This is a genomic window from Enterobacter sp. YSU (assembly GCF_016082135.1).
GTDB lineage: Bacteria > Pseudomonadota > Gammaproteobacteria > Enterobacterales > Enterobacteriaceae > Enterobacter > Enterobacter hormaechei_C.
Genome location: NZ_CP059487.1, coordinates 717959 through 833301 on the forward strand (window position 1 = coordinate 717959; position 115343 = coordinate 833301).

A 115343-nucleotide genomic window follows, 5' to 3' on the forward strand; every position below is an offset into this window, starting at 1 on the left:
AACGAGTCCAGTCCACCGCACATTAGAACCGTCGGGAACGGCCCTTCCCCCTCCGGCATATGCAGAAATCCGGTCACCGGGCTGCCACCGGGAATGGCGAACTCAATTTCACGCATCCGGCCAGGCAACCGCTGCGCGGCCTCTTCATAAGCCCGGTTTGCCAGCGCCTGGGCCTGCTCTGCCAGTTCGTCGCCTTTAAGATGCGGATATGCAGCGATGCTGTACAGATTTGCCGCATGCAGCCAGTGCTTTCCGCTGAGAGTGGCATCTTCTTCCTGGCTCGCTTTTTGCTGCCAGAGCATGGCCTGCTTTGACCATTCGTAGATCCAGTTTCCACCACGGTAGCCCACCACCGTATCGTAGAGATCGCCGTCGGTACGCTCGGACTCACTCATCACGATACGCGCCTGCACGTCGAGGATTTCACGCGGATCGATGCCGCGCCAGATCCACATCAGGCGGTTAATCATTCGATACCAGTGGGGCACGTTCTTACCGTCTAACGCTGACTGAACGGCAGGCATTGTCCCCGGATTAAACCGACGCACCAGCGTCGACGTTTCAGGGTGCTTGAAACGGGGTTTGAAGAGAGTTTCGGTAAGATTCGCCTGCGTCATTGCGTTGCCTCCATGGATACGTCATATGAAGACCATTGTAACGCGTGGCAGGGTAAAAAGAACAACGCCCGGCATAACCGGGCGTGTAAAGTTACGTACTGAAATTAACGGCCAGAGATAGGCGGTACGAAGACCACGCCCATATCCCATGGCTGTTCAATCCAGGTATCCTGCGGGATATCAATGACGTAATCATCAACCAGTGGGCGACCCGCTGGTTTCGCGAAGATCGTGACGAAGTGCGCTTTTGGATACATTTCGCGGATAGCCACCGCGGTACCGCCGGTGTCCACCAAATCGTCGATAACGATAAAGCCTTCACCGTCGCCTTCCGCGCGTTTCAGCACTTTCAGTTCGCGCTGGTTGTCGTGATCGTAGCTGGAGATACATACGGTATCGACATGACGAATACCCAGCTCACGAGCCAGCAGCGCCCCCGGTACCAGACCGCCACGGCTGACGGCAATAATGCCTTTCCACTGTTCGGAAGGCATCAGACGCGCAGCCAGTTTGCGTGCGTGAATCTGCAACATGTCCCAGGTGACGACGTATTTTTCGCTCATGTGAAGTGTCCCAGCCTGTATATATATGGCTTAAAAAAATGAGGGTGAACCAGGTTGCGCGAGATTATAGAGATCTGACGCACTAAAAACCAGTGTTACGCGCCATGAGCCTGAGTTTTTACATGCTTAATGCTACCAGCCACGGGAGAAAGTGGTATTCTCAGTTGCATCTCGCAAGCCTGACTTGTGGTAACGATTAACCTGCTAACCCTGTGACCTGCAACATTGTTTTGCAGCGCAACGACAAGGAGACCTATCGTGTCTGAACTGTCTCAATTATCTCCACAGCCGCTGTGGGATATTTTTGCCAAAATCTGCTCCATTCCGCACCCTTCCTATCACGAAGAACAGCTTGCCGAACATATTATGGGTTGGGCGAAGGAAAAAGGTCTGCACGCTGAGCGCGACCAGGTTGGCAATATTCTTATCCGCAAACCTGCCACCGCAGGTATGGAAAACCGTAAGCCAGTGGTATTGCAGGCGCACCTGGATATGGTTCCGCAGAAAAACAACGACACCGTTCACGACTTCACAAAAGACCCGATTCAGCCGTACATCGACGGCGAGTGGGTGAAGGCGCGCGGCACGACCCTGGGCGCAGATAACGGTATTGGTATGGCTTCCGCGCTGGCCGTGCTGGCTGACGACAGCGTTGAACACGGTCCGCTGGAAGTGCTGCTGACCATGACTGAAGAAGCGGGCATGGATGGCGCGTTCGGTCTCCAGGCAAACTGGCTGCAAGCGGACATTCTGATCAACACCGACTCCGAAGAAGAGGGTGAGATCTACATGGGCTGCGCGGGCGGGATCGATTTTATCTCTACCCTGCCGCTGTCCCGCGAAGCGATCCCTGCCGGATTCGAGACCTTTAAGCTGACGCTGAAAGGGCTGAAAGGCGGTCACTCCGGCGGTGATATTCACCTGGGCCTGGGCAACGCCAACAAACTGCTGGCGCGTTTTCTGGCGGGCCATGCCGCTGAACTGGATCTGCGTCTGGTGGACTTCAACGGCGGTACTCTGCGTAACGCGATCCCTCGCGAAGCCTTCGCTACCGTGGCGGTGCCTGCGTCGAAAGCGGACGAGCTGAAAAACCTCTCCAGCGTGTATCTGGAGATCCTGAAAAACGAACTGTCTGCAAAAGAGAAAAACCTGACGGTGGTGCTGGAGTCCGTTACGACGGATAAAGCCGCGCTGACCGCACAGTCTCGTGACACGTTCGTCCAGCTGCTGAACGCAACGCCAAACGGCGTTATTCGCAACTCTGACGTGGCGAAAGGCGTGGTGGAAACCTCCCTGAACGTGGGCGTGGTGACCATGGGTGACGACAGCGCAGAGATCATCTGCCTGATCCGTTCCTTGATCGACAGCGGTAAAGAGTACGTTGTGAGCATGCTGGAATCTCTGGGTACCCTGGCGGGCGCGAAAACGTCTGCAAAAGGCAGCTACCCGGGCTGGCAGCCGGATGCAAGTTCTCCGGTCATGGCACTGGTGCGTGAAACTTATCAGCGACTGTTCAACAGCACCCCGAACATTCAGGTTATTCATGCGGGTCTGGAGTGTGGTCTGTTCAAGAAACCGTATCCGGATATGGACATGGTCTCCATCGGGCCAACCATCACCGGGCCACACTCCCCGGATGAGCAGGTTCACATTGAAAGCGTCGGTCACTACTGGACGCTGCTGACTGAGCTGCTGAAAGCAATTCCTGTTAAGTAATTAGCCGTTTGATGCCCGGTGGCGCTACGCTTGCCGGGCCTACGATTAGCGTAATCTACAGTCCCAACACCAGTTGACGCTCCAGCTGCGGATCCAGCAAGGTGACGTGCAGCCCCACCAGCCTCACCCCTCGTCCGCCCCGCCGTTCTTCCCACGCCTTTTTCGCCGTCGCGATAAGATCCTCTTTGTTGAGGCGTGGCCAGACGTGCTCCTGCGTCGTCTGCTGAAAATCGTTAAATTTCAGTTTGATGCCCTGTCGGGCAATAAGCAGATCCGGTTTGACCTTCAGTAAGCGTCGTTCAAGCTCAGGATAAAGCTGTTCCGTAATAATGGATTCACACTCGGTCCAGTCATGGATGTCTTCGCTCAGTGTGCGTTCAACGCCGACCGATTTACGCAGCCGTTCGTTGTTCACATCCCGGTCATCAATGCCCTGACTGCGTTCCCACAGTACGCGGCCAAACTTGCCAAAACGCTTAAGCAGCAGCGCCAGATCGCTGCGCTGAACATCTTCGCAGGTGCGTAGCCCCATACTTTCCAGCTTCGCGGCGGAGACTTTGCCCACGCCGGGGATTTTGCTGAGCGGCAGCGTCTTTAAAAACGCCGGAACCTCTTCCGGAGTGATGACGTACTGGCCGTTGGGCTTATTTAAATCGGAGGCGATTTTGGCGAGAAATTTGACCGGCGCGACGCCTGCCGATGCCGTCAGGTTCAGCTCGTTAAAAATAGTCTGGCGGATCTCCTGCGCCATCAGGGTGGCGGAGCCGTGGCAGTGCACGCTGTGGGTGACATCCAGATAGGCTTCATCCAGCGATAACGGTTCAATCAGTGAGGTGTAGCGGGAGAAGATCTCCCGAATGTGGCTCGATGCTTCTTTATAGGCATCAAAACGTCCGGGCAAAAGAGTGAGATGCGGGCACAGTTTCAGCGCCATCGCTGTCGGCATGGCGCTGCGTACACCGTATTTGCGAGCAGGATAGTTGGCGGTGCTGATGACACCGCGCTGAACCCGGCTGCCGCCAATGGCGATCGGAATATCCCGCAGCGCCGGGTTGTCACGCATCTCCACTGCGGCAAAAAAGCAGTCCATATCGACATGGATTATTTTGCGCATAGTAAGCCCTCACTTATTACTGGATAAGTATACAGTAAACAAATGAGGGTTGAGAAGTGCGCGCAGGAATTGTCGGGTGGCGGCGTTGCCTTACCCGACCTGGAAGACTAAATAATGCGTTGCTGCTCGCGAGCCATCCGCTTTTTCCGCGCATCGCACGGTTCCGGACAATCGCACACTTTTTCCATTCCGATGGAAGAGATGCCTCCGCAACTGCCCTGAATGCTTTTACGCTTAATGATCCAGCCTAAGGACATGCCGAAGATCACCAGCACAAACACCGCAAAGGTCGCCAGAAAAGTCAGCATAATCAGCCTCCGAAATCATCAAGCATGATGTTCTCATCTTCCACGCCAAGATCTTTTAGCATCTTAATCACGGCGGCGTTCATCATTGGTGGACCACACATATAGAACTCGCAGTCTTCCGGTGCCGGGTGCTGTTTGAGGTAATTTTCATACAGCACGTTGTGGATGAAGCCCGTATAGCCTGTCCAGTTATCTTCCGGCTGCGGATCGGATAGCGCCACATGGAAGGTAAAGTTAGGGTTATCACGCGCCAGTTGTTCAAACTCATCGTCATAGAACATTTCGCGCAGTGAACGCGCCCCGTACCAGAAGCTGATCTTACGCTTGCTGCCAAGTCGTTTGAGCTGGTCAAAAATATGCGAACGCATCGGCGCCATACCCGCACCGCCGCCGATAAAGACCATCTCCGCGTCAGTATCTTTGGCAAAGAATTCGCCGAACGGGCCGGAAATCGTCACTTTGTCGCCAGGCTTGAGGGACCAGATATACGACGACATGACGCCAGGAGGGGCATCAGGCACATTCGGTGGCGGCGTGGCGATACGCACGTTGAGCATAATAATGCCCTTCTCTTCCGGATAGTTAGCCATGGAATAGGCGCGAAGCGCGGGCTCTTTTACCTCGGAAACAAAGCGGAAGAGGTTAAATTTATCCCAGTCTGCCCGGTACTCCTCAGGCACATCGAAGTCAGCATACGCGACGGTGTGTGCCGGACAATCAATCTGGATATACCCACCCGCACGGAACGGGACGCTCTCCCCTTCAGGGACACGCAGCTTGAGCTCTTTGATGAACGTGGCTTTGTTATCGTTAGAGATAACTTCGCACTCCCATTTTTTCACGCCGAAGATCTCCTCCGGCAGCTCAATCTTCATGTTCTGGCGCACAGCGACCTGGCACGCCAGACGGCATCCCTCTTTCGCTTCACGCTTCGTGATATGCGACAGTTCCGTTGGCAGAATATCACCGCCGCCCTCTTTGACCGTCACACGGCACTGGCCACAGGAGCCACCGCCGCCACAGGCAGACGAGACAAAAATCCCGTTGCCGGAGAGCGTGTTAAGCAGCTTATCCCCTGCTGGGGTACGGATCTGATTCTGCGGATCGTCATTGATATCAATGATCACATCCCCGGAATTGACCAGCTTCGCACGCGCCGCCAGGATCAGCCCTGACAGCACCAGTACTATCAGCGTGAACATCACCACGCCAAGAATAATTTCCATCTGTTAGCCCTTATAGCTGCACACCGGAGAAGGACATAAAGCCCAACGCCATCAGGCCGGTGGTGATAAAGGTGATCCCTAAGCCACGAAGCCCCGCAGGTACGTTGGCATATTTCATTTTTTCACGGATCCCCGCCATGGTGACAATCGCCAGCATCCAGCCGATACCGGAACCGAAGCCATACACAACCGATTCACTGAAGTTGTAATCGCGCTGAACCATAAACGAGACGCCACCGAAGATGGCGCAGTTCACGGCGATCAGCGGCAGGAAGATCCCCAGCGCGTTGTACAGCGACGGGAAGTATTTATCGAGGATCATCTCCAGGATCTGAACAAGCGCCGCAATCACTCCGATAAAGGTGATGAAGTTCAGGAAGCTAAGATCAACCCCCTCCACCAGCGCGCCATCGCGCAGCACGAAGTTGAATACCAGGTTGTTAATCGGAACGGAAAGCCCCAGCACAACGGTAACTGCCACGCCCAGACCAAATGCCGTCGATACCTTTTTAGAAACGGCAAGGAACGTACACATGCCCAGGAAGAAAGCGAGCGCCATGTTTTCAACAAACACCGCGCGCACAAATAAACTCAGGTAATGAGCCATTGTCGGTTACTCCTTTTCCTGCTGTTCAGGCTTCAACGTACGAATCAGCCAGATCAGCAAACCGATAATGAAAAATGCGCTTGGGGCCAGCAGGAACAGGCCGTTCGGCAGATACCAGCCGCCGTTCTGTACCGTATCCAGCACCGGAATGCCAAACAGCTTGCCGCTGCCAATAAGTTCGCGCAGGAAACCAACCGTCAACAGGATCACGCCGTAACCCAGGCCGTTGCCAATACCGTCCATAAAGCTCGCCAGCGGTGGCATTTTCATCGCATAGGCTTCAGCACGCCCCATCACGATGCAGTTGGTGATTATCAGGCCGACAAACACCGAAAGCTGCTTCGAGGTTTCATAGGCGAAGGCGCGCAGGAGCTGATCGACCACGATCACCAGCGAGGCGATAATCGCCATCTGCACGATGATCCTCACGCTGTTGGGTATGTGGTGGCGGATCATTGAGATAAACATGCTGGAAAACGCTGTCACCAGCGTTACCGCCAGCGTCATGACCACCGCCGTTTCCAGCTTGGTGGTCACCGCCAGCGCCGAGCACACCCCCAGCACCTGTAGCGTTATCGGGTTATTGGCTAACAGCGGGCCAATCAGCACCTTTTTAACTTCTTTCAGTTCACCCGTATCAGCCATTATTCAGCGCTCCTTCACGTACATTCTTCAGGAAGGGACCAAAGCCCAGTTCACCCATCCAGAAATCAAAGCTGTGCTGCACACCGTTAGAGGTGAGCGTGGCGCCGGAAAGGCCATCAACGGCAAATTCATCGCCGGGACGCGCGCCCCCTTTCACCACCTTCAGCGCAGGCTGGCCGTTGTCGTCGAGCACTTTTTTACCAACAAACTGTGCCCGCCAGTTAGGGTTCTCAACTTCGCCTCCCAGCCCTGGTGTTTCGCCCTGATCGTAATAAGTAATGCCTTTGACCGTACGACCATCGGTATCCAACGCCACAAAGGCGTACATCATTGACCATAAACCGTTGCCATAGATGGGCAACACGATTTCCTGGATGCGCTTTTGCTCGTCACGGACGAGGTAAATCTCCGCGACATTGCTGCGGCGCTTAATGCCTGCCGGATCCTGCGAGGCGTCAAGCGTGGTGCTCATCTGCGGATCTTTTAGCGCCAGCGCCTGGTTGTATTTCGCCGGGTCTTTATCCATTAACTCCCCGGTTTTTAAATCCACCAGCCGTGCGGTAATACGTTCGGCAAACACCGCTGCGACGTCATCCTTCGTCATGCCTTCCTGCATCAGCCCGGCCACGGCCAGGATGTTACGCTGTTTATCCAGCGCTCGTTGCTCCTGCTGTAGCGGCTTTAACCCTACGGCAGAACCGGCTACCACGATGGAACAGACCAGACACAGTACCAGCACCACCAGCAGCGTTTTGCTGATGCTGTCGTTATTTTTGATCTCAGCCACGCGCCTTCCTCCGCTTAATGTTGGCGCGCACGACCAGGTAGTCGAACAGCGGCGCAAACAGATTGGCAAACAGAATGGCCAACATCATCCCTTCCGGATAGGCCGGGTTGACCACGCGAATCAGTACACACATCACCCCAATGAGCGCGCCGTAACACCATTTACCTCTGTCGGTAAACGAAGCCGAGACGGGATCGGTGGCCATGAACATCATGCCAAACGCAAAGCCTCCCAGCACGAGGTGCCAGTACCACGGCATGGAGAACATCGGGTTTGTGTCTGAACCAATGAAGTTGAAAAGCGTGGCGGTGAGTACCATCCCGAGCATGACGCCAGCGACAATGCGCCAGGACGCCACGCGGCCAAAGAGGATGATGGCCCCGCCGATTAAAATCATCAGGGTAGACACTTCACCGATGGAGCCTGGAATATTGCCGATAAACGCATCAAACCAGGTGACAGGCTGTCCGGTTGCATTGTTGACCAGCGTTTCGCCGCCGCCTGCCGCCCACTGTGAAAGTGGCGTCGCGCCGGAGAATCCGTCTGCTGCCGTCCACACCAGGTCTCCCGAGATTTGCGCCGGATAAGCAAAGAACAGGAACGCGCGCCCTGCCAGCGCCGGGTTGAGGAAGTTGCGTCCGGTCCCACCGAAGATCTCCTTGGCAATCACCACGCCAAAGCTGATCCCCATCGCCGCCTGCCAGAGCGGCAGCGTTGGCGGAACAATCAGCGCAAACAGAATAGAGGTGACAAAGAAGCCCTCGTTGATCTCATGTTTGCGAATAATGGCGAACAGCACCTCCCAGAAACCGCCGACGATAAAGACAGTCATATAGATGGGGAGGAAGAAGACAGCGCCCAGCGTCATCATGCTGACCCAGCCAGCATCTGCCGCAAAGCTCACCCCCAGCGACTGCGCCAGACGATAGTGCCAGTCAGATTGAATCACCTGCGCCAGTTGCTCTGCATCATACATATGGTGCAGCGCCGGAATAGTTTGCAACCCAACGTTATACATCCCCCAGAACATGGCCGGGAAGACCGCAAACCAGACCAGAATCATCATTCGCTTGAGGTCGATGGCGTCGCGAACGTGGGCCGCGCCTTTCGTCACCAGACCCGGCGTGTAGAAAATGGTCGTGGTCGCTTCATACAGCGGGTAATACTTTTTGAGCTTCCCTTCGGTAAAGTGCGGCTCAATTTTTTCAAAGAGGTGTTTTAAGCCCATGGTTATCCTTCCTGCTCAATGCGGGTTAACACCTCGCGCAATACGGGTCCATATTCGTATTTACCTGGACACACATAGGTACACAGCGCCAGATCTTCTTCGTCCAGCTCCAGACAGCCCAGCGCCTGGGCACCGTCGGTATCGCCGGCCAGGAGATCGCGCAGCAGCACGGTGGGCAGAATATCCAGCGGCATCACGCGTTCGTAGTTGCCAATCGGAACCATGGCGCGCTCACCGCCGTTGGTGCTGGTGGAGAAGTTAAACAGCTTACGACGCAGGAAGTGGCCGAGCGTGGTGCGGGTTACAGAGTATTTTTCTGCACCAGGCAGTACCCAGCCGAACAGCTCTTTCTCGCGTCCTTCAAGCACCACGCTCACCTGAAGATGGAAACGGCTCAGCCAGGCCATCGGGCCTGTCGCGTGCCTGCCGCTCAGCACCGAACCGGAAATAATGCGGTTTTCACCCTCTTTCGTTTCGCCAGCCAATAGCGCCGTCAGGTCTGCCCCAAGCAGCGTGCGAACCAGACGAGGTTGGGTTGCCTGAGGGCCGCCGATGGCAATAATGCGTTCTGCGCACAGCTCACCCGTGGTGAACAGCTTACCGATAGCGATCACGTCCTGATAATTAAGATGCCAGACCTGTTTCGTCAGGCTTACCGGCTCCAGGAAATGAATATGCGTTCCCACCAGCCCGGCCGGATGCGGGCCGGCAAATTCATTAAAGGCTACCTGCCCTTGCGGATGCCCGCCCAACTTACCGCCGCTGGCCTGACAGACATGCACTTTGCCCGGCGTCAGGCGCGTTAACACGGTGAGGCCGGCATCGAAAGCGTTTCGTTCCGCCAGGATAAGAGGCTGCGGATCTGCGCTGAGCGGGTTGGTGTCGATGGCCGTGACGAAGATAGCGGCCGGCACAGTGCCAGGCACGGGCGTTTTGCTATAGGGGCGCGTGCGAAGCGCCGTCCACAGTCCCGACTCCAGCAGTTGCGTCTGCACCGCGTCGTGGCTGAGGGTGGCAAGATCGGCGGCGTCAAAACGCGCAAATTCGCGTTTCTCATCGCCTTCAATTTGAATAACAACCGATTGCAGGACGCGACGCTCACCACGATGGATGGCGACAACGGTGCCGCTGGCTGGGGCTGTAAACATAACGCCAGGATTTTTTTTATCCTCGAAGAGCGCCTGACCTTTTATTACGCGATCGCCTTCCTGTACCAGCATCGCGGGACGCATGCCCACGTAATCATCACCTACAATAGCGACATGATGAATACTGGCGCCGGTGGTGACGTGCTGTTCAGGCACGCCAGAGATTGGCAGATCGAGTCCTTTTCTGATTCTAAACATGTGGTTAGCAGGTATCCATGAACAACAATCCAGAGAGGCCGGAGTGTACCATTTTCGGCCCTGCCAGGGGCAGCAAATCCGCCGTCTGGCGCGCCGAAATGCGAGCTATTGCGCAAAGTTCCTGGAGTCAGGACATTATGAATGGGTTATAAAGTAAAACTAATTTGTAAACGCAAAGGTTGGCTCTTGCGAAAATCTCCATCGGTGCTAATGTGAGCGCTCCTGTCCAGATTAGTCTGATTTCGGGTGTCTTTTGCCGTTCTGGCAAGTTGGTCATTGTTTTATCAAGGAACCAGTAGTATGCGTAAAATCGCATTGTTCATTGCGATGCTTCTGATACCGTGCATGTCGTTTGCCGGGCTGCTTGGCAGTAATAGTTCAACGACGCCGGTCAGCAAAGAGTATAAACAGCAGTTGATGGGATCCCCGGTTTATATTCAAATCTTCAAGGAAGAGCGCACACTCGATCTGTTTGTCAAAATGGGCGAGACGTATCAGCTGCTCGATAGCTACAAAATCTGTAACTATTCTGGCGGGCTGGGGCCGAAACAGCGCCAGGGTGACTTCAAAAGTCCGGAAGGGTTTTACAACGTTCAGCGTAACCAGCTAAAACCGGACAGCCGGTTCTATAAAGCGATTAACATCGGTTTCCCCAATGCCTTCGACCGTGCACACGGTTACGAAGGGAAATACCTGATGATTCACGGTGCCTGCGTGTCAGTCGGTTGTTATGCGATGACGGATTCCGGCATTGATGAAATCTTCCAGTTTGTCACGGGCGCACTGGTCTTCGGCCAGCCGAATGTTCAGGTCAGCATCTATCCGTTCCGTATGACGGATGCGAACATGGCGCGCCATAAGTACTCTGTTTACACAGATTTCTGGAAACAGCTAAAACCGGGCTATGACTACTTCGAGCAGACCCATAAGCCGCCGGTGGTGTCCATCGTCAATGGCCGTTACGTGGTGAGTAAACCGCTCAGCCATGAAGTGGTTCAGCCGCAGCTGGCGTCAAATTACGCGGTCCCCGAGACAAAATAGCGCCCACTCGCCTGGCATGATCTTTTGCCAGGTTTCGTTGCCGGTCAGCGGCTGCGTTGCAATGACAGTGACCACATCGTTCGGTGTGGTCTCCTTCTGAAAATCAATTTCCACATCCTGATCGAGCAGCGTGGCGACGCCAAACGGCGCACGTCGGGTGATCCAGAACAGATTCGTCGAGCAGAACGCCATCACGTAGCGCCCGTCAGACAGCAGCATATTAAAGACGCCCTTCTCGCGTAACTCAGACGCCAGTGACGCTATGTACTTAAAAACGGCGGTCATGTTGCCGGGCGTACGGGGGTAGCGCTCGGTCAGCTTGTGCAGCAGCCAGCAAAATGCTTTTTCGCTGTCCGTTTCACCGACAGGACGGAAATTGCCGGTTTCCAGCGACTTATAGCCCGAAAGCTGCCCGTTGTGCGCATAGGTCCAGTTACGGCCCCACAGTTCACGGGTAAACGGATGGGTATTTTCCAGCGCCACTTCGCCGCGATTTGCCTGGCGGATATGGGCGATCACCGAACAGGATTTAATAGGATAGTCCTGCACCAGTCTGGCAATGGGTGAGTTAAAGCTGGGTTGTGGATCTTTAAACGTGCGACATCCTTTGCCTTCGTAGAAGGTAATACCCCAGCCGTCTTTATGCGGCCCGGTACCTCCACCGCGCTGAACCAGCCCGGTAAAACTAAAGCAGATATCGGTTGGCACATTGGCGCTCATCCCGAGCAGTTCGCACATAGATCACCTCCACAACAGCGGGGGGCACCGGCGCCCCCCAGCGAAGTCTTACTTAACCATCTCTTTTTCGATCAGTTGGATCAGGATGTGGATCACTTTGATGTGAATTTCCTGAACGCGATCCGCATAACCGAAGTGTGGTACACGGATTTCAATGTCCGCTGTACCGTCCATCTTACCGCCATCTTTCCCGGTAAGGGTGATCACTTTCATGCCCTTCTCACGCGCGGCGGCGATCGCTTTGATCACGTTAGCAGAGTTACCGGATGTGGAGATACCCAGCAGCACGTCGCCTTCACGGCCTACGGCTTCAACGTAGCGGGAAAAGATATGGTCGTAACCGAAGTCGTTGCCTACACAGGAGATGTGGCTCACGTCGGAAATCGCAATCGCCGGGTAGCCCGGACGGTTTTCACGATAGCGTCCGGTCAGCTCTTCGGCGAAGTGCATGGCGTCACAGTGGGAACCGCCGTTACCGCAGGAGAGCACTTTACCGCCGGCTTTGAAGCTGTCGGCAAGCAGGACCGCCGCGCGCTGAATAGCGTGAATATTGGCATCATCTTTCAGAAAATTCGCCAGCGTTTCCGCCGCTTCGTTCAGTTCGTTACGAATAAGATCCTGGTACATGAGGATAATCCTTCAGTATTGATGAAATAACACAGTGGAGTGTACCGGATAGCAGTAAAAGCGAGAAGCTAAAGCCATGCGAATCGTCCGGCGTTTTGATTTTTTGTGCCGGCTAAAACGCGAACAATGTGAACCAGGTTGTAATTATTTTGTAAACACATTGCTAAATGAAATGACATCAACTACAACCATATCATCACAAGTGGTCAGACCTCCTACAAGCAAGGGAGCTTTTCTTTATGATGATTTTGAGCATTTTCGCAACCGTTGTGCTGCTCGGTGTGTTGTTCTATCACCGTGTCAGTTTATTCCTGAGTAGCCTGATTCTTCTGGCCTGGACGGCTGCACTTGGCGTCGCTGGTCTGTGGAATATCTGGGTCCTTGTTCCCCTGGCCATCATTTTGCTGCCGTTCAACCTGACGCCGATGCGTAAGTCGATGATCTCTGCGCCGGTGTTCAGGGGATTCCGTAAAGTGATGCCGCCGATGTCGCGTACAGAGAAAGAAGCGATTGACGCCGGTACAACCTGGTGGGAAGGCGATCTGTTCCAGGGCAACCCCGACTGGAAAAAGCTTCACAACTATCCGCAGCCGCGTCTGACCGCCGAAGAACAAGCCTTTATTGATGGTCCGGTAGAAGAAGCGTGCCGCATGGCAAACGACTTTGCCATCACTCACGAAATGGCCGACCTGCCGCCTGAGCTGTGGGCATACCTGAAAGAGCATCGCTTCTTCGCGATGATCATTAAGAAAGAGTACGGCGGTCTGGAATTCTCCGCTTACGCTCAGGCTCGTGTGCTGCAAAAACTGGCGGGTGTCTCCGGGATCCTGGCGATCACCGTTGGCGTGCCAAACTCCTTAGGCCCGGGCGAGCTGTTACAGCATTACGGTACAGAAGAGCAGAAAGATCACTACCTGCCGCGTCTGGCGCGTGGTCAGGAAATTCCGTGCTTCGCGCTGACCAGCCCGGAGGCAGGCTCCGATGCCGGCGCAATTCCTGATACCGGCGTGGTTTGCATGGGCGAATGGCAGGGCCAGCAGGTGCTGGGCATGCGCCTGACCTGGAACAAACGTTATATCACCCTCGCACCTATCGCCACGGTGCTGGGCCTGGCGTTCAAACTCTCTGACCCGGAAAAACTGCTGGGCGGTGAAGAAGAGCTGGGTATTACCTGTGCGCTGATCCCAACCTCAACCCCGGGCGTTGAAATTGGTCGCCGTCACTTCCCGCTGAACGTACCGTTCCAGAACGGTCCTACCCGCGGTCAGGATATCTTTGTTCCGATTGACTACATCATCGGTGGCCCGAAAATGGCCGGGCAGGGCTGGCGTATGCTGGTGGAATGTCTGTCTGTGGGCCGCGGCATTACCCTGCCGTCGAACTCAACCGGCGGTCTGAAATCGGTGGCGATGGGGATTGGGGCTTACGCGCATATCCGCCGTCAGTTCAAAATCTCCATCGGCAAGATGGAAGGTATCGAAGAGCCGCTGGCGCGTATTGCGGGTAATGCCTACGTGATGGACGCCGCAGCCTCGCTGATTACCTACGGCATTATGCTGGGTGAAAAACCCGCCGTGCTGTCAGCGATTGTGAAGTATCACTGTACCCACCGCGCACAGCAGTCAATTATTGATGCAATGGATATTGCAGGCGGTAAAGGTATCATGCTCGGCGAAGGCAACTTCCTGGCGCGCGGCTATCAGGGTGCGCCGATTGCCATCACCGTGGAAGGGGCAAACATCCTGACCCGCAGCATGATGATCTTCGGCCAGGGTGCGATTCGTTGCCATCCGTACGTGCTGGAAGAGATGGCTGCCGCGCAGAATAATGATGTGGATGCCTTCGACAAGCTGCTGTTCAAACATATCGGTCACGTCGGCAGTAACAAGGTGCGCAGCTTCTGGCTGGGCCTGACGCGCGGGCTGACCAGCGCGACGCCAACCGGCGATGCGACCAAACGTTACTACCAGCATCTGAACCGTCTGAGCGCCAACCTGGCTCTGCTGTCTGACGTTTCCATGGCGGTGCTGGGCGGTAGCCTGAAGCGTCGCGAACGCATCTCCGCCCGTCTGGGTGATGTGCTGAGCCAGATCTTCCTGGCCTCTGCGGTGCTGAAACGCTACGACGATGAAGGCCGTCAGGAAGCGGATCTGCCGCTGGTGCACTGGGGCGTGCAGGATGCGATGTATCAGGCCGAACAGGCGATTGACGATCTGCTGGCGAACTTCCCGAACCGCTTCGTAGCGGGTGCCCTGCGCGTCGTGATCTTCCCGACCGGTCGTCATCACCTGGCGCCGTCCGACAAGCTGGATCACAAAGTGGCAAAAATCCTCCAGGTACCAAGCGCAACCCGCTCTCGTATTGGTCGGGGTCAATATCTGGCACCTACCCCGCATAACCCGGTAGGTTTGCTGGAAGAGGCGCTGCTTGACGTGATGGCCGCCGACCCGATTCACCAGAAGATCTGCAAACAGCTGGGCAAAAACCTGCCGTTTACACGACTGGATGAGCTGGCAAAACAGGCGCTGGCGGGTGGCATCATCGACAACAGCGAAGCTGCGATTCTGGTGAAAGCCGAAGAGAGCCGTCTGCGCAGTATTAATGTGGATGATTTCGAACCTGAAGAGCTGGCGACACAGCCGGTAAAGCTGCCAGAGAAGCACCGCAAACCTGAAGCGGCATAAGGCCTTTTGCTCCCACAAACCCCGCCCCGCGCGGGGTTTTTTATTGCCACATTTTCTGGTAATGACGTGCTACAGTGTCAAAAAGTGTTTATTAAGGAGCCTGTATCGTGCCTGGTTTAAAGATTTCTGTTTTGCAGCAACCTTTAGTGTGGATGGACGGCCCCGCCAACCTTCGCCATTTTGATCGCCAGCTGGAAGAGATTACCGGACGCGATGTGATTGTCCTGCCGGAGATGTTTACCACAGGTTTCGCGATGGAGGCAGCAAAACAGTCCATGCCGCAGGACGAGGTGGTGGCCTGGATGCACGCCAGGGCGCAGGAAACAAATGCGCTGATTGCCGGTAGCGTCGCACTCCAGACCGGGCGCGGACCGGTCAACCGCTTCCTGCTGGTCGAGCCGGAAGGAAAAGTCCATTTCTACGATAAGCGCCACCTGTTCCGCATGGCGGATGAACATCAACATTATGAAGCCGGAAGCGAACGCGTGGTATTTGAATGGCGCGGCTGGCGTATTCTGCCGCTGGTCTGCTATGACCTGCGCTTCCCGGTGTGGTCGCGCAACCGCAACGATTATGACCTGGCGTTGTACGTCGCCAACTGGCCCGCCCCACGCTCCCTGCACTGGCAGGCTTTACTGACCGCGCGCGCGATTGAAAATCAGGCTTATGTCGTTGGCTGTAACCGCGTGGGAACGGACGGCAACGGGCATCACTATCGCGGTGACAGCCGGGTGATAAGTCCGCAGGGTGAGATTATTGCCACCGCCGAGCCGCATCAGGCAACACGAATTGACGCTGAGATCTCGTTAATGGCGTTAAAGGAGTATCGGGAGAAGTTTCCGGCCTGGCAGGATGCAGATCCGTTTAGCATTGGTTGAAAAAAAGCCGGGTGACGGCTGCGCCTTACCCGACCTACAAAAAGCACAGCGTAGGCACGGTAAGCGCAGCGCCACCGGGCGTTAATTAACTCACCAGCGCCTGCCCGTCTTTGCGGCTTTCCGTCGCGGCCACGTAGTGCCCTTCCGGCATACGGTAAATCACCTGCGCACCGCCGAAGTTATAATCCTGAAGCGGATCTTCCACCACGATCTGATGCCCGCGCTCGCGCAGCGCCGCGATAGTATTGCGATCGAACGTTGATTCGACGATCACCTCCCTGCCCTGCACCACGCGCCAGCGCGGTGCATCGATTGCCGCCTGCGGGTTTTGCCCGTGCAGCATAATGCGCAGCGCCATCTGCATGTGCCCCTGCGCCTGCATCGGGCCGCCCATCACGCCGAAGGACATCAGCGGCTTGCCGTTGCCGTCCATCGCAAATCCCGGAATGATGGTGTGGAACGGGCGCTTGCTGCCCGCCAGCGCGTTCGGGTGCGCAGGATCCAGCACAAAGCCGCAGCCCCGGTTTTGCAGGCTGATCCCGGTATCCGGCACCACGATCCCTGAACCGAATCCCATATAGTTGGACTGAATAAACGAGACCATCATCCCACTCGCATCTGCGGTGCTGACGTAAACCGTCCCGCTCTGCGTCGGCGATCCGTACACAAAATCAGAGGCGCTATCGTGGTTGATAAGCGCGGCGCGCGACTTCAGGTAATGGTCACTCAGCAGCTCTTTTGCCGCGAACGCCATATGTTCTTCATCCGCAACGTAGCGGTCGAGATCCGCCAGCGCCAGCTTCATCGCCTCGATGGAGAGATGAAGAGACTGCACGGAATCCGGGTGATGCTTCTCAATGCCGCACTGCTCAAGAATACCCAGCGCGATCAGCGTGGCGATCCCCTGACCGTTTGGCGGCAATTCCTGAACCGAGCCGCCCGCGAAGTCGCGCGACAGCAGGTCTACCCAGTCCACGCGGTGGTTTGCCAGATCCTCTGCCGTCAGATGCGCACCGTGTTCTTTGGCAAAGGCGGCAATTTTCTGCGCCAGCTCGCCGCGGTAAAACGCGTCGCCGTTGGTTTTCGCAATCAGCTCCAGCGAGTTCGCCTGCGCCGGGTTACGGAAGATTTCCCCCACGCGCGGGGCGCGGCCTTCCGGCGCGAAGCAGGCGCTGAAGCCCGGCTGATCTTTCAGCTTGCTATAGCCTCGCTGCCAGAGATGACCAATCAGCGGCGAGACGGGAAAGCCGTTGCGCGCGTAGTCAATGGCAGGCTGCGCCAGCGTGGTCAGCGGCAGCGTGCCGAAGCGCTCCGCCAGCGCGACCCAGCCGGATACCGCTCCCGGCACGGTCACCGCGTCCCAGCCAATTTCCGGCACTGCGCTTTTTCCGGCAAACAGATCCGCATGCCAGCTGGCCGGCGAGCGGCCTGATGCGTTGAGGCCGTGAAGCTTTTCACCGTCCCAGACGATGGCAAAGGCGTCGCTGCCGATCCCGTTGCCGGTCGGCTCAACCACCGTCAGCGCCATCGCGGTGGCAATGGCTGCATCGACGGCATTGCCGCCCAGTTGCAGCATCTTCATCCCCGCCTGCGCCGCCAGCGGCTGCGACGTGGCAACCGCGTTATGGCCCAGCATCGGCGGGCGGCGTGAATCGTAACCGGACGTAAAATCAAGCGCTTTGGTCATCATGACTCCTTAGTCGTGGCGCGGATCGAGCGCATCGCGCAGCCCGTCGCCGAGTAGATTAAAGCCCTGCACGGCAAGGAAAATCGCCACGCCGGGGAAAATGGACATCCACGGAGCCTGCTCCAGAAACCCTTTCGCGGTGTTGAGCATGGAGCCCCAGGACGGATTTGGCGGCTGCTGTCCCAGCCCCAAAAACGACAGGCTGGCTTCGGCGATAATCGCCGAGGCGATCGCCAGCGTGGCCTGCACGAGGATCGGCGACATCACGTTTGGCAGGACGTATTTAATGATGATCCAGCGATCCGGCAGGCCAATCGCCCGCGCGCCGTCGATATACTCTTCGTTGCGAATGGCGATCACCTGGCCGCGCGTCAGCCGGGCGAAGATCGGCATTGCCGAGAGACCAATGGCGATCATCGCATTCGTCAGGCTTGGGCCCAAAAATGCCCCCAGCGCGATCGCCATGATCAGGAACGGACAGGCCAGCAAGGCCTCAATAAAGCGCGAGATCACGCCGTCCCACATCTTCTGGAAGTAGCCCGCCACCAGCCCCAGCGGCACGCCGATGACCACGGCAATAATGACCGACATACAGCCCGCCATCAGCGAGGTGCGCGCCCCCCAAATAATGCGGGATAAGATGTCACGCCCCAGCTCGTCGGTGCCGAACCAGTACATCGCCGACGGCGCTTTGCGCACCGCCAGGAAGTTGGCTTTGACCGGGTCGAAGGGGGCGATCCACGGCGCCAGCAGCGCCACCAGGACAAAAAAGCCCACCACAAGCGCGCCAATCACCGCGCTTTTATTGCCGAGAAATTTCTTCAGCACCCGGTTCTGCGCGCGCGGCAGCGTGGGGGCAACGGTTTGCGTCGTCAGTTCCGCCATGGTTAACCTCGCATTTTCGGGTTGATAAGGACGTAGAGCACGTCGGCCAGCAGATTGAGCATCAGGAAGCCGATCGCCACGATCAGCACCACGCCCTGCACCACCGCATAGTCACGATTGAACACCGAGTCGACGATCATTTTGCCAAAGCCCGGAATGGTGAAGACCTGCTCGGTCAGCACCGCGCCGCCCAGTAGCTCGCCGAACAGCAGCGTGGTGAGGGTGATTACAGGCACCAGCGCGTTGCGAAAGGCGTGCTTCAGGATCACTGCTTTCGGCAGCAGCCCCTTAGCGCGCGCGGTGCGGATGTAATCCGCTTTCAGCACTGCAATCATCGACGCACGGGTATGGCGCATCAGCGTCGCCGCCAGTCCGGTTCCGAGCACGGACGCGGGTAGCAGCAGCGTGCGCAGGTTCTGGATCGGATCTTCACTGAATGGCACATAACCGGACGCAGGTAACCATTGCAAGTTCACCGAAAAGACCAGAATCAGCAGGATCCCCAGCCAGAAGTGCGGAATTGATATCCCCGAGATCGCCACAAAGTTCGCCCCGTGATCGACCCAGCTGTTTTTATTCACCGCCGCAAGGATCCCCATGCTGATGCCAAACACCAGCGCGATGATCATCGCCAGCAGCGACAGCTCCAGCGTGACCGGCAGCTTGCTGGCAATCAGCTGCGTGACCGGTTCATGCGTGCGCAAGGAGACGCCCAGATCGCCCTGCAGCGCGCGCGTTAGCCAATGGAAATACTGCACGGGGATCGGCGCATCCAGATTAAGCTCAGCACGCAGTTGGGCAATGACCGCCGGATCGCGCTCCTCCCCGGCCATGGCGATCAGCGGGTCGCCGGGCAGCAGCTTTTGCAGCCCGAACACCATCATGCTCACCAGCAATAGCGTCGGGACGGCCAGCAGCAGACGTTTGCAAATCAGTTCCAGCATGGGTTCTCCTCAGGACGTTTATTTTGCCAGCGTCAAACCGGCCAGACGCACGATGCCGTCCGGGTACGGCTTAAAGCCCTGCACGCTTTTGTTCAGGCCAAAAATGCGCGGCTCGAAGTAGAGGTAGGCAATCGGCATGTCGGTCTGGAGTTGCTTCACCACCTTGTCGTACAGCGGCTGGCGTGCGGCCTGGTCGGTGCTCTGACGCGCCTGAGTCAGCCATTCATCGATCTGCGCGTTACTGTAGCGGCCGTCGTTCAGGGTGCCTTTACTGTTGATAAAGCCGTAAATGCTGCCATCCGGATCCGGGCGCCCCGACCAGCCGGAGAAGCTCAACTGGTAGTCACCGCTCTGCTGGCGATCCAGCAGCGTGGCGAACTCGGTCATTTGCAGGTTCAGGTTAAAGCCCGCCTCTGCCACCATCGCCTGCAATACCTGTCCCACCTGCTGCGAGGTTGGGTTGTTTGGCACCAGCAGATTGACGCTCAGCGGCGTGGTCACACCGGCGGCTTTCAGCAGCACTTTGGCTTTATCGACGTCGCGCGGCGGGACCGGCAGGTTAACGTGGTACGGGCTGACCGGTGAAAACGCCTGATTTGCCGGGGTGTAGAGCCCTTCAAAGACCACCTGGTTTAACGCATCGCGATCGATTGCCTGAGAAAACGCCTCGCGCACGCGGGCATCTTTGAACGGATCGTTGGCCGGCACCTTGCCGTTGTTAATATTGAAGGTGATCCCCTGATAGCCCAGACCGGTGACCTTCGCCAGCGCCAGCTTGCTGTCGGCTTCGACGGTTTTGACGTCGCTGGCGGCAATGCCCTCGGTCAGGTCAAGATCGCCCGCGCGCAGGTTCGCGAGACGCACGGAGGCATCCGGGATCGGCAGATAGATGATTTTGTCGAAGTGATAGGCGTCTTTGTTCCAGTAGTTGTCGAAGCGGGTCAGAACGATGCGGTCCTGCGACACGCGGCTGTCGAATTTGTATGGACCGGAGCAGACGGGATGGGCGGCAAAGTCAGGCTTTTTCGCCGCATCGGGTGCCATCATCGCGCCCGCGCGGTCGGTGAGCTGCATTAGCAGCGCGGCATCCGGTGTTTTCAGGTGCAGCGCAATCTGCATCGGGCCGGTGACCTCGACCGATTCAACGGATGAGATCTCGCTTTTACGCAAGGAGCCTTTGAGGGTCAGGGCGCGGTCGAGGTTGTATTTTGCCGCAGCGGCATCAAATTTTTCACCGTCGTGGAAGGTCACACCTTCGCGTAGATCCATAGTCAGCGTTTTGCCATCTTCGCTCCAGGCCCAGGATTTTGCCAGACCCGGCACCACTTTCAGGTGCTCGTCGACGTCCACCAGCCTGTCGCACAGGGAGGCAAACACGAAACGGCCATAGTAGGTGCGCGCCAGATGCGGGTCGAGCATATCCGGGTCGGCCCCCAGGCCGATCCGCAGCACGCTTTCAGAATGGGCGGGCAGCGCCGCGCCAAGCAACATAACACTTCCCAGTACGGTCAAAAGAGAATTACGCATTGTCATTATCATGAGTTCCTTGAAGGAAGGGAGGAGTGAGTGGCCGCGTGTTCAAACAGCGCGCGGCGGCGCAGAAAAGCGGCGGATGGCGGTGCGATCTGGATAACGCTGCGATCGCGATTGATCTCCTGCCAGCGATGGCAAGCAACCTGACGTCCGCCGTCGAGCACCTGATTAATCGGCTCGATCTGGCGGCATTCATCTGTAACGTAGGGGCAACGGGTGTGGAAACGGCAGCCGGACGGCGGGTTAGCCGGGTTCGGTAAATCACCCTGCAACAGCGGCGTATCCCGCGCTACGCCTGGCTGCATTTGCGGCGCTGAGGCAATTAACGCCTGGGTATAAGGATGCAACGGTGCGTCGAAGATGTCGTCGACGGTGGCCAGCTCGACGATTTGCCCAAGATACATTACCGCCACGCGGTCGCTCATATGACGGATAACCGCCAGCCCGTGGGCGACGATCACCATCGTTAGCCCCAACTGGTGCTTCAGGCTTTCCAGTAAATTAACCACTTGTGCCTGAACGGAAACGTCCAGCGCAGAAACCGGCTCATCACCAAGCAGCAGCTTTGGGCCTGATGCCAGCGCGCGCGCAATGCCGATACGCTGGCGCTGCCCGCCGGAAAATTCGTGTGGATAACGCCCGGCCCAGGCTGAGGGCAAGCCGACCGTCCTGAGTAGCTCGGAGACGCGGTACTGGCGATCCGTTTTTTTCATGTTCTGATGCAGCCACAGCGGCTCACCGACAATTTGCTCCACCGTCATGCGCGGGTTCAGCGAAGCGAAGGGATCCTGAAAGATGATCTGTAGCTCACGCCGGAGCTGGTTCAGACGGGCGCCCGAGGCGTGGGTGATCTCCTCACCCTGATAAAATACCCGCCCTTCGCTGGCGCCTAGCAGGCGCAGCAGCAGACGACCAAGGGTGGATTTCCCGGAACCCGACTCGCCGACAATTGCCAGCGTTTCGCCAGGCATCACCGACATCGAAACTCGGTCGACAGCGGTGACAAAGCGGGCCGGCGTAAACAGTTTTTTCGGGCCGGGGAAAAGCTTGCTCAGATCGCGGGCTTCAAGAATGGGCATGGTCATGCGGTCTCTCCCAGGGCAATGTGGTGTTCGAGCGGCACGCGGAAGCAGGCAACCTGATGGCCCGTACCGAGCGTAGTGAGCGGTGGTTTTTCAGCATGACAGCGCGTCTGCGCGAAGGGACATCGGGTGGCAAAGCGGCAGCCTTGAGGCATGGATTCCGGCAGCGGGACCGATCCGGGAATAGTTGATAGCTGGCCTTTACGCGCACCCATAGAAGGAAGGGAACCCATAAGGCCAATGGTATAGGGGTGCTGCGGATCGGCAAACAGGGCTTCAACACTCCCCTGCTCCACTACCTGTCCGGCATACATCACCGCCACCTGCTGCGCGACTTCAGCCACCACGCCTAAATCGTGGGTGATCATCAGCACCGCCGTGCCCGTTTCTTCTTTTAAAGTATTGAGCAGGGAGAGAATTTGCGCCTGAATGGTCACGTCCAGAGCGGTAGTGGGTTCGTCAGCAATGAGTAGTTTGGGATGGTTTATCAGCGCCATCGCTATCATCACGCGCTGGCGCATACCGCCGGAAAGCTGATGCGGGTAAGCCTTAAGGCGCATCTCTGCGGCCGGGATCTGCACCTTCTCCAGGATCTGTAGCGCAACCGTCATCGCCTCAGCCCGGGAGATCGTTTGATGGCGCATCACCGCTTCACTGAGCTGATCGCCAAGCGTGAAGGCCGGGTTGAGCGAGGTCATGGGCTCCTGGAATATCATCGCCAGCTCGCTGCCGCGCAGATCGGCATACTCCCGCGGCGAGAGCTTGCGCAGATCCTGGCGGCGGAAATTCATCTCCCCGCTGACGATCCTGGCGCTGGCAGGTAATAACCCCATCAGCGCCAGGGAAGTGATGCTTTTACCGCAGCCGGACTCGCCTACCAGCGCCAGCGTTTCTCCCGCCCTGACCGTCAGCGAGATATCGTCGAGCACGCTCACCGGCGAGCCCGCGAATTTAACGTTGAGGTTTTGCAGCCGCAGTACGGGCGTGGAGTCCTTAAAGGGTATCGTCGTCATAGCGTGGAATCGTCCTCAAGGTGGATAGCCTGAATCAGGGCGGTTTGCAGGCTGAGCAGGTGTTCGCGCATGGCGGCAGCTGCTTCATTAGGCTGGCGATGAATAATCGCTGACATGATTTTGTGATGGTGGTCGTTGTAGCTATCGACACGTTCAGGGGTGCGGGCAAGTTCGCGTAAATGCTGCCAGCCAGGCTCCCGGCGGACGGCATCTATCGCATCAAAAAGCCCAAGCATCAGGCGGTTACCTGCTGCCTCCGCAATGGCGCGGTGGAAGGCGCTATCCCACAGTTCGTTGAGATCGCGGTCATCCGGGCTGACCTTATTAATGCGTTCCAGCATACGCTGCATGAGCGCGAGGTTTTCCCTGGTGGCACGCAGTGCCGCAAGTCGGGCTAAGCCGGGTTCGAGCTGTAGTCGAGCTTCCATGACTTCCAGCAGGTTGGTTTGCTGAACCAATCCCTGAAGCGCCAACGGCTCAACCGGGGCAGATGGACCAATGAAGGTACCCTTGCCCTGCTTGCGCCAGATACGCCCTTCCTCTTCCAGCACGTCCAGCGCGCGACGCACTTCACGTCGGCCTACGCCGAGAGTGTCCGACAGCTCACGTTCAGTGGGCAGCGGAATGCCTGGTGTTGACTCGTGCTGGTTGATAAGCCCGCGCAGCTGCTCAAGCGCGGTACTGGAATTAGCTAAAAACCGTGAAGGCTTTTCCATATTGGTTCGCTCGCTTTCATCATTGCTTTATTTTTATTAATAATAAGTTATTGATATGACGCAGAACTTAACGTGCTAGTAATTAAGCAATTAACGAACCAATAGCGTATTGGTTCGTTAATTTTCTGAAAAATGATCGGTAACCGAATGATTTCCTACCAATTATTTTACATAATTATTACATAAGAAGATGGGCGCGAAGGTAAGGATGAGCAAAAAACGCACAAAAACAGTGCAAATAATGTACTAAAATCGTGCATTTGTTAATAAAATGCACCGTATTTATTAACTTTTTGTTAATGGAAATAAAAAGAGGAATAAACAATATTCGAGGGACTATAAAACGACGAAAGCCTGAATCATTTCTGACTCAGGCTTTCTGAATAGTGGCGGAACGGACGGGACTCGAACCCGCGACCCCCTGCGTGACAGGCAGGTATTCTAACCGACTGAACTACCGCTCCACTGTTCCCGTTTGGGGAACGAGGCGAATATTACGGTTTGCCTCTGAACTCGTCAACGCTTTTTCTCAGGTTTTGAATCGTTTGCTGCAAAATTCACCCAAACGGTGATTTAACAAACGTTTCAGCACATTTTCACGTGCGCCACAGACAGCTTCCGCCCTTCTTCTGCACTAAATCGAGACGAGATTCATGGTTCATCAGTTCTTTATCACTGGCTAAAACAACCCGCAGGCGATTCGCCTGACGCACAATGCGCTGAATTCCCCCTTCATCCCGCGTCTGCTGGGATTCATTTTCCATACTGAATTTCATCGACGTTTGCCCGCCGGTCATGGTCAGGTAGACATCGGCCAGGATCTGGGCATCGAGCAACGCGCCGTGCAGCGTTCGCTTGGTGTTGTCTATCTCATAGCGAGAGCACAGGGCATCAAGGCTGTTACGCTTGCCGGGGAACATCTTCCTTGCCAGCGCCAGGCTATCCGTGACTTTACAGAACGTATTCGTCTTCGGAATATCACGGTTGAGCTTGCTGAACTCATAGTCCATAAAGCCGATATCGAACGACGCGTTATGAATGACAAGTTCCGCACCTCTGATGTAGTCGAGAAATTCATCTGCGACGTCGGCAAAGGTGGGCTTATCCAGCAAAAACTCATCGGCAATTCCGTGAACGCCGAACGCTTCCGGGTCCACCAGCCGATCGGGTTTAAGGTAAACGTGGAAGTTGTTGCCCGTAAGGCGACGGTTCACCACTTCAACGGCACCAATCTCAATGATTTTGTGCCCTTCGTAGTGGGCGCCAATCTGGTTCATACCGGTGGTTTCGGTATCAAGAACAATCTGGCGAGTAATTGCAGTGCTCATAGCGGTCATTTATGTCAGACTTATCGTTTTACTGAACGTTTCAAATACAGGAAGTCTACCAGAGATGCGTAAACAGGTAGAAATTTTCACCGATGGATCTTGTCTCGGTAACCCAGGGCCCGGCGGCTATGGCGCCATTATGCGCTATCGCCAGCATGAAAAAACATTTAGTGAAGGCTATTTCCTGACCACCAACAACCGCATGGAGTTGATGGCGGCCATCGTGGCGCTGGAAGCGTTAAAAGAACATTGTGACGTGGTGTTGAGTACCGACAGCCAGTATGTCCGCCAGGGCATTACCCAATGGATCCACAACTGGAAAAAGCGGGGCTGGAAAACGGCAGAGAAAAAACCCGTCAAGAATGTCGATCTCTGGAAGCGTCTTGATGCCGCCCTCGGTCAGCACGAAATCAAATGGGAGTGGGTAAAGGGGCACGCCGGTCATCCTGAAAACGAACGCTGTGACGAGCTGGCTCGCGCGGCGGCATCCAACCCGACCCATGAGGATGCAGGTTATCAACCTGAATCCTGATCACGGTTTTTTGTACTGCCGCGTGGCCCCCACGGTCTGGCGGATCCGCGTTTTTGATTTGCTTTGCTTCATCGGGTTGAGCGTAAGGGGGATCGTCCTCTTACGCGCGACAATAAATTGCATGCAGCCCAGCGCGGGTAAATGGGTGCTTAATAAGACCCCGCCTTTACGCGTCCAGGGGATGACCTGAAAACCCCCGTAGCTTAGCACTTCGAAATTTAACAGTGAAAGCCAGTCCAGCTGGCGCATCATGGTAAACATCCTGCTGTTATAAGGCGGCGTGCGACGCAGAACGGGCGTCAGTTTACGTAGCCCCATCAGACTCAGCGGATTAAAACCGCTCAGGATCAGCCAGCCGTCATCAATCAAAACGCGGTCGGCTTCCCGCAGCAGACGATGGGGATCGCTGCACCAGGGCAGCGTGTGGGCGAGCAGACAGGCATCAATGGATTTTTCCGCAAACGGCAAATGCAGCGGATCCGCTTTCACCTGAACCGGGGAGCCATTAAGCGATACGCTAACCTGATGCGAGATAGCGCAGCTTTCGGTATTGATTTCTGCGCTCAGATTGCCAATCTTAAGCAGGTGAAAACCATACATTTTCGCGAGCCAGGGTTTAAGCTGAAGTTCTAAGGCCTCGCGATAATATTCACCCCAGGGCAACTCTGCCCAACGTTCCGGTGGTGCGACAGTCTGAGGTATCCTTGCCGGTTTCATCAAAACACCCGCCACGCTATAAGAGGTAATGCATGAATCTTATCAGTATTTCCGCCTTTCAGGACAATTACATCTGGGTTTTAGTCGACGACGATCGCAGATGCATCATTGTTGATCCAGGCGAATCCGCACCGATCCTGCACGCGATTAAAGAAAACGGCTGGCAGCCGGAGGCGATCCTTCTTACCCATCACCATCACGATCATGTCGGCGGTGTTCCCGATCTCCTTGCACGCTATCCCCATCTACCCGTCTACGGACCAGCAGAGACACAGGATAAGGGTACAACGCAAGTTGTCGAAGAAGGCGAAAGTATCCTCATCCTCGGGTGGGAGTTTTCCGTATTTGCTACGCCAGGTCACACTTCCGGGCATCTCTGTTTCTACAGCAAACCTTATCTGTTTTGTGGCGACACGCTGTTTTCTGGCGGCTGTGGAAGGCTGTTTGAAGGCACGCCAGAACAGATGTATCAATCTTTACAAAAAATTAATGCGCTGCCAGCCGAAACCGTAATTTGTTGCGCACATGAGTATACATTAGGGAATATGAAGTTTGCTGCAAGCGTGCTGCCTGAGGATCGGGCGATTCAGGATTATTACCAGAAAGTGAAGGAGTTACGTGCAAAAAACCAAAAAACACTCCCCGTAATTCTGAAAAATGAGCGACAAATAAATTTATTTTTAAGAACTGATGATGTTGATTTAATTAATAAAATTAATCAAGAAACAAATTTGTTACAACCTGAAGCGCGATTTGCATGGTTAAGGTCAAAGAAAGATAACTTCAGATAATTGCGGGTTGCCTTTTCAAAATTTCGCCGTTATCATCGCTCGTCTTTTAAGCAACTATTGACACACACATGAAGGCAAAAGCGATATTACTCGCCTCTGTCCTGCTTGTAGGTTGCCAGTCACAAAACGGCAGCAACGTACAACAGCACGCACAGAGCCTTTCTGCGGCTGGTCAAGGGGAAGCAGGGAAGTTTACGAGTCAGGCGCGATGGTTGGACGATGGGACATCCTTCGCGCAGGAACAAGACTTGTGGGCCTCTATTGGCGACGAGCTAAAGATGGGAATTCCGGAAAACAGCCGGATTCGCGAACAGAAACAGAAGTATTTGAGAAATAAGAGCTATCTCCACGATGTAACATTACGGGCAGAGCCGTATATGTACTGGATAGCCGGGCAAGTTAAGAAACGTAACATGCCTATGGAACTGGTACTACTACCCATAGTGGAGAGCGCTTTTGACCCGCACGCGACGTCTGGCGCCAATGCAGCAGGCATCTGGCAGATCATTCCGAGCACAGGGCGAAATTATGGTTTAAAGCAGACCCGCAACTACGATGCGCGTCGTGATGTTGTCGCTTCAACGACAGCCGCTCTCGACATGATGCAACGTCTGAACAAGATGTTTGACGGCGACTGGTTATTGACCGTCGCGGCGTATAACAGTGGTGAAGGTCGTGTACTGAAGGCAATGAAAGCGAATAAAGCGCGTGGAAAATCCACAGACTTCTGGTCGCTCTCACTGCCACAGGAAACAAAGATTTACGTACCGAAAATGCTGGCACTGGGCGATATTCTCAAGAACAGCAAACGTTACGGTGTACAACTGCCAACACCAGACGAAAGTCGTGCACTGGCGCGTGTCCGCCTCAGCAGCCCGGTTGATATTCAACAGGTTGCCGATATGACGGGTATGTCGGTAAGTAAGCTTAAAACCTTTAATGCAGGTGTTAAAGGCTCCACGCTGGGCGCTAGTGGCCCTGGCTATGTGATGGTTCCGCAGAAACATGCGGAACAGTTACGAGAGTCTTTAGCTTCGGGTGAAATTGCAGCCGTTCAGTCCACGCTGATCGCTGATACGTCGCCTGTAAGCAGCCGCAGCTATAAGGTGCGTTCAGGTGATACGCTTTCAGGTATTGCATCACGTCTTGGCGTGAATGCGAAAGATCTCCAGCAGTGGAATAATCTGCGCGGATCTGGTCTGAAAGTGGGTCAAACGCTGACCGTAGGTGCAGGTAGCAGCGCACAGCGTCTCGCTAAAAACAGCGATAGCATTACCTATCGCGTACGTAAAGGCGACTCGCTGTCCAGTATTGCTAAGCGTCACGGCGTAAACATCAAAGATGTGATGCGCTGGAACAATGATACTGACAACCTGCAACCTGGCGACCAGCTGACGTTGTTTGTGAAAAACAGCGCTACGCCAGATTCCTGATAGTACGATCGCTTGTTAAAAAGGCACCGATTCCCCTCGGTGCCTTTTTTATTTATCCCGCTTTTTGCGCTTCAGCCATAATGGTGTCGCTGGTAAACGAACCATCGTCATGCAGTTCAAAGTACGCCTTCACGTCAGCAGAGGCGCTCTCCTGATACAATCGGATCGCCTGAGTCAATGCCTCGGGTGTGCGCATCCGTGCAATCCATGATGTGAACTCCAGCGGCAAACGGTCGGTTATCAATGAGCGTGAAATCAAGCCGGCTTCGGTGATAAACGTAAGCCACTCTCCACTGGAGTAGTTTTGCACGTGCGAGGTATCACGCAGCGCTTCAACCGTCTGGAGCCAGATATTTCGTACCGGATGTCCGGGAGACATCACGTCCATGATGATGAAGATTCCGCCCGGTTTGAGCACGCGTTTCACTTCCCGTAATGCCTGCCCCACATCATGCCAGTGGTGTGCAGAGTAACGGCTAATCACAACCTCAAACGACGCATCCTCAAAGGGTAAAGATTCAGCGTAGCCCTGGCGCGTCGTGACGTTATTCAGCCCTTTCGCTTTCGCCGCTTCAGCAACCACATCCAGCATCTGGCTCGATAAGTCATATGCCGTCACCTGAGCAACCTGCTGTGCGGCGGTAAAACTGGCGTGCCCCGCCCCGCAGCCTAAGTCCAGCACGTGCGCGTCAGGAAACGCGGCGAGCCGTTCGCCGAGACGTACCAGATCGCGGCCAGAGGCGTGCACGGCGCTGCTCAGGTAGGCACTTGCCTGAGAACCAAACTGTTTTTCGACGTTGTCATGATGGGAGTGTGTTGTTGTCATGTTGCTGTCCTTTTATGGGTTAAAAAATAAAGGGCAGCACCCGCACAGGCCTGCCCCACGGCAGACCTGACGCACCATTATTTATCAGGTTTGCCGGGACTGAATTCAACTAGTAGAGGATTATGATCGGAGGCGCGCGTCACCAGAACGGAGGCGTCGTGCACGCTTAAACCCCGATAGAATACAAAATCGAGAGGACGACCAAACGCTTTCTTGCGCTGGTCATCGTTAAAACGAACTTCACGCAGCGACATTTCACGCGCGAAGCGGTACAACGCGTTCATACGCGGACGGCTCCAGGCATTGAAGTCCCCGGCCATAATGATCGGCCCACTGTGATGAGCAATCTGATCGCCAATGGGTAGTAACTGCTTACTGTACACATCAACACCCAGGCTGAAGTTCACCGCATGAATGTTTACCACCATCAGCAGACGGGTGTCGGGCAACGGATAGACCGTGACCAGCGCCGATTTTGCCAGACGCAGGATTGGCTCACGTTCACGCAGCGGGCAGCAATAGACCGGATGTGCGGCTGAAAGGGTCATCACCCCAGAAGGATGCTGTGGCAGAACAAAGGCAGGCACCTGATCGGCTGCAAGATAGTTTGTCGTTGCAAATCTGACCAGCTCAGGCGTGGTTTGCGCCTCCTGTAACAGAACCAGATGCGCATCTTTACCAAAATTTTTAAGTACGGATAACCACTCCGCACGCTGTTGTTTAAAGATGTTCCACACCAGTACGCGAATTTTTTCGTCACTGCTTAATGGCGTGCCCGCTGGTAATGCCTGACCCAGGCTCGCAAACGACCCCGGAGGCAAGATCCTCTCCGCGGGCATTCCGGCAACATAACGCATGGCATAGGTATTTTTTCGCACTTTTGGAAACGACCTCTGTAACATGAACCAGCCCGGAAAACGGACTGGTTCTAATGTTATAGGGATTTTAGGTCACACTTTCAACGCAATTACTGAGAAACCGCTTTCCAGTTTTGTAAGCAAGCACTTACTGATACTTATCCAAGCGCGATACGAGCGGGTTTATCAAGTCGTCCACTCAGACCAATAAGCAGGAAAGCGACAAGCACAATTACCGCACCAATCCATGGCGTTTGGGTTAATCCAACGTGTTCAACCGTCTGCCCGCCGATAACCGATCCGAGTGCGATACCGATATTGAATGCGGCGATATTCAGGCCGGATGCGACATCCACCGCATTGGGCGTATAGCGTTCGGCTTTCTGTACAACATAGACCTGCAATCCCGGTACGTTACCAAACGCGAATATTCCCATAACCAACACAGTTACCAGCGCTGCGTATTGTATCGACGCGGTGAACTGGAAAATCATCAGCAGGACAACCAGCGCGGCGAAGATAAATTTTAGCGCCGGTACCGCACCATGCTTATCTGCAAGCTTGCCGCCCCAGATATTGCCGATTGCGACGGAGATACCGTAGCCCAGTAAAATCCAGCTCACTGCGCCCGGAGAAAAACCAGCCAGTTCCTGCATCATCGGTGCAAGGAAAGTGAACGCAGTGAACACACCTCCATAACCCAGAGCCGTAACGGCATAGATCAGCAGCAGGCGCGGGTGTGTCAGAACCTTAACCTGATCGCTCAGGCTGGCGCTCGCGCGCCCCGGAATACTGGAGGGCACCAGTAGCAGGCTGGCTACCAGAGCAATCACGCCCAACAGCGATACCGCGAGGAAGGTTTCTCGCCAGCCAAAATGTTGCCCAATAAACGTTCCTAACGGCACGCCGGTGACCAGCGCGACGGTTAAGCCGCCAAACATAATCGCAATGGCTGACGCCGCTTTCTCTTTTGGCACCAGGCTGGTTGCAATCGTGGAACCGATGGAGAAGAAGACACCGTGCGCGAGGCCAGTCAGCAAACGGGCAATGACCAGGGTAGTGTAGTCCGGAGCCTGCCACGCCAGAATATTGCCGGCGGTGAAGAGCACCATCAGGGCAACTAACAGTTGTTTACGTGGAAAGCGTCCAGTCAGTGCGGTCAGCACAGGCGCCCCAACAGCGACGCCTAACGCGTAAATAGATACCAGCAGCCCGGCAGAAGGCAGCGAAATGGCGAGTTGTTCAGCAATAGTGGGAACAAGTCCTACAATAACAAATTCGGTCGTGCCAATTGCGAAGGCACTGATCGTCAGGGCAAGAAGCGCCAGTGGCATAAATACTCCGTCTCTTCAGGATTAAGATGACAGGCAGTATGCGCCAGTGTTTAAATAACAAAAATGGTTAGAATCTCAATAGAATTTTGCGGATGATGCAATAATGAAAGCCACATCGGAAGAACTGACTATCTTTGTTGCCGTTGTTGAAAGCGGCAGCTTCAGCCGTGCGGCCGAACAGCTCGGGCAGGCGAACTCCGCCATCAGCCGTTCGGTGAAAAAGCTGGAGATGAAGCTCGGGGTAAGTCTGCTCAACAGAACAACGCGGCAGCTCAGCCTGACGGAAGAAGGTGAACGTTATTTTCGCCGCGTACAATCCGTTTTGCAGGAGATGGCGGCAGCTGAGACGGAAATAATGGAGTCGCGTAGCACTCCGCGTGGATTGCTACGCATTGATGCGGCGACGCCGGTCGTGCTTCATTTTCTGATGCCGTTAATCAAGCCATTCCGGGAACGTTATCCGGAGATGACTCTGTCCCTGGTCTCTTCAGAGACGTTTATTAACCTGATTGAGCGTAAAGTTGATGTGGCGATCCGCGCGGGAACCCTGACGGATTCAAGTTTACGCGCTCGCCCACTGTTCACCAGCTACCGCAAAATTATCGCGTCACCGCAATATATTGCAGAGCATGGCAAACCGGAGACCGTTGAGGAGCTGAAGCAGCACCTGTGCCTGGGCTTTACGGAACCTGTCTCGCTGAACACCTGGCCCGTGGCCTGTCATGACGGACAACTTCATGAGATCACTTGCGGACTTTCGTCTAATAGCGGAGAAACTCTGAAACAGCTTTGTCTTGAAGGAAATGGGATCGCCTGTTTATCAGACTATATGATTGATAAGGAAATAGCTGCGGGTCAGCTTGTAGAACTGATGGCTGACAAACGCTTACCTGTAGAGATGCCTTTTAGCGCAGTGTATTACAGTGACAGAGCGGTAAGTACGCGCATACGCGCTTTTATCGACTTCCTTAGCGAACATATAAAAACAGCTCCCGGAGGAGCTGTGTGAGGGTTTAAGGGTACAGAGGAAGGGCTTTTATTAATCCCAGTCTGGTGCTAACCCTTCCGGGCTGACCAGACGATCGTTGCATTCCAGTGCAGCGATCGCGTTTTTATCTTCATCATCAAGCTGGAGATCCCGCGCTAACAGGTTACTTGCCAGGTTTTCACGTTTGGTTGAAGACGGGATCACGGCATAGCCCTCACCCATCGCCCATGCCAGGATCACCTGTGCGGCTGTCGCATTGTGTTTTTCAGCGATGCGTGCAATCACTTCATCTTTCAGCGCCTTACCATATGCCAGCGTCATGTACGAGGTGATGTGAATACCATGCTGTTTCGCCCATTCCACGACTTTGTGGTTTTGCAGGTAAGGAGAGAGTTCAATCTGGTTGGTGGCAATATTTTCTTTACCCACTGCGGCAATGGCCCTTTCCATCAACGGGATGGTGAAGTTAGAGATGCCAATTTTACGCGTTAAGCCCTGCTCTTTCGCTTCCAGCAGCGCCTGCATGAACTCCTCCACAGAGACGGCATCGTCAGATGATGGCCAGTGGATCAGCGTCAGATCAACATAGTCAGTACACAGCTTTTTCAGACTTTCCTTCAGGCTTGGGATCAGCTTGTCTTGGCTGAGATTCTCAATCCAGATTTTAGTGGTGATGAAAAGTTCGTCGCGCGGTACGCCACTCTCTTCGATGGCCTGGCCTACGGCAGCTTCGTTATCATAAATCTGCGCCGTATCAATAGCACGATAGCCCAACTCAAGTGCGGTTTTAACAGATGCGATAACAACGTCGTCTTTCAGGCGGAAAGTGCCCAGACCCAGTGCAGGGATAGTCATATGATTCCTCAATCGTTATGTTCATAAACTGAGGAGAATTATCGCTGTAGTTGTTATGCCGAAAAAGATCGTGAACCGCAGAGGATTTTTGCTAATTTCGCAACAATCAAACGACAGATAAGAAAAAAGCCCTGAGCGTTAGCTCAGAGCTTTTAATAAGTGGCGGAACGGACGGGACTCGAACCCGCGACCCCCTGCGTGACAGGCAGGTATTCTAACCGACTGAACTACCGCTCCACCGAATACTTCTGTAACCACCGGATTAATGCACCGGCTTACTACTTAATTTGATGCCTGGCAGTTCCCTACTCTCACATGGGGAGACCCCACACTACCATCGGCGCTACGGCGTTTCACTTCTGAGTTTGATGCTCAATGAATTAAACTTCGTAATGAATTACGTGTTCACTCGTTGAGACTTGGTATTCATTTAGTGTCCGAAGACATTAAGAATCCATGTCACTTTGAGTGCCCACACAGATTGTCTGATAAATTGTTAAAGAGCAGTTGCGACGCGCTTCAGCGCTCTGTCGCGAGGTGGCGTATATTACGCTTTCCTCTTTCAGAGTCAACCCGTTATTTCAGGATTTTTTCTCTTCAACCGACCGGGTTGTCTGTGAAGTGATTCACATCCGCCGTGTCGATGGAGGCGCATTATAGGGAGCCGCCGAGGAATGACAAGCGGAAAAATGCATTTTTATTTCAACCGCTCACCTTTTCGCCAAAACGCCTATTTTTGGTGCTTTTTAATCTCTTTTGGCAGTTCTGCCAGACTCGTTATCACCCAGTCGGCTGCATTTTCTGCTTCTGGGGTGACCGGTTTACCGGTACGCACTAATACCTTGGTACCTACACCTGCCGCCGCTGCTGCCTGCATATCTTCCAGTTTATCGCCCACCATATAAGATGCGGCCATATCAATGTGCAGGAATTCCTGTGCAGAGATAAACATGCCCGGGTGTGGCTTACGGCAATCACAGGTCTGACGATACGCCTCTACACTTCCCTGCGGGTGATGCGGACAATAATAGATGCCATCAAGATCGACGCCACGATCGGCCAGAGACCAGTCCATCCATTCCGTCAGCGTCTCGAATTGCGCTTCGGTGAATTTACCCCGGGCGATACCGGACTGGTTAGTTACCACCACCAGCGCATAGCCCATCTCTTTCAACTGGCGCATGGCATCTATTACGCCCTCGATAAATTCGAACTCATCAATCTCATGGACGTAACCGTGATCCACATTAATAGTGCCGTCACGATCGAGAAAAATTGCGGGTACAGATTTTGCCACCGGTTTGCTCCTGAAAAAGTCTTGTTCAGCTAGTATCTCATGAATCGCAGCGCAATAAAGTGCTCATCGCACAGAGGTGGATTGATTTAGACGTCTGGATGCCTTAACATCCATTTTGTTTACGGTCATTCCCCGTATCTGGCAGAAGAAAATGCCACGGCTAACTTACTTACGATAAAAATAATCTAATGATTAAACTTTCCAATATCACCAAAGTGTTCCAGCAGGGGAACCGAACCATTCAGGCGCTGAACAACGTCAGCCTGCATGTGCCTGCTGGTCAGATTTATGGCGTCATTGGCGCATCGGGTGCGGGTAAAAGTACGCTGATCCGTTGTGTTAACCTGCTTGAGCGCCCAACCCAGGGCAGCGTAGAAGTTGGCGGCCAGGAGCTTACCGCTCTCTCAGAAAAAGAACTCACCAAAGCGCGTCGCCAGATTGGCATGATTTTCCAGCACTTTAACCTGCTGGCATCCCGCACCGTGTTCGGCAACGTTGCCCTGCCGCTTGAGCTGGATAACACGCCGAAAGAAGAAGTTACGCGTCGCGTCACCGAACTGCTCGACCTTGTTGGTCTGGGCGACAAGCATGATAGCTACCCGGCAAATCTGTCCGGTGGGCAAAAACAGCGTGTGGCCATTGCCCGCGCGCTGGCAAGCAATCCTAAGGTGCTGCTGTGCGATGAAGCCACCAGCGCGTTAGACCCGGCCACTACGCGCTCTATTCTGGAACTGTTAAAAGACATTAACCGTCGCCTGGGCCTGACGATTCTCCTTATTACGCATGAAATGGATGTAGTGAAACGCATCTGCGACTGCGTGGCGGTCATCAGCAACGGTGAGCTGATTGAGCAGGACACGGTGAGTGAAGTCTTCTCGCACCCGAAAACGCCGCTGGCTCAGCAGTTCATTCAGTCCACACTGCATCTGGATATTCCGGAAGATTATCTGGAACGTTTAAAAACAGACGCAACGCCTGACAGCGTCCCGATGCTGCGCATGGAGTTCACGGGCCAGTCCGTTGACGCACCGCTGCTGTCCGAAACCGCGCGTCGCTTTAACGTGAATAACAACATTATTAGCGCGCAGATGGACTACGCCGGTGGCGTGAAGTTCGGCATTATGCTGACGGAAATGCACGGCACACAGGAAGAAACCCAGGCGGCAATTGCCTGGCTGCAAGAACATCACGTAAAAGTAGAGGTACTGGGTTATGTCTGAGCCGATGATGTGGCTACTGGTTCGCGGCGTTTGGGAAACGCTGGCAATGACCTTCGTATCGGGCTTCTTTGGTTTTGTGATTGGGCTGCCGGTCGGCGTGCTGCTGTACGTTACGCGCCCGGGTCAAATTATTGAAAACGCGAAGCTGTATCGCACGCTCTCTGCGCTGGTGAACATTTTCCGGTCTATTCCGTTCATTATTCTGCTGGTGTGGATGATTCCGTTTACGCGCGTGATCGTCGGGACGTCGATTGGTTTGCAGGCGGCTATTGTCCCGCTGACCGTTGGCGCGGCACCGTTTATCGCCCGTATGGTGGAAAACGCCCTGCTGGAAATCCCAACCGGCCTGATCGAAGCTTCCCGCGCTATGGGTGCGACGCCAATGCAGATCGTTCGCAAAGTTCTGCTGCCAGAGGCGCTGCCTGGGCTGGTGAACGCAGCAACCATCACGCTTATCACCCTGGTCGGTTATTCCGCAATGGGCGGCGCCGTAGGTGCCGGTGGTTTAGGCCAGATTGGATATCAGTACGGCTATATTGGCTATAACGCTACCGTAATGAATACCGTTCTGGTATTGCTGGTTGTGCTGGTTTACTTAATTCAATTCTCTGGCGATCGTATCGTCCGGGCTGTTACGCATAAATAACGTTACAAACAACACAAACTCGACGAGTTAAGGATATAACATGGCGTTTAAATTTAAGACCTTCGCAGCAGTAGGCGCACTGATTGGCTCGCTGGCACTGGTGGGTTGCGGTCAGGACGAAAAAGATCCAAACCACATCAAAGTAGGCGTTATCGTCGGTGCAGAACAGCAGGTTGCTGAGGCCGCGCAGAAAATCGCTAAAGAGAAATATGGCCTGGACGTTGAACTGGTGACCTTCAACGATTACGTTCTGCCGAACGAAGCGCTGAGCAAAGGCGACATTGACGCTAACGCCTTCCAGCATAAACCGTACCTGGATCAGCAGATCAAAGATCGTGGCTACAAACTGGTTGCTGTCGGTAACACCTTCGTTTACCCGATTGCCGGTTACTCCAAGAAAATTAAATCTTTGGATGAACTCCAGCCGGGTTCACAGGTTGCCGTCCCTAACGACCCAACCAACCTTGGCCGTTCCCTGCTTCTGCTACAGAAAGTGGGCCTGATTAAACTGAAAGAAGGCGTTGGCTTGTTACCGACCGTTCTGGACGTAACCGAAAACCCGAAAAATCTGAAAATTGTTGAGCTGGAAGCACCACAGCTGCCACGTTCTCTGGACGATGCGCAGATCGCCCTGGCCGTGATCAACACCACTTACGCCAGCCAGATCGGCCTGACCCCAGCGAAAGATGGCATCTTCGTTGAAGATAAAGATTCCCCGTACGTCAACCTGATCGTGACTCGCGAAGACAACAAAGACGCGGAGAATGTGAAGAAATTCATACAGGCATATCAGTCTGAAGAAGTGTACCAGGAAGCCAATAAGGTGTTTAACGGCGGCGCGGTTAAAGGCTGGTAATCTCCCGGCAGTGTAATATCATCAAGACGGGCATTTGCCCGTCTTGTCATTTGTGCGGTCAACTGCTTCAATATCTGACGTTTTGATTATCCACTGAGGAATTATTATGCGTGCTTTACCGATCTGTTTTTTAGCACTGATGCTGAGCGGCTGTTCTATGCTAAGCAGATCTCCTGTTGAACCTGTTCAAAGCACTGCAACCCCGCCAAAAGCGGAGCCAGCAAAACCGAAAGCGCCTCGCGCTGCGCCGGTACGTATTATTACCAAAGCCGACGAGCTGGTCGGTAAGCCATTCCGTGAACTGGGCGAAGTGAGCGGCGAATCCTGCCAGGCAACGAATCAGGACTCCCCACCCAATATTCCGACAGCCCGCAAGCGTATGCAAATCAACGCGTCGAAAATGAAAGCCAACGCGGTGCTGCTGCACAGCTGCGAAGTCACCAGCGGCACACCAGGTTGCTATCGCCAGGCGGTATGTATCGGTTCTGCGCTTAACATTACGGCGAAATGAGTTCATTTCAGTTCGAGCAGATAGGCGTTATCCGCTCCCCTTATAAAGAAAAGTTCGCCGTGCCGCGTCAGCCGGGTCTGGTCATTAACGGCGGCGGCGAGCTTCATCTTGTCGCGCCGTATAATCAGGCCGATGCAGTGCGCGGGCTTGAGGCGTTCAGCCATTTATGGGTGGTCTTTGTATTTCACCAGACCATGGAAGGCGGCTGGCGTCCCACCGTGCGTCCGCCTCGTCTGGGCGGAAATGCCAGAATGGGTGTCTTTGCCACCCGCTCAACCTTCCGTCCCAACCCCATCGGGATGTCGCTGGTCGAGCTGAAAGGCATACGTTGTCAGAAAGATCAGGTGATCCTGGAGTTAGGTAGCCTTGACCTGGTTGATGGCACGCCGGTCATAGATATTAAGCCTTACCTGCCCTTCGCCGAAGCGCTGCCGGATGCCCGGGCAAGCTATGCTCAGGACGCACCGCAGGCAGATATGCCGGTTCACTTCACGTCTGAAATTACAACGCAAATCAGCGAGCTGGAAAAGCGTTATCCTCGCCTGCGTGACTTTATCGTTGAAGTGCTGGCCCAGGACCCCCGTCCCGCCTACCGCAAAGAAGAGGAAGCCGGGAATACGTACGCCGTCTGGCTGCTGGACTTTAACGTGCGCTGGCGCGTGACTGCGGCGGGTTTTGAAGTGTTTGCCCTGGAACCCAGGTAATTTTGTTCTCCTCTCTTTTGGCATCTTTGCCACACTGGTAAACTAAACCACTTTTTTTGTGTCAGGCTGGTGTTTCAGCCTGTTCCAATCGTCGAAATGGAACCGTAACAACATGCGTACTAGCCAATATCTGCTCTCCACTCTGAAGGAGACACCTGCCGACGCCGAGGTGATCAGCCACCAGCTGATGCTGCGCGCCGGGATGATCCGCAAGCTGGCCTCCGGGTTATACACCTGGCTGCCGACCGGCGTGCGCGTCCTGAAAAAAGTCGAAAACATCGTGCGTGAAGAGATGAACAACGCCGGTGCTATCGAGGTGTTAATGCCGGTCGTTCAGCCCTCTGAACTGTGGCAGGAGAGCGGTCGCTGGGAGCAGTACGGTCCTGAACTGCTGCGTATTGCCGATCGTGGCGATCGTCCATTCGTTCTCGGTCCAACGCATGAAGAAGTGATCACCGATCTGATCCGTAACGAGCTGAGCTCTTACAAACAGCTGCCGCTGAACTTCTTCCAGATCCAGACTAAGTTCCGTGACGAAGTGCGTCCACGCTTTGGCGTCATGCGTTCTCGCGAGTTCCTGATGAAAGATGCTTACTCTTTCCATACTTCTCAGGAATCGCTGCAAGAGACCTACGACAAAATGTACGCGGCCTACAGTAAAATCTTCTCCCGCATGGGGCTGGATTTCCGTGCTGTACAGGCTGATACCGGTTCAATCGGCGGTAGCGCCTCCCATGAATTCCAGGTTCTGGCGCAGAGCGGCGAAGACGATGTGATCTTCTCTGACTCCTCTGATTACGCCGCGAACATCGAATTTGCAGAAGCGCTGGCACCGAAAGAACCACGCGGCGCGGCAACGCAAGAGATGACGCTGGTTGATACGCCAAACGCGAAAACTATCGCCGAGCTGGTTGAGCAGTTTACTCTGCCGATCGAAAAAACCGTGAAAACCCTGCTGGTGAAATCGGCTGAAGGTAGCGCTTATCCACTGGTTGCCCTGCTGGTACGAGGCGATCACGAGCTGAACGAAGTGAAAGCCGAGAAGCTGCCGCAGGTTGCCAGCCCGCTGACCTTCGCAACGGAAGCGGAGATCCGCGCCGTGGTGAATGCAGGTCCTGGTTCTCTGGGTCCGGTGAACATGCCTGTTCCGGTGATCATTGACCGCACCGTTGCGGCGATGAGCGACTTCGCTGCGGGCGCAAACATCGACGGTAAACACTACTTCGGCATCAACTGGGATCGTGACGTGGCGACGCCGGAAGTGGCTGACATCCGTAACGTGGTCGCAGGCGATCCAAGCCCGGACGGCAAGGGTACCCTGATGATCAAACGCGGTATCGAAGTAGGCCACATCTTCCAGCTGGGCGATAAGTACTCGCGCGCAATGAACGCTGCCGTTCAGGGCGAAGATGGCCGTAACCAGGTTCTGACCATGGGCTGCTACGGCATTGGCGTAACGCGCGTTGTTGCTGCCGCTATCGAGCAGAACTATGACGAACGCGGAATCGTCTGGCCGGATAACATCGCGCCGTTCCAGGTGGCGATCCTGCCAATGAACATGCACAAGTCTTACCGCGTGCAGGAGCTGGCTGAGAAACTCTACGCTGAGCTGAGCGCGAAAGGTATCGACGTGCTGATGGATGACCGTAAAGAGCGTCCTGGCGTGATGTTTGCTGACATGGAACTGATCGGTATTCCACACACCATCGTCATTGGCGACCGTAACCTCGACAGCGACGAGATTGAATACAAATACCGTCGCAACGGCGAAAAACAGATGATCAAGACGGGAGATATTCTTGATTACCTGGTGAAAGCCATCAAAGGTTAAGAAACAAAAAACCCCGCCAGTGCGGGGTTTTTTAATGGCTATATCTTATTTGCTTCCGCAGTCTTTCCCCGCAGCAAACTTCGCATCTTTATCTGCCACCAGCGTTTTCACCAGCTCGCCGCTATCCGGGTTTGGCTCCAGCGTAAAATGCCCTTCAACCGTCAGCAACACTGGCTTACTGTCGTTGCCGCGCGCGACGGCATAGTCTCGCTCCAGCTGGGCATTGTTCGCCACGCTGACTTTCTTCCCGGTTGCACAGTCAGTGAAGATCGCCGCATCCGCCATGTAGAAATACATCCCTCGCATCGCCATTGGGGTGGCTGGCAGGGTCGCTTTCACCGGGGCCAACGTGTAGTTGAACTGGGATTCAATCGGATTGCCTTCGCGATCGAGCATCTCCATCCCCTCGCCTTTGGCGCGGAAGAAGGTTTTATCGCCCGTGGTATCCGTCAATACCAGCTTCTCAGCCGTACGCGCCCATGTTCCGTAAGATGCAAAAGAAGACGGTTCTTTCGCCCCCTGGTAACGCTGGTTCATGACCCAGGTGCCATCTTTTTGCAGGAACAGAGAGGTTTCGATGCCCTCGCAATCTGCACACGGTAATACGCCGCGCCAGCTTTGCTGCATCGGCTTTAATTCTTCATTTTGCGTTGGCTGTAGTACCTGCGTTTCTGAACGGTTATTACAGCCAAAAAGCGCGAACAGGCTTGTCACGGCCAGCGCTGATAATAATGCTTTTTTCACAATACTTTCCTTATGAAAAAGGGTATCCCTTTCGTCACATTATGGGTGACGGACTTTGCCACGCAGTGATTTTACGGTGGATTTCTGCGCCTTCGATGACAACCGACGTTCTTTCGATGCCCGCGTTGGACGTGTTGCCCGGCGACTTTTTTGTACAGCCGTCAGCTCTTTGATGACCGCGACCAGCCGGGCTATTGCCGCTTCCCGGTTAAGCTCCTGGCTGCGATACTCCTGCGCTTTAATCACCATCACACCCTCGCTGGTGATCAGGTGATGGCTGGCGGCAAGCAGGCTTTCTTTATAATACTCTGGCAGGCTGGAGGCCCGAATGTCAAAGCGCAAATGGATAGCCGTTGAGGCCTTGTTAACGTGCTGTCCCCCTGCTCCCTGGGCCCGGATGGCGGTGATCTCCAGCTCGTTATCAGGGATGCTGACGTTTCGGGACAATACAATCATGATGCGGGCTGCCAGGCCGTGAGATGAATTTCCAGATTATTCTGAGAACCGGAAAGCCAGATGGCGCCGTCCTGAATCGTCGCCTGTAGCGCCATCGTCCGGCTGGCGAACGCACTCAGCTGCGCCAGCTGTTCATCATCCAGATACCAGACGGTAAGATTTTTGAACTGCGCACATTTATTTTTATTTTGTTGCCACCAGATCTCCGCCGCTCTCTGGTTGTAGGCAAACAACGCCACTTCAGCAGACTGGGTACAGGCCTTTTTGATCCGGCGTTCATCCGGCAGGCCAAGCTCAATCCATAAATCGATACCCAGATGATCGTTGCGCAGCCAGGCTTCCGGTTCATCTTCCGCGCTTAAACCACGGGTAAATTGCAGACGCTCGTCGGCATACTTAATCCACGCCAGCAGGCGCAGCATCATGCGCTCCTGGGTTTCAGAAGGGTGACGCGCCAGCGTCAATGACGCATCCAGAAACTGGTTACGGTCAAGATCCGCCACATTGACCACAGCTTTATAAATTGTCGCTTTCAGCGCCATGAGAGAACTCCTTTCGAATCAGGCATACATTGTAGCGAAAACCGCGGCAAAAGGCTGTTACGAGGTGGTGGCGCCCTCTTATCAAGGCGCTGATATTGCTTAAATGAGTATGGTATAGTCACCTTGCTAAACCGAGTTTAACTTCGTAGGCTTAATGATATCTCACAGTAAGTCAGTACGCTGGCAGGAGGTGATGTGAATAATTATTGTGAGTTGATTCGCAGACGGTATGCGGAGATCGCCAGCGGAGATCTGGGGTACATTCCGGATGCGTTGGGCTGTGTATTGAACGTGCTAAATGAAGTGGCCTCTGATGAGAGCCTTTCTGAATCGGTCAGGGAAAAAGCAGCGTATGCTGCGGCGAATTTACTGGTGAGCGATTATGTCGATGAATGATACCTATCAACCCATCAATTGTGATGACTATGACAACCTCGAACTCGCCTGCCAGCATCATTTAATACTGACGCTGGAGCTAAAAGATGGCGAAGTGCTAAAGGCAAAGGCCAGCGATCTGGTTTCCCGTAAAAATGTGGAATACCTGGTTGTGGAAGATGCAGGTGCAACGCGTGAGCTACGCCTCGACAAAATTGCCAGTTTCAGCCATCCGGAAATCGGCACCGTTGTGGTGAGCGAATCCTGATAACCAACGGGCAGCCAGGCTGCCCGTTACGCTTTCCATTCAAAATTAACACCCGCTTCAGCCCACCCCTCTTCAGTGATGAACACCTCTGCCGCCGCGATGAGCGTGTCGCCGTAAAACAGAAGCGGCGTGGTATCACGTCGCCAGGGCGGAACGTTCTGTTCCTGCCAGATTTTCTTCAGCTTACGCCCGCCGTTACGCCCGACGATATGCAGCATGCCGCTGGCCCTGAAGCGTATAGTGACGTTCTCGTCCGGCTCAGGTAGACGCACATTGCCCGAATGGCTTAACGCAACGACACCGGCATTCATCGGTAGCGTTAATGCTTTTTCCGGCGACGGCCAGTCGAGCACAACGTCAGCCAGCGACGGCACAGATTTTACCCACCAGAGTTGCCCTTTATAGCGCCTGACGTCATAACCATTCAGGTGTATACACGGGGCGGCATCTTCCCTCGCCTGTGCAACTTCCTCCCAGATACGGTTGAGCATCGCCCGGGACGGCATAACCGCATGGTGGTAAGCCAGCCAGCGACGAATCAGAGCAGCCCGACGCACGGGGCTCATCACCTTCAACGGCGCAATGTTCAGGGCACCGTCAGCGGTAGTCAGCGTATCCAGCTCCTCGCTCAGCAACTCATCCAGCAAGCTTTCCTGTTCAGCACACAGCATGGCGCTTCTGGCCGCCGCTTCGGAAAAATGCGCCCAGCGCTCACTCAGCAGCGGTAAGACGCGCAGGCGCAGGAAGTTACGGTCGTAACTGTCGTCCTGATTGCTCTCGTCTTCAATCCAGCACAGATGATGCTGCTGCGCCCAGGCTTCCAGTGATGCGCGCGTCTCACCCAGCAGCGGGCGGATGAGCTCTGTTTCAGCAAAATCTGCGCGCTCAGGCATGGCAGATAATCCCGCAGGCCCGCTGCCCCGCTTGAGCGCCAGTAAAAACGTCTCGCACTGGTCGTCCAGATGCTGCGCGGTGACCAACGCTTCTCCAGGCTGTAATGCGCCGGAAAACGCGGCGTAGCGGGCTTTCCGCGCCTGCGCCTCAATACCCAGCCCCTCATCCTCAAGCGTGACGCGTTCAACGATCAGCGGGATTGCCCACCCTGAACACACCGCTTCGCAGTGCGCTACCCAGTCGTCGGCATGGGGGCTTAAGCCGTGATGGATATGCATCGCCCGCAGCTGGACGTCAGGCTCACGGTCGCGCCAGAGCTTAAGGCGGTGCAGCAAAACGGTGGAATCCAGGCCACCGCTGAACCCCACCAGCAGCTGGCGATAGGGTGAAACGGCGTGCGCGATAGCAGGTAAGGTCATAGGAAATTACACATAAAAAATGCCCGAACTGAACGGGCATTATCACACATGACGGCGATTACTGCTGGTAAAGCTCCAGCGGCAGGCCGTCCGGATCGTTGAAAAAAGTGAAACGTTTATCGGTAAAGGGATCGACACGAATCGCTTCGCAGGCCACGCCGTGGGCTTCCAGATGTTTTACCGCGCTGTCCAGGTCATCGACGCTGAAGGCCAGGTGGCGCAGGCCGCAGGCTTCCGGGCGTGAAGGACGCGCTGGCGGGAAAGGAAAAGAGAACAGTTCAATCACATATTGTCCGTTTAACGCCAGATCGCCTTTCCAGGAGTCGCGCTCCTCACGGTAAGCCTCGCTCAACAGCGTAAAGCCGAGAACGTCGCAGTAGAATGCCTTACTTTTCGCGTAATCGGTGGCAATGATCGCAATATGATGAACCGCTTTTAAACCCAGCATAGTTTCTCCTTTTTATGATGCTCTGAACGTTACAACCGACAACCCGCCCCTGGCAAGCAGACCCTTTTATTTTAGGACTCTCACCCAGTACACGCCGTTATCATCGCGTTTCGCGCCATGAATATCCGTTTCAAAGCCCGGATAGTGGCGCCCTACCGAACAGAGCATCAGCAGGAAATCGAGCACCGCCCGGCTCTCCTCGGTGATCATTTCACCCGGCATCAGCAGCGGCACGCCCGGCGGATAAGGCAGGATCATGTTGGCCGATACCCGCCCGACCAGGTTCTCCAGCTCAACGGTTTCAACCTCCCCTTTCACCTGGCGCTGCCACGCCCTGTGCGGCGTCAGCTTCATTTCAGGCAGAACATCAAATGCCTGCAACATCAGGCGCGGCAGATCGTGCTGGCGGATCAGCCTGTGGATCCCCTGGGCCAGATCCTGAATACGCATATTGCGATAGAAGTCAGGATCTTCCGCGTAGAGATCCGGCAGCATATTCTTTACCCGCAGGTTCAGATCATATGCACGCTTAAACTCCATCAGTCCGCGCAACAGCCCCATCGCGCGGGTTTTATCGATCCCGATGCTGAACAGGAACAGCAAATTATAGGGGCCGGTTTTCTCCACCACCACGCCGCGCTCATCAAGGAACTTCGCCACCAGCGCAGCCGGGATCCCTTCCTCACCCATCACGCCCTGCTCATCCATGCCCGGCGTCAGGATCGTCACCTTAACCGGATCGAGGAACATATGGTCCGCATCGGCATCCCGAAAACCGTGCCAGCTCTCCCCCGGCGCGACTGGCCAGCATTCTGCCTCATCAATCTCTTCCGGCTGCCAGATATCAAAGAACCAGCCGTCCGCTTCATCTTTAAGCCGCTGAACCTCTTTTCGGAAATGCAGCGCCCGTTCCACCGAACGATTGATCAGGCGTTTACCCGGATTACCGCGCAGCATCGCCGCCGCCGTTTCGATGGACGCCACCAGCGGGTAGCTCGGCGACGTGGTCGTGTGCATCATAAAGGCTTCGTTGAAGGTGTCCTCGTCGTACTCGCCCTTGATGTGAATGAGAGACGCCTGGGAAAACGCGGCCAGCATTTTGTGCGTCGACTGCGTTTCGAAGAACACCTTGCCCGGCACCCGCTCGCCGCTCATCCCACTTTTACCCGAGTAAATCGGGTGGAAATTGGTGTAAGGCACCCACGCGGAGTCAAAGTGGATCGACGGCACGTCGAGCGTTTGCTTGATCCAGTTCGTGTTGTAAAGCAGCCCGTCATAGGTGGAGTTGGTGATCACCGCGTGCACAGGCCAGCTTGCCTCGGGGATCGCCGCGATCTTATTTTCAATGGCTTCATGCGCGAATTCACGGCGAGGAATGCCGCCGAGAATACCCAGCGCATTACGCGTAGGCGACAGCCAGAGCGGCACCACGTCGCTCATCATCAGCAAATGCGCCAGTGATTTATGGCAGTTGCGGTCAATCAGCAGCGTACTGCCGGCAGGCGCGGCGTACATCCCGACGATTTTGTTCGAGGTTGAGGTACCGTTGGTCACCATGTAGCTTTGCTCGGCGCCAAAGGTCCGGGCGATGTACTCTTCGGCTTCCAGATGCGGGCCGGTATGATCCAGCAGAGAGCCTAACTCGGTGACCGAAATCGACACATCCGCCTTCAGCGTGTTACCGCCAAAGAAATCGTAGAACAGACATCCCACCGGGCTTTTTTGATAGGCTGTTCCCGCCATGTGGCCTGGCGTACAGAAGGTGTACTTCCCTTCATTCACATAGGTGAACAGCGCGCGTGTGAACGGCGGTGTGATGTTATCGAGGTATTCACCGGTGTACTGCTGAATGCGGGTCGCAATGTCCTCGGCAACGCCGAGTGAGTATTCGAAGAACCACAGCGCCATACGCATATCATGCGCGCTCACGTCCATGGTCGAGTGAGTGTTGATAAACGCATACAGCGGAAGATATTCGTTGAGCTTATTGATATCGCTGCACAACTCCATGTCGTATTCGTCCCAGTCGAATATCACGCCACAGATGCGCGGATTGTGTTCGATAAATTTCAGCAGGTCGGCGCTGTTTTGCGGCCAGATCAGCTGGTATCCACGTGCTTTAAGGGCTTGCTCCAGCTCCTTGATGGGTTCGTCTTTATAAAAGACGCCGTGTGGCCCCATGATGGCAATGATGTTCATGGTTTACCTCCTTGAAAAACATCAGATAAGCATAGTTAAGGTAAACGGCAGATATAAAAAAAGCCGCAACAATGTGCGGCTTTTAGGATAATTGTGAGGCTTACGCGTAACCGTAGGTCATCAGACGCTGATAACGACGGTTGAGCAGATCTTCTGTGCTCAGCACGTCCAGGTCCGCCAGATCTGCCAGCAGTTGCGCTTTAAGGGAAGCAGCCATCACTTCCGGCTTACGATGCGCGCCGCCCAGCGGTTCAGGGATAACGGTGTCGATCAGCTTCAGCTCTTTCAGACGTGGGGCAATGATGCCCATCGCTTCAGCAGCCAGCGGCGCTTTATCGGCACTTTTCCACAGAATGGAGGCACAGCCTTCCGGAGAGATAACGGAATAGGTACTGTACTGTAGCATATTCACTTTATCGCCCACGCCAATTGCCAGCGCACCGCCGGACCCACCTTCACCGATAACGGTACAGATGACCGGCACTTTCAGGCGAGACATCTCACGCAGGTTGCGTGCGATGGCTTCAGACTGACCGCGCTCTTCAGCGCCAACACCCGGGTAAGCCCCCGGCGTGTCGATGAAAGTGATGATAGGCATATTGAAACGCTCAGCCATCTCCATCAGACGCAGGGCCTTACGGTAGCCTTCTGGCGCTGGCATACCGAAGTTACGACGGATTTTCTCTTTGGTTTCACGGCCTTTCTGATGACCAATAATCATCACCGGACGTCCATCCAGACGCGCGATACCGCCGACGATAGCTTTATCGTCAGCGTATGCGCGGTCGCCTGCCAGTTCGTCAAATTCGTCAAACGCCAGGCGGACATAATCCAGGGTGTACGGACGCTGTGGATGACGCGCCAGCTGGGCGATCTGCCATGCGCCGAGATCGGCAAAGATTTTGCGCGTCAGTTCTACGCTTTTTTCGCGCAGACGATGCACTTCTTCGTCGATGTTAATATCCAGTTTTTCATCCTGACGGCTCACGGCTGTCAGAGAATCGATTTTCGCTTCCAGCTCTGCAATCGGCTGTTCGAAATCAAGGAAATTCAGACTCATAGTATTCCTGTATTAGTCAAACTCCAGTTCCACCTGCTCCGAACCAATGAGGCCACGGAGATCGTTCAGTAAACGATCGCTCGGAGAGACACGCCACGTTGCACCAAAGCGCAACCGCGCACGTGCATCCGCCCTCTGATAGTAGAGATGTACTGGAATGGTCCCCGAGCGGTGGGGTTCCAGAGACTGACGGAGTCGGTTTAAAAGCTGGTCATCAATTTGCCTGTCCGTCAGCGAGATAGCAAGCCCGCGAGCATATTTTTCCCGGGCTTCGTCAATGTCCATCACTTCGCGGGCGGTCATTTTAAGCCCCCCGCTGAAGTCATCAAAGCTGACCTGTCCGCTGACGATAAGTATGCGGTCTTTTTCCAGCAATTGCTGGTATTTATCCAGCGCGTCGGTGAACAACATCACCTCCAGACGCCCGGAACGGTCATCCAGGGTACAGATGCCGATACGATTGCCGCGCTTGGTGACCATTACCCTTGCAGCAATCACGAGCCCCGCAGCCGTGGTGATTTTACCACGTTCTGTCGGATGCATGTCTTTAAGCCTGTGGCCGCCGACATAGCGCTCAATTTCTTTCAGATACTGGTTGATCGGGTGCCCCGTCAGGTACAGGCCTAACGTCTCACGCTCCCCATCCAGCACCACCTGTTCTGGCCAGGGCTGGCAGTTGGAATAAGACTGCTCAATCTGCTCTGGCTCTTCCGCCAGCACGCCGAACATATCCGCCTGGCCAATGGCTTCCGCTTTCGCGTGCTGATCGGCTGCTTTCAGCGCATCGCCGAGCGAGTTCATCAGCGCGGCGCGGTGTGGCCCCAGCCGATCAAACGCGCCGGACATGATCAGTTTTTCCAGCACCCGGCGGTTAAGTTTTTTGGTATCGGTGCGGGCGCACAGATCGAACAGCTCGCGGAAATAGCCGCCGTTGTTACGCGCTTCGATGATCGCCTCGATCGGCCCCTCACCTACGCCCTTGATAGCGCCGATCCCATAGACGATTTCCCCGTCATCGTTAACGTGGAAATGGTACAGGCCAGAGTTAATATCCGGCGGCAGGATCTTCAGCCCCATGCGCCAGCACTCGTCCACCAGGCCAACCACCTTCTCGGTGTTGTCCATATCGGCGGTCATTACCGCCGCCATAAACTCAGCGGGATAGTGAGCCTTCAGCCACAGCGTTTGATACGAAACCAAAGCATAGGCGGCGGAGTGGGATTTGTTAAATCCGTACCCGGCGAATTTCTCCACCAGGTCGAAGATTTTCATCGCCAGTTCGCCATCGACGCCGTTTTTCTTCGCCCCATCCTCAAAGATGGAACGTTGCTTGGCCATCTCTTCCGGCTTTTTCTTACCCATCGCACGACGCAGCATGTCTGCGCCGCCAAGGGTATAACCAGAAAGCACCTGGGCGATCTGCATGACCTGTTCCTGATACAGGATGATGCCATAGGTTGGCTCCAGTACCGGTTTCAGGCTTTCATGCTGCCACTGCACGTCCGGGTAGGAAATCTCTTCGCGCCCGTGTTTACGGTCGATAAAGTTATCTACCATCCCCGACTGCAACGGCCCCGGACGGAACAGGGCCACCAGCGCGATCATATCTTCGAAGCAGTCTGGTTGCAGACGCTTAATCAAATCTTTCATGCCGCGGGATTCAAGCTGGAAGACGGCTGTCGTCTCCGAGCGTTGCAGCATGTCGAAACTTTTCTTGTCATCAAGCGGGATAGCCGCGATATCCAGCGGAGGCTCGCCGTTCTTCTCGCGACGGGCGTTGATCATCTCCAGCGCCCAGTTGATGATGGTCAGCGTACGCAGGCCGAGGAAGTCGAACTTCACCAGCCCGGCGTATTCTACGTCGTTCTTGTCGAACTGGGTGACCGGATGCTGACCCGCTTCGTCGCAGTACAGCGGCGCAAAGTCGGTGATTTTGGTCGGGGCGATAACCACACCCCCCGCATGCTTACCGGCGTTACGCGTGACGCCTTCCAGCTTGCGCGCCATGTCGATCAGCGCTTTGACCTCTTCGTCGGCTTCGTAGATTTCCGGCAGCTGAGGTTCAGCTTCAAAGGCTTTCGCCAGAGTCATGCCCGGATCGGGCGGCACAAGCTTAGAGATACGATCGACAAAACCGTACGGGTGGCCCAGAACGCGGCCCACGTCGCGGATAACCGCTTTCGCGGCCATCGTACCGAAGGTAATGATCTGCGAAACCGCATCACGACCGTACATATCGGCCACGTGCTCAATCACCTGGTCGCGTTTTTCCATGCAGAAGTCGACGTCAAAGTCGGGCATGGAGACACGTTCCGGGTTGAGGAAACGTTCGAACAGCAGGTCAAATTCCAGCGGATCGAGATCGGTAATTTTAAGCGCGTAGGCCACAAGCGATCCCGCACCGGAACCACGGCCCGGACCTACCGGCACGCCGTTATCCTTCGACCACTGGATGAACTCCATCACGATCAGGAAGTAGCCAGGGAACCCCATCTGGTTGATCACCTGGAGTTCAATATCCAGGCGCTCGTCATATTCAGGACGTTTCTCTTTACGGACCGCTTCATCCGGGAAGAGGAATTCCAGACGCTCTTCCAGACCCTCTTTCGATTTCATGACCAGGAAATCTTCGGTGGTCATGTCGCCCGTCGGGAACTGCGGCAGGAAGTATTCGCCGAGACGCACGGTGACGTTACAGCGCTTGGCAATCTCTACGCTATTTTCCAGCGCTTCCGGGATGTCCGAGAAGAGCTCACACATCTCCTCTTCGCTGCGCATGTACTGCTGCGATGAGTAGTTGCGCGGGCGTTTTGGATCGTCGAGGGTGAAGCCGTCGTGGATGGCGACGCGAATTTCATGCGCGTCAAAATCACCCGCCTCAAGGAAGCGCACATCGTTGGTGGCCACCACAGGCAGGCCACGCGCTTCCGCCAGGGCGACGGCCGCATGCAGGTAGCTCTCTTCATCCGCACGCCCGGTACGGATCAGCTCCAGGTAATAACGATCCGGGAAATACTCTTCGTAGAACGAGACGCACTGATCCACCAGCGCGTTATTACCGCGTAGCAGACATTTGCCGACATCTCCCATACGTCCACCGGAGATCAGCAGCAAACCTTCGTTCAGCTCCGCCAGCCAGTCGCGGTCAATCCATGGACCCAGTGCGCCGTAACCGCGTTGGTAGGCTTTTGAGATCAGCAGAGTGAGGTTCTGATAACCCGTGTTATTCATAGCTAACACGGAAATTTGCGTCATCTCATCGCCGAGCAGGTCGCTCTGCACATGAAAATCCGCGCCGACGATGGGCTTTAATCCTGCGCCATGCGCCGTTCCGTAGAACTTCACCAGGCCACACAGGTTGGTAAAATCGGTGATCGCCAGCGCAGGCATGCCAAGCGAGGCCGCCTTTTTTACCAGCGGCCCGGTCTTTGCCAGCCCATCGATCATGGAGTAGTCGCTATGCACCCGCAGGTGTACGAAACGTGGTTCAGCCATCTTCAGATCCCGCGTTACTTAATTGCTTGCGTCTTGATTCAGGACACCAGTCCCAGCGCGCGTTTCACCGGGCCAAAGCTGCGCCGATGATGTTCAGTTGCGCCATGTTCAGCCAGCTTTTCCAGATGGAAAGCCGTTGGATATCCCTTGTGCTGGGCGAAACCATACGCGGGATAAGTGAGGTCCAGCGCGGCCATTTCGGCATCGCGCGTCACTTTGGCAATGATTGACGCCGCGCTGATTTCTGCGACGCGGCTATCGCCTTTAACAACAGCCATGGAAGGCATCGGCAGCGCCGGGCAACGGTTACCGTCGATCAGCACATACTCAGGCACAATTTTCAGGCCAGCAACGGCACGCTGCATCGCCAGCATGGTGGCGTGCAGAATGTTCAGATCGTCGATCTCATCCGGCTCTGCGCGCCCGAGACTCCAGGCCAGTGCCTTTTCTTTAATTTCATCGAACAGCGCCAGGCGACGCTTTTCACTCAGTTTTTTCGAGTCGTTCAGGCCAACGATCGGGCGGGCTGGATCGAGGATCACCGCCGCGGTCACAACGGCACCCACTAACGGGCCACGACCGACTTCATCCACACCTGCAACGAGGTGGGTATGGGGATAAATAAATTCCATCATTGTGCTAACTCCAGCACCGCATCGGCCGCCTGCTCATCAGCATTACAGCGGATCAGTTGATGCAGTTCACGGAAGGTATCATGCATCTGGTGGCTGGTTTTACCGTTGGCCAGCAGCGGCAGTAATGCATCAGCCAGTGCCTGCGGCTGGCATTCATCCTGCAAGAGCTCTTTCACCAGTTCGCGACCCGCAAGCAGGTTTGGCAGGGATACGTAATCTGTTTTTACCAGACGTTTTGCCAGCCAGAAGGTAAACGGCTTCATGCGATAACCGACCACCATTGGGCATTTTGCCAGCATACACTCCAGCGCAGCCGTGCCGGAAGCCAGCAGTGCGGCATCGCTCGCAAACATGGCTTGCCGCCCTTTCCCGTCCAGCAGGCGGACGTGAAGATCCGGGGCGACGTCAGCTTTGATACGCTCAAACTGCTCGCGGCGTTTGGCATTCACCAGCGGCACGACCACTTCAAGATCGGGGTAAGTCTTGCGAAGAATTTGCGCCGTTTTCAGGAAATCGGCACTGAGCATTTCAACTTCCGCACCCCGGCTCCCTGGCAGCAGCGCCAGACAGTGCACATCATGCGGGATGCCCAGTTCGTCACGCGCCGCGTTTTTATCCGGATCCAGCGGCATGGCATCCGCCATGGTATGACCGATAAAACGGCACGGGACATTAAATCTGTCGTAAAACGCTTTTTCGAAAGGCAGAAAAGCCAGCACCAGATTAGTGGATCGTCCGATTTTGAAAACGCGTTTCTGTCGCCACGCCCACACGGACGGACTGACGTAATGGATAGTTTTGATCCCCTGCTTTTTCAGGTTCCCTTCAAGGGTAATATTGAAATCAGGCGCATCAATGCCGACAAATACATCGGGCTTAAGGTCGGTAAAGCGGCGGGTAAGGTCGGCGCGAATATGCAGCAGGCGACGCAAGCGCCCCAACACCTCGACGATGCCCATCACAGCCAGCTCTTCCATTTCATACCAGGCTTCACAGCCTTCGGCCTGCATCAGCGGCCCAGCCACGCCCACAAAGCGGGCATTGGGTACACGGGCTTTAAGCGCGCGGATAAGACCTGCACCAAGAATATCGCCGGAGGTTTCTCCGGCGACCAGGGCGATGGTAAGCGGACGACTGTCGACCATTAACGAATCAGACCACGGGTTGAACGTTCAAAGAATTCCATGAACGTTTTCACTTCAGGGTGCTTATTCGCCAGCTCGGCAATTTCCGGCTTAGCCTCTTCCAGCGTTTTACCGCTACGGTACAGCAGTTTGTACGCGTTGCGGATGGCAGTAATCGCTTCGCGACTAAAACCACGACGCTTGAGACCTTCGATGTTCACGCCAAACGGCGTGGCATGGTTGCCCTGCGCAATCACAAACGGTGGGACGTCCTGCGCCACACCGGAGCATCCGCCGACCATCACGTGTGCACCAATGATGCAGAACTGATGGACTGCGGTCATGCCGCCAATAATGGCGAAATCATCAACCGATACGTGTCCCGCCAGCGTTGCGTTGTTGGCGAGAATACAGCGGCTACCCACGGTACAGTCGTGCGCAATATGCGCATTAACCATAAACAGGTTGTCGCTGCCCACCTTCGTCAATCCACCGCCTTGCGTTGTACCACGATGAATGGTGACGCTTTCGCGAATGCGGTTACGATCGCCGATTTCCACGCGGGTCGGTTCGCCAGCATACTTGAGATCCTGGTTAACTTCGCCGATGGAGGCGAACTGATAGATCTCATTGTTGCAGCCAATGGTGGTATGACCATTCACGACAACGTGAGATTTCAGTACTGTACCCTCACCAATTTCGACATGGGGTCCAACAATACAAAACGGGCCAATGTAGACGTTGGCACCAATGATGGCACCCGTTTCCACAATGGCGGTAGGATGAATAAAGGCGGATTTATCAATCACGTATCAGGCCTCCCGGCTACGCGCACACATCATTGTCGCTTCGCAAACAACTTTGCCGTCAACCATAGCTACGCCTTTGAAGCGAGTCAGGCCGCGACGCGTTTTTTCAAAAGTGACTTCCATGATCATTTGATCACCAGGCACGACCGGACGCTTGAAGCGCGCTTCATCGATACCCGCGAAGTAATAGAGTTCACCCGGTTCCAGTTTACCTACGCTTTTAAACGCCAGAATACCGGTAGCCTGTGCCATCGCTTCCAGGATCAATACACCCGGGAAGATAGGCTTACCAGGGAAGTGCCCCTGGAAGAACGGCTCGTTAACGGAGACATTTTTCACTGCGCGCAGAAAACGACCTTCTTCAAAATCCAGCACACGGTCTACCAGTAAAAACGGATAGCGGTGCGGCAGAAGTTCTAAAATCTCTTCAATATGCAGAGTATGAGTGTCAGTAGTCAAAATACTCTTCCTGTCAAATGTACTAAGTAGCAATAATAACACGGCCTGCCGGTTTATAAACAAAGCCGACAGGCCGGGAAATTTAGCGTTAAACGGATGAACGCTTAGTCTTGTTGATCGATTTTGCGCTCAATCGCTTTGAGTCGCTTGCTCATATCATCAATATTCATCACCAGTGCAGCTGTTTTACGCCAGACCTTGTTCGGTTGCAGCGGAATACCTGAGGAATAAACGCCAGGCTCAGTGATTGGACGCATCACCATACCCATCCCCGTCACCGTGACTTTGTCGCATATTTCCATATGGCCATTGATCACGCTGGCACCGCCAATCATGCAGTAACGGCCAATTTTCAGGCTGCCTGCCATGATAACACCACCCGCAACTGCGGTATTGTCGCCAATCACAACGTTATGTGCAATCTGGCACTGGTTGTCTATGATAACACCGTTACCAATAATGGTGTCGTCAAGCGCACCGCGGTCGATAGTTGTGCAAGCGCCGATCTCCACACGATCGCCGATAATCACGCGACCCAGCTGAGGGATCTTAACCCAGTTACCCCGATCGTTGGCGTAACCAAATCCGTCAGAACCAATCACCGTGCTGGACTGAACGAGACAATTCTCGCCAATCTCAACCTCATGGTAGACAGAGACATTGGCCCATAGACGAGACCCTGCGCCAATTTTCGTATTTTTTCCAACAAAGCAGCCAGGGCCAATCACCACGTTATCACCCAAAACAACGCCGGATTCGATAACGGCGTTTGCGCCGACTGATACGTTGTTACCCAGCTGAGCCGTCGGATCAATCGCAGCACTGGCTGCAATGTTCTGTGCCGGCTGCGGCGTGGTATCAAGAATTTGGGCCATGCGCGCATAGGTCAGGTAGGGATTTTTCACTACCAGTGCAGCGCTAGTGGCAAACGGAAGATCGTCCTGCGTCAGCACAACGGCAGACGCCTGGCACTGGGCCAGGTGTTCACGGTACTTAGGGCTTACCATGAAGGTAATAGTGCCTGCTTTAGCAGATTGCATGGACGCAACAGCGGTGATGACGATATCGCCATCACCGTGTAATTCTGCATCCAACTGCTGAGCTAAATCAGCCAGTCGAATTGAAGGCATTACTTATTTAACCTGTTTCAGAACATCAGCGGTGATGTCTTTAACATCGCTGCTGTTGAATGCAACGGCGTTCGCATCAACAACCAGATCGATGCTCTGATCGGCTGCTACTGCTTTAACGGCAGACTGAATACGCGTCACCAGTTTGCCACGCTCTTCGTTAGAACGACGCTGACGATCCTGCTCGAAAGCCTGTGCTTTCTGAGAGAAGGTCTGGCGCTGAGACATGACGTCTTTTTCCAGTTTGCTGCGCTCGCTCGCTTTCATGGTAGAACCATCACGCTGAAGACGCTGCATCTTGGACTGAAGATCACCTTCCATACGTTGCAGTTCGCTCGCACGGCCTTTGAATTCGTTTTCCAGCGTTGCAGAAACACCGGTTTTCTGTGCAACCTGCTGGAACAAATTACCCATGTTGACGATTGCAATTTTATCCGCTGCCTGAGCAGAAGTTGCCATCGCTAAACCGAGACCTGCAGCTAATAACCACTTTTTCACAATTAACTCCTTACCATCCCATTGGCACCCGAGGGGTACCGTTCTTTGCGTGGCAAGGCGACCGTGTTACCGATCGCCGGTTGTCAGCGCTACACTGCCAACGCATTCCATTGCAGCGGATTATTACCAGGTTTTACCAATGTTAAACTGGAACTGCTCCGCTTTGTCTCCATCGTATTTCTTAAACGGCTGGGCGTAAGAGAAGACCAACGGCCCCAGCGGTGACATCCATTGTAATGCGATACCTGCGGACATGCGAATGTTGCTCGGATCGCTGTAGTCCGGAACCCCCGCCGCACGCATCTGGGCGGTGTTCTCCCAGTTGGTGTCCCACACCGTACCTGCATCCATAAAGAAGGAGGTACGCACGGAGTTCGCATACTTATCACTGATAAACGGCGTAGGCGTGATGAACTCGAGGCTCGCCACGGCCATAGCGTTACCACCTACTGCGTCATCAGAGCTACATACTTGCTTAGGATCACGGCTTGCGCAGTTATCTTCGTCATTACCGCCGTAATAAACCGCTTTCGGACCAATGTTATTGGACTGGAAGCCACGCACGGTGCTTGAACCACCGGCGTAGAAGTTTTCATAGAACGGCAGTTCTTTGCTTCCAATACCGTCACCATAACCCCAACGGGTACGACCCAGAACGACCCACTTGTGATCTTCATCAATTGGGAAGTAGGACGCCGTATCCAGCGTGACCTTGTAGAACTCGTTATCCGAGCCCGGGATAGTCACTTTACCGTTCAGGTTGACGCGTGAACCTTCCGTCGGGAAGTAGCCACGGTCAAGACGGTTGTAGGTCCAACCGTAGTTGAAGGTGAAGTCATCCGCGGCGAAACCGTTGTCATCGCTGGACGTACTCGCCGACTGACCGATGGAGTCCAGGTAACGCCACATCGCCACCTGCGGTTGCATGTTGGACAGGTCGTTATGCACGTACCCTAAACCTGCGCGCAAGGTGTTGTATTCGTTAACCGGGAAGCCAAGCGTACCATCCAGACCGTAACTCTTGTTGGTATACGAGGAGAGGTCCGCATCGTCCGCTTTAAAGTCGTTATAGAAGATACGACCGCCCAGGCTTACACCGTCAACGGTGAAGTATGGGTTGGTAACGGAGAACTCAGAGTAGGTCTGGTAGTCGTTTTTCGTCCCGTTGATACCGACAGAGTAGCCCGTACCCAGCCAGTTATCCTGCTGAACACCGACCTGGAAGCTCACGCCACTTTCAGTACCGTAACCAATACCGAAGTTGAAGCTACCGGTATTACGTTCTTTAACTTTATAAACAACATCAACCTGATCCGGACGACCTGGTACACGCTGAGTATCGGTATCGACCGTTTCGAAGTAGCCCAGACGGTTCAGACGCTCTTTACCCTGGTCTACCAGATCGCTTCCCAGCCATGCCCCTTCCATCTGGCGCATTTCACGGCGCAGAACGGAGTCTTTAGAGGTATCGTTACCTTCGAAGCGGATCTTACGCACGTAGAAGCGGTTGCCCGCATCAACGTTAACGTGCAGCTTAACGGTTTTATCCGTGTCGTTAATTTCCGGCTGCGTTTGCACACGCGGATACGCATAACCATAACGGCCGAGCAGCTTCTTAATGCTGTCTTCCATTTTGGTGACTTTAGATCCGCTGTACAGATCGCCCGGCTGAATTTTGGTCAGAGATTCAATTTCAGCTGAATGTCCTGCCAGGTTGCCGCTGACTTCAACACCCGAAAGCGTGTACTTATCGCCTTCTGTGATGTTAACGGTAATGTAGATACCTTTCTTGTCCGGAGTCAGACTCACCTGAGTTGAATCGATGTTGAAACGGGCGTAACCGCGATCCAGATAGTAGCTGCGCAGGGTTTCAAGGTCACCCGCCAGTTTCTGTTTCTGGTATTTACGATCGCCTACCACGTTCCACCACGGCACTTCGTCACGCAGCTGGAAGTTGGAGATCAGTTCGTCGGTGCTGAACGCGTGGTTACCCACGATGTTGATCTGCTGGATCTTCGCAGAAACACCTTCCTGGAAGACCAGTTTCAGGTCAACACGGTTACGTGGCAGCGGTGTAACAACCGCTTTAACGCTCGCACTGTATTTACCGACGCTGTAGTAGAAATCTTCCAGACCTTTTTCAATGTCTGCAAGGGTTGTGCGGTCCAGAGATTCCCCCACACGAACACCCGATGCCTCAAGGTTCTGCTTGAGCATGTCGTCTTTCACCGATTTGTTACCGGAGAAAGTGATGCTGGCAATCGTTGGACGTTCTTTTACCTGAACCACCAGCGTATCACCATCGCGCAGGACGCGGACGTCCTCAAAGTTGCCAGTGGCAAACAGAGCACGGATGGTGTTACTGATATCTTCATCATTAACCGTATCGCCGGGGCGCACAGGCATACTGAGGAGGGCCGCACCAACGGCGACACGCTGAAGGCCTTCGAAATGAATATCTTTCACTACGAACCCGTCAGCACCGTATACGGTCGCGCTGCTAAACAGCAGCGACGCTATGAGCAACTTTTTCATCGCCATCGTTATTATGCGTTCTTCCTAACTAACTCTCTTACAACCGAGAGAAATCATTGAAAAGTGCAAGCCCCATTAACAGCACCAGCAAAATCGAGCCAATGCGATAACTAAAGTCTTGAACTCGCTCGGATACCGGTCCGCCTTTTAGCTTTTCAATCGCTAAAAACAGCAGATGGCCCCCATCTAATACGGGAAGCGGGAACAGGTTGATTATCCCCAGGTTCACGCTAATCAGCGCAAGGAACATGAGATAGTAAATCACCCCGAACTCCGCTGACATCCCAGCCCCCTGAGCAATCGAAATTGGCCCACTGAGGTTGTTCAGTTTCACATCACCGGTTATCAATTTCCCCAACATGTTGACCGTAAGCTTCATCAGCTGCCATGTTTTATCCGTGGCCTCAACGATGGCGCTAAACGGCCCATACTGGCGTATTGTCTTGTACTCATCTGGCAGTGGGATCACTTTCGGCACAACGCCTGCAAACCCTTCCGCCTTACCGCCGCCCGATTTGGTATCCGGGGTGAGAGTCAGTGAGAGCGAACTCCCCTGCCTTTCCACTTCCAGCGCGAGCGGCTTGCCTGGATTATCGCGCACCAGAGTAACAAAGGTCATCCATTGTGTTAATGGCTGACCATCGACTTTAACGATCCTGTCACCCGCTTGTAAACCTGCTTTACTCGCTGCCGATTTGGCCTGTACTTCGGCTAATACCGGCTCGATCTGCGCGCCGCGCGGTCGAATCCCGAGTGCGGCGACAGGGTCCTCTTTGTCTGGCTCAAAGCGCCAGTGGCGTAAATCCAGCACTTTTTCCTGCCGCTGGTCGGAACCAAAAGGTGATACGCTGACGGTTGTCTGCTCATCACCAATTTTGGCAACCAGTTGTAACCTCACGGCATCCCAATCAGGGGTTTCGATACCATCAATCGCTTTAAGTTCCATTCCCGGTGTAATTTGCGCCGTTGCCGCAATAGAACCCGTAGTGATTTCGCCCACGACCGGGCGCACGCCAGGCACGCCGATGATAAACACCAGCCAGTAAGCGAAGATAGCGAAGATGAAATTGGCTACCGGGCCGGCAGCGATGATGGCAGCACGTTGTCCAACAGTTTTATTGTTAAACGCGCTATGGCGAAGTTCCGGGGCGACAGGCTCAACGCGTTCGTCGAGCATTTTGACATAGCCGCCCAGGGGAATCAGAGCAATGACAAACTCGGTGCCATGCTTATCGGTGCGCTTCCAGAGCGATTTGCCAAAGCCAATCGAGAATCGCTCCACCCGCACACCACAGCGCCGGGCAACCCAGAAATGGCCAAATTCATGCACGGTAATCAGTACACCCAGTGCAACAATGAACGCCGCCAGATTCCAGAGAATGCTCAGCATAAAACCTTCCGTTATATCGTCCCAAACACCAGTAAAAGCAGGCAAGCAAATACGGGAACAGCCGCGGTAAGGCTGTCAATGCGATCCAGTATTCCGCCATGTCCTGGAATCAGGTGACCACTGTCCTTAATCCCTGCTTCACGCTTAAACATACTCTCGGTTAAATCACCCAGCACCGATGCCAGCGCCGCGAAAATCGAACATACCAGCAGCGTCGAGGGGGCAACCTCAAGATTCGCCCAGACGCCATAGCCCCAGGAGATAATCGCTGCCGTAAACAGGCCGCCGATGAAGCCTTGCCAGGTTTTGCCCGGAGAAACCTTTGGCGCCAGTTTATGTTTGCCGAACAGTTTACCAAACATATAGGCCCCGGAGTCAGCCCCCCAGACGAGAATCATCACATAAAGCAGCCATATCGCGCCGCTGTAGTGGTTTTCGTCATAGTGCCAGGCGCGCAACGCAACCATCCCCCAGAAAAACGGAACAATCGTGAGCAGACCAAAAATAAGGCGCAACACTTTAGAGTTACGCCAGATCGCCGCAGAGCCCGGATAGAAAAGCACTAAAACAAGCGCAGCAATCCACCAGGCCAGCGATATCCATAAGGATCCGGCAACCAGCGGCTGGTGAACATCATGATGATATTCAGGCAAGGTATACAGCATCAGGGCCAGTAAAAAACCACAGAGTACCGCCAGCCATACCCGCTGAGTGCGCGAGGTAAAGCCGCTAAGCTGCCCCCATTCCCACGCGGCGAGCATACACACCACCAGCGTAACAATAGCGAATCCCACCGGAGGCAGTAAAAACAGCGCTGCGATGACGACGGGTATTAATACAAAAGCGGAAATCAGGCGATACTTCAGCAAAAGCTACCCCCATCAGGCGTTATCGCCACCAGGCTCGGTGCCGCCGAAACGACGCTCTCGATTGGCAAAGGCATGCAGCGCACCTTCAAAGTCTTGTTCATCAAAATCTGGCCAAAGAACATCCGTAAAGTAAAGTTCGGCGTAGGCAATTTGCCACAGCAAAAAGTTACTTATGCGATGTTCCCCCCCTGTCCTTATAACCAAATCCACGGGTGCCAGTTCATTCATGCAGATTTGCTGACTCAGCGCCTCTTCATCAATCTGGTCGGGTCTTAACAGCCCTTCCTGAACCTGCTCAGCCAAATGCCGAACCCCCTGGATAATATCCCAGCGTCCGCCGTAATTCGCCGCGATATTGAGCGTCAGGCCGGTATTATTTTCCGTCAGCGCTTCTGCTTTGCGAATCCGTTCCTGCAAACGTGAGTTAAAACGACTGGTTTCGCCAATAATACGCAAGCGGACGTTGTGGCGGTGCAGGCTTTTTACTTCACTATCGAGCGCCCACACGAACAGTTCCATCAACGCAGTCACTTCCTGCGCAGGTCGATTCCAGTTCTCACTGCTAAAAGCATAGAGCGTTAACGCATCAATGCCGTTATTGGCGGCAAAAGAGACGGCGCGGCGAACAGATTTCGCCCCAGCTTTATGCCCAAAGGCTCGTATCTTCCCTTGTCTTTTCGCCCAGCGGCCATTGCCATCCATGATGATTGCAACATGGCGACAGCCATGTGCTGGCAAGTTTTCGCTTATTGGTTGATTCGCAGACAACATAACGCGTTTTTAGTCCCTGAAAGGATTTAACGGTACACAGGAATACTGAAGCCTATACATAAAAAAGCCGTGTCAAACCACGGCTTACCTGACCACTTAAAGCCAAATACCTGCGATCAGGTGGCGCAGACTATATCACTGAAGCCCAACGCTAACAAATAGCACGACGACTAGTGCTTGCTTTATCACCAGCTTGCGAGACGTGTCACCTGTTTACGCGCAACAATGCGTGCCTGTTCATCCACGGCCAGCACCTCTTCCACGCTCTGCGGCTCACGCAAATCCATTATCTCCAGCACGGATAAATTCAACGCGGCGATGTCAGTAAAGCGGATCTGCTGATTCAGGAATGCTTCAACGGTCACTTCATTGGCTGCATTAAGCGCCGTTGTCGCCGCCTGCCCCTGATCGAAGGCCGTCATCGCCAGTTTCAGACAGGGATAACGGTCGTAATCAGGCTCGCTAAACGTCAGTGAACTCAGCTTACAAAAATCGAGAGGCCTAACGCCCGATTTTACGCGGTTTGGCCACGCCATCGTATGAGCAATAGGCGTACGCATATCCGGTTCGCCCAGCTGGGCCAGCACGCTGCCGTCCTGATAGCGCACCATCGAGTGAATCACCGACTGCGGGTGGATCAGCACTTCCATCTGTTTCGCCGACGCATTGAACAGCCAGCGAGCTTCAATGTATTCCAGACCTTTGTTCATCATGGTGGCCGAATCGACGGAGATCTTACGCCCCATTGACCAGTTCGGATGACGACACGCCTGATCCGGCGTCATTGCGCTCAATTCAGACAGTGGCGTTTCACGGAACGGGCCACCAGACCCGGTAAGCAGAATCGACACAACGCCATTCTGCTCCAGGTCAGCGTACCCCAGGTTTTGTTGAAAAGGTTGAGGTAAACTCTGAAAAATCGCGTTGTGTTCGCTATCGACCGGCAAAAGACGCGCCCCACGCTGTTTTACCGCTTCCATAAAGAGGCGTCCGCAGGTGACCAGCGACTCTTTGTTCGCAAGCAGGACATCTTTACCCGCATCAATAGCGGCAAGCGTCGGCAGAAGACCCGCCGCCCCGACGATTGCCGCCATGACCTGATCAACTTCATCAAGCGCGGCCATATCGCACGCCGCCTGTTGCCCGCTGAGTACCTCGGTACGGCAGCCCTTCTCCTGCAACAGCGCTTTCACCTGGCGGGCGCTCTCTTCGTCATCCATCACCGCAAAACGGGGGGTAAACTCCAGGCACTGTTCGACCATTCGCTGCACGTTTTTTCCGGCCACAAGCGCGGCCACGGTGTAGCTGTCAGGATTATGACGTACAACGTCGAGAGTGCTGCAACCGATAGAGCCGGTCGAGCCGAGGAGAGTGAGATGCTTCATGAGATGCCCAAAAGTTAGACCAGATAAAAGCAAAACGCCGCCAGCAAGACTCAATGTCCTTCTGAACGGCGTTTATCAGTGTACAGCGAAAATCAGAACTGCATCAGTTCCGCTTCTTTTTCTGCCAGCGCCGCATCAATTTTCTTGATGGCCGCGTCGGTCATTTTCTGAATGTCGTCCTGAGAACGACGATCGTCGTCTTCGCTGATCTCTTTTTCTTTCAGCAGGGCTTTCACTTTATCGTTCGCATCGCGACGCACGTTACGTACGGAAACACGCCCCTGCTCAGCTTCACCACGAACTACTTTGATCAGGTCTTTACGACGCTCTTCCGTCAGCGGAGGCAGTGGAACGCGAATATCCGCGCCGGCTGAGCTTGGGTTCAGACCCAGGTCAGATGCCATGATCGCTTTTTCAACGGCCGGGCTCATTGAGCGGTCGAACACGTTGATTTTCAGGGTACGGGTATCTTCTACCGTCACGCTCGCCAGCTGACGCAGAGGCGTTGGCGTACCGTAATATTCTACGATGATGCCATCCAGCAGGCTTGGGGAAGCACGGCCAGTACGGATTTTGCTGATTTGGTTTTTGAACGCTTCTACGCATTTTTCCATGCGTACTTCAGCATCTTTTCTGATGTCGTTAATCACGTTACGGATCCTTGAAAACTTGTCTCAGGCAGACTATCCGCCAGCACAGCGCTACAGGTGTGCTAAGTATAGTCGCGTTTAATTCATGACAACGCCAAAGGCGCGCCCAGGTAAGATACCACGTCGAAATAAAGCGGAATCTTACCTGTATTTATCGCCGACGGAAATTATTCCGTGATCAAAGTGCCTTCTTTTTCGCCCATAACAACGCGACGCAGCGCGCCAGGCTTGTTCATGTTGAAGACACGGATCGGTAGTTTGTGGTCACGAGCCAGCGTAAAGGCGGCAAGATCCATCACTTTCAGCTCTTTTTCCAGCACTTCGCTGTAGGTCAGCTGATCGTACATGGTCGCTGAAGGATCTTTTGCCGGGTCGGCAGTAAACACGCCATCTACTTTGGTCGCTTTCAGCACCACATCGGCTTCGATTTCGATACCGCGCAGGCAGGCTGCGGAATCGGTGGTAAAGAACGGGTTACCCGTACCGGCGGAGAGGATCACCACGCGGTTGTTGCGCAGCAGGCTGATGGCCTCTGCCCAGCTGTAGTTATCGCATACGCCATTCAAAGGAATAGCGGACATCAGGCGAGCGTTCACATAGGCGCGATGAAGCGCGTCACGCATCGCCAGGCCATTCATCACGGTTGCCAGCATACCCATGTGGTCGCCCACTACGCGGTTCATCCCCGCTTTCGCCAGACCAGCACCACGGAAAAGGTTGCCACCGCCAATGACCACGCCAACCTGAATACCCAGTTCGACCAGTTCTTTGATTTCCTGTGCCATGCGATCAAGGATGCTTGCGTCAATACCGAAGCCTTCCGATCCTTGCAGCGCTTCGCCACTCAGCTTAAGCAGAATGCGTTTGTACACGGGTTTTGCATTGGTAGCCATGTTTCTTTCCTGAGACTGTCAACGATTAAGATGGGGTTAATTCTGGCGACATGATATGTCGCAAATCAGCACAGCGATACTGGAGCCTGTCTGATTTCGTGAGACGGGTGACAAAAAGAAGCCGCCCTCAGGCGGCTCCTTTTCAATCATTAAGACTGCTTGGACATTGCAGCAACTTCTGCTGCGAAGTCAGTCTCAACTTTCTCGATGCCTTCGCCCACTTCGAAGCGGATGAAGCCAGTTACATCAGCGTTGTGCTCTTTCAGCAGCTGAGCAACAGACTTGCTTGGATCCATTACGAAAGGCTGGCCAGTCAGAGAAACTTCGCCGGTGAATTTCTTCATGCGGCCTTCAACCATTTTCTCTGCGATTTCTTTTGGCTTACCAGACTGCATCGCGATGTCCAGCTGAACCTGGTACTCTTTCTCTACCACTTCAGCAGACACGTCTTCTGGCTTAACGAATTCTGGTTTGCTTGCAGCGATGTGCATTGCCAGCTGTTTAACCAGCTCTTCGTCAGCGCCTTTAGCCGCAACCAGAACACCGATACGCGCGCCGTGCTGGTAAGAGCCCAGAACATCGCCTTCCAGGGAAGAAACGCGACGGATGTTGATGTTCTCACCGATTTTAGCAACCAGCGCTACACGCTCTTCTTCGAACTGTGCTTTCAGAACTTCAACGTCAGTGATTTTGCCTGCAACCGCTGCGTCCAGAACTTTGTTAGCAAATGCCTGGAAACCAGCATCTTTAGCAACGAAGTCAGTCTGGCAGTTAACTTCCAGAATGATGCCGTAGTTGCCGTCGATTTTGGTGATGATCACGCCGTCAGCAGCAACGTTGCCTGCTTTCTTAGCTGCTTTGATCGCACCGGATTTACGCATGTTTTCGATTGCCAGCTCGATGTCGCCGTTCGCTTCGGTCAGCGCTTTTTTGCAATCCATCATGCCTGCGCCAGTACGCTCACGCAGCTCTTTTACCAGGGATGCGGTAATTTCAGCCATTCTTAAATCCTCGGGAGATGTGAACTGCCCGGCCGGGAGCCAAACAGTATAAATTGAAAAAAGGGGCCGATAATGGGCCCCTATTCATACACGGTACTAATAAGGGGTAAAACCTTATTATTCAGCTTCTACGAAGCTTTCTTCCGCCTGAGAAGCCAGATCCTGGGAACGGCCTTCACGAACGGTAGCAGCTACAGCGCTCAGGTACAGGCTAACAGCACGGATTGCGTCGTCGTTACCCGGGATAACGAAGTCAACACCGTCCGGATCGGAGTTGGTATCAACGATAGCGAATACCGGGATACCCAGGTTGTTAGCTTCTTTGATTGCGATGTGCTCGTGGTCTGCATCGATTACGAACAGCGCGTCTGGCAGGCCGCCCATATCTTTGATACCGCCCAGGCTGTTTTCCAGCTTGTCCAGTTCACGAGTACGCATCAGCGCTTCTTTCTTAGTCAGCTTATCGAAAGTACCGTCCTGAGACTGGGTTTCCAGATCTTTCAGGCGCTTGATGGACTGACGAACAGTTTTCCAGTTGGTCAGCATGCCGCCCAACCAGCGATGGTTCACGAAGAACTGGTCGCAGCTGTTAGCAGCATCTTTCACAGCTTCGCTTGCAGCGCGCTTAGTACCAACGAACAGAATCTTACCTTTACGGGAAGAGATCTTGTTCAGCTCAGCCAGGGCTTCGTTGAACATTGGTACAGTCTTCTCAAGGTTGATGATGTGAACTTTGTTACGTGCGCCGAAGATGAAAGGCTTCATTTTCGGGTTCCAGTAACGGGTCTGGTGACCGAAGTGAACACCAGCCTTGAGCATGTCGCGCATGGAAACAGTTGCCATGTTTAAAACCTCTATATTGAAAGTTGGGGTTATGCCTCCACGTATCCCATATTACCGACCCCGAAGGGCACCCCGGAATATGTGCCGATACGTGTGTGTTGTTACACAAAGTGAGATTTGTCGCTCCCGTCCAGCCTGTGTATCTGAGATGGATCGGAAGTCCGGCGCGCTTTATATCACAAAACACGGCCAGAAACCAATAATTGTTGGCGGAGTGTGCTGTTAATGATTCTCAATTTGGCACGGGGTGCGCCTGACTGATACCATTGACAACACTTACACTAGTATTGTCGAAAAAATCGACACCGATGGACAGATTACATGGCTATCTCTATTAAGACACCTGAAGAAATTGAAAAGATGCGCGTCGCCGGTCGTCTGGCCGCGGACGTGCTGGAAATGATCGAGCCGTTTGTGAAACCGGGCGTCAGCACTGGCGAACTGGATCGCATCTGTAACGACTATATCGTCAACGAGCAGCACGCGGTCTCCGCCTGCCTTGGCTATCACGGTTTCCCGAAATCCGTCTGCATCTCTATTAATGAAGTGGTTTGCCACGGCATTCCGGATGACGAGAAGCTGCTGAAAGATGGCGACATCGTCAACATCGACGTGACCGTGATTAAAGACGAGTACCACGGCGACACTTCTAAGATGTTCATCGTTGGCAAGCCAACGATTCTGGGCGAGCGTCTGTGCAAAGTGACGCAAGAGAGCCTCTACCTGGCGCTGAAAATGGTGAAGCCGGGCATCCGCCTGCGCACCATCGGCGCCGCAATCCAGAAATTTGTGGAAGCGGAAGGTTTCTCCGTGGTGCGCGAATATTGCGGTCACGGTATTGGTCGTGTGTTCCATGAAGAACCGCAGGTTCTGCACTACGATGCAGACGACGGCGGCGTAGTGCTGCAAAAGGGCATGACCTTCACTATCGAACCAATGGTCAACGCGGGTGATTACCGCATCCGTACCATGAAAGATGGCTGGACGGTAAAAACCAAAGACAGAAGCTTGTCTGCCCAGTACGAGCATACTATTGTGGTTACAGACAACGGCTGCGAAATTATGACGTTGCGCAAGGATGACACCATCCCGGCGATACTGACGAACATTGAGTGATAAGAAGCCGGCGAATGCCGGCTTTTTTAATGGCGATAGCTTTTTCTTATGGGTGGCGCACGATGAGTAATCTCTTACCCGAACAGTATGCTAATACAGCACTTCCCACCCTCCCCGACCAGCCTGATAACCCGGGCGTCTGGCCACCGCATGAGCTGACCTGCGCGCATATCAAAGCCCACATGGAGGTTTTCCATCGCTGGCTGGGTAACGCATTTGACGTAGGCATTTCGGCCGAACAGCTCATTGAAGCGCGCACCGAATTTATCGACCAGCTCCTGCAACGTCTGTGGATCGACTACGGTTTCGGACAGGTGAGCGACGTCGCGCTGGTTGCGGTCGGCGGCTATGGCCGGGGTGAACTGCATCCACTCTCTGATATCGACCTGCTGATCTTAAGCCGTAAAAAACTGCCGGACGATCGGGCGCAGAAAATCGGTGAACTGTTGACCCTGCTCTGGGACGTAAAGCTGGAAGTGGGCCACAGCGTACGCACGCTGGAAGAGTGTCTGCTGGAAGGGTTATCTGACCTGACCGTCGCCACCAACCTGATTGAAACCCGCCTGCTGATTGGCGACGTTGCGCTGTTCCTCGAACTGCAAAAGCACATCTTTAGCGACGGCTTCTGGCCTTCGGAAAAATTCTTCGCCGCGAAAGTCGAAGAACAAAACCAGCGCCACCAGCGTTATCACGGTACCAGCTATAATCTCGAACCGGATATTAAAAGCAGCCCCGGTGGCCTGCGCGATATCCACACGCTGCAATGGGTCGCCCGTCGACATTTTGGAGCAACATCACTGGACGAAATGGTCGGGTTTGGTTTTCTGACCGAAGCCGAACGTAACGAACTCAATGAGTGTCTGCATCTGCTGTGGCGCATCCGTTTTGCCCTGCACCTGGAAGTCACCCGCTACGATAACCGCCTGCTGTTTGACCGACAGCTCAGTGTGGCGCAGCGCCTGAATTACCAGGGCGAGGGCAACGAGCCGGTCGAGCAAATGATGAAGGATTTCTTCCGCGTCACCCGCCGCGTCTCTGAGCTAAACCAGATGCTGTTACAGCTGTTCGATGAGGCGATCCTCGCGCTGACGGCAGACGAAAAACCGCGTCCGATTGATGACGAATTTCAGCTGCGCGGCACGCTTATCGATCTGCGCGACGAAACGTTGTTCATTCGCGAACCGGAAGCGATCCTGCGAATGTTCTACACCATGGTGCGCAACAGCACGATCACCGGGATCTACTCCACCACCCTGCGTCATCTGCGCCATGCACGACGCCATCTGAAGCAGCCGCTGTGTTACATCCCGGAGGCGCGCTCGCTGTTCCTGAGCATGCTTCGTCATCCGGGCGCCGTCAGCCGCGGTCTGCTGCCGATGCACCGTCACAGCGTATTGTGGGCCTATATGCCCCAGTGGTCGCATATTGTCGGGCAGATGCAGTTCGACCTGTTTCACGCCTATACGGTAGATGAGCACACGATCCGCGTCATGCTGAAGCTGGAAAGCTTCGCTAAAGAAGAGACGCGATCCCGCCATCCGCTGTGCGTTGATCTGTGGCCACGTCTGGCGCACCCGGAGCTGATCCTGATCGCCGCCCTGTTCCATGATATCGCCAAAGGTCGCGGCGGCGACCACTCCGTGCTCGGTGCCCAGGACGTGCTGAAATTTGCCGAGCTGCACGGCCTGAACTCGCGTGAAACGCAGCTTATCGCCTGGCTGGTTCGCCATCATCTGCTGATGTCAGTTACCGCTCAGCGTCGTGATATTCAGGATCCGGAAGTGATCAAGCAGTTCGCCGAGGAAGTGCAAACGGAGAACCGCCTGCGCTACCTGGTCTGCCTGACGGTAGCCGATATCTGCGCCACCAACGAAACCCTGTGGAACAGCTGGAAGCAGAGCCTGCTGCGCGAACTCTACTTCGCCACCGAAAAACAGCTGCGTCGCGGGATGCAGAACACCCCTGACATGCGCGAGCGTGTGCGCCACCATCAGTTGCAGGCGCTGGCCCTGCTGCGCATGGATAACATCAACGAAGAGGCACTGCATCAGATTTGGGCGCGCTGTCGCGCCAACTACTTTGTGCGCCACAGCCCAAACCAGCTTGCCTGGCACGCCCGGCATCTGCTGAAGCACGACCTGACAAAACCGATGATTCTGCTCAGCCCGCAGGCCACGCGCGGCGGGACGGAAATTTTCATCTGGAGCCCGGACCGGCCTTATTTGTTTGCAGCGGTCTGTGCCGAGCTGGACAGGCGTAACCTGAGCGTGCACGACGCGCAGATTTTTACCACCCGCGACGGCATGGCGATGGACACCTTTATTGTGCTGGAGCCGGACGGCAGCCCGCTGTCGTCGGACAGGCATGAGGGGATACGCTTTGGCCTCGAGCAGGCGATTACGCAGCGCAGCTGGCAACCTCCGCAGCCGCGTCGTCAGGCGGCAAAACTGCGCCACTTTACCGTCGATACCGAGGTCAATTTCCTGCCGACCCATACCGACCGTAAATCGTTCCTTGAGCTGATTGCGCTCGACCAGCCAGGGCTGCTCGCCCGCGTCGGTCAGGTTTTTGCCGATCTGGGAATTTCGCTTCACGGCGCCCGAATTACAACCATTGGCGAACGAGTAGAAGATTTATTTATAATCGCGACGGCCGACCGGCGTGCCCTTAATAATGACCTGCAACTTGAAGTGCAACAACGGTTGACAGCAGCCCTCAATCCAAACGATAAAGGGTGACGTGTTTTTTAGTGAAATGGAAAGAGTAAACAATGCAGCAGTTACAGAACGTTATTGAGTCCGCTTTTGAGCGTCGCGCCGACATCACTCCGGCAAATGTGGATACCGTGACCCGTGAAGCGGTAAACCAGGTTATTTCCCTGCTGGATTCCGGCGCGCTGCGCGTGGCAGAAAAAATCGACGGTCAGTGGGTTACTCATCAATGGCTGAAGAAAGCTGTGCTGCTCTCTTTCCGCATCAACGATAACCAGGTTATCGACGGAGCAGAAAGCCGCTACTTCGATAAAGTGCCAATGAAATTTGCGGATTACGACGAAGCGCGCTTCCAGAAAGAGGGCTTCCGCGTAGTACCACCGGCGGCCGTTCGTCAGGGTGCCTTCATCGCACGCAACACCGTGCTGATGCCATCCTACGTGAACATCGGCGCCTACGTTGACGAAGGCACCATGGTGGACACCTGGGCTACCGTCGGCTCCTGCGCGCAGATTGGTAAAAACGTTCACCTGTCCGGCGGTGTGGGCATCGGTGGCGTTCTTGAGCCACTTCAGGCTAACCCAACCATCATCGAAGACAACTGCTTCATCGGCGCACGTTCCGAAGTGGTTGAAGGCGTGATCGTCGAAGAAGGTTCTGTGATCTCCATGGGCGTTTATATTGGCCAGAGCACCCGTATTTACGATCGCGAAACCGGTGAAATTCACTACGGCCGCGTTCCAGCCGGTTCCGTTGTGGTTTCCGGCAACCTGCCGTCTAAAGATGGCAAATACAGCCTGTATTGCGCGGTCATCGTGAAAAAAGTGGACGCGAAAACGCGCGGTAAAGTGGGCATCAATGAACTGCTGCGCACCATCGATTAATCGGGTATAACAAAAAGCGGGGGCAACCCCGCTTTTTTTATATCCGAAGGTGGCGAAAATAGATTTTTTCGTTAATTATTCATAGGTTATGTTGAGATCAAGGGTACCGCTATGTACGATAATCTGAAAAGTCTGGGCATTACCAATCCTGATGAAATTGATCGTTATAGTCTCCGCCAGGAAGCCAATAACGATATTTTGAAAATCTATTTTCACAAGGACAAAGGAGAGTTCTTCGCCAAAAGCGTGAAGTTTAAATACCCTCGCCAGCGTAAGACCGTTGTCGCTGACGGTATCGGTCAGGGATATAAAGAAGTACAGGAAATCAGCCCTAACCTGCGCTACGTGATCGACGAACTCGATCAAATCTGCCAGCGCGATCGCAGCGAAGTCGATCTGAAACGTAAGATCCTTGACGACCTGCGTCACCTGGAAAGCGTAGTCACCAATAAGATCAGCGAGATTGAAGCGGATCTTGAGAAATTGACGCGTAACAAATGAGCCGTTTTATTGCCCGGTGGCGCTTCGCTTACCGGGCCTACGAACACATGTAGGCCGGGTAAGGCGAAGCCGCCGCCCGGCAAACAGCATCATCTCTGTTCATCCAGCTGCAACGCCACATACAGCAGTAGCCGGTCGTCAAAATTCCCTAAATCCAGCCCCGTCAGTTCCGAGATCCGGTTTAGCCGATACTCCAGCGTATTACGGTGAATAAACAGCGCTTTTGACGTTGCCAGCGGCTGCACGTTATGCCGGAACCACGCCTGCAACGTGCGGCGCAGCAGCCCGTTGTTGTCCATTGCTTTCAGACGCACCAGCGGACGCGCCAGCTCGTTGGCCTGCCAGCCGCCGCGCAAGCTGTCGAGCAGGACCGGCAGCATCAGATCCTGATAGAAATAACTGCGGCTCTCCGGCATGCGCTGTTTCCCTACCATCATGGTGGTGCGCGCCGTTCGCCATGAACGGGCAATACTTCCCGGCCCGGTAAAGTAATTTCCCAGCGCGACGCGAAAACGGAGCTGTCCGTTCTCCTTCATGCGCTCTATGAGCAGCTCAACGCGGCGACGATGATCTTCCGCGTCCCAGCGACCAAACTGATTAAGCGCAGGCTTGAGCACCACCATTTCCGTCAAAGAGACAATCGCCACCAGGTTGTTACGCTCCGGCGTCGCCAGCATGTTTTGCAGCTGCTGTAGCTCCACCATGGCGCTGTCCACACCAAGCTGGCCGCTATCCACCTCAATAACGGCGACTACGCGCGGCTGATTCAGGTCGATACCCAGACGCTGCGCCCATTCGCTCAGGGCAGGCGTGTGCTCCTCCGCCTGAATCAAATTCATCACCAGCTCTTCACGCAAGCGGCTGTCCTGGGCGAGCAGATGCATCAGACGCGACTGCTCCAGCATCATCTCCGCCGTCATGCAGACCAGCTCGCCGTATTTACGCAGCGATTCAGGATCGCCGGTCAGACCGATAACGCCAACAATCTCTCCTTCCAGACGCAGCGGCAGGTTGATCCCCTGACGGACCCCGTGCAGATGTTTCGCCACGGCGTCATCGATGTCGACCACGCGCCCCTGAGAGAGCACCAGCAACGCCCCTTCGTGCAATTCCCCAATACGCTCACGATCGCCGCTGCCGATAATGCGCCCACGGGCATCCATTACGTTGATATTGGTATCGATGATGCGCATGGTTCGCGCCACGATATCCTGCGCCATTTTGGTATCAAGATGCCAGCCAGCCATATAACCCTCCCGTGAGCAGAGCTCAAGAATAGGGAAGTTCAGCTAAGGCTGCATTGTGCAGATGCACAAAGGCAGAGAGAGATGTATGGAGTTGTGGGAAAGGTCACAGAAAAGAGAAAGCCCCTGCGAACAGGGGCTTAAGAAGATTACTGCATCAGGAGATAAATAGAGGTATCACCACGCTGAATATTCAGTGCCAGCACGGACGGCTTGCTGTCGAGAATTTTGCGCAGTTCAGCGATGTTTTTCACCGGCTGCTGGTTAGCGCCCATGATCACATCACCTTTTTTCAGGCCGATACGGGCAGCAGGTGAGTTCGCTTTCACGTTGTTCACCACCACGCCTTTATCTGCCCCTTTGTTGCTCATCTCGGCACCTTCAATACCGCTGAAGATGGTGCTGGAATCCACCTGATTCTGACTGCTCTGTTGCAGTTCCAGGCTCACGTTAACCGGCTTACCTTCACGCAGCAGGCCGAGGGTCACTTTACTGCCGATTGGCATAGAACCCACTTCCGCACGCAGGGCGGCAAAGCTGCTGATCGGCTTACCGTTTAGAGAGGTGATCACGTCACCCGCTTTAATGCCGGCTTTCGCCGCCGAAGAGTTCGGCATGACCTGGCTTACGAATGCGCCGCGCTGAGCGTCCACTTTCATCGCTTTCGCCAGCTCGGAGTTCAGTTCGGTACCCATGATCCCCAGCTCACCGCGTTTCACCTGTCCATATTGCACCATCTGCGCAGTCAGGTTTTTCACCATGTTGCTCGGGATAGCAAAGCCGATACCGATGTTGCCACCGTCCGGTGCCAGGATAGCGGTGTTGATACCGATCAGCTCACCGTTCAGGTTAACCAGCGCACCGCCGGAGTTACCACGGTTAATGGCCGCATCCGTCTGAATGAAGTTTTCATAGTTTTCCGCATTCAGGCCGCTACGTCCCAGCGCAGAGACGATACCCGAGGTCACGGTTTCGCCCAGACCAAATGGGTTACCGATGGCGACGGTGTAGTCACCCACGCGCAGCGCGTCAGAGTCGGCAAGCTTAATCGCCGTCAGGTTCTTCGGATCCTGAATCTGAATCAGCGCGATATCAGAGCGCGGATCTTTACCGACCACTTTGGCATCGAATTTACGGCCATCGCTCATCTGCACCTTAATGGTGTTAGCATTATCTACCACGTGGTTATTGGTCACCACGTAGCCTTTCGCTGCATCAATAATGACGCCCGAGCCGAGTGCCATGAATTTCTGCTGCTGGCCGCCGCCCTGACCGTCATCCCCTGCGCCGCCGCCCTGACAGAACGGAGAACTCTGGAATGGCGAGCCGTCCTGGCAGAATGGCGAATTATCGCCGAAGAACTGCTGGAAATTACGCGGCATACGCGGCGTATTGACGGTCGTGCTGCCCTCAACGTTAATACTCACCACCGATGGCATCACTTTTTCGAGCATTGGGGCCAGGCTTGGCATCTGCTGCGCAGTCGCGGCCGAGGAAGCTGTCTCGGCCGCCATCGCCAGAGGGGACAGCGCTAAACCTAAACTCAGAGCCAGTGCACTCATTGCTAATGTGGTTTTTTTCATGTTTCTCAATCTCGATTTACCAGATAACGCAAAATTGCTGTGTAACTCAGATTCGTTTTATACCGCTTAGTTCCGGGATTAAGTTTATGGAAAAAGTAAAAATTTATTGGTCGTCTTTACAAAACTCATGGCTTATTCAACGGCCATAAGCTTGCGGTATTCATCCCAGGCATACAAATCTGTCATCCCGCTGATATAGTCCTGGATAAGGCGACAGCGATAATAATATTCCATGACTGGCCATTGGGAAGAATGGCGATCTATTTTACTGACGGCTTCAATGTATGCCAGCCGGTGGCGGGTTGAAAGCTTCTGATAGAGACGAGATTCAATCGGCAGGCGGCGAACACGTTCATTATTTGCCAGCTCGCTAAACTCATCGACCGTCAGCTGGAGCAGCGGGCCATAAATCTCCAGCAACCCGCTGATAACCCGGTATCCTTGCAGCTCCAGCTGCTCGACATCCGGGTGGCTGAAAACATGGCGAACAGCCACGTTTTTATATAATTCAAGAAGCTGACTAAAACTGCTCTCATCTTCCAGCAGGGCGTGATTAAATTCCCCGCTAAATATCATCGGCAAATTATCAATGAAACGGGCGGCCGCATACGGCACCAGTTTATTCAGCGTGTTCACCCGCAAATACATAAAGAACTGATCTTCGGTACTGCGGCTCAGCGAATTTGAACGCGATTTATCCCAGGCATTCTCGACGACCTGCGCAAACAGAGAACCTTTTTCATGCTCTCCCCAGGCATCATGAAGATGCTGATACAGCTCCTCGACGCTGAATATTCTTTTTTCCACCGCGTCTTCCAGATCGGCCACGCAATAAGAAATGTCATCAGCCGCTTCCATAATCCATGTCAATGGAAAACGGCCATTAGGGGTCAGAGACAGTTCTTTACGCAACCGCGCGATGTATGCTTCTTCCGATAAGTAATAGCCCGGTTTTTTCATCAGGTAGCTATGCGTGGCGGGCGTTTCTCCGGTCCACCATGCGGGACGCGTGTATTTAAGAATACAGCCCACCTGGGCCCAGGTCAGATTCATCCGCATCAGGGAGTGCACCAGACGGATCCCCTGCGCGTTACCTTCGAAATGACACAGATCCTGGCGCACCTTACGGCGCAGATCGTTCAGGCTATCTTCGCCTTCACGCAGGCATAAATCGCGTACCACACAGCGGTCATCGCTGAGCGGCTGGCTTATGGCGTCAGAGGGAAAAAGCCGCTGTTTAAACCAGTCATTGATGGCGGCCTCGCCGAAATGACCAAAGGGAGGATTGCCGATATCGTGCATCAGGCAGGCCATCTCAACGATGCTTTCGAACGGCCCGGTCAGTTCATCCAGTCCGTAGGTTTCCAGCAGACGTTGCTCTTTAAGGCGACTGAGGATCTCTTTCGCAATGTAGCGCCCCACCTGCTGCACTTCCATGGAGTGCGTTAACCGCGTACGCACCGCGGCGTTACGCTCCAGCGGGAACACCTGGGTTTTTTGCTGTAACCGACGGATGGCGGGCGAGTTGATGATGCGTCCGCGATCGCTTTCGAAAATGCGCAGGATCTCATGCTCGCTCTTATCGCCCTGTGGCGAACGGAAACGTCGGTGCCAGTTAATTTTGGTGCGAAAATCGATTGGTGCCATGTGCTCCCCCGCGTGAGAATGCGTTTCCCCTTAACCGCATGATAGACTATGCATCTTAACAAGGCACATCGCGAGTAAATCTATGAAAATCGGCATTATTGGTGCAATGGAAGAAGAAGTTACGCTGCTGCGTGACAAAATTGAGAACCGTCAGACCCTCTCCCTCGGTGGCTGTGAGATCTACACCGGCCAGTTGAACGGTGTTGACGTGGCTCTGCTGAAATCAGGCATCGGTAAAGTTGCAGCGGCACTGGGCGCGACCCTGCTGCTTGAGCGCTGCAAGCCTGACGTTATCATTAATACGGGTTCTGCGGGCGGTCTGGCGCCGACGCTGAAAGTGGGCGATATCGTGGTTTCCGACGAAGCGCGTTATCACGATGCAGATGTCACCGCATTCGGCTACGAATATGGTCAGCTTCCGGGCTGCCCGGCCGGGTTTAAAGCGGATGATAAGCTGATTGCCGCCGCTGAAAGCTGCATTAATGAGCTGAACCTCAATGCGGTGCGTGGCCTGATCGTCAGCGGCGATGCCTTTATCAACGGCTCTGTCGGTCTGGCGAAAATCCGTCATAACTTCCCGCAGGCTGTGGCCGTTGAGATGGAAGCCACGGCCATCGCGCACGTATGCCATAACTTCAGCGTGCCGTTCGTGGTCGTTCGCGCGATCTCTGACGTGGCGGACCAGCAGTCCCACATCAGCTTCGACGAATTCCTGGCCGTTGCGGCCAAACAGTCCACCGTGATGGTGGAAACCCTGGTGCAGAAACTGGCGCGTGGGTAAGGTGTCATTCAGGGCGCTGGCCGCCCTGCTTCTGCTCGCTCCGGCCTGGCTCATCGCCGCGCCGCGGGTGATCACTCTCTCCCCTGCCAATACGGAACTGGCGTTTGCCGCCGGGATCACGCCCGTTGCGGTGAGCAGCTTTTCCGATTATCCACCGCAGGCCGCCCATATCGAACAGGTTGCCACCTGGCAGGGAATGAACCTGGAACGCATCGTGGCGCTGAAGCCCGATCTGGTCCTCGCCTGGCGCGGCGGTAATGCCGAACGGCAGGTGAACCAGCTCTCTTCGCTGGGAATAACGGTAAAATGGGTGGACGCGGTGAGCATCGAACAGGTGGCGCAAACCCTCCGTGACCTCGCGCCTTTCAGCCCTACCCCCCAACGCGCCGGGCAGGCTGCACAGCAGATGCTCAACGACTATGCCGCGCTAAAAGCCCGATACGGCACGCAACCGAAACAACGCGTTTTTCTGCAATTTGGCAGCCAGCCGCTGTTCACTACCGGGAAAGGCTCGATCCAGAACCAGGTGCTTGAAACCTGTGGAGGTGAAAATATCTTTGCCGAAAGCCGGGTTCCCTGGCCCCAGGTCAGTCGTGAACAGGTTCTTGCGCGACAACCGCAGGCCATTGTGGTGGTCGGAAATGCGAGCGAGATTCCTAAAATAGAACAATTCTGGCATCGGCAGCTTAAAATTCCGGTTATCGCACTTAACAGCGACTGGTTTGAACGCGCCAGCCCGCGTATTATCCTCGCCGCAAAACAACTCTGCGCCGAACTGGCAGAGAGTCACTCAAACAGATAAATATACCCCCTTCGAGGATTTAACGATGCTCGTGTATTGGCTGGATATTCTTGGCACAGCCGTTTTTGCTATCTCCGGCGTTTTGCTTGCCGGAAAACTGCGCATGGACCCTTTTGGCGTACTGGTACTCGGCGTTGTTACGGCGGTGGGAGGCGGAACGATCCGCGATATGGCGCTGGCAAATGGCCCGGTATTTTGGGTAAAAGATCCCACGGATCTGGTGGTGGCGATGGTCACCTGCCTGTTAACCATCGTGCTGGTTCGTCAGCCTCGCAGACTGCCAAAATGGATATTGCCGGTACTGGATGCCGTCGGTCTGGCGGTCTTTGTGGGAATAGGCGTGAATAAAGCCTTTATTGCCGGGACTGGCCCGCTGGTGGCGATCTGTATGGGCGTGTTAACCGGCGTGGGCGGAGGGATTATTCGCGACATACTGGCGCGAGAAGTCCCGATGATCCTGCGAACGGAAATCTACGCGACGGCCTGTATCATCGGGGGGATTGTTCACGCCACGGCGTATTACACCTTTGCTGTCCCGCTGGAGAATGCGGCGATGCTGGGGATGGTGGTCACGCTGGTGATCCGTTTAGCGGCGATACGCTGGCACCTGAAGCTGCCGACGTTTGCGCTGGATGAAAATTCAAGATAGGCGTCGTTTATAAGCCCGGTAGCGCTTCGCTTACCGGGCCTACAATCTGCATTCAGGCTTAAATACTGAACGAAGAACCACACCCGCAGGTGCTGGTCGCATTCGGGTTAGTCACCACAAAGCGCGAACCTTCCAGACCTTCAGTGTAGTCCACTGAACCGCCCACCAGATATTGCAGGCTCATCGGGTCAACCACCAGCGCGACGCCCTGTTTCTCGATAGTCATATCACCATCGTTAACCTGATCGTCAAAGGTAAAACCATACTGGAAGCCACTACAGCCGCCGCCGGTAATATAAACACGCAGTTTCAGATCCGGATTGTCCTCGTCGGCAATCAGGGTTTTCACTTTTTTCGCTGCTGCTTCGGTAAATTCCAGCGGCAACGCTACGTCATCACTCATCTTATGCTCCCATGAATACTGCGACTGCTATTGGGCAAAAATCACCCAATTCTTTTTGTCATTATCTAATACCCTGGTAATTCATTCAAGTATTCTGCTTCAGGGCCTGTTCAGCTTCCAGTTTCGCCAGGGTACGGGCAAGAATGGTGGAGTATAGCGGTTTTCCACCCAGGAATTGGGCTAATAGTGTCGCGCCGAGACAGGTAATGATCATTGGCAAAATGAGCTGGTAATTGTCGGTCATTTCCAGCACCAGTACGATCCCGGTCAGCGGCGCGCGCAGGGAGGCCGCCAGCAGCGCCCCCATTCCCGCAACCGCAAACGTCCCCGCATCCAGATGGTAGGCCGGGAAACCTGCCGCCGCCGCCATCCCGAACGCCGTACCCAGCAGCGTCCCCAGTGCCAGCATCGGAGCAAAAATGCCGCCCGGGGCGCCAGAGGAGAAGCACAATACCGTGGTGATGACGCGTGAAATAAACATAAACAGCAGCAGGCCTACGCTGAAATTCCCCGCCGCGGCAATGGGAATCAGGCCGAAACCGCCGCCCGCCGCATTCGGTTCGATGAAACCGAGGATCCCGCACACGCCGCCAAGCAGGCCTCCCACCAGCACCCATTTCGTGGTATTTCCGCCATGGATGCGCTGAAACATATCCTGCGCCCGTAAAATCAGGGTGTTAAAAAGCGGGCCGACGACGCCAAAAATCATCCCAAGAACCAGATACAGCCATAAAGTATTGACCGGCGCATTGGTCAGCTTGCCAACTTCAATCACCGCTCCTTCGCCGTTAAAGACGCGAAAGACAATGCTCGACATAATCACGCCGGTAAACACCGCTTTAATGGAGATCAGGTTGTAGCGGAACTGGGCGCGCATCTCTTCAATGATAAACAGGATACCCGCCAGCGGCGCGTTAAACGCCGCAGACAGCCCCGCTGCGGCCCCCGTCGCCAGCAGCGTATGCCGTGCTTCGGCGCTGCGCATACGGAACAGATCGCCGACCATGCGCCCGACGTTACCGCCCAGCTGTACCGTTGGCCCTTCCCGACCGAGCACCATGCCCGCCCCGAGGGTTCCCATCCCGCCGATAAATTTCACAGGAAGCACCCGCCACCAGCGAACCGGGCGTAGCTCCTCCAGCGCCCCCTCAATTTCAGGGATCCCCGAGCCACCTGCTTCAGGTGCGAATTTACGCACCAGAAAATACCCCACCATGGCAAACAGCGCCGAAAGGCCAAAGGCCCACACCCAGACCAGCCATTCCCGATCGGCAAAGCTGGCGACGGTACCTATGCGCCAGTTGAGCACCGCGTTGACCGCTTTCTCGAATGCGACCCCCACAAGCCCGGCCAGCGTACCGACCACGGCGGCTGCCAGCAGAATGGCTAACGGGGTTTTGTCACGGTTGAGCAGCCGCCGGATACTGACCCGGTGCTTCGCGCGCGTAAACTGTTGTTGTTCAAAAGAAGGTGTGTTCTCGTTCATTACCTGTTCTGTTTCGTCATACAAAAGGCCGCAGGGATTCTACCAGAGACAATCCCCTCGTCCCCTGAAAAATACTTAACAATTGTTAAGCCTTCTGAGGGGCAAAAATTTTATAACCTCTTCCGAATCACTTAGAATAGTTGCCTTAACTTATTTCTACGAACCAGGAACGACGCCATGAGCAAGTCTGAAAACCTCTACAGCGCAGCCCGCGAGCTAATCCCAGGCGGCGTGAACTCACCCGTGCGCGCCTTTACCGGCGTGGGTGGCACCCCGCTGTTTATCGAACGTGCGGATGGGGCATATCTGTATGATGTGGATGGTAAAGCCTATGTCGATTACGTCGGCTCCTGGGGCCCGATGGTACTGGGGCACAACCACCCGGCGATCCGCAACGCGGTGATTGAAGCCGCTCAGCGCGGCCTGAGCTTCGGCGCGCCAACCGAGATGGAAGTCAAAATGGCGGAGCTGGTCACCGAGCTGGTGCCAACGATGGACATGGTGCGTATGGTGAACTCCGGTACCGAAGCGACCATGAGCGCTATCCGTCTGGCGCGCGGTTTTACCGGTCGTGACAAGATCATCAAGTTCGAAGGTTGTTATCACGGCCACGCCGACTGCCTGCTGGTAAAAGCCGGTTCCGGCGCGCTGACGCTCGGTCAACCGAACTCCCCGGGGGTGCCGGCTGATTTCGCGAAACACACGCTGACCTGCACCTATAACGATCTGAACACCGTTCGCGCCGCGTTCGAGCAGTATCCGCAGGAGATCGCCTGCATCATCGTTGAACCGGTGGCGGGCAACATGAACTGTATTCCACCGCAGCCGGATTTCCTGCCGGGCCTGCGCGCACTGTGCGATGAGTTCGGCGCGCTGCTGATCATCGACGAAGTGATGACCGGTTTCCGCGTCGCGCTGGCGGGGGCGCAGTCATACTACGGCGTTGAGCCGGATCTGACCTGCCTCGGCAAAATCATTGGCGGCGGCATGCCTGTCGGCGCGTTTGGCGGCCGTAAGGACGTGATGGACGCGCTGGCGCCAACCGGTCCGGTTTACCAGGCGGGTACGCTCTCCGGTAACCCGATTGCGATGGCGGCGGGCTTTGCCTGTCTGACCGAAGTGGCGCAGCCGGGTATCCACGAAACCCTGACGGACCGGACGACGCAGCTGGCAAACGGCCTGCTGGAAGCCGCAGAAGACGCGGGTATTCCGCTGGTGGTAAACCACGTCGGCGGGATGTTCGGGATTTTCTTCACCGATGCGAAAACCGTGACCTGCTATCAGGACGTGGTGAAATGCGACGTGGAACGCTTCAAACGCTTCTTCCACCTGATGCTTGAAGAAGGCGTGTATCTGGCCCCGTCAGCGTTTGAAGCGGGCTTTATGTCCGTGGCGCACAGCGAAGAAGATATCAATAACACCATCGACGCAGCGCGTAAGGTGTTTGCGAAGCTGTAAAATGTGCGGCTTGATGCCCTCACCCCAACCCTCTCCCACAGGGGGAGAGGGTTCCCCAGTAATTTGAAAGCAAAAGCGATAACGTTGCCTCAGAATAACTGAGGGCTTTCAGCGATGCCTCGGTCCGGCTGTAAATCGCTGAGGCGTTTCCTGTAGGTCGGGGCGAGGCGCAGGGATGCGCCGAGAGGGCGGGCTTTACAGGGACGTTTCCTCCGCCCGTACCCGATAAGCCGGAAGGAATAAGCCGAAGGTACCGCGAAGCGGCGATTTTCCGCCGGAAGCCCGGGTCGCCAGGGTGGTGGCGACTGAGCCACCCTGGCACGTTCACCGCTCATGTCGTGACAGAGTAGCAAGGAACATAAAGTGAACGGAATGACCACCAGAGCCGTATGTTCCCCTTCACCCCAGCCCTCTCCCTCAAGGGAGAGGGGGCCGTCTGTGCAGGCATTATTTTGTGGGAAACCCTCAGCCCACAGGGAGAGGAAGCAAAAACGAAAACGGCAATCTAAGGATTGCCGTTTACTTTTATTACCGACTCTGCTTTCTCAACAGATATATAAAGTACGGCGCGCCGATAAAGGTCGACAGCAGGCCCGCCGGGATCTGATACGGGAACAGCACCATCCTTCCGCACCAGTCAGCAAAGACCAGGATCGCTCCGCCCGTCAGCGCAGAGATCACGATATGCGGCAAAGTCCTGCGGAAGCCCATCATACGGGCGATGTGCGGCGCCATTAATCCGACAAAACTGAGCGGGCCGATAGTCATGGTGGCCGTCGCCGTCAGGCACGCGGCCAGCAGCAACAGGGCGATACGCGTTGGCGTCAGCGCCACCCCGACCGCGCGGGCGGTATCCCCACCCAGCGGCAGAATGGTCATCCAGCGACGGCACAGCGGCACAATCGCCAGCAGTACGATCATCACAATCCCGGTATGCACCACCTGACTGCCGGTAGCGTTGTACGTTGAACCGGAAATCCAGGTCAGGATCTGCGCCATGCGCGGATCGCCGCTCGCCTGCAACATCATCAGCAGCATAGTAAACGCGGTGCTGAGCGCCATCCCGGCCAGCAGCATGCGGTGAGGTGAGAACCCCCCTCGCCCGGAGGCGATCAGGATAATCATCAGCGTGACTGCCGCGCCGATACTCCCGGCAGGCATCAGCCAGCCGAACGCATTTCCCGGCACGAGGAACAACATTAACACTACGCCAAACGCGGCCCCGGAGCTGATCCCTAATACTTCCGGGCTTGCCATCGGGTTGCCGGTGAGACGCTGGATAATACAGCCCGCCACCGCCAGCATGACGCCCGCAATCAGCGCGGAGAAGATCCGCGGCCAGCGCCACTGCATGAGTTCATGCAGCAAATCCCCCGTCGCCCAGTGCCAGCCCGTGGCGTCGCGTCCCAGCGAGAGTGCGGCAAACGAGGCGATAACCAGCACCGCCAGTCCGGCAAGGCTGAACCACACCACCGACTGACGTTCGGCATGTACTTTATCGCCGGCATCCATTGCCGGGGCGCTAATGCTGCGCAGGCGCGGCAACAGCCACAGCAGCAGCGGCGCGCCGATCAGGGCCGTCACCGAGCCCGTGGAAACTTCCATCCAGACGCGCGCCAGCCAGAGAATGAGTTGATCGGAAAGCCAGAGGATCAGCGCACCAATCAGCGGAGCCAGCATCAGACGCGCCAGCAGACGGCGCGCGCCGAGCATTTTTGCCAGCAATGGCGCAAACAGACCGATAAAACCGATGATGCCGACGGCGTTAACCAGTAACGCGCTCAGCACAATCGCCAGGGTCAGGGCCGCCAGACGCGCCAGCGACAGCGCCAGCCCCAGATTGCGCGCCACGCCGTCATCGAGGCCCATCAACGTCAGCGGACGCAGCAGCAGCAGCGTCAGCACCACGCCGCCGAACAGCTGCGGCCACAGGCGCTGGACGATACTCCAGTCGGTCTGGGTGAGCGTGCCGGTACTCCACATAAACATGCTTTGCAGCTGGTCGTGGTGAAACAGCACCAGCAGCTGGTTGATCGCCCCACAGTAGAGGCTGACGACCAGCCCCGCGAGGATCAGCGTGACCGGCGAGAGACGTTTTCCCCAGGCCACGCCAAAGACCAGCGCACCGACCACACATGCGCCTGCCAGCGCGGCAAACTGCGAGGTTAACGCTCCCGGCAGGGTCCAGAGAGTGGTGATGGTGATCCCCAGCTGAGCCCCCGTCGCCACGCCCAGCGTGGTCGGCTCTGCAAGCGGGTTACGCAGCACCTGCTGAAACAGTACGCCCACCAGTCCCAGCCCCGCCCCGACCAGCAGGGAGATAGCCAGACGCGGCAGCAGGCTGTAGTGGAACAGCATTTGCTGAATATTATCGATATCCGGTGCGGCAAACGCGGCTGCCCACTGATCGCGCGGTAACGCCGTGGTCAGGTTAAAGCCGGTTAACACCAGGGCAGCCAGAAAAATGAGCGCTAACAGTAACATCGGGAAACGGGCCATACGCGTGCTCATGCCTTGCCTCCCAGTGCATTGTCCAGCACGCGGGCAAAATGCATTGCCGACAGCGTCGCGCCGTAGAACCATACCGCTGGCGCGCGCAGGAAGCGCTGCTCGCGGACGAACGGCATTGCCTGCCAGAGCGGGGTCGCCATCAGGGTTTGCATCTCGCGCTCGTTCCCGTGATCGAAGCACAGCACGTCCACATCACGAAACGCCGCCAGACGGTCAATACCCACGGCGGTACTGCCCCAGAATGTCATCTCGCCTTCCCAGGCATTGCGAATGCCAAAGCTGTCGAGCACTTCCTGGAACAGACAGTTATTTCCAAAGACCAGCATATGGCGGGCATCCAGCAGGGTTACCATCAGCAAAGGCCGATCGCCACGGTGGGCAAAGCGCGGCTTGAGGGAATCAATCAGCGCATCAAATTCATCGAGATGTTTTTTCGCCTGAGCCTCACGGTTGAGAAACTGCGCCATCTCGTGGATGGAATTTTTTGCCATGGTCAGCGGCTTTTTGCCGTCGCTAAAGGAAAAGCCCCGTCCGGGCGCAATCTTCGCCATGGTCTCTTCCGACGGGCCATACCCCGCAGACCAGAATAAATAAGACGGTTTCATCTGGGTGAGAAGCTCAAGGTTCGGCTCCGTACGCAGGCCAATGTCGATGACGGAGTCCGGCAGTTTTGGCTCATTCACCCACAGGGTGTAGTTGGGAATATCGGCCACGCCGTAAGGCGTCACGCCAAGCGCCATCATCAGTTCGACGGGCAACCACTCCAGCGCCACGATGCGGTGCGGATCGATAGCCGCAGCGCGGGCCGGGCCCATCTTTAACAGCAGCGGTGAGAGCGCCATGGCCGTCAGCAGGCGACGGCGGCTAATGAATGTTGAATCCAGCATCAGTAGACAAAGCTCACGGGTGCAGCCCCGGCTGGGTGAGGCAGGATGCCCATAGGAATACCGTAGATATGTTCCAGCGTTTCGCTGCGCATCAGTTCGGCAGGCGTACCCTGAGCGATCATTTCACCGCCGCGCAGCGCTACCAGGTAGTCGCAATAGCGTGCCGCCATGTTGATATCATGCAGAACGGCAATCACCGTCAGGCCGCGCTGCTGACTTAAGCGATGCACCAGCGCCAGGACGTCAACCTGATGAGCAATATCCAGCGCCGAAGTGGGTTCGTCGAGCAGCAGGCAGCGGCTGTCCTGCGCCACCAGCATCGCGATCCATGCGCGCTGACGCTCGCCACCGGACAGGCTATCCACCAGACGATGCGCCAGCGGTTTTAACCCAACCAGCGCGATCGCCTCTTCCACTTTCTCTCTGTCAGCGAGGCCAAAACGCCCGAGCGCACCGTGCCACGGATAACGTCCAATCGCCACCAGCTCGCGCACCGTCATCCCCTCCGCCTGCGGCAACTGCTGCGGCAGATAGGCCACCTTGCGGGCAAAGGCCTTACTGCTCCAGCTCGCCAGCGGCTGGTCATCCAGCAATATGTCGCCCTCGGACGGCGGCTGATGACGACCCAGCATCTTCAGCAGCGTCGATTTACCGGAACCATTGTGCCCGATTAAACCGGTCACTTTACCTGCGGGAAACGTCAAAGAGAGCGGATGCAGCAAGGTGCGCCCGGGTACGCGAAAGGAGAGATTGTTAAGCGTGAAGGTGGAGTCGGATTGCGTTTTATTATCCTGCATGTCAGCCAACTTAAATAAAAAGGGCACGGCGAACCGTGCCCATAAAGAGGTTAGAAGCGGAAGGTCGCGGTGGCAACAACCTGGCGTCCTGCTCCCCAGTAGCATGCATACTCGCTGTAGCAGCTGGAGACGTATTCACGGTCAAAGATGTTGTTCACGTTGACGCCGACGGAAGATCCCGGCAGACCAAAGCGCGCCAGATCGTATTTCACGGTCGCATCCGCCAGGGCATAACCCGCGACGTTAAAGGACTCATAGGCTTTAGGCGACGCTGAGGAGTAGTACGTCACCGTGTTACCGATGTAACGCGCGCCCGCACCGACGGTCAGGCCACTCAGCGCCGTCTCGTGGAAGGTGTAATCCGCCCACAGGGATGCCATGTTGCGCGGTACTTCTGCCGGACGACGACCTTCATACCAGGTATCGTGGGTATATTCCGCATCTGTGTAGCTGTAGGCCGCCGTTACGTTCACGTTAGCCGACACCGCCGCTTTCGCTTCCAGCTCAAAGCCACGGGAGCGAATTTCACCGCCCTGCACGCTAAAGCCGCTGGTCGGGTTCGCCGGATCGGCGGTCAGGTTGTTGTTCTTGGTCAGCTGATATACCGCGGCCGTCACCACAACAGGCAGATCTTTAGGAACATACTTCACGCCCGCTTCATACTGCTTGCCGCGCGCCGGGTCGAACGGTTTGCCGCCCTGGGTGGTGCCAGAGAGCGGTTCAAAGGATTCACTGTAGCTGAAGTATGGGGTAATCCCGTTGTCGAACAGGTAGTTAATCCCCCCGCGCCAGGTAAATGCCTGATCGTTAATTTCCGCGGTGGTCCCGTTATTACGGTTAAAGGCAGACGTTTTTGCAAAGTCATAGCGGCCACCCATGGTGAGTACCCACTTATCCCATTCCGCCTGATCCTGCGCATAGAGCCCGGTCTGCTCCTGGCGATTGAGCATGGCATACGGGAAGTTCACATTGACGTTCGCATTGCCGTGCTGCGGATTGTTCATGCTGATCGGATCGGCGGTACCGTAGTCAGCATCAATATCATTGCGCATACGAAGGTAATCCACCCCCGTCAGCAGCGTATGGTCAACGGCACCGGTCGCGAATTTCGACTGGAGCTGTGTATCAACCGTGAACGAGTTGAGGTCTTCATCTGAGCGCACGTACGCACGGCTGATTTGGGCCGGAGCGATATAGCCATTACCGTAAACTGAACGGTAAAGCGTATTGATTTTGGTATAACGCAGATTCTGACGCACGGTGAAGGTGTCGTTGAATTCATGCGCGAAGCTGTAACCCACCATTTTCTGACGACGGGAGATCTTATTGTCTTCATCGCCTTCGTTGAAATCGGTCGGCAGTTTGTGCGCCTTTCCGTTAGCATCATAGTAAGGCACAACGGTACCTTCACGCGGCAGCCAGCCGTAGTAACCCGCATCCGGATCGCTCTGGAAGTTGCTCAGGAAAGTGAAATCAGTTTTATCATCAGGACGCCAGCTGAAAGACGGCGCAATCGCGTAACGAGTAGACTTCACCATCTCCTGCTGCGCATTTTCACTGCGTCCCAGGCCGGTCAGACGGTAGGACCACACGCCGTTATCATCAATCGCGTCGCTGAAGTCAAACCCAGTCTGCCACAGGTTATCCGTCCCCATTTTGAACTGAATTTCTTTTAACGGTTCCGTGGTTGGACGCTTGCTGACCATACTCACTACGCCGCCAGGGTGGCTTTTGCCATACAGTACGGACGTCGGGCCTCGCAGCAGCTCTACGCGCTCCAGGAAGTATGGGTCCATCGACGCTTCAGAGTAGTTATCCCCTTGCAGCTTCATACCATCCAGATACTGGTTGGTATTCACGGTGCTGGAGGTGGTGAACCCACGAATCGAAACCACATCATAGGTCGTTGAGGCGCCGCGCGTTGCGAAAACGCTCGGCGTGTAGGCCAGCGCCTGTTTAACCGTCCCCGGCTGTTTCATGTCCATCTCTTCACGTGTGACCACGGAAATGGACTGCGGGGTTTTCTCGATCGGTGTATCGGTTTTCGTCGCCGTTGCAGTGCGCTTTGCAGCAATCGTCGCCGCAGGCCCCCAGGCACTCTCCTGCGCAGCCGGTGCGGCAGTAACAGTAATGGTTTCTTCTTTTTTCGGGGTTTCGGCGGCATGAGCATAAGCAGACATGCCGGCAACCGCTGTGGCTACGACGACCGCGATTTTACGCAGCGACGTGTTAATTGGCTGAGCAGTATTGGAAAGCGCCATGATGGATCTCTGATGGAAAAGTGAATGATAACGTAAACGAGAATTATTATTATGACCGCAGAATAATATGCGAAACGTTGGCTGCATAGCAAGCAGTATGCGGCCCTACAAGATTTAAGGGTTTAAGAATTAACCAGATGAAAATAGAGGGTTAATGAAGTTAGCGAAATGATCGCTAAAGCCCGCCGAAACGGGCCGGAGGGCTTAACGATAAAAGAGTTCGAAAGTCGCGACGGCGTCGACTTTCCCGGCTTTAACCTCTCCCGTTTTGATGTAACGGGCTTTGAGTGGGATCTCAACCGGGACGTTGTCCTGGGTACGGGTTATTGCCGTGTAGCTCTGGTCGAACTGGAGCACTGCATCGTTCTTGTCGAGGATTTGAATGCCTACGCCGCTTGCAGCGTTGTCTCCCGTAGCAATGTTGAGGATATTACCATCCGTTACGCCAGTCGACCCTGCACTGGTGAACTGATAATCAATTTTTGTTCCGGCTGCGCAGTCCGTAATATCAATCCTGAAACGACTGTCGGTCAGGATGTCGGAATACTGACCGTTAAAATCGTGCACATTGACCGTTTCTAGCGGCACGTAGATGTTTTTATCCACCAGGTTACAGGTGTTTGTTGTGATATGTACACTGGTTGGTGAAAAGCGGATTTCGCCTATCACATGGTTATCGTAAGTCTCATGTGAGGTTAACAGGGACGTATTAAGATCGCCCTCTTCGACCTCACCGATAACGATCAACTGAGCGGTAGCCCGGAAGTTGTAATTCGTTGAAAAGCTTCTTATCGTGCCAAGATAAGTTTCCGGCCTGATAATGTCTTCTTCGGTATAGCTGGGGAACTGGGTTGTAGACGCTGCAACGCGAACCCCAATTCCGGTCAAGTTGGTTTTGTACACTCCGGGTAAAACATCTTCACGCGCATCAGCACCACTCAATGAGAGATAGCCTCTACGTACCCGAACGGAATCATCATCACAGCTTTGCGAGATCTCACCTGATTCCACGCTGGCGTCATAAATAATCGTACCGACCTGGACATCTGGCTCAAGCTGTATGACAGCGGGAATATTGAAGGTAACAATTCCCCCGCTACTCCCGCCTCCCGTAAATGTACAAGTTGCGAAGGCCGGAGCTGAAAACAGCATGATTAGGCCAGCCATTGCGCTGATGAATAGTTCTTTGCTACGCCTCATTGGCAATCTACCGTCATTTTCAAAATAGTTGCTGAGCGCCCGGGAGGGAGATCCCCCGCCCACGCACACCGTTGATCGCGCCCGTCACCCCACTGCACATTCAGGGAAACCGCTTCATGCAGACCGGTAAGCCAGACTTCTCCTTCATCACCGACGATAGCCGTTGCACTTTCCTGCGTGACAATGGCGCCGAAAGGTACCGGCTTGCCGTGGAAAAGCAGCGTGATAAGCGCACGCTTCCCCACTCGTGCATCAAAATTCGCTGAGATGGCCGCACCTTTTGTTGGGACAACATCCTGGGTAGCGGCGGCAATTTCAATATCTTCACGATCCTGGGTGTTGACCGTAATACCGTTTTTCCGGTAAGCCGTCAGGGAAGGGACAATCGCGTTACCAAAGCGATCGGTGGAGATCCCTCGCCCGTTCTGTACTTTGACGTTATCGCCATCTTTGATATGGACAATGGCAAAGGCGTCGCGGACGGATTGCCCCAGGGTTACTCCATGTTCATGCGCAACAATTGAACCCTGCGCGCTGTAGTTCCACTGTCGGTTATCGCCCCCGTAGTTATACCCCAGCCCGACATCACCGGCAGATCCCCGGTAGCGCCCGGATACACTGCCGCCATAGCCAGTATCTTGACTGGCATAGGTCTGCTGGAGGTTATAGCTGAGGTTATTGTTCTCAAGTGCCGTGCCGCCGATCCCTACCTGATGCGAAACGAATCCACCGCTGGCAGTGTTGGCGCTGTAAGTTGACCAGGCGTTCGCTAGCCAGCGTGAAAGAGGTACGTTGACCATCAACGCCATTTGCCGATTGGTATTGGCGTCCGGCGTACGCGTCAGGCTGTAGCTTACCGACCAGGTTATACCGCGCCAGCCGGAGCTTAGCCCCGCACTGACGCTGCGCTCGTGTCCTGCCATGTTCCAGTAATCCTGCTGATAGCCATTAAGGTAAGCCGATCCCCAGTCCGAAACGCGTTGGGAAAGATTAACCTGCATGCGGCTGCGCCGATTATTGGTTCGCCGATAGGTATAAATCCCATCGTCAATCTCGCTGTCACGCTGGTCGACAGCTTCCTGAAAGGTATAAAACCCTGAGGTGGAATAACGGTAGCTGGCAAGCGTCACGGTGGTGTCTGTATCCGGAATATCCCTGGAATACTGCGCACGCCATGACATCCCGCGGGCATCATCTCGTCCATCATCAAAAGCCGTACGGGCGGCGGTCACATCCACGGATGCCGATCCGAAACGGCCAAGATCGGCCCCTGTTCCCGCCTGCATAGCCTGATACGACGATGCAACGAGCGCGCCGGCGTATGTTGTTACGCCATAAGGCAGGCCGTAAATGACCGTCCCTTGCAGAAAAGGGGGCTCGTCCTCACCTTCATTACCGCGATAACGCCCTGCCGCCAGCGAATATTTAAATGCCCCTTCCCGCTGTAGCACCGGTACCGATGCGCTGGCCTGGATGAAGCTGTGTTCGCTGCCGTCGGCCTCTTCCACCGTCACCTCCAGATCCGCGCCGGATGTGACCTGGCTTAAATCGCGGATCTCAAATGGCCCCGGAGAGACGTTGCTTTGATAAATGGTGTAGCCGTTTTGCCTGATGGTGACTTTTGCATCGCTATTAGCGATACCACGCACCACGGGGGCAAACCCCTGCTGGCTGGTGGGCAGCATGGAAGTATCCGTTTCCAGCTTCACGCCGGTCATTTGGACGCTGTCGAAAAGCTCGCCGTTAGTGTACGTCTGGCCTATCTCAAGCTGGCTTTGCAGGGTTTTGATATCACGTTGCAGCGTACTGGCGATTGCATCCCAACCGGCGTTGTCACTCCAGGTGCTGTTGTTACGCAACCGCCACGCCCCGAGGTTGATCCCCGACTCCAGACCAAGCCATGCAGATGACGTTTCACCAGAACGGTAGTGCTGCTGAGAGCCGCTAAACTGGTAGCTTGTCCAGGCGGCGGGAGCACCGTCATCCCAGAATTTAGGCTCGATAGCCCCGGCCGCAGCCTGATCGCGGTATTTTTGCGGGATCACCAGCTTGAGGGTCTGATTATCCTGGTCGTAATCGTAGCGGGCATTATCAATAAAATGGGAGATGTCATCGATTATCACCGCATCATCCAGATCTTTCATGTCCGGGATCGTGTCGACTTTTACCCCTAATGCACGCAGATCCTCTTTGGTCAGCTCCGGTAACAGGCGCTGCTTATCGTCAGACAAGATCCAACTCACCGTGCGTTTATCCAGAACATCCCGATCCCACATAATGGTCGTCAGAAAGTTTCCCGGCAGTAAGCCATTATCATTGATGAAATTTTTTAGCGTTGAGGTGTTTTCCAGCGGAGTGTCCATCTCGAGGATCCGCAGGTTAAATTCGTCATCTGCACTCACAGGCTGGATCATCGCGAGCAGCGCTAACGCGATTCCCTTCAGAACCTGTTTGTAGAGTGGAGATGACGACATAGGGTACCAGCATTGTGTGTTTAAAGAGCCTGCTTGCGCTGGGAGGTTTGCGCGCCGAAATCGCTAATAGCAGTCCACGTCACGGGCCCGTTTGCAGATTGAGGCACAGAAAAATATTGCTCGCTGAAAGGTGCGACCATCATTGAAATCGCCCCCGGCGTTGTTCTTGTGTCAGTCACAGGGACACTTTTCCCGCCCACGGCCAGCTCGCCAAAGGAGACGTAAAACGGCGTTGGGTTTTTCGCAATGAGCTTGTTCCCCTGGCGGCGGAAGGTGATTTTTTCATAGGCTTGTAGCGCATCGGTTTCTTTCAAATCAGCAGGACGCCAGAACAGCTTCAGACGCGTTTTCATCGCGAATTGCAGCGTATTCTTGTCTTTTAAGTCAGGTGATAACGCCGAGACGGATTTCACATTCGCCAGAAATAAAGATTCGCGATCTGCGGGCAGATTTTTTTTATCGCCGGTAAAAATGATGTGCAAAAGGGTCTGACGATTTTCCTGTAATTTATAGACAGGCGGCGTAATGATGAAAGGTGCTTTTGCATCATTGGGGTAACTCACCCAGCTTTGCACCAGATATCGAGTATGAGGGTCTTTATTTTTGAGTGCTATTTGTACTTCGGATTTATTCGATGGATAAATAATTCGCGTGCCACCGAGAACCACACTTGCCTGTACTGAACAGCAAGAGATAATCAAACATCCACCTAACAATTTTAATAAATAATTCATACTACGTTCCAGAAGGCAGCCCTTTCAGGCTGCCAAAATAGATTTAGCGATAAACAACCTCGAACGTTGCAGATGAGGAGTAGTGACCTGCTGTTGGTTTGTTATCACCAACCTGAATAACTTTCGCGGTGTAATTAAAGACAGATGCTGTGGCGCCAGTGGCATCGTTCGCAACATCGGTACCGGCTTCCGGTTCTGATCCGTTGAAAACCACGTCGCCCTTAGTCCCATTTTCATTACTGACAATGATGCCAACGTTGGTCGCATTGCCAGCGCCGGAAAGATCGTTCTTCAGGCGCTTGTATTCCGCATCCGTTGTGGTGCCGCTGAACTTGAGGTTCAGTTTGGCAACCAGCGGATCACATTTTTTCACTTCAATCTTAAAGGCCTTCGACGTCCCGACCTGACCGTCAGTGCCAAAATCAGAAGGGTAAGTATCTGCAAATGTGACGGTGGAAGTATTGGACCCCGAGCCATCAACATCAATTTCACAGGTATCCGCCACAATTTTTCCGGCGAAATTTACCGTACCAGAATCATTCGCTGCAAATACCGGCAGAGAGAGTGCAGCCATAAGCGTGCTGGCCAACACCGTTGAAACAACATATTTACTCATAACAATATCCTTATATGTGATGATGAAGATATCCATTCTTGATATATACAAAAATGTTGGGAAGTCCTCTAAGGAATATCCTGTGAGGTCAGTAAATTTCTGGAGAGGATTTAATCAGATTATTCTTCATCACGTCTAGATCGCAAAATGATAACACCCGAATAATCGGACACAACTTTCTGTTTTAGATGAAAAAAAGCAAAAATTAATAATTCTACATTTTAAATTTAATAATTTTAAATATAAATGAATGTAAACATAAAAAAAGGCCGCTTAATCATTAAGCGGCCTTTTATTCAGGAAACTAATTAGTTTCCGCCAAACATGTCCTTGATCCAGCCGGCGACACCGTCGCTGTCTTTCTTCTCATTCTGCTGCTGCGGCTGTTGCTGCGGCTGCTGAGGTTGAGAAGACTGATCGAACGGGTTACCTGTCGGTTCTTCTGGCTGACTTTGCTGACACAGCGCATCCGGGTTAGTCGTCCAGACCGGCAGCGTACGCATCCCGCCACCGCAGATAAAGTTGCCCGATGCGTCCACGCCCATATCAACGATATCTTCCGGGGCAACCAGGTTCAGCGGCACCGGAGACTGGTTGGCCAGGTAGCGCTGGTAAATCGACATCGCACCGCTCGCGCCATACAGTTTGGTCGGCTGGTTGTTATCGCGCCCCACCCAGGTGATGACCACTTCACGACCATCAATACCGGCGAACCAGGTATCGACGTTGTTGTTGGTGGTCCCGGTTTTACCCGCCAGATGCAGGCCCGGATACTTCGCTCCCAGCTGACGGCCTGTACCGCGCTGGACAACCTGCTGCATGGTCCACAGCGTCATATAGGCCGCCTGCGCCGGAACTGCACGTTCTGCCTGCGGGAAGCTCTGATACAGCACGGAGCCATCTTCGGCAATCACCGAACGCAGAGCGGAAAGCGGAGCACGGTTACCGCCGCTGGCGATGGTCTGGAACGCCTGCGCCACTTCGATTGGCGTCAGGTTAAGCGCCCCCAGAATCATCGCTGGCACCGGGTGCAGCTGATCTTTCGGTACCCCCAGCTTCTGCCAGGTGTCGGTAATGGCCGGCAGGCCCAGCGCCATTCCGAGGTTAACCGTTGGCACGTTCATCGAGCGGGTTAACGCATCCACCAGCATGACCTGGCCGCTGAACTGTCTGTCATCGTTCTGCGGTGACCAAACCTGGCCGTTAGGCTGGCGCAGGGAAATTGGCGCATCGGCAATCCAGGTATTCAGGCGATAAAGATTCGGCTGGCTCAGCGCGGTCAGATAGGTCGCCGGTTTTGCCAGTGAACCAATTGAACGACGCGCCTGCATGGCACGGTTATAGCCCGCAAACTGCGGCTCAGCACCGCCCACCATGGCACGAACTTCGCCGGTGTTACGGTCAACCACTACCATCGCGGTTTCCAGATCGCTCAGCTTACGCTGCTTTTTCAGCGCCGGAATACCTTCTACCGCCGCTTTTTCTGCGGCGTCCTGTGCCACGGAGTCAAAGGTGGTAAAGATCTTCACGCCGGAGAGATCTTTCACTTTATCCCCGAGCTTAGACTGCAACTCCTGACGCACCATCTGCATAAAGGCAGGCTGCGGAGAGATCACCCCACCACGCGGCTGAACGCCCAGCGGACGCGCGCTCAGCATGTCGTACAGCTCCTGGTCAATCACCTGCTGTTGTTGCAGCAGACGCAGCACCAGGTTACGACGCTCCAGCGCCAGTTTCGGGTTACGCCACGGGTTGTAGATCGACGCGCCTTTCACCATGCCCACCAGCAGCGCCTGCTGGTCAAGGCTCAGCTCTTCTACCGGACGACCAAAGTAGTACAGGCTCGCCAGCGGGAAGCCGCGGATCTCGTTGTCACCGCTCTGACCGAGGTACACCTCGTTCATGTACAGCTCAAGAATACGATCCTTGCTGTAGCGCGCATCCATCAGCACGGCCATGTACGCTTCGTTGGCTTTACGCCAGTAAGAGCGCTCGCTGGAGAGGAACAGGTTTTTCACCAGCTGCTGGGTCAGGGTACTTGCCCCCTGCACCGTACGCCCGGCAGTCAGGTTCGCCAGTACCGCACGACCAATGGAGTAAAGGCTAATACCGTCGTGCTCGTAGAAATGGCGGTCTTCGGTTGCCAGCAGGGTATCTACCAGCAGATCCGGGAAGCCGTTACGCGCCACGAACAGGCGCTGTTCGCCGTTTGCGGACGACAGCATGGTGATGAGGCGCGGATCGAGACGGAAGAAACCGAACTGGCGATCGTTATCCATGTTCTCAATGGTTTCCAGACGATCGCCGTCAAAGGTCAGACGCGCGCGCACCTGCCCTTCTTTACTGTCCGGGAAGTCGAACGGACGGCGGATCATCTCAATGCTTTTCGCCTGGACGGTAAATTCACCCGGACGGGTCATTTTCGTGACCTGACGATACTGCGTGGCTTGCAGCAGCTTCACCATCTCGTTCTTGCTGATGGACATGTCCGGCTCAAGGTTCACCATGCGACCGTACACTGCCGCAGGCAATTGCCAGACTTTCCCGTCGATACGGCTGCGGATCTTCTGATCCAGATAAACGCCGTAAATCGCGATCAGGACAACAAAAACAATGAACAGCTTCAGCAGCAACCAGAACCAGCCGCGCTTACCACGAGGCTTACGCCCTTTGCCTTTCCCTTTACGTGGCATCGGTTCTTCATCCTCATAATCGTCTTCATAGTCATCGTCATACTCCTCATCTCTGAGGCGACGACGGCTTACCTTTTCTTTCGCCGGACGCGTCGGCTTTCCCTTACGTCCTATTGGCTCGCGGTCATTCCCCGCCATGCTTTTTCTCCGCAACATTCAGGCGCAAAGGCCAGATTTTCTTATCTTGCACAGATCAGTGAAAGAAGAAATCTCTCAAAGTTTGTTTATCCCTTTCCCCGTGGGAGAGGGCCGGGGCGAGGGCATCAGGCCGCACTCCCCTTTTCAATCCATTACGAATATTTCTTCGTGCGCCGTGTCGGCGCGGTATTCGCCGGATCGTCCGGCCAGACGTGTTTGGGATATCGCCCTTTCATCTCTTTCTGCACTTCACGATAGCTCCCCGCCCAGAACGCCCCCAGATCGCGGGTGATCTGCAAGGGACGATGCGCAGGCGAAAGCAGCTCAAGCACTAACGGCACGCGCCCTTCAGCGATGGATGGCGTGGTGGCCTCACCAAACATCTCCTGCATCCGAACCGCCAGCGCCGGCGGATTATCCTCATGATAACGAATGGCAATCCGGCTCCCGGTTGGCACAGTGTAATGCCCAGGCAGTTCACTATCCAGACGTTGACGTAACGACCAGTCCAGTAAATTCTGTAACGCTGCCTTAACATCAAGCGCCTTCAGGGCGCGCAGCGAGTGTACGCCGTTCATCTGCGGCAACAGCCACTGTTCAAGCGTCGCGAGCAGCGTCTCATCATCCACCGCTGGCCACCCCTGTTCCGGCAGCCACTTCGCGGCGCAATGCAGGCGAATGCGATACTGTTCGGCCTCCGGCGTCCAGTTCAGTACGCTCAGCCCTTTTTCCCGAATGCCGTTCAGCATCGCCTGGTGTAACTCTTCCTCCGACGGCTTCGCCAGCGGTTTCGTCCCGAGCGTCAGTTTGCCAATCTGGCTACGACGGAACGCCTTCAGCGTGCCCTGGGCATCATCCCATTCCACGATGTCAGATTGCTGAAGCAGCTGCGGGCAGGCACGCGTCAGCGCGTCAATATCCACGGCAACCGCCTGTAAAATACGCGCGTCCGGGGAGTGGCTGCCCTGGAGCAAGAGCGGCGCGATCAGCCATTCGTGACGCGTCAGGGCGTCATCGCTGTCCAGCATCGCGCCCATCCCATTTGCCAGCTGATAGCGACCATCCAGCCCGCGACGGCGAGCGATCCTGTCCGGGAAGGCCTGGGCCAGCAGAGGGATAACTTTATCGCTGTCAGGCGAACCGCCCCGGCAATTCAGGCGTTTACACAGCTGCTGCGCGCGTTGTTGCCAGTTTCCCTGATGGCGAGAAAAGGCCTGTCCCAGATCGCTGCTGCCACCGCGCGGCGGCTCCTCAAGAATAGCCGCCAGTTTTGCCGCCGTGGCAATTTCATCGTCGCCCTGTGCTGCCACCAGCATTGCCGCCAGACGCGGATCGTTGCCCAGCGCCGCCATTTTCTGACCGCGCGCCGTCAGTCGCTCGCCTTCCAGCGCGCCAAGCTGGGTCAGCAGGCTGCGCGCGGCGGAAAGGTTCACGACAGGCGGAGGATTAAGCCAGGTGAGCTGGTCAGGGTCCGGGCAGCCCCACTGCATCAGATCCATCACCAGCCCGGAGAGATCGCTTTGTAAAATCTCAGGCGTGCTCTGCAATGCCGCACGCTCCGCCTGCTCGGCACTGGTTAAATGCAGGCAAATACCCGGCTCAAGACGCCCTGCTCGCCCTGCGCGCTGCACCATCGAGGCCTGGCTGATGCGCTGAGTCAGTAGCCTCGTCAGCCCGGTACGCGGATCAAAACTGGCCACCCTCTCCTGCGTACTGTCCACCACCAGGCGAATGCCTTCGATGGTCAAACTGGTTTCCGCGATATTGGTTGCCAGCACCACTTTGCGCTGCCCCGCCGGTGCGGGAAGGATCGCCTTGCGCTGGTCAGCCAACGGCAGCGCGCCGTAGAGCGGGCACAGCATAACGTCACTGTTCACCCGGGATGCCAGCTGCTCCTGTGCGCGCTGGATTTCGCCTACGCCGGGTAAAAACAGCAGCAGCGAGCCGGGTTCCTGACGGAGCAATTCGGCGGTGGCGATGGCAACCGCTTCGTCAAAACGCTGATGGGCAGGCAGCGGCTGATAGCGGCGCTCGACCGGGAACGCACGCCCTTCAGAGGAGATCATCGGCGCGTCAGGGAGCGTCTGCCGGAGCCGCTCGTTATCCAGCGTCGCCGACATAATCAGCAACCGAAGGTCGTCGCGCAGCCCCTGCTGAACGTCGAGCAGCAGCGCAAGGGCCAGATCGGCCTGGAGGCTGCGCTCGTGAAATTCATCAAGGATCACCAGCCCGACGCCGGTCAGCTCCGGATCGTTTTGCAGCATACGGGTGAGAATACCCTCGGTGACCACCTCCAGCCGCGTGGACGGTCCAACGCAGGTTTCGGCGCGCATCCGGTACCCTACCGTCTCGCCCGGTTTTTCATTCAGCAGTTCCGCCAGGCGCTGCGCCACATTGCGCGCCGCCAGCCTGCGCGGCTCCAGCAGGATAATTTTCCCGCTGATGCTCCCCTCGCGCAGAATTTGCAGGGGCAGCCAGGTGGATTTACCCGCTCCGGTGGGCGCGCTGAGCAAAACCTGTGGCGCATGTTCTAAGGCTGCGAGTAGCTCAGGAAGGACGACAGCGACGGGCAAAGAGGACACTTACGGCTCCAGAGGGTTAACATTAATCGGCGTACATTGTAGCATCGGCGCATATCATTACCGAGTCTTGCGCATGTCTGAGTCAAAACGGCTATTCTTCGCCATTGAATTACCCACCACGCTTCAACGGCAGATTGTTCGCTGGCGCGCCAGCCACTTCCCCGCGGAAGCGGGCCGCCCCGTCGTCGCCGCCAATATGCACCTGACGTTAGCCTTTCTTGGTGAAGTAAGCGCTGAAAAGCAGCGCGCGTTAAGCGCAATGGCCGGACGCATTTCGCAGCCGGGGTTTACGCTGCATCTTGACGATGCCGGGCAATGGCTGCGCTCTCGGGTGGTCTGGCTGGGGACGCGGCAGCCCCCTCGCGGACTGCTACAGCTCGCCAACATGCTGCGGGCGCAGGCCGCGCGAAGCGGCTGTTATCAGAGCCCACAGCCGTTTCATCCCCACATTACCCTGCTGCGCGATGCGGGTCAGGCCGTTGCCATCCCGCCACCGGGCTTTCACTGGTCCTTTCAGGTGAATGAATTTGCGCTGTACGAATCTGCCTTTGTACAAGGACGCACCCGCTATACTCCGCTTCAGCGCTGGACGCTGGGCGACACGTTAAGGAATCCTGATGAAGTTTAGCCCTGCACTCCAGCCCGCCACGCTGATCCAGCGTTACAAACGCTTTCTCGCTGACGTGATCACCCCTGAGGGCGAAACGCTCACGCTGCACTGCCCTAACACCGGCGCCATGACCGGTTGCGCCACGCCGGGTGACACGGTCTGGTATTCCACATCAGAAAATACTAAACGCAAATATCCTCATACCTGGGAAATGACCGAGACGCAAAGCGGGGCATTTATTTGCGTGAATACCCTGCGCGCAAATCAGCTGGTTAAGGAAGCCCTGACAAATGGAATGCTTCCTGAACTGGTGGGTTACGGCACGCAAAAAAGCGAAGTGAAATATGGCGATGAAGGCAGCAGAATTGATTTTATGTTACAGGCGGAAGACCGCCCTGAGTGCTATATTGAAGTGAAATCAGTGACGTTAGCGGAACAAGAAAACGGCTTCTTTCCGGATGCGGTAACGCTACGTGGCCAGAAGCATCTGCGAGAGCTAATGAGTGTAGCGGCGGCGGGCAAGCGCGCCGTGTTGCTGTTTGCGGTTCTGCATTCAGCCATTGAACGGTTTTCCCCGGCCCGTCATATTGATCCTAAATACGCGCAATTGTTGAATGAGGCACAAAAGCAGGGGGTAGAGATTTTCGCTTATAAAGCGGAACTTTCTGCCGATAATATGACTCTGAGATCCTCTCTTCCCATTGTCTTATAAGGGATTAGACGATTGACTAATAAGTGTTCTGGCCGCGTGCGCAAATACGCTTTTCCTCACAGGGTTGTCAAGTGTTACGTTTAGATAATTGCCATACGGAAAAGCATCTGCTATTTATAGCGACCTGATTTTTCCCCCAACACGGGGATCGATAGTGCGTGTTAAGGAGAAGCAACATGCAAGAAGGGCAAAACCGTAAAACATCGTCCCTGAGTATTCTCGCCATCGCTGGGGTGGAGCCGTATCAAGAGAAGCCGGGCGAAGAGTATATGAACGAAGCCCAGCTGTCGCACTTCAAGCGTATTCTTGAAGCATGGCGTAATCAACTCAGGGATGAAGTCGATCGCACCGTTACACATATGCAGGATGAAGCTGCTAACTTCCCGGACCCGGTCGACCGTGCCGCTCAGGAAGAAGAGTTCAGCCTCGAACTGCGTAACCGTGACCGCGAGCGCAAACTGATCAAAAAGATCGAAAAAACGCTGAAGAAGGTCGAGGACGAAGATTTTGGCTACTGCGAATCCTGCGGTGTTGAAATCGGTATTCGTCGCCTGGAAGCGCGTCCAACAGCCGATCTGTGCATCGACTGTAAAACGCTGGCAGAAATCCGCGAAAAACAGATGGCCGGCTAACGCCTGCCCTCTCACTACTCAGCTAAGGCGGGAGTCTCTCCCGCCTTGTTACCGTTGATATGTCTGAATCTCACTATATCGGGCGCTTTGCGCCATCTCCCTCCGGTGAATTACACTTCGGCTCATTAATTGCCGCGCTCGGCAGCTACCTACAGGCTCGCGCCCGTCAGGGTCAATGGCTGGTCCGCATTGAAGATATCGATCCTCCACGTGAAGTTCCCGGTGCAGCAGAAACTATTCTGCGTCAGCTGGAACATTACGGTCTTCACTGGGACGGCGACGTACTCTGGCAGTCTCAACGCCATGATGCCTACCGTGAACGTCTGGCGTGGCTTGCTGAACAGGGCCTTTCCTATAACTGCACCTGCACGCGGGCGCGAATTCAGAGCGTGGGTGGCGTTTACGACGGCCACTGCCGTACGCGGCACAACGGTCCTGAGAATGCCGCCGTGCGGCTGATACAGCGTTCTCCGGTGACGCAGTTTACCGACGTACTCTCAGGAACAATTCAGGCGGATGAACGCCTGGCGCGTGAAGATTTTATTATTCACCGTCGTGATGGTTTGTTTGCCTATAACCTGGCGGTGGTTGTCGATGACCATTTCCAGGGTGTTACGGAAATCGTGCGCGGGGCGGATCTGGTTGAGCCTACCGTGCGGCAAATATCGCTTTACCAGCAGTTTGGCTGGGCGGTGCCGGATTACATCCATCTGCCGCTGGCAGTCAATGAACAGGGAAATAAGCTATCGAAACAGAATCATGCCCCGGCGCTGCCTGACGGCGATCCGCGCCCGGTTTTGATCGACGCGCTGCGATTTCTCAACCAGAATGTAACGCAGGAATGGCAGGATCTGAGTCTGGATGAATTGCTGAAAACGGCCATTGCTGACTGGGCGCTTATGGCCGTGCCAAAAATCCAGCATTCTCAAATGCGTTGCGCTGAGCTATGATTAGCCGCTTTTTTGATAACAAAACACACTACGAGGTGTACTATTTTTACCCGAGTCGCTAATTTTTGCCGTAAAGTGCTGAGCCGCGAAGAGAGCATGGCGAACGACGCTATTGCACAGCCACACATGTCGGTCATTCCGCGTGAGCAGCACAATATTTCCCGCAAAGATATCAGTGAAAATGCCCTCAAGGTGCTCTATCGTCTGAATAAAGCAGGCTACGAGGCCTATCTCGTCGGCGGCGGGGTGCGCGATTTACTGCTGGGCAAAAAACCAAAAGATTTCGACGTGACGACCAGCGCCACGCCTGAGCAGGTGCGTAAATTATTCCGCAACTGCCGTCTGGTTGGCCGCCGTTTCCGTCTGGCGCACGTGATGTTTGGACCGGAAATTATTGAAGTGGCGACCTTCCGCGGTCACCACGAAGCGGGCGTTAACGATCGCACGACTTCCCAGCGCGGCCAAAACGGCATGCTGCTGCGTGACAACATCTTCGGCTCTATTGAAGAAGATGCTCAGCGTCGCGATTTCACCATCAACAGCCTTTACTACAGCGTGGCGGATTTTACCGTGCGCGATTACGTCGGCGGTATGCAGGATCTGAAAGACGGTCTGATTCGCCTGATCGGCACGCCGGAAACACGCTATCGCGAAGATCCGGTCCGAATGCTGCGCGCTGTGCGTTTCGCCGCCAAGCTGAACATGCGTATCAGCCCGGAAACCGCAGAGCCGATCCCGCGCCTGGCGACGCTGATCAACGACGTGCCCCCTGCCCGTCTGTTTGAGGAGTCGTTAAAGCTGCTCCAGGCAGGCTACGGGTTTGAAACCTACAACCTGCTGCGTGAGTACAACCTGTTCCAGCCGCTGTTCCCGACCATTACCCGCTACTTCACCGAAAACGGTGACAGCGCAATGGAGCGGATAATTGCGCAGGTGCTGAAGAACACCGATACCCGTATTCATAACGATATGCGCGTGAATCCGGCGTTCCTGTTCGCGGCCATGTTCTGGTATCCGCTGCTGGAAACGGCGCAGCGCATTACCCAGGAGAGCGGTCTCGCCTATTATGATGCGTTCGCGCTGGCGGCAAACGACGTGCTGGACGAAGGCTGTCGCACGCTGGCGATCCCGAAACGTATTACCACGCTGGTGCGTGATATCTGGCAGCTTCAGCTGCGTATGTCCCGCCGTCAGGGTAAACGCGCCTGGAAGCTGATGGAGCATCCTAAGTTCCGCGCCGCGTTCGATCTGCTCTCTCTGCGTGCTGAAGTTGAAAGGAACCCGGAACTACAGCGCCTGGCGCAGTGGTGGGGCGAGTTTCAGGTTTCTGCGCCACCGGAGCAAAAAGATATGCTTACGGATCTGGATGATGAACCGGCACCGCGCCGTCGTCACCGTCGCCCGCGCAAACGCGCACCGCGTCGTGAAGGTACGGCATGACCCTTGCGTATATCGCCATCGGCAGCAATCTGGCCTCTCCGCTGGAGCAGGTTAACGCTGCCGTGCAGGCCCTGGGAGAGATCCCCCAAAGCTGCATTGTCGCGCTGTCCTCATTTTACCGTACGCCGCCGCTCGGCCCGCAGGATCAACCTGATTATCTGAACGCCGCCGTGGTGCTGGAAACGACCCTTGACGCAGAAACGCTGCTGGATAATACCCAGCGTATTGAGCTACAGCAGGGTCGTGTCCGCAAAGCCGAACGCTGGGGACCGCGCACGCTCGATCTCGATATTATGCTTTTCGGTCACGAGGTGATTAACACCGAACGCCTCACCGTTCCGCATTACGACATGAAAAACCGTGGGTTTATGCTCTGGCCACTGTTTGAAGTCGCGCCCGATCTCACCTTCCCTGACGGCTCCTCGCTGCAAGCCGTTCTGCAAAATATCAACGCGGATAAACCGGCCCGCTGGTAATCCCGCCTCCGCATCGATTAACCATTCCTTATTTGCGGTTAATCGATTGCCTAAAATCATTGTTCCCTCAAATGTTACTGTTAGAATGCGCAAAGATTCGCTTTTGGGCCATCAGGAAACAGTATGAAACCAACCACCATCTCCTTATTGCAGAAATGCAAACAGGAAAAAAAACGCTTCGCCACTATCACCGCGTATGACTACAGCTTCGCAAAACTGTTTGCCGAAGAAGGGATCAACGTCATGCTGGTCGGAGACTCGTTAGGGATGACGGTACAAGGACATGATTCCACTCTGCCGGTCACGGTCGAGGATATTGCTTACCATACCCGCGCCGTGCGCCGGGGTGCCCCCGCCTGCCTGCTGCTTTCCGATCTGCCGTTTATGGCGTATGCCACCCCGGAGCAGGCCTTCGAAAATGCGGCGACAGTGATGCGCGCCGGCGCCAATATGGTCAAAATCGAAGGCGGCGCCTGGCTGGTCGATACGGTGAAAATGCTCACTGACCGCGCCGTGCCGGTTTGTGGTCATTTGGGGCTGACGCCGCAGTCGGTCAACATCTTTGGCGGATATAAGGTGCAGGGCCGAGGCGATGCGGCGCAGACGCTGTTTGATGATGCCGTGACGCTGGAAGCCGCGGGCGCGCAGCTGCTGGTGCTGGAGTGTGTGCCGGTTGAGCTGGCTAAGCGTATCACTGAGGCGCTGTCGATTCCGGTGATCGGCATCGGCGCGGGTAACGTCACCGATGGCCAGATTCTGGTCATGCACGACGCCTTTGGGATCACCGGTGGCCATATTCCAAAATTTGCTAAAAATTTCCTGTCAGAAGCAGGCGACATGCGTGCTGCTGTGCGGCAGTATATTGCCGAGGTTGAGTCCGGCGTTTATCCGGGCGAAGAACACAGTTTCCATTAAGGAGTCCAGGTGTGCTAATCATAGAAACCCTGCCGCTGCTGCGTCAGCATATTCGTCGGGCGCGTCAGGAAGGTAAACGTATCGCCCTTGTTCCAACCATGGGCAACCTGCACGACGGCCATATGAAGCTGGTCGATGAAGCGAGAGCCCGGGCAGATATCGTGGTGGTCAGTATCTTCGTTAACCCGATGCAGTTCGATCGCGAAGACGATCTGGCGCGCTACCCACGTACTTTGCAGGAAGATTGCGAGAAGCTCAAAAAACGTCATGCGGATATCGTCTTCGCACCGGCACCCGCAGATGTGTATCCCCAGGGCACCACTGAATCGACCTACGTCGACGTGCCGGGTATTTCGACCATGCTGGAGGGCGCCAGCCGCCCGGGCCATTTCCGTGGCGTCTCCACCATCGTCAGCAAGCTGTTTAACCTTGTGCAGCCGGACATCGCCTGCTTTGGCGAGAAAGATTTCCAGCAGTTGGCGCTGATCCGCAAAATGGTTGCCGACATGGGCTACGACATCGAGATCGTCGGCGTGCCGATTGTACGCGCGAAAGATGGCCTGGCGCTCAGTTCCCGTAACGGCTATCTGACCGCCGAACAACGTAAAATTGCGCCGGGCTTAAGCAAAGTCATGAGTACGATGGCAGAGCAACTGCTGGCAAAAGAGTTAACAGCAGAAGAGATTATCGCCCTGGCTGAACAGGCGCTGAACGAGAAAGGTCTTCGTGCTGACGACGTTCAAATTCGGGATGCCGATACGCTTCTGGCACTTACAGAGACCAGCAAACGTGCGGTAATTCTGGTGGCGGCATGGCTCGGCCAAGCCCGCCTTATCGATAACAAAGTGGTTGAGCTGGCGTAGTTTTTCTACCCGGAAGATGAAAGGTAAACGTAATGATTCGCAAAATGCTGCAAGGTAAACTTCACCGTGTGAAAGTCACTCAGGCCGACCTGCATTATGAAGGCTCCTGCGCGATCGACCAGGATTTTCTCGACGCGGCGGGTATTCTCGAAAACGAAGCCATTGATATCTGGAACGTTAACAACGGCAAACGTTTCTCAACCTACGCGATTGCTGCCGAGCGCGGTTCTAAAATCATCTCCGTTAACGGCGCGGCTGCACATTGCGCGGACGTAGGTGATATCGTCATTATCGCCAGCTTTGTCATGATGTCCGATGAAGAAGCGCGCCGCTGGCAGCCTAAAGTGGCGTACTTTGAAGGCGACAATGAGATGAAACGTACCGCGAAGGCGATTCCGGTGCAGATTGCTTAATCCGCGCTTACAGGCTGCAGAGAAATGTGCAGCCTGTGCTTTTCACCCTGCGTTTTATTAATTTAGATAGTATCAACGATGACTCATTCATAGTGATAATATTAACGCCACGCGTTTCTCTTGATGCTTATAACACTCATTTCACACACCCTCCCTTTCAGAATTAAACTCATTTCGTTAAAAATTAAAGTAATAAAATATTTTATGAGCCTGTGAAATTTCATAAGAATAAATTAAAATGGTTTTATTAAGACACAATTTTACATGTATTACTATTAAGCTAACCATCAAAAGAAACGACCTGACCCTGGAAGTTCAAGAGCTAACTATCTGGACTATCGGCCTCACTTGAAATTAGATTAACTAAAAATTAATTTAAGCATATTTAAATACAAAGTTAATCAAAACAATACTATATTCGCCCTGCTTTTAATCTAAAGCTGAATTGGTTTTCTACAAACTCTTTTCTAATAAATGGATGTTCAAAATGTTCAAAAAATCTCTTTTAGCCGCAACTGTGGCTGTAATGGCAATGGGCTCTGTTTCTGCAATGGCGGCTGATGTAGGCGTGATCACTTTTGATGGAGCGGTAACTGACACCACTTGCGTAATCACTTCCAATAACGGTGTTGACGCCAATAACGTCACCATTACCATGCCTGTAGTTAAAAAGGCAGACGTGGAAAAAACTACCGTTGACACTGGCGTTGGGTCTAAAGAGTTCGAACTGCATCTGAGCGAATGCCCGGATACACTGACCAAAGCGTCCGCGACCTTTACCTCTCAGCAGTTCGCAGAACTGTCTAACGGTACGCTTAAAACCGACCCAACGGTGACCGGTCATGCTGATAACGTAAGTCTTGCGCTGTTCAACAACACCACCACCAGCTCCGATCGCGTCATGATCGGCCAGCCGAACAACAACACTCAGGAAGCTACACTGGAAGCGGGTAAAGGCACTCTGGCCTACCGTGTGGCGTACGTTCCGAGCGCCGACTGGGCTGCTGGTACTAACGATATCGCGGCCGGTAAAGTGAGCAGCAACGTCACTTTCACCATGTCTTACCAGTAATAGCTGCATTTTAGTTCTGCGCTCACGGATGAGGTGGGCGCATGTTTGTTTAATGGATGACATTATGCGCCTTTCAAAAATGAATGTTACCGCACTGTTTTGCAGCGCGGCTTTTTTAGTTTCTAGCTCTGCATTTGCAGATATCGTGATTTCCGGCACGCGCGTTATTTATCCGCAGTCTGCAAAAGACGTTACTGTCAAAATGGAAAACCGCGGTAATAAGCCACTTTTGGTCCAGGTATGGCTCGATGATGGTCGTGATACCACCAACCCAGAAGAGCTAAAAGTTCCGTTTATCGTCACCCCCCCCGTTTCACGCGTTGATCCAGCTAAAGGCCAAACCGTGCGTATTACATGGCTTGGACAAGCAATGCCCCAGGACCGCGAAACCATGTACTGGTTTAACGTGCTTGAAGTGCCACCGAAAACCAAAGACACCGACAGCCAGAATATGCTGCAGCTGGCGTTTAGAACACGCATAAAAATGTTCTTCCGGCCTGATGGTTTGAAAGGCGATTCTTCTGTAGCAGCAGCACAGCTTAAATGGACGCAGCAAAATAATGCGCTGGTAGCGCGTAATGACTCCCCATATTACGTCTCCGTCGCAAAAATCGATATCAGCGCCGGCGGCAAAAAAATCGAAATCGATCCGCATGTGGTCGCTCCTTTTGCAAGCCAGTCGTACGCACTGAAAGAGGCTGGCTCCATCAAGGTTAAAAAAATGACCTACACATCTATAAATGATTACGGCGGCGCTGAACCTCACGAGACCACCGTTAATTAAGAAGAACTGTACATTAATTAGTAGCTAACGGATTAGTGATAGCAATGTTATTTCGCCACTCGTTTCTTTGTATTGCCATATGCACAGCCCTTCAGACTGCAAGTTTTGCCGCTGAGAGTGCGGCTGTGCCATCCTCTGGTAGTGAAGAGGTCGAATTCAACGATCAGTTCCTGTACAAAACAGGAACCAATATTGATGTTAGCCGCTTTTCCCGCGGGAACCCGGTAGTACCAGGCACATTCAAAACGCAGCTTGTTCTTAATGGGCAAAAGAAACTGCTTACCGATTTCACCTTCAAAGATAACGGGACTCCCCGCGCACAACCTTGCTTCACCCCGAAAATATTGATGCAAATTGGCCTTAAAGCAGAGGCTATTCAGGCTGCGACAGGCAAAGACAGTGCTGTTGAAAATGCTGAGGAAACCTGTGTCGAATTACAGCACGCTTTTACGGGTGCCTCCTGGGATTTCGATGCAGGTACACAAGAATTGAGTCTGATTGTTCCACAAATTTATGTTGAACATCGTCCTGGGGGATATGTCGATCCCTCTCTGTGGGAAGACGGCATTACCGCGGGAACATTATCCTACGATCTTAACGCCTGGCATTCCGACACGCCTGACGGTTCGAGCGATACTGCTTACGCCGGGCTTAAATATGGCCTGAATATGGGACCATGGCGCTTACGTTCACGCGGGACATTGAACTGGGATCAGGAAAGTGGCTCCGACTATTCAAGCCAGGATATTTATCTACAGCGTGATATCACTTCCCTGCGAGCTCAGTTACTGGTGGGTGATTCCTATACGCGTGGGGATACGTTTAACTCGTTAAATCTGCGTGGATTACGCATGTATAACGACGATCGCATGCTCCCTGGCGGTATTTCAACCTACGCCCCCACTATCCGTGGCGTAGCGAAAAGTAACGCTAAAGTTACCGTTAGCCAAAACGGAAACAAGATTTATGAAAGCACGGTGCCACCGGGCGCTTTCGAGCTTAATGACCTCAGCACAACCGGCTATGGCAGTGACCTGATCGTCACGGTTGAAGAGTCAGACGGCAGCACACGTACCTTTTCAGTGCCCTACTCCTCCGTCAGCCAACTACTGCGCCCCGGGTATAGCCGCTGGGATATCGGCGCTGGTGAATTAAATGACAATGGCCTTCGTGATAAGCCTCGTCTGGGTTATGCCACTGGTTATTACGGCTTAAGCAATCTGTTTACCGGTTACGCTGGCGTGCAGTATATGGACACGGGCTATTTCTCAGGTCTGCTTGGCATTGCGATGAACACGTATATAGGCGCGTTCGCCTTCGACGTGACACATTCCGATGCGGATGTGGATGGTATAGGAACGTTGACAGGTCAAAGTTATCGCCTTTCATGGAGTAAGCTCGTTGAAGAGACGCAGACCTCGTTCAACGTTGCAGCGTATCGCTTCTCCACCGAAGACTATTTGACGTTAAACGATGCGGCTTCGCTGTCAGAAGACGTTAAATACCGGGATATATCGCGTAATCCAGAGCACACGGGCAACGATGTATACAATCACTTCCAACGTATGAAGAACCAAATTCAGCTAAACATCAGTCAACCGCTCAGCTCCGGAAAAGATGCTTATGGTTCATTATATCTGACGGGAAGCTGGCAGGATTACTGGAATAATACCAGTTCCACTTCACAATATTCCGTTGGTTATAACAACTCATTCTGGCTGGGTAGCTATAGCGTATCGTTACAGCGCAGCTACGACGAGTATGGCGAGAAAGATGACAGTGTTTACCTGAATCTGACGATTCCATTGGAGAATCTGCTGGGCCATAAGCGCCATCCAGCCGGTTTCTCCAGCATTAACACAAGTATGAGTTCTGATTTTAAAAAGAATACCTCCTTCAACACCAGCGCCAATGGCAATACAGATGATTACCGCTTCAGTTACAGCGTAAACACCAGTACGACCCATTCTGATAGCGGTGATATTAACCAGCTAGGCGGGTATGGCACTTACAACAGTTCCTATGGTCCGCTAAGCCTTTCTGCTTCGGCTTCCGATGACAGCAGTCGTCAGTACTCCATGAGTTACAGCGGGGGAATGATGGTACATGCAGGCGGTCTAACGCTGGCACCAGGAAGTATAGGTGACACCGATACGCTGGCACTGGTCAATGCGCCAGGTGCAAAAGGGGCTCGTTTGACCATCGGTGACGGTGTCATTGGCAGCTCTGGTTACGCCATTATGCCCTATCTGACGGCCTATCGGGAGAACACTGTAGGTATCGATATTTCCAGTCTGGAATCAGACGTGGAGGTAAAAAGCACCAGCACAGTGTCAGTGCCGCGCAGTGGTGCCATCGTACAGGTGGATTTTGAAACCGACCAGGGCCGCTCATTGCTGCTCGACCTTCATCGCTCTGATAACGGATTTATACCGTTAGGAGCCAACGTGCTGGATGAAAAGGGGCTGTCGATTGGTTCCGTTGGTCAGGCGGGTCAGGCTTATGTGCGTGGAGTAGAAGACAATGGAACGCTGCGGGTGGTATGGGGCAGTGATGCAAACAGCACATGTACCGTGACTTACCACATAACTCCCTCTGCTCAGAAAGTGGGTCTGACGACGGTACTCGCTAACCAAACTTGCCAGATATAACGATTTTTTAACAGGGAGTTATTTTTAATGAAGAAAACATTGTCACTGACAAGCCTCAGCACATTGCTTGCTCTGGCGTTAAGTTCACAGGCTATGGCAGCAACAACGAATCTGGATGTTACGTTTACCGCCTCACTGCGGGAAACCACCTGCGATGTAAAAATTGAGGGCGGCGCAGGTGATGGAAAAAATAACACTATTCCAATCGGTACTAGTGGCAAGACCTCGCTAGCAGATATCACTGCGGGCTCAGACGTGGCCAGCACAACGTTTAAGCTTAAAATCGTTGAGTGTCCATCCAGCCTACAGTCATTAAAAACCACGATCACCGGCATCAAGTCGGTATATTCCGATACCATCATTAACAATAGTGCGACCGGAACAAAAGCAGACTATACCGGTGTGTCTATCGCCCGCTCTGCTGCACCTACTGCGCCATTTACCATCAATGCCACTGATGATGCTAAACGTCTGGTCTGGACGGCGGCCGAAATCAGTAGCAAAGAAGTCTCCCTTATTGCCCGTATGGCGGAAACAAAAGCAGGTCTTGCAACCACGGGTGACTTCAGTGCAGTTGCCACTTTTAACTTTGAATACCAGTAAGCGGAAGGATACGCAAAGATGAACATAAAATCGTCCACACTGATTGCTCTGGCAATTTCTTCCGGTCTCTTCAGCGCCGCCAGTAGCGCGATTACAGGTACTACCAGCGTTCAGGCAACCTTTACCTCTACGGTTGAGGCGGGGACCTGTACTGCGCAGATCCAAAACAGCGGTGGTCAACAAATTACGACGTTGCCATTTGGAGATGTTTTTAAGTCAGACCTTGTGGCTCAAAGCCGAAGCGAACCATTCAAAATCGTTTTTAGCAGCTGTGCAGGTGTGAAAACTGCGAGCGTACAAGCAACCACCGGAGCGGGAGGGGAGTGTTCTGGCGATGCGAAAAATGGTGATTCATTTAACGCCAGTAATGGCGCGGCCTTTGAAGTCTGGAAAGGAACGTCTGGATCAGGAATGCTGATGAACTGTAGTACAAAACCGTCACAAGCCGTCACTATTAGCGGTGCATCCGCTAGTGTAGATATGAATGCACGTATCGTGATCGCAAAAGATAAAACGATCGCAGATGTCACCGCCGGTGACGTTAGCGCGCCCGTGACGTTTGTCGTCACTTACCAGTAATAATCATGGGCAGAGCAGAGATGTCAAACAAACAGAAAAATAAGGTTCTCAAAAGATCGGTGATCTTCGCAGGACTCATTGCCTGGCACTGGTCTGCCCCATGCCTGTCAGCGGAAACAGGCATGGATGTCACGCTTGATGCCAATATTGTCGAAAACACCTGCCAGATTTCGATTCCAGATGGAGGAAAAGTCCATCTGCCGACGGTCAGTAAGAATTGGTTTTATAACCCCGATGGAAGCTCGCGTTTGCAGCCTACAGATGCAGCAAGCGGCACCCCGTTTACAGTGCGGGTAGAAAGTTGCTCTGGCGATAATATCTCGGTAAATGCGGTGGATTTCAGTTTCCAGCCACAAAGCAAGCAGTGGCCGGTTGGCACTCGCCAGGTGTTTATCAACGAAACCAAGGTCCTGGAAGGCGGAGCAGAAAACACGGGTGTCGTTATCTTTTCAAAAGCGTTAAACACCAATGTACTGAACGCGGACGGTAGCTCCAGCGTGTTAATCGATGCAGGCGCAGATAGCTGGGTGAAAGATTATCCATTTTATGCACGCTTACAGAACGTCGGCCTCGTGAAAGCGGGAAAAGTGACGAGTAGTGTTGTGGTTAATGCCACCTATAACTAGAGTAAACAGGAAGAATATACTCATGAGTAACACAGGATGGTTTAATATTTTTGCATGGGCAAGACTGTTCGCGGCAAGTCTACTGCTACTGCAAGGGTATGCTTGGGGTGAATGCCATTTTGGCTATAGTGGCGAGGGCGGGACCTCAACGATTGTCAATACCCTTGCAAATTCACCTGTCTATTTTAAATCCAGTTACAACACGGGAATACCGGGCCATTTTAGTGAGATTGCGGGCCCCTTTAATGCACAACTTTCCCCTGGGCTTTGGTCTCAGTGCGATGCAGGAAACGAAGGTGAACAAATGTCAAATATCACCTACGACGTGGTTGGGACTACCGACGAAGGGTACGCGCTTTGGCCAACCAATATTGACGGGATTGCTTATGCAGTGAGGGTTTATAGCGATAGCAACCCTGGAGCATATTTTCAATATTCCTCTGGTCAATGGATAAACCTTCCCATAAACGCGTCGAAAACAGATCATAATTGGAAAATCCAAATCAAGCTTTATCAGCGAGACAGTATTCTGGGTAACCCTGAACATGTTTCGGTAATAACCCCACAAGGGTCAAAAAAAATCGGTGGGATGTCCATTGGAGGGCATACGGACAGCGACAACCAACCCTGGTGGTTTAATATTACGCCGTCATCTTTTAGCATTCCGGTTGCCGCCGCCACCTGTCAGGCAGCCATGGTCAATGGCGGCAGTAATAACGTTGATTTTGGTGAAGTTATGTTCTCCGATGTGAAAAACAGCGGCTGGTATCCACATAAACAATTTAATTTGCAGCTCAAAGGTTGTGCTAATACGGTGGGTATTTATTATAAAGTCAGCTCCAATACAACCACCTCTGTTCCCGGAACGGGGGTTGTGTTGACCAATATCTTGACTTCGAATGCCGCGAGAGGGGTTGGTGTCTTAATAAACGAAGAGTTTCCCTCCAACCCAGGGGGACATGGAGAACCGATAATTAACGATCCCACACCAATTTATGCACCTCTTCGCACGGTAGGCACCAGCGAAAACATTGATTTACCTTTTAATGCCTATTTTATGGAATATACCAGCGATATTGCTGCCGGTAATTTCAAAGCGGTGGCGACATTCTCAATAGAGTATTTGTAATCACCCCTGCGGCTGATTGCTGATCAGCCGCGACATCGTCTCCAGCGAATCCGTTCTTAGAATATACAGCCGCTTCAGTAAGAACGGATTATCCCCCGGCTTCACCTTCCCTTTCACCGTTGTCACCGCCAGATGAAAACCGGCATCATTCGCGGCTTTAATCGCTTTATTGTCATACCCGCCAAACGGGTACGAAACATACAGCACGCGCGGGTTGAACTGCGCCAGTGCACGCCGTGAGCGTTCAAAATCGAACAGGATCACGTGATAGCTGCGGCTCAATAAGATGGGGTGTTTATACCCATCAACGCGATGCAGGAAGTGGGTGTGAGACTGAATGTCGAACACATCCTGGATGGCCTTGATTTCCTGAACGCTCATAAACTGTAGCGATCGGGGATCCCACTTCTGCGGGTGACCTTTGATTCGGGATGAAATAATAAACGCCGTCGCGTTGAAGCCATACTCTTTCAGCACCGGATACGCGTAGCGGCTCACCGATTTCAGGCCATCATCAAAAGTGATCACCACCGCTTTCGCGGGGAGGTTCATCTTGTTACGCACGTACCCTTCAAGCTGGTACATTGTCAGCGTGGTATAGCCTTGATCGCGTAACCAGGCCATCTGATTATTAAACGCACGTACGCTGGTTGTCGTGGAGGTATGTCGAAAACGGGTGTTCTCTTCATCACGCAGGATATGGTGGTAGGTCAGAATCGGCAGTCCGTTATCTTCCTGTGCATCCAGGCTGCTGATCCACGCCAGACGATTGCCGATGCGGATCTGAAACCAGGTCTGGTTCAGGCGATCTTTCAGCTTATTAAGAATCGGATAGCGAAGATTGGCGCTTAAGGTGCCAAAGGGCGCGCTTCCGCTGCTGGGGGCATTATACACTGGCGTGTCTTTCCAGGTGATGAGGTTTTGATTGCTGAGCGGCTTGTTCAGATCGCCCAGACTATCCTCAACGCGTTGCTTACCCTGCACTTTTTCCAGGTGCTCTTTATCAATAAACCCCGTACCGAATCCGAAACGAAATTCATAGTAATCCGCCGCGGCCGGAAAGACGGCGAGGATCTGCCCGGCGCGGACATTGCCCACGTTCACGACGGCATTTCCCACCTGCGCCCAGATGGCCGCATCTTCGGTGGTTTGCATATATTGGGCAGGAAGGCCTTGCTGACTGGTCAGGCTGGCAGACGCACCACCGGAGACCAGTAGCAGAAGGATAAAGATAACGCGCATGAGCATGGGATATAAATCGATACGGAAAATCAGTCGCCATTGTAGCAAAAGCGACATCAATACCAATGTTTAATGCTTATACAGATCGTGAAGCAGAACGAAAGGCGGATTCTTCTGCTGCTGGTGCCACAGGCTGCTCACGCCCGGCGAGCCTTGCGCCACAATGGCGTGACGAAACTCAGCGCTGCTCAACGTTGCGCGCAGCGGATACATCGCTTCGAGTAAAGGCAGGCTGATACCGGAGATCACTTCACAGTTATCATGCTTATGGCTCATTAACGCCGCTGAACGGTAAGGCGCCGCGCCCGATCTGTCGGTGAGAAAAATCACGCCATCACCGGTGTCGGTTTCATGCAGCGCGTCGCACATCATCCGGCTTAGCATATTGGTGCTCAGCCCTCGCCAGTAATTTACCGCACGACATTGCGCCAGAGGGCCAAATCGCGCCTCCAGCTTCAGGAGCATTTCCTGTGCCTCTTCATCGTGGCAGGTGATAACCCATCCCAGCATAACGTCTCTCCTTAGCAGGCGAGTAGTTTATCCAGGTGAAGGTTAGTTTACGGTGATAACTGTCAAAGAAAGTGCCCGGCAAACAGAACGTCGCCGGGCAGAAGATTAGCTACGCAGCCCACGTCCACGCTGGATCAGATACCAGCACAGCAGATAGAACGCCACGATAAATACCGCCAGCACCACAACGGTGGTGAACAGCGGGACATCGGTAATGCCGAGGAAACCAAAGCGGAAGCCGCTGATCATATAGACAATCGGGTTCAGGTGCGACAGCGCCTGCCAGAACGGCGGCAGCAGCGTCAGGGAGTAGAACACCCCGCCCAGATAGGTTAGCGGCGTCAGCACGAAGGTCGGGATCAGGCTGATGTCATC

The 115343-nt window shown here is 54.5% G+C and carries 107 protein-coding genes and 2 tRNA genes (2 of these 109 running past the window's edge); 40 read left to right on the forward strand and 69 right to left on the reverse strand.

Features of this window, described 5'->3' with window-relative positions:
• Nucleotides 1-617: the start of an esterase FrsA gene (frsA, locus tag H2Z33_RS03565; protein WP_063135466.1), read on the reverse strand. 628 nt of this gene lie to the left of the window's left edge; only the first 617 of its 1245 coding nucleotides appear in the window; it begins with the start codon at nt 615-617; its stop codon lies off the left edge, out of view.
• Nucleotides 618-721: 104 nt separating this feature from the next.
• Nucleotides 722-1180: a xanthine phosphoribosyltransferase gene (gene gpt, locus H2Z33_RS03570; RefSeq protein WP_003863205.1), complete on the reverse strand. Its 459-nt coding sequence runs from the start codon at nt 1178-1180 to the stop codon at nt 722-724.
• Nucleotides 1181-1438: 258 nt separating this feature from the next.
• Between gpt and pepD the strand changes: the two genes are divergently transcribed.
• Nucleotides 1439-2896, forward strand: coding sequence for a cytosol nonspecific dipeptidase (pepD, locus tag H2Z33_RS03575; RefSeq protein WP_023295966.1), 1458 nt, complete (start codon nt 1439-1441; stop codon nt 2894-2896).
• Between the two features lie 55 nt (nt 2897-2951).
• Here pepD and dinB read toward each other — a convergent pair whose 3' ends face one another.
• The 8 genes from dinB to H2Z33_RS03615 form a co-directional block, all read right to left on the reverse strand.
• On the reverse strand, nt 2952-4010 hold the full coding sequence (dinB, locus tag H2Z33_RS03580; protein ID WP_015571373.1) for a DNA polymerase IV: 1059 nt from the start codon (nt 4008-4010) through the stop codon (nt 2952-2954).
• A gap of 107 nt (nt 4011-4117) precedes the next feature.
• A complete protein-coding gene (gene nqrM / locus H2Z33_RS03585; protein WP_003863212.1) occupies nt 4118-4318 on the reverse strand; it encodes a (Na+)-NQR maturation NqrM in 201 nt (66 codons plus the stop codon).
• A 2-nt stretch (nt 4319-4320) separates the two neighbouring features.
• Nucleotides 4321-5544 (reverse strand): NADH:ubiquinone reductase (Na(+)-transporting) subunit F, encoded by a 1224-nt coding sequence (nqrF, locus tag H2Z33_RS03590; protein WP_015571374.1) that lies wholly within the window; start codon nt 5542-5544, stop codon nt 4321-4323.
• Between the two features lie 10 nt (nt 5545-5554).
• On the reverse strand, nt 5555-6151 hold the full coding sequence (gene nqrE / locus H2Z33_RS03595) for an NADH:ubiquinone reductase (Na(+)-transporting) subunit E (protein ID WP_003863217.1): 597 nt from the start codon (nt 6149-6151) through the stop codon (nt 5555-5557).
• Nucleotides 6152-6157: 6 nt separating this feature from the next.
• Nucleotides 6158-6796: an NADH:ubiquinone reductase (Na(+)-transporting) subunit D gene (locus tag H2Z33_RS03600; RefSeq protein ID WP_003863219.1), complete on the reverse strand. Its 639-nt coding sequence runs from the start codon at nt 6794-6796 to the stop codon at nt 6158-6160.
• On the reverse strand, nt 6789-7583 hold the full coding sequence (locus H2Z33_RS03605) for a Na(+)-translocating NADH-quinone reductase subunit C (protein ID WP_023295964.1): 795 nt from the start codon (nt 7581-7583) through the stop codon (nt 6789-6791). Before H2Z33_RS03605 ends, H2Z33_RS03600 begins: the two co-directional genes overlap by 8 nt.
• The gene (locus H2Z33_RS03610) at nt 7576-8811 is read right to left on the reverse strand and encodes an NADH:ubiquinone reductase (Na(+)-transporting) subunit B (RefSeq protein ID WP_015571375.1); all 1236 of its coding nucleotides are present in this window, start codon (nt 8809-8811) and stop codon (nt 7576-7578) included. Before H2Z33_RS03610 ends, H2Z33_RS03605 begins: the two co-directional genes overlap by 8 nt.
• A gap of 2 nt (nt 8812-8813) precedes the next feature.
• Nucleotides 8814-10157 carry a Na(+)-translocating NADH-quinone reductase subunit A gene (locus H2Z33_RS03615; protein ID WP_063135467.1) on the reverse strand — a complete coding sequence of 448 codons (1344 nt, stop codon included), beginning with the start codon at nt 10155-10157 and terminating at the stop codon, nt 8814-8816.
• A 300-nt stretch (nt 10158-10457) separates the two neighbouring features.
• Here H2Z33_RS03615 and dpaA point away from each other — a divergent pair, with 300 nt between their 5' ends.
• Nucleotides 10458-11198, forward strand: a complete 741-nt coding sequence (gene dpaA, locus H2Z33_RS03620) for a peptidoglycan meso-diaminopimelic acid protein amidase (RefSeq protein WP_006810008.1) — start codon at nt 10458-10460, stop codon at nt 11196-11198.
• Here the strand turns inward: dpaA and H2Z33_RS03625 are convergent.
• Both H2Z33_RS03625 and lpcA read right to left on the reverse strand, forming a co-directional pair.
• Nucleotides 11169-11936 carry a class II glutamine amidotransferase gene (locus H2Z33_RS03625; protein ID WP_017383120.1) on the reverse strand — a complete coding sequence of 256 codons (768 nt, stop codon included), beginning with the start codon at nt 11934-11936 and terminating at the stop codon, nt 11169-11171. The two genes, dpaA and H2Z33_RS03625, sit on opposite strands and share 30 nt — an antisense overlap.
• A 48-nt stretch (nt 11937-11984) precedes the next feature.
• The gene (gene lpcA, locus H2Z33_RS03630; RefSeq protein ID WP_003863232.1) at nt 11985-12563 is read right to left on the reverse strand and encodes a D-sedoheptulose 7-phosphate isomerase; all 579 of its coding nucleotides are present in this window, start codon (nt 12561-12563) and stop codon (nt 11985-11987) included.
• Between the two features lie 239 nt (nt 12564-12802).
• Between lpcA and fadE the strand changes: the two genes are divergently transcribed.
• Both fadE and H2Z33_RS03640 read left to right on the forward strand, forming a co-directional pair.
• Nucleotides 12803-15247, forward strand: coding sequence for an acyl-CoA dehydrogenase FadE (gene fadE, locus H2Z33_RS03635; protein ID WP_023295961.1), 2445 nt, complete (start codon nt 12803-12805; stop codon nt 15245-15247).
• A gap of 107 nt (nt 15248-15354) precedes the next feature.
• Nucleotides 15355-16125, forward strand: coding sequence for an amidohydrolase (locus H2Z33_RS03640; protein WP_032671406.1), 771 nt, complete (start codon nt 15355-15357; stop codon nt 16123-16125).
• A gap of 85 nt (nt 16126-16210) precedes the next feature.
• Here H2Z33_RS03640 and H2Z33_RS03645 read toward each other — a convergent pair whose 3' ends face one another.
• The 9 genes from H2Z33_RS03645 to dnaQ all read right to left on the reverse strand — a co-directional run bounded on the left by H2Z33_RS03645 (nt 16211) and on the right by dnaQ (nt 25313).
• Nucleotides 16211-17812 carry a gamma-glutamyltransferase family protein gene (locus H2Z33_RS03645; RefSeq protein ID WP_023303117.1) on the reverse strand — a complete coding sequence of 534 codons (1602 nt, stop codon included), beginning with the start codon at nt 17810-17812 and terminating at the stop codon, nt 16211-16213.
• A 9-nt stretch (nt 17813-17821) separates the two neighbouring features.
• Nucleotides 17822-18697: an ABC transporter permease gene (locus tag H2Z33_RS03650; protein ID WP_032671407.1), complete on the reverse strand. Its 876-nt coding sequence runs from the start codon at nt 18695-18697 to the stop codon at nt 17822-17824.
• A 2-nt stretch (nt 18698-18699) separates the two neighbouring features.
• Nucleotides 18700-19641, reverse strand: coding sequence for an ABC transporter permease (locus H2Z33_RS03655; protein WP_015571382.1), 942 nt, complete (start codon nt 19639-19641; stop codon nt 18700-18702).
• A gap of 18 nt (nt 19642-19659) precedes the next feature.
• Nucleotides 19660-21174, reverse strand: coding sequence for an ABC transporter substrate-binding protein (locus H2Z33_RS03660; protein WP_074133828.1), 1515 nt, complete (start codon nt 21172-21174; stop codon nt 19660-19662).
• A gap of 2 nt (nt 21175-21176) precedes the next feature.
• Nucleotides 21177-22259 (reverse strand): ABC transporter ATP-binding protein, encoded by a 1083-nt coding sequence (locus H2Z33_RS03665; RefSeq protein WP_015571384.1) that lies wholly within the window; start codon nt 22257-22259, stop codon nt 21177-21179.
• On the reverse strand, nt 22256-23269 hold the full coding sequence (locus tag H2Z33_RS03670; RefSeq protein ID WP_015571385.1) for an ABC transporter ATP-binding protein: 1014 nt from the start codon (nt 23267-23269) through the stop codon (nt 22256-22258). Before H2Z33_RS03670 ends, H2Z33_RS03665 begins: the two co-directional genes overlap by 4 nt.
• Complete coding sequence (locus H2Z33_RS03675) at nt 23266-23985, reverse strand: FadR/GntR family transcriptional regulator (RefSeq protein WP_015571386.1); 720 nt, start codon at nt 23983-23985, stop codon at nt 23266-23268. The genes H2Z33_RS03670 and H2Z33_RS03675 overlap by 4 nt, the downstream gene beginning before the upstream one ends.
• A 387-nt stretch (nt 23986-24372) precedes the next feature.
• Nucleotides 24373-24449, reverse strand: a tRNA-Asp gene (locus tag H2Z33_RS03680).
• A 132-nt stretch (nt 24450-24581) separates the two neighbouring features.
• Entirely contained in the window at nt 24582-25313 is a 732-nt protein-coding gene (dnaQ, locus tag H2Z33_RS03685; RefSeq protein WP_072202378.1) for a DNA polymerase III subunit epsilon, read from the reverse strand.
• Between dnaQ and rnhA the strand changes: the two genes are divergently transcribed.
• On the forward strand, nt 25267-25845 hold the full coding sequence (rnhA, locus tag H2Z33_RS03690) for a ribonuclease HI (RefSeq protein ID WP_160840538.1): 579 nt from the start codon (nt 25267-25269) through the stop codon (nt 25843-25845). The two genes, dnaQ and rnhA, sit on opposite strands and share 47 nt — an antisense overlap.
• On the opposite strand, the gene H2Z33_RS03695 is transcribed toward rnhA, so the two are convergent.
• Entirely contained in the window at nt 25846-26562 is a 717-nt protein-coding gene (locus tag H2Z33_RS03695) for a class I SAM-dependent methyltransferase (protein ID WP_017383714.1), read from the reverse strand.
• A 32-nt stretch (nt 26563-26594) separates the two neighbouring features.
• Here H2Z33_RS03695 and gloB point away from each other — a divergent pair, with 32 nt between their 5' ends.
• Nucleotides 26595-27353, forward strand: a complete 759-nt coding sequence (gloB, locus tag H2Z33_RS03700; RefSeq protein ID WP_015571389.1) for a hydroxyacylglutathione hydrolase — start codon at nt 26595-26597, stop codon at nt 27351-27353.
• A 68-nt stretch (nt 27354-27421) separates the two neighbouring features.
• Nucleotides 27422-28786 (forward strand): murein transglycosylase D, encoded by a 1365-nt coding sequence (gene mltD / locus H2Z33_RS03705; protein ID WP_032671409.1) that lies wholly within the window; start codon nt 27422-27424, stop codon nt 28784-28786.
• A 52-nt stretch (nt 28787-28838) separates the two neighbouring features.
• Here the strand turns inward: mltD and H2Z33_RS03710 are convergent, their stop codons facing one another.
• From H2Z33_RS03710 to H2Z33_RS03720, 3 genes are all read right to left on the reverse strand, one after another.
• Nucleotides 28839-29612 carry a class I SAM-dependent methyltransferase gene (locus tag H2Z33_RS03710; RefSeq protein WP_015571390.1) on the reverse strand — a complete coding sequence of 258 codons (774 nt, stop codon included), beginning with the start codon at nt 29610-29612 and terminating at the stop codon, nt 28839-28841.
• A 77-nt stretch (nt 29613-29689) separates the two neighbouring features.
• Nucleotides 29690-30490, reverse strand: a complete 801-nt coding sequence (locus H2Z33_RS03715) for an endonuclease/exonuclease/phosphatase family protein (protein ID WP_026080641.1) — start codon at nt 30488-30490, stop codon at nt 29690-29692.
• Nucleotides 30491-30627: 137 nt separating this feature from the next.
• Entirely contained in the window at nt 30628-31803 is a 1176-nt protein-coding gene (locus H2Z33_RS03720; protein ID WP_017383719.1) for an MFS transporter, read from the reverse strand.
• Between the two features lie 103 nt (nt 31804-31906).
• On the opposite strand from H2Z33_RS03720, the gene yafC reads away from it, so the two are divergent.
• The gene (gene yafC, locus H2Z33_RS03725; protein ID WP_015571393.1) at nt 31907-32812 is read left to right on the forward strand and encodes a DNA-binding transcriptional regulator YafC; all 906 of its coding nucleotides are present in this window, start codon (nt 31907-31909) and stop codon (nt 32810-32812) included.
• A 30-nt stretch (nt 32813-32842) separates the two neighbouring features.
• Here yafC and dkgB read toward each other — a convergent pair whose 3' ends face one another.
• The 3 genes from dkgB to gmhB all read right to left on the reverse strand — a co-directional run bounded on the left by dkgB (nt 32843) and on the right by gmhB (nt 34943).
• Entirely contained in the window at nt 32843-33646 is an 804-nt protein-coding gene (dkgB, locus tag H2Z33_RS03730) for a 2,5-didehydrogluconate reductase DkgB (RefSeq protein ID WP_063135468.1), read from the reverse strand.
• A 160-nt stretch (nt 33647-33806) separates the two neighbouring features.
• Nucleotides 33807-33883 (reverse strand) — tRNA-Asp (locus H2Z33_RS03735).
• A 493-nt stretch (nt 33884-34376) separates the two neighbouring features.
• Nucleotides 34377-34943: a D-glycero-beta-D-manno-heptose 1,7-bisphosphate 7-phosphatase gene (gmhB, locus tag H2Z33_RS03740; protein ID WP_017383733.1), complete on the reverse strand. Its 567-nt coding sequence runs from the start codon at nt 34941-34943 to the stop codon at nt 34377-34379.
• Between the two features lie 188 nt (nt 34944-35131).
• Between gmhB and metN the strand changes: the two genes are divergently transcribed.
• From metN to proS, 6 genes are all read left to right on the forward strand, one after another.
• Nucleotides 35132-36163, forward strand: a complete 1032-nt coding sequence (gene metN, locus H2Z33_RS03745) for a methionine ABC transporter ATP-binding protein MetN (RefSeq protein ID WP_006810022.1) — start codon at nt 35132-35134, stop codon at nt 36161-36163.
• Complete coding sequence (locus tag H2Z33_RS03750) at nt 36156-36809, forward strand: methionine ABC transporter permease MetI (protein ID WP_003856130.1); 654 nt, start codon at nt 36156-36158, stop codon at nt 36807-36809. Before metN ends, H2Z33_RS03750 begins: the two co-directional genes overlap by 8 nt.
• 40 nt (nt 36810-36849) lie before the next feature.
• Nucleotides 36850-37665 carry a methionine ABC transporter substrate-binding lipoprotein MetQ gene (gene metQ / locus H2Z33_RS03755; protein ID WP_003856132.1) on the forward strand — a complete coding sequence of 272 codons (816 nt, stop codon included), beginning with the start codon at nt 36850-36852 and terminating at the stop codon, nt 37663-37665.
• Nucleotides 37666-37771: 106 nt separating this feature from the next.
• A complete protein-coding gene (gene rcsF / locus H2Z33_RS03760) occupies nt 37772-38176 on the forward strand; it encodes an Rcs stress response system protein RcsF (protein WP_015572735.1) in 405 nt (134 codons plus the stop codon).
• Entirely contained in the window at nt 38173-38880 is a 708-nt protein-coding gene (gene tsaA, locus H2Z33_RS03765) for a tRNA (N6-threonylcarbamoyladenosine(37)-N6)-methyltransferase TrmO (RefSeq protein WP_015572734.1), read from the forward strand. Before rcsF ends, tsaA begins: the two co-directional genes overlap by 4 nt.
• Before the next feature lie 112 nt (nt 38881-38992).
• Nucleotides 38993-40711 carry a proline--tRNA ligase gene (gene proS / locus H2Z33_RS03770; RefSeq protein WP_032647317.1) on the forward strand — a complete coding sequence of 573 codons (1719 nt, stop codon included), beginning with the start codon at nt 38993-38995 and terminating at the stop codon, nt 40709-40711.
• Nucleotides 40712-40756: 45 nt separating this feature from the next.
• Here the strand turns inward: proS and nlpE are convergent, their stop codons facing one another.
• The 3 genes from nlpE to H2Z33_RS03785 are packed head-to-tail and all read right to left on the reverse strand — an operon-like array spanning nt 40757 to nt 42453.
• Nucleotides 40757-41455: an envelope stress response activation lipoprotein NlpE gene (gene nlpE / locus H2Z33_RS03775; RefSeq protein ID WP_063135050.1), complete on the reverse strand. Its 699-nt coding sequence runs from the start codon at nt 41453-41455 to the stop codon at nt 40757-40759.
• Nucleotides 41456-41494: 39 nt separating this feature from the next.
• Complete coding sequence (gene arfB, locus H2Z33_RS03780) at nt 41495-41911, reverse strand: alternative ribosome rescue aminoacyl-tRNA hydrolase ArfB (RefSeq protein WP_006810027.1); 417 nt, start codon at nt 41909-41911, stop codon at nt 41495-41497.
• Nucleotides 41908-42453: a YaeQ family protein gene (locus H2Z33_RS03785; protein ID WP_048973684.1), complete on the reverse strand. Its 546-nt coding sequence runs from the start codon at nt 42451-42453 to the stop codon at nt 41908-41910. The genes arfB and H2Z33_RS03785 overlap by 4 nt, the downstream gene beginning before the upstream one ends.
• A gap of 195 nt (nt 42454-42648) precedes the next feature.
• Here H2Z33_RS03785 and H2Z33_RS03790 point away from each other — a divergent pair, with 195 nt between their 5' ends.
• Together H2Z33_RS03790 and rof are read left to right on the forward strand one after the other, a co-directional pair.
• Nucleotides 42649-42849 carry a YaeP family protein gene (locus H2Z33_RS03790; RefSeq protein ID WP_003856146.1) on the forward strand — a complete coding sequence of 67 codons (201 nt, stop codon included), beginning with the start codon at nt 42649-42651 and terminating at the stop codon, nt 42847-42849.
• The gene (rof, locus tag H2Z33_RS03795; RefSeq protein ID WP_003856148.1) at nt 42836-43096 is read left to right on the forward strand and encodes a Rho-binding antiterminator; all 261 of its coding nucleotides are present in this window, start codon (nt 42836-42838) and stop codon (nt 43094-43096) included. Before H2Z33_RS03790 ends, rof begins: the two co-directional genes overlap by 14 nt.
• Before the next feature lie 26 nt (nt 43097-43122).
• Here rof and tilS read toward each other — a convergent pair whose 3' ends face one another.
• The 20 genes from tilS to rpsB form a co-directional block, all read right to left on the reverse strand.
• Complete coding sequence (gene tilS, locus H2Z33_RS03800; protein WP_047062365.1) at nt 43123-44409, reverse strand: tRNA lysidine(34) synthetase TilS; 1287 nt, start codon at nt 44407-44409, stop codon at nt 43123-43125.
• 58 nt (nt 44410-44467) lie between these two features.
• Nucleotides 44468-44857, reverse strand: a complete 390-nt coding sequence (locus tag H2Z33_RS03805; protein WP_003856151.1) for a VOC family protein — start codon at nt 44855-44857, stop codon at nt 44468-44470.
• Nucleotides 44858-44923: 66 nt separating this feature from the next.
• Nucleotides 44924-47056 carry a lysine decarboxylase LdcC gene (locus H2Z33_RS03810; RefSeq protein ID WP_015572729.1) on the reverse strand — a complete coding sequence of 711 codons (2133 nt, stop codon included), beginning with the start codon at nt 47054-47056 and terminating at the stop codon, nt 44924-44926.
• Between the two features lie 100 nt (nt 47057-47156).
• A complete protein-coding gene (gene accA, locus H2Z33_RS03815; RefSeq protein ID WP_003856154.1) occupies nt 47157-48116 on the reverse strand; it encodes an acetyl-CoA carboxylase carboxyl transferase subunit alpha in 960 nt (319 codons plus the stop codon).
• A gap of 12 nt (nt 48117-48128) precedes the next feature.
• Nucleotides 48129-51611, reverse strand: a complete 3483-nt coding sequence (dnaE, locus tag H2Z33_RS03820; protein ID WP_017694479.1) for a DNA polymerase III subunit alpha — start codon at nt 51609-51611, stop codon at nt 48129-48131.
• A gap of 38 nt (nt 51612-51649) precedes the next feature.
• Nucleotides 51650-52246, reverse strand: coding sequence for a ribonuclease HII (rnhB, locus tag H2Z33_RS03825; RefSeq protein WP_015572727.1), 597 nt, complete (start codon nt 52244-52246; stop codon nt 51650-51652).
• Nucleotides 52243-53391 (reverse strand): lipid-A-disaccharide synthase, encoded by a 1149-nt coding sequence (lpxB, locus tag H2Z33_RS03830; protein WP_003856161.1) that lies wholly within the window; start codon nt 53389-53391, stop codon nt 52243-52245. The genes rnhB and lpxB overlap by 4 nt, the downstream gene beginning before the upstream one ends.
• Nucleotides 53391-54179 carry an acyl-ACP--UDP-N-acetylglucosamine O-acyltransferase gene (gene lpxA / locus H2Z33_RS03835; protein ID WP_063135049.1) on the reverse strand — a complete coding sequence of 263 codons (789 nt, stop codon included), beginning with the start codon at nt 54177-54179 and terminating at the stop codon, nt 53391-53393. The genes lpxB and lpxA overlap by 1 nt, the downstream gene beginning before the upstream one ends.
• Nucleotides 54180-54182: 3 nt before the next feature.
• On the reverse strand, nt 54183-54638 hold the full coding sequence (gene fabZ / locus H2Z33_RS03840) for a 3-hydroxyacyl-ACP dehydratase FabZ (RefSeq protein ID WP_003856165.1): 456 nt from the start codon (nt 54636-54638) through the stop codon (nt 54183-54185).
• 104 nt (nt 54639-54742) lie between these two features.
• Nucleotides 54743-55768 (reverse strand): UDP-3-O-(3-hydroxymyristoyl)glucosamine N-acyltransferase, encoded by a 1026-nt coding sequence (gene lpxD / locus H2Z33_RS03845; protein WP_015572726.1) that lies wholly within the window; start codon nt 55766-55768, stop codon nt 54743-54745.
• A gap of 3 nt (nt 55769-55771) precedes the next feature.
• The gene (gene skp / locus H2Z33_RS03850) at nt 55772-56266 is read right to left on the reverse strand and encodes a molecular chaperone Skp (RefSeq protein WP_006810039.1); all 495 of its coding nucleotides are present in this window, start codon (nt 56264-56266) and stop codon (nt 55772-55774) included.
• A gap of 123 nt (nt 56267-56389) precedes the next feature.
• Nucleotides 56390-58807 (reverse strand): outer membrane protein assembly factor BamA, encoded by a 2418-nt coding sequence (bamA, locus tag H2Z33_RS03855; RefSeq protein WP_003856172.1) that lies wholly within the window; start codon nt 58805-58807, stop codon nt 56390-56392.
• Nucleotides 58808-58838: 31 nt separating this feature from the next.
• A complete protein-coding gene (gene rseP, locus H2Z33_RS03860) occupies nt 58839-60191 on the reverse strand; it encodes a sigma E protease regulator RseP (RefSeq protein ID WP_023303108.1) in 1353 nt (450 codons plus the stop codon).
• Between the two features lie 11 nt (nt 60192-60202).
• On the reverse strand, nt 60203-61060 hold the full coding sequence (gene cdsA, locus H2Z33_RS03865) for a phosphatidate cytidylyltransferase (protein WP_003856175.1): 858 nt from the start codon (nt 61058-61060) through the stop codon (nt 60203-60205).
• Nucleotides 61061-61072: 12 nt separating this feature from the next.
• On the reverse strand, nt 61073-61831 hold the full coding sequence (gene ispU / locus H2Z33_RS03870) for a (2E,6E)-farnesyl-diphosphate-specific ditrans,polycis-undecaprenyl-diphosphate synthase (RefSeq protein WP_003856176.1): 759 nt from the start codon (nt 61829-61831) through the stop codon (nt 61073-61075).
• Between the two features lie 185 nt (nt 61832-62016).
• Nucleotides 62017-63216 (reverse strand): 1-deoxy-D-xylulose-5-phosphate reductoisomerase, encoded by a 1200-nt coding sequence (ispC, locus tag H2Z33_RS03875; RefSeq protein WP_045906911.1) that lies wholly within the window; start codon nt 63214-63216, stop codon nt 62017-62019.
• A 92-nt stretch (nt 63217-63308) separates the two neighbouring features.
• Nucleotides 63309-63866: a ribosome recycling factor gene (frr, locus tag H2Z33_RS03880; RefSeq protein WP_017383739.1), complete on the reverse strand. Its 558-nt coding sequence runs from the start codon at nt 63864-63866 to the stop codon at nt 63309-63311.
• Between the two features lie 167 nt (nt 63867-64033).
• Nucleotides 64034-64759: a UMP kinase gene (pyrH, locus tag H2Z33_RS03885; protein ID WP_002889306.1), complete on the reverse strand. Its 726-nt coding sequence runs from the start codon at nt 64757-64759 to the stop codon at nt 64034-64036.
• Nucleotides 64760-64908: 149 nt separating this feature from the next.
• Nucleotides 64909-65760: a translation elongation factor Ts gene (tsf, locus tag H2Z33_RS03890; protein ID WP_015572722.1), complete on the reverse strand. Its 852-nt coding sequence runs from the start codon at nt 65758-65760 to the stop codon at nt 64909-64911.
• A gap of 117 nt (nt 65761-65877) precedes the next feature.
• A complete protein-coding gene (gene rpsB, locus H2Z33_RS03895) occupies nt 65878-66603 on the reverse strand; it encodes a 30S ribosomal protein S2 (RefSeq protein WP_003856207.1) in 726 nt (241 codons plus the stop codon).
• 321 nt (nt 66604-66924) lie between these two features.
• Here rpsB and map point away from each other — a divergent pair, with 321 nt between their 5' ends.
• The 4 genes from map (at nt 66925) to H2Z33_RS03915 (ending at nt 71815) form a co-directional block, all read left to right on the forward strand.
• Nucleotides 66925-67719 (forward strand): type I methionyl aminopeptidase, encoded by a 795-nt coding sequence (gene map, locus H2Z33_RS03900; RefSeq protein WP_015572721.1) that lies wholly within the window; start codon nt 66925-66927, stop codon nt 67717-67719.
• Between the two features lie 62 nt (nt 67720-67781).
• Nucleotides 67782-70457 carry a bifunctional uridylyltransferase/uridylyl-removing protein GlnD gene (gene glnD / locus H2Z33_RS03905; RefSeq protein WP_045344487.1) on the forward strand — a complete coding sequence of 892 codons (2676 nt, stop codon included), beginning with the start codon at nt 67782-67784 and terminating at the stop codon, nt 70455-70457.
• Nucleotides 70458-70489: 32 nt separating this feature from the next.
• Nucleotides 70490-71314, forward strand: coding sequence for a 2,3,4,5-tetrahydropyridine-2,6-dicarboxylate N-succinyltransferase (gene dapD, locus H2Z33_RS03910; protein WP_003856214.1), 825 nt, complete (start codon nt 70490-70492; stop codon nt 71312-71314).
• Between the two features lie 111 nt (nt 71315-71425).
• On the forward strand, nt 71426-71815 hold the full coding sequence (locus H2Z33_RS03915; RefSeq protein WP_015572719.1) for a DUF3461 family protein: 390 nt from the start codon (nt 71426-71428) through the stop codon (nt 71813-71815).
• Nucleotides 71816-71904: 89 nt separating this feature from the next.
• Here H2Z33_RS03915 and H2Z33_RS03920 read toward each other — a convergent pair whose 3' ends face one another.
• The 3 genes from H2Z33_RS03920 to dgt all read right to left on the reverse strand — a co-directional run bounded on the left by H2Z33_RS03920 (nt 71905) and on the right by dgt (nt 76289).
• Nucleotides 71905-73062 (reverse strand): CdaR family transcriptional regulator, encoded by a 1158-nt coding sequence (locus H2Z33_RS03920; protein WP_003856217.1) that lies wholly within the window; start codon nt 73060-73062, stop codon nt 71905-71907.
• A gap of 146 nt (nt 73063-73208) precedes the next feature.
• Nucleotides 73209-74642 carry a serine endoprotease DegP gene (degP, locus tag H2Z33_RS03925; protein WP_015572718.1) on the reverse strand — a complete coding sequence of 478 codons (1434 nt, stop codon included), beginning with the start codon at nt 74640-74642 and terminating at the stop codon, nt 73209-73211.
• Between the two features lie 132 nt (nt 74643-74774).
• Entirely contained in the window at nt 74775-76289 is a 1515-nt protein-coding gene (gene dgt / locus H2Z33_RS03930; protein ID WP_015572717.1) for a dGTPase, read from the reverse strand.
• A gap of 82 nt (nt 76290-76371) precedes the next feature.
• Here dgt and mtnN point away from each other — a divergent pair, with 82 nt between their 5' ends.
• The 3 genes from mtnN to H2Z33_RS03945 are packed head-to-tail and all read left to right on the forward strand — an operon-like array spanning nt 76372 to nt 78521.
• The gene (gene mtnN, locus H2Z33_RS03935) at nt 76372-77070 is read left to right on the forward strand and encodes a 5'-methylthioadenosine/S-adenosylhomocysteine nucleosidase (protein ID WP_003856223.1); all 699 of its coding nucleotides are present in this window, start codon (nt 76372-76374) and stop codon (nt 77068-77070) included.
• The gene (gene btuF / locus H2Z33_RS03940; protein WP_033486483.1) at nt 77063-77872 is read left to right on the forward strand and encodes a vitamin B12 ABC transporter substrate-binding protein BtuF; all 810 of its coding nucleotides are present in this window, start codon (nt 77063-77065) and stop codon (nt 77870-77872) included. Before mtnN ends, btuF begins: the two co-directional genes overlap by 8 nt.
• A gap of 25 nt (nt 77873-77897) precedes the next feature.
• On the forward strand, nt 77898-78521 hold the full coding sequence (locus tag H2Z33_RS03945; protein ID WP_003856227.1) for a TRIC cation channel family protein: 624 nt from the start codon (nt 77898-77900) through the stop codon (nt 78519-78521).
• A gap of 58 nt (nt 78522-78579) precedes the next feature.
• On the opposite strand, the gene erpA is transcribed toward H2Z33_RS03945, so the two are convergent.
• The gene (erpA, locus tag H2Z33_RS03950) at nt 78580-78924 is read right to left on the reverse strand and encodes an iron-sulfur cluster insertion protein ErpA (RefSeq protein ID WP_003856230.1); all 345 of its coding nucleotides are present in this window, start codon (nt 78922-78924) and stop codon (nt 78580-78582) included.
• Nucleotides 78925-79009: 85 nt separating this feature from the next.
• Nucleotides 79010-80410: a H(+)/Cl(-) exchange transporter ClcA gene (gene clcA, locus H2Z33_RS03955; RefSeq protein ID WP_063135048.1), complete on the reverse strand. Its 1401-nt coding sequence runs from the start codon at nt 80408-80410 to the stop codon at nt 79010-79012.
• A gap of 177 nt (nt 80411-80587) precedes the next feature.
• Here clcA and hemL point away from each other — a divergent pair, with 177 nt between their 5' ends.
• Nucleotides 80588-81868 carry a glutamate-1-semialdehyde 2,1-aminomutase gene (hemL, locus tag H2Z33_RS03960; protein WP_015572714.1) on the forward strand — a complete coding sequence of 427 codons (1281 nt, stop codon included), beginning with the start codon at nt 80588-80590 and terminating at the stop codon, nt 81866-81868.
• Between the two features lie 528 nt (nt 81869-82396).
• Here hemL and fhuB read toward each other — a convergent pair.
• The 10 genes from fhuB to hrpB form a co-directional block, all read right to left on the reverse strand.
• Nucleotides 82397-84379, reverse strand: a complete 1983-nt coding sequence (gene fhuB / locus H2Z33_RS03965) for a Fe(3+)-hydroxamate ABC transporter permease FhuB (RefSeq protein WP_032647300.1) — start codon at nt 84377-84379, stop codon at nt 82397-82399.
• Nucleotides 84376-85266 carry a Fe(3+)-hydroxamate ABC transporter substrate-binding protein FhuD gene (gene fhuD, locus H2Z33_RS03970; protein WP_003856240.1) on the reverse strand — a complete coding sequence of 297 codons (891 nt, stop codon included), beginning with the start codon at nt 85264-85266 and terminating at the stop codon, nt 84376-84378. Before fhuD ends, fhuB begins: the two co-directional genes overlap by 4 nt.
• The gene (fhuC, locus tag H2Z33_RS03975; protein ID WP_047733132.1) at nt 85266-86063 is read right to left on the reverse strand and encodes a Fe3+-hydroxamate ABC transporter ATP-binding protein FhuC; all 798 of its coding nucleotides are present in this window, start codon (nt 86061-86063) and stop codon (nt 85266-85268) included. Before fhuC ends, fhuD begins: the two co-directional genes overlap by 1 nt.
• A gap of 50 nt (nt 86064-86113) precedes the next feature.
• A complete protein-coding gene (fhuA, locus tag H2Z33_RS03980; RefSeq protein WP_063135047.1) occupies nt 86114-88324 on the reverse strand; it encodes a ferrichrome porin FhuA in 2211 nt (736 codons plus the stop codon).
• Nucleotides 88325-88528: 204 nt separating this feature from the next.
• On the reverse strand, nt 88529-89476 hold the full coding sequence (locus tag H2Z33_RS03985; protein ID WP_225561498.1) for a fimbrial protein: 948 nt from the start codon (nt 89474-89476) through the stop codon (nt 88529-88531).
• A 44-nt stretch (nt 89477-89520) separates the two neighbouring features.
• Nucleotides 89521-91998 carry a fimbria/pilus outer membrane usher protein gene (locus tag H2Z33_RS03990; protein WP_063136073.1) on the reverse strand — a complete coding sequence of 826 codons (2478 nt, stop codon included), beginning with the start codon at nt 91996-91998 and terminating at the stop codon, nt 89521-89523.
• 20 nt (nt 91999-92018) lie between these two features.
• Nucleotides 92019-92732, reverse strand: coding sequence for a molecular chaperone (locus H2Z33_RS03995; protein ID WP_017383749.1), 714 nt, complete (start codon nt 92730-92732; stop codon nt 92019-92021).
• A 43-nt stretch (nt 92733-92775) separates the two neighbouring features.
• Nucleotides 92776-93384 (reverse strand): fimbrial protein, encoded by a 609-nt coding sequence (locus H2Z33_RS04000; protein WP_015572710.1) that lies wholly within the window; start codon nt 93382-93384, stop codon nt 92776-92778.
• Between the two features lie 272 nt (nt 93385-93656).
• Complete coding sequence (gene mrcB, locus H2Z33_RS04005; RefSeq protein WP_017383751.1) at nt 93657-96179, reverse strand: bifunctional glycosyl transferase/transpeptidase; 2523 nt, start codon at nt 96177-96179, stop codon at nt 93657-93659.
• Between the two features lie 152 nt (nt 96180-96331).
• The gene (gene hrpB / locus H2Z33_RS04010; RefSeq protein WP_063135045.1) at nt 96332-98761 is read right to left on the reverse strand and encodes an ATP-dependent helicase HrpB; all 2430 of its coding nucleotides are present in this window, start codon (nt 98759-98761) and stop codon (nt 96332-96334) included.
• Between the two features lie 73 nt (nt 98762-98834).
• Here hrpB and thpR point away from each other — a divergent pair, with 73 nt between their 5' ends.
• From thpR to H2Z33_RS04090, 16 genes are all read left to right on the forward strand, one after another.
• On the forward strand, nt 98835-99389 hold the full coding sequence (thpR, locus tag H2Z33_RS04015; RefSeq protein WP_003856249.1) for an RNA 2',3'-cyclic phosphodiesterase: 555 nt from the start codon (nt 98835-98837) through the stop codon (nt 99387-99389).
• The gene (gene sfsA, locus H2Z33_RS04020; protein WP_017694492.1) at nt 99379-100083 is read left to right on the forward strand and encodes a DNA/RNA nuclease SfsA; all 705 of its coding nucleotides are present in this window, start codon (nt 99379-99381) and stop codon (nt 100081-100083) included. The genes thpR and sfsA overlap by 11 nt, the downstream gene beginning before the upstream one ends.
• A 176-nt stretch (nt 100084-100259) precedes the next feature.
• Entirely contained in the window at nt 100260-100715 is a 456-nt protein-coding gene (gene dksA, locus H2Z33_RS04025; RefSeq protein WP_001155232.1) for an RNA polymerase-binding protein DksA, read from the forward strand.
• 59 nt (nt 100716-100774) lie between these two features.
• Entirely contained in the window at nt 100775-101665 is an 891-nt protein-coding gene (gene gluQRS, locus H2Z33_RS04030; protein ID WP_039271683.1) for a tRNA glutamyl-Q(34) synthetase GluQRS, read from the forward strand.
• Between the two features lie 42 nt (nt 101666-101707).
• Nucleotides 101708-103105, forward strand: a complete 1398-nt coding sequence (gene pcnB, locus H2Z33_RS04035) for a polynucleotide adenylyltransferase PcnB (protein ID WP_026080645.1) — start codon at nt 101708-101710, stop codon at nt 103103-103105.
• A complete protein-coding gene (gene folK / locus H2Z33_RS04040; RefSeq protein ID WP_062938408.1) occupies nt 103102-103581 on the forward strand; it encodes a 2-amino-4-hydroxy-6-hydroxymethyldihydropteridine diphosphokinase in 480 nt (159 codons plus the stop codon). The genes pcnB and folK overlap by 4 nt, the downstream gene beginning before the upstream one ends.
• A gap of 123 nt (nt 103582-103704) precedes the next feature.
• Nucleotides 103705-104496 carry a 3-methyl-2-oxobutanoate hydroxymethyltransferase gene (panB, locus tag H2Z33_RS04045; protein WP_062938407.1) on the forward strand — a complete coding sequence of 264 codons (792 nt, stop codon included), beginning with the start codon at nt 103705-103707 and terminating at the stop codon, nt 104494-104496.
• An 11-nt stretch (nt 104497-104507) separates the two neighbouring features.
• Entirely contained in the window at nt 104508-105359 is an 852-nt protein-coding gene (gene panC / locus H2Z33_RS04050; RefSeq protein WP_063135044.1) for a pantoate--beta-alanine ligase, read from the forward strand.
• 32 nt (nt 105360-105391) lie between these two features.
• The gene (gene panD, locus H2Z33_RS04055) at nt 105392-105772 is read left to right on the forward strand and encodes an aspartate 1-decarboxylase (RefSeq protein ID WP_063135043.1); all 381 of its coding nucleotides are present in this window, start codon (nt 105392-105394) and stop codon (nt 105770-105772) included.
• A gap of 487 nt (nt 105773-106259) precedes the next feature.
• On the forward strand, nt 106260-106844 hold the full coding sequence (locus H2Z33_RS04060) for a fimbrial protein (RefSeq protein WP_033486457.1): 585 nt from the start codon (nt 106260-106262) through the stop codon (nt 106842-106844).
• Nucleotides 106845-106923: 79 nt separating this feature from the next.
• Nucleotides 106924-107628: a fimbrial chaperone gene (locus tag H2Z33_RS04065; protein ID WP_370532108.1), complete on the forward strand. Its 705-nt coding sequence runs from the start codon at nt 106924-106926 to the stop codon at nt 107626-107628.
• A gap of 44 nt (nt 107629-107672) precedes the next feature.
• Entirely contained in the window at nt 107673-110279 is a 2607-nt protein-coding gene (locus tag H2Z33_RS04070) for an outer membrane usher protein (protein ID WP_058688012.1), read from the forward strand.
• A 27-nt stretch (nt 110280-110306) separates the two neighbouring features.
• Entirely contained in the window at nt 110307-110882 is a 576-nt protein-coding gene (locus H2Z33_RS04075; RefSeq protein ID WP_050515866.1) for a fimbrial protein, read from the forward strand.
• Nucleotides 110883-110900: 18 nt separating this feature from the next.
• Nucleotides 110901-111461, forward strand: coding sequence for a fimbrial protein (locus H2Z33_RS04080; protein WP_072203305.1), 561 nt, complete (start codon nt 110901-110903; stop codon nt 111459-111461).
• 20 nt (nt 111462-111481) lie between these two features.
• Nucleotides 111482-112087, forward strand: coding sequence for a fimbrial-like protein (locus tag H2Z33_RS04085; RefSeq protein WP_033486455.1), 606 nt, complete (start codon nt 111482-111484; stop codon nt 112085-112087).
• Nucleotides 112088-112109: 22 nt separating this feature from the next.
• Nucleotides 112110-113216, forward strand: coding sequence for a fimbrial protein (locus tag H2Z33_RS04090; protein WP_058686583.1), 1107 nt, complete (start codon nt 112110-112112; stop codon nt 113214-113216).
• Here H2Z33_RS04090 and H2Z33_RS04095 read toward each other — a convergent pair whose 3' ends face one another.
• The 3 genes from H2Z33_RS04095 to H2Z33_RS04105 form a co-directional block, all read right to left on the reverse strand.
• A complete protein-coding gene (locus H2Z33_RS04095; RefSeq protein WP_033486453.1) occupies nt 113217-114464 on the reverse strand; it encodes a polysaccharide deacetylase family protein in 1248 nt (415 codons plus the stop codon). It lies immediately after the preceding gene.
• Between the two features lie 63 nt (nt 114465-114527).
• On the reverse strand, nt 114528-114968 hold the full coding sequence (locus tag H2Z33_RS04100; protein WP_015572698.1) for a PTS sugar transporter subunit IIA: 441 nt from the start codon (nt 114966-114968) through the stop codon (nt 114528-114530).
• Nucleotides 114969-115073: 105 nt separating this feature from the next.
• Nucleotides 115074-115343, reverse strand: the end of a protein-coding gene (locus H2Z33_RS04105) for an ABC transporter permease (RefSeq protein WP_006810078.1). It continues 501 nt past the right edge of the window; the window shows 270 of its 771 coding nt (coding positions 502-771); its start codon lies beyond the right edge, outside the window — the gene reads right to left on this strand; it ends in the stop codon at nt 115074-115076.

What these genes read in the sequence shown, in the direction of transcription:
- nqrM (WP_003863212.1), bottom strand. Translation starts at nt 4,318, where the DNA reads ATGCTGACTTTTCTGGCGACCTTTGCGGTGTTTGTGCTGGTGATCTTC.
- rnhB (WP_015572727.1), bottom strand. Translation starts at nt 52,246, where the DNA reads ATGATGGAATTTATTTATCCCCATACCCACCTCGTTGCAGGTGTGGAT.
- H2Z33_RS03655 (WP_015571382.1), bottom strand. Translation starts at nt 19,641, where the DNA reads ATGCTGGAACTGATTTGCAAACGTCTGCTGCTGGCCGTCCCGACGCTA.
- mltD (WP_032671409.1), top strand. Translation starts at nt 27,422, where the DNA reads ATGAAGGCAAAAGCGATATTACTCGCCTCTGTCCTGCTTGTAGGTTGC.
- glnD (WP_045344487.1), top strand. Translation starts at nt 67,782, where the DNA reads ATGAGTAATCTCTTACCCGAACAGTATGCTAATACAGCACTTCCCACC.
- fhuD (WP_003856240.1), bottom strand. Translation starts at nt 85,266, where the DNA reads ATGCTGGATTCAACATTCATTAGCCGCCGTCGCCTGCTGACGGCCATG.
- H2Z33_RS04000 (WP_015572710.1), bottom strand. Translation starts at nt 93,384, where the DNA reads ATGGATATCTTCATCATCACATATAAGGATATTGTTATGAGTAAATAT.
- sfsA (WP_017694492.1), top strand. Translation starts at nt 99,379, where the DNA reads ATGAAGTTTAGCCCTGCACTCCAGCCCGCCACGCTGATCCAGCGTTAC.
- H2Z33_RS03750 (WP_003856130.1), top strand. Translation starts at nt 36,156, where the DNA reads ATGTCTGAGCCGATGATGTGGCTACTGGTTCGCGGCGTTTGGGAAACG.
- pyrH (WP_002889306.1), bottom strand. Translation starts at nt 64,759, where the DNA reads ATGGCTACCAATGCAAAACCCGTGTACAAACGCATTCTGCTTAAGCTG.
- rof (WP_003856148.1), top strand. Translation starts at nt 42,836, where the DNA reads ATGTCGATGAATGATACCTATCAACCCATCAATTGTGATGACTATGAC.
- lpxD (WP_015572726.1), bottom strand. Translation starts at nt 55,768, where the DNA reads ATGCCTTCAATTCGACTGGCTGATTTAGCTCAGCAGTTGGATGCAGAA.
- nqrF (WP_015571374.1), bottom strand. Translation starts at nt 5,544, where the DNA reads ATGGAAATTATTCTTGGCGTGGTGATGTTCACGCTGATAGTACTGGTG.
- H2Z33_RS04100 (WP_015572698.1), bottom strand. Translation starts at nt 114,968, where the DNA reads ATGCTGGGATGGGTTATCACCTGCCACGATGAAGAGGCACAGGAAATG.
- dgt (WP_015572717.1), bottom strand. Translation starts at nt 76,289, where the DNA reads ATGGCACCAATCGATTTTCGCACCAAAATTAACTGGCACCGACGTTTC.
- metN (WP_006810022.1), top strand. Translation starts at nt 35,132, where the DNA reads ATGATTAAACTTTCCAATATCACCAAAGTGTTCCAGCAGGGGAACCGA.
- yafC (WP_015571393.1), top strand. Translation starts at nt 31,907, where the DNA reads ATGAAAGCCACATCGGAAGAACTGACTATCTTTGTTGCCGTTGTTGAA.
- proS (WP_032647317.1), top strand. Translation starts at nt 38,993, where the DNA reads ATGCGTACTAGCCAATATCTGCTCTCCACTCTGAAGGAGACACCTGCC.
- H2Z33_RS03645 (WP_023303117.1), bottom strand. Translation starts at nt 17,812, where the DNA reads ATGACCAAAGCGCTTGATTTTACGTCCGGTTACGATTCACGCCGCCCG.
- metQ (WP_003856132.1), top strand. Translation starts at nt 36,850, where the DNA reads ATGGCGTTTAAATTTAAGACCTTCGCAGCAGTAGGCGCACTGATTGGC.
- dksA (WP_001155232.1), top strand. Translation starts at nt 100,260, where the DNA reads ATGCAAGAAGGGCAAAACCGTAAAACATCGTCCCTGAGTATTCTCGCC.
- H2Z33_RS03990 (WP_063136073.1), bottom strand. Translation starts at nt 91,998, where the DNA reads ATGTCGTCATCTCCACTCTACAAACAGGTTCTGAAGGGAATCGCGTTA.
- ispC (WP_045906911.1), bottom strand. Translation starts at nt 63,216, where the DNA reads ATGAAGCATCTCACTCTCCTCGGCTCGACCGGCTCTATCGGTTGCAGC.
- bamA (WP_003856172.1), bottom strand. Translation starts at nt 58,807, where the DNA reads ATGGCGATGAAAAAGTTGCTCATAGCGTCGCTGCTGTTTAGCAGCGCG.
- map (WP_015572721.1), top strand. Translation starts at nt 66,925, where the DNA reads ATGGCTATCTCTATTAAGACACCTGAAGAAATTGAAAAGATGCGCGTC.
- rseP (WP_023303108.1), bottom strand. Translation starts at nt 60,191, where the DNA reads ATGCTGAGCATTCTCTGGAATCTGGCGGCGTTCATTGTTGCACTGGGT.
- fhuC (WP_047733132.1), bottom strand. Translation starts at nt 86,063, where the DNA reads ATGCAGGATAATAAAACGCAATCCGACTCCACCTTCACGCTTAACAAT.
- H2Z33_RS03785 (WP_048973684.1), bottom strand. Translation starts at nt 42,453, where the DNA reads ATGGCGCTGAAAGCGACAATTTATAAAGCTGTGGTCAATGTGGCGGAT.
- fhuB (WP_032647300.1), bottom strand. Translation starts at nt 84,379, where the DNA reads ATGAGCACGCGTATGGCCCGTTTCCCGATGTTACTGTTAGCGCTCATT.
- H2Z33_RS04065 (WP_370532108.1), top strand. Translation starts at nt 106,924, where the DNA reads ATGAATGTTACCGCACTGTTTTGCAGCGCGGCTTTTTTAGTTTCTAGC.
- thpR (WP_003856249.1), top strand. Translation starts at nt 98,835, where the DNA reads ATGTCTGAGTCAAAACGGCTATTCTTCGCCATTGAATTACCCACCACG.
- dpaA (WP_006810008.1), top strand. Translation starts at nt 10,458, where the DNA reads ATGCGTAAAATCGCATTGTTCATTGCGATGCTTCTGATACCGTGCATG.
- H2Z33_RS03675 (WP_015571386.1), bottom strand. Translation starts at nt 23,985, where the DNA reads ATGGAAAAGCCTTCACGGTTTTTAGCTAATTCCAGTACCGCGCTTGAG.
- H2Z33_RS03915 (WP_015572719.1), top strand. Translation starts at nt 71,426, where the DNA reads ATGTACGATAATCTGAAAAGTCTGGGCATTACCAATCCTGATGAAATT.
- tsf (WP_015572722.1), bottom strand. Translation starts at nt 65,760, where the DNA reads ATGGCTGAAATTACCGCATCCCTGGTAAAAGAGCTGCGTGAGCGTACT.
- H2Z33_RS03625 (WP_017383120.1), bottom strand. Translation starts at nt 11,936, where the DNA reads ATGTGCGAACTGCTCGGGATGAGCGCCAATGTGCCAACCGATATCTGC.
- H2Z33_RS04095 (WP_033486453.1), bottom strand. Translation starts at nt 114,464, where the DNA reads ATGCTCATGCGCGTTATCTTTATCCTTCTGCTACTGGTCTCCGGTGGT.
- gpt (WP_003863205.1), bottom strand. Translation starts at nt 1,180, where the DNA reads ATGAGCGAAAAATACGTCGTCACCTGGGACATGTTGCAGATTCACGCA.
- H2Z33_RS04060 (WP_033486457.1), top strand. Translation starts at nt 106,260, where the DNA reads ATGTTCAAAAAATCTCTTTTAGCCGCAACTGTGGCTGTAATGGCAATG.
- tilS (WP_047062365.1), bottom strand. Translation starts at nt 44,409, where the DNA reads ATGACCTTACCTGCTATCGCGCACGCCGTTTCACCCTATCGCCAGCTG.
- H2Z33_RS03710 (WP_015571390.1), bottom strand. Translation starts at nt 29,612, where the DNA reads ATGACAACAACACACTCCCATCATGACAACGTCGAAAAACAGTTTGGT.
- tsaA (WP_015572734.1), top strand. Translation starts at nt 38,173, where the DNA reads ATGAGTTCATTTCAGTTCGAGCAGATAGGCGTTATCCGCTCCCCTTAT.
- mrcB (WP_017383751.1), bottom strand. Translation starts at nt 96,179, where the DNA reads ATGGCGGGGAATGACCGCGAGCCAATAGGACGTAAGGGAAAGCCGACG.
- H2Z33_RS03665 (WP_015571384.1), bottom strand. Translation starts at nt 22,259, where the DNA reads ATGACCATGCCCATTCTTGAAGCCCGCGATCTGAGCAAGCTTTTCCCC.
- arfB (WP_006810027.1), bottom strand. Translation starts at nt 41,911, where the DNA reads ATGATTGTATTGTCCCGAAACGTCAGCATCCCTGATAACGAGCTGGAG.
- nqrE (WP_003863217.1), bottom strand. Translation starts at nt 6,151, where the DNA reads ATGGCTCATTACCTGAGTTTATTTGTGCGCGCGGTGTTTGTTGAAAAC.
- H2Z33_RS03695 (WP_017383714.1), bottom strand. Translation starts at nt 26,562, where the DNA reads ATGAAACCGGCAAGGATACCTCAGACTGTCGCACCACCGGAACGTTGG.
- H2Z33_RS03985 (WP_225561498.1), bottom strand. Translation starts at nt 89,476, where the DNA reads ATGCTGTTTTCAGCTCCGGCCTTCGCAACTTGTACATTTACGGGAGGC.
- H2Z33_RS03600 (WP_003863219.1), bottom strand. Translation starts at nt 6,796, where the DNA reads ATGGCTGATACGGGTGAACTGAAAGAAGTTAAAAAGGTGCTGATTGGC.
- lpxB (WP_003856161.1), bottom strand. Translation starts at nt 53,391, where the DNA reads ATGGTCGACAGTCGTCCGCTTACCATCGCCCTGGTCGCCGGAGAAACC.
- H2Z33_RS04085 (WP_033486455.1), top strand. Translation starts at nt 111,482, where the DNA reads ATGTCAAACAAACAGAAAAATAAGGTTCTCAAAAGATCGGTGATCTTC.
- erpA (WP_003856230.1), bottom strand. Translation starts at nt 78,924, where the DNA reads ATGAGTGATGACGTAGCGTTGCCGCTGGAATTTACCGAAGCAGCAGCG.
- panB (WP_062938407.1), top strand. Translation starts at nt 103,705, where the DNA reads ATGAAACCAACCACCATCTCCTTATTGCAGAAATGCAAACAGGAAAAA.
- H2Z33_RS03650 (WP_032671407.1), bottom strand. Translation starts at nt 18,697, where the DNA reads ATGGCGGAACTGACGACGCAAACCGTTGCCCCCACGCTGCCGCGCGCG.
- H2Z33_RS03670 (WP_015571385.1), bottom strand. Translation starts at nt 23,269, where the DNA reads ATGACGACGATACCCTTTAAGGACTCCACGCCCGTACTGCGGCTGCAA.
- dinB (WP_015571373.1), bottom strand. Translation starts at nt 4,010, where the DNA reads ATGCGCAAAATAATCCATGTCGATATGGACTGCTTTTTTGCCGCAGTG.
- H2Z33_RS03660 (WP_074133828.1), bottom strand. Translation starts at nt 21,174, where the DNA reads ATGACAATGCGTAATTCTCTTTTGACCGTACTGGGAAGTGTTATGTTG.
- H2Z33_RS03805 (WP_003856151.1), bottom strand. Translation starts at nt 44,857, where the DNA reads ATGCTGGGTTTAAAAGCGGTTCATCATATTGCGATCATTGCCACCGAT.
- gluQRS (WP_039271683.1), top strand. Translation starts at nt 100,775, where the DNA reads ATGTCTGAATCTCACTATATCGGGCGCTTTGCGCCATCTCCCTCCGGT.
- H2Z33_RS04090 (WP_058686583.1), top strand. Translation starts at nt 112,110, where the DNA reads ATGAGTAACACAGGATGGTTTAATATTTTTGCATGGGCAAGACTGTTC.
- dkgB (WP_063135468.1), bottom strand. Translation starts at nt 33,646, where the DNA reads ATGACTATCCCTGCACTGGGTCTGGGCACTTTCCGCCTGAAAGACGAC.
- panD (WP_063135043.1), top strand. Translation starts at nt 105,392, where the DNA reads ATGATTCGCAAAATGCTGCAAGGTAAACTTCACCGTGTGAAAGTCACT.
- H2Z33_RS03920 (WP_003856217.1), bottom strand. Translation starts at nt 73,062, where the DNA reads ATGGCTGGCTGGCATCTTGATACCAAAATGGCGCAGGATATCGTGGCG.
- accA (WP_003856154.1), bottom strand. Translation starts at nt 48,116, where the DNA reads ATGAGTCTGAATTTCCTTGATTTCGAACAGCCGATTGCAGAGCTGGAA.
- mtnN (WP_003856223.1), top strand. Translation starts at nt 76,372, where the DNA reads ATGAAAATCGGCATTATTGGTGCAATGGAAGAAGAAGTTACGCTGCTG.
- dnaE (WP_017694479.1), bottom strand. Translation starts at nt 51,611, where the DNA reads ATGGCTGAACCACGTTTCGTACACCTGCGGGTGCATAGCGACTACTCC.
- lpcA (WP_003863232.1), bottom strand. Translation starts at nt 12,563, where the DNA reads ATGTACCAGGATCTTATTCGTAACGAACTGAACGAAGCGGCGGAAACG.
- folK (WP_062938408.1), top strand. Translation starts at nt 103,102, where the DNA reads ATGACCCTTGCGTATATCGCCATCGGCAGCAATCTGGCCTCTCCGCTG.
- H2Z33_RS03945 (WP_003856227.1), top strand. Translation starts at nt 77,898, where the DNA reads ATGCTCGTGTATTGGCTGGATATTCTTGGCACAGCCGTTTTTGCTATC.
- H2Z33_RS03615 (WP_063135467.1), bottom strand. Translation starts at nt 10,157, where the DNA reads ATGTTTAGAATCAGAAAAGGACTCGATCTGCCAATCTCTGGCGTGCCT.
- H2Z33_RS04080 (WP_072203305.1), top strand. Translation starts at nt 110,901, where the DNA reads ATGAACATAAAATCGTCCACACTGATTGCTCTGGCAATTTCTTCCGGT.
- fadE (WP_023295961.1), top strand. Translation starts at nt 12,803, where the DNA reads ATGATGATTTTGAGCATTTTCGCAACCGTTGTGCTGCTCGGTGTGTTG.
- fhuA (WP_063135047.1), bottom strand. Translation starts at nt 88,324, where the DNA reads ATGGCGCTTTCCAATACTGCTCAGCCAATTAACACGTCGCTGCGTAAA.
- hemL (WP_015572714.1), top strand. Translation starts at nt 80,588, where the DNA reads ATGAGCAAGTCTGAAAACCTCTACAGCGCAGCCCGCGAGCTAATCCCA.
- rpsB (WP_003856207.1), bottom strand. Translation starts at nt 66,603, where the DNA reads ATGGCAACTGTTTCCATGCGCGACATGCTCAAGGCTGGTGTTCACTTC.
- H2Z33_RS04070 (WP_058688012.1), top strand. Translation starts at nt 107,673, where the DNA reads ATGTTATTTCGCCACTCGTTTCTTTGTATTGCCATATGCACAGCCCTT.
- H2Z33_RS03995 (WP_017383749.1), bottom strand. Translation starts at nt 92,732, where the DNA reads ATGAATTATTTATTAAAATTGTTAGGTGGATGTTTGATTATCTCTTGC.
- H2Z33_RS03610 (WP_015571375.1), bottom strand. Translation starts at nt 8,811, where the DNA reads ATGGGCTTAAAACACCTCTTTGAAAAAATTGAGCCGCACTTTACCGAA.
- H2Z33_RS03810 (WP_015572729.1), bottom strand. Translation starts at nt 47,056, where the DNA reads ATGAACATCATTGCCATCATGGGGCCACACGGCGTCTTTTATAAAGAC.
- H2Z33_RS04075 (WP_050515866.1), top strand. Translation starts at nt 110,307, where the DNA reads ATGAAGAAAACATTGTCACTGACAAGCCTCAGCACATTGCTTGCTCTG.
- ispU (WP_003856176.1), bottom strand. Translation starts at nt 61,831, where the DNA reads ATGTTGTCTGCGAATCAACCAATAAGCGAAAACTTGCCAGCACATGGC.
- rcsF (WP_015572735.1), top strand. Translation starts at nt 37,772, where the DNA reads ATGCGTGCTTTACCGATCTGTTTTTTAGCACTGATGCTGAGCGGCTGT.
- clcA (WP_063135048.1), bottom strand. Translation starts at nt 80,410, where the DNA reads ATGAACGAGAACACACCTTCTTTTGAACAACAACAGTTTACGCGCGCG.
- H2Z33_RS03720 (WP_017383719.1), bottom strand. Translation starts at nt 31,803, where the DNA reads ATGCCACTGGCGCTTCTTGCCCTGACGATCAGTGCCTTCGCAATTGGC.
- dnaQ (WP_072202378.1), bottom strand. Translation starts at nt 25,313, where the DNA reads ATGAGCACTGCAATTACTCGCCAGATTGTTCTTGATACCGAAACCACC.
- dapD (WP_003856214.1), top strand. Translation starts at nt 70,490, where the DNA reads ATGCAGCAGTTACAGAACGTTATTGAGTCCGCTTTTGAGCGTCGCGCC.
- degP (WP_015572718.1), bottom strand. Translation starts at nt 74,642, where the DNA reads ATGAAAAAAACCACATTAGCAATGAGTGCACTGGCTCTGAGTTTAGGT.
- gloB (WP_015571389.1), top strand. Translation starts at nt 26,595, where the DNA reads ATGAATCTTATCAGTATTTCCGCCTTTCAGGACAATTACATCTGGGTT.